The organism is Acinetobacter lactucae, from assembly GCF_013122135.1.
In the GTDB taxonomy this organism is placed as follows: domain Bacteria; phylum Pseudomonadota; class Gammaproteobacteria; order Pseudomonadales; family Moraxellaceae; genus Acinetobacter; species Acinetobacter lactucae.
In genome coordinates this window covers 3,690,630-3,805,972 of sequence record NZ_CP053391.1, presented here as the reverse complement: position 1 = coordinate 3,805,972, position 115,343 = coordinate 3,690,630, and the positions used below count along the sequence as shown (strand labels likewise).

108 protein-coding genes, 4 tRNA genes, 3 rRNA genes and 2 pseudogenes (2 of these 117 cut by a window edge) are annotated in these 115,343 nt (G+C 40.2%); 73 read left to right on the top strand and 44 right to left on the bottom strand.

All coding sequences use genetic code 11. The annotated features are described in order from the left end of the window. The 3 genes in view from HLV59_RS17825 to HLV59_RS17815 are tightly spaced (at most 54 nt apart) and all read left to right on the top strand, a layout consistent with a single transcriptional unit that may run on beyond the window. Nucleotides 1-777, top strand: partial view of a porin gene (locus tag HLV59_RS17825; protein WP_171430481.1) — the 3' portion only. It extends 498 nt beyond the left edge of the window; the window shows 777 of its 1,275 coding nt (coding positions 499-1,275); its start codon lies off the left edge, out of view; it ends in the stop codon at nt 775-777. Nucleotides 778-831: 54 nt separating this feature from the next. Then, complete coding sequence (locus HLV59_RS17820; RefSeq protein WP_171430480.1) at nt 832-2,697, top strand: alpha/beta fold hydrolase; 1,866 nt, start codon at nt 832-834, stop codon at nt 2,695-2,697. Next, entirely contained in the window at nt 2,690-3,451 is a 762-nt protein-coding gene (locus HLV59_RS17815; protein WP_031947093.1) for a 4'-phosphopantetheinyl transferase family protein, read from the top strand. Before HLV59_RS17820 ends, HLV59_RS17815 begins: the two co-directional genes overlap by 8 nt. A 165-nt stretch (nt 3,452-3,616) precedes the next feature. On the opposite strand, the gene HLV59_RS17810 is transcribed toward HLV59_RS17815, so the two are convergent. Further along, a tRNA-Gly gene (locus HLV59_RS17810) sits at nt 3,617-3,692 on the bottom strand. A gap of 45 nt (nt 3,693-3,737) precedes the next feature. After that, a tRNA-Gly gene (locus HLV59_RS17805) sits at nt 3,738-3,813 on the bottom strand. A gap of 230 nt (nt 3,814-4,043) precedes the next feature. Here HLV59_RS17805 and HLV59_RS17800 point away from each other — a divergent pair. The 5 genes from HLV59_RS17800 (at nt 4,044) to HLV59_RS17780 (ending at nt 6,877) form a co-directional block, all read left to right on the top strand. Further along, a complete protein-coding gene (locus tag HLV59_RS17800) occupies nt 4,044-4,352 on the top strand; it encodes a BolA family protein (protein ID WP_031947094.1) in 309 nt (102 codons plus the stop codon). Nucleotides 4,353-4,363: 11 nt separating this feature from the next. Then, nucleotides 4,364-4,756 (top strand): SirB2 family protein, encoded by a 393-nt coding sequence (locus tag HLV59_RS17795; protein ID WP_002114085.1) that lies wholly within the window; start codon nt 4,364-4,366, stop codon nt 4,754-4,756. 76 nt (nt 4,757-4,832) lie between these two features. Further along, nucleotides 4,833-5,675, top strand: a complete 843-nt coding sequence (locus HLV59_RS17790; RefSeq protein ID WP_005071966.1) for a ParA family protein — start codon at nt 4,833-4,835, stop codon at nt 5,673-5,675. A gap of 10 nt (nt 5,676-5,685) precedes the next feature. Then, on the top strand, nt 5,686-6,072 hold the full coding sequence (locus tag HLV59_RS17785) for a hypothetical protein (protein ID WP_002114091.1): 387 nt from the start codon (nt 5,686-5,688) through the stop codon (nt 6,070-6,072). A 214-nt stretch (nt 6,073-6,286) separates the two neighbouring features. After that, complete coding sequence (locus HLV59_RS17780) at nt 6,287-6,877, top strand: LysE family translocator (RefSeq protein WP_016144031.1); 591 nt, start codon at nt 6,287-6,289, stop codon at nt 6,875-6,877. Between the two features lie 7 nt (nt 6,878-6,884). Here the strand turns inward: HLV59_RS17780 and HLV59_RS17775 are convergent, their stop codons facing one another. Next, nucleotides 6,885-7,526, bottom strand: a complete 642-nt coding sequence (locus HLV59_RS17775) for a DedA family protein (protein WP_016144032.1) — start codon at nt 7,524-7,526, stop codon at nt 6,885-6,887. A gap of 194 nt (nt 7,527-7,720) precedes the next feature. On the opposite strand from HLV59_RS17775, the gene HLV59_RS17770 reads away from it, so the two are divergent. Then, nucleotides 7,721-8,158 carry a DoxX family protein gene (locus tag HLV59_RS17770; protein ID WP_171430479.1) on the top strand — a complete coding sequence of 146 codons (438 nt, stop codon included), beginning with the start codon at nt 7,721-7,723 and terminating at the stop codon, nt 8,156-8,158. A gap of 64 nt (nt 8,159-8,222) precedes the next feature. Here HLV59_RS17770 and HLV59_RS17765 read toward each other — a convergent pair whose 3' ends face one another. Continuing rightward, the gene (locus tag HLV59_RS17765) at nt 8,223-9,440 is read right to left on the bottom strand and encodes a DUF445 domain-containing protein (protein ID WP_014208114.1); all 1,218 of its coding nucleotides are present in this window, start codon (nt 9,438-9,440) and stop codon (nt 8,223-8,225) included. Between the two features lie 385 nt (nt 9,441-9,825). Between HLV59_RS17765 and guaA the strand changes: the two genes are divergently transcribed. The 4 genes from guaA to HLV59_RS17745 all read left to right on the top strand — a co-directional run bounded on the left by guaA (nt 9,826) and on the right by HLV59_RS17745 (nt 13,744). After that, nucleotides 9,826-11,394 carry a glutamine-hydrolyzing GMP synthase gene (guaA, locus tag HLV59_RS17760; protein WP_009387699.1) on the top strand — a complete coding sequence of 523 codons (1,569 nt, stop codon included), beginning with the start codon at nt 9,826-9,828 and terminating at the stop codon, nt 11,392-11,394. Nucleotides 11,395-11,610: 216 nt separating this feature from the next. Then, nucleotides 11,611-12,558 carry a pirin family protein gene (locus tag HLV59_RS17755; RefSeq protein ID WP_171430478.1) on the top strand — a complete coding sequence of 316 codons (948 nt, stop codon included), beginning with the start codon at nt 11,611-11,613 and terminating at the stop codon, nt 12,556-12,558. After that, nucleotides 12,555-12,962: an OsmC family protein gene (locus tag HLV59_RS17750; protein ID WP_171430477.1), complete on the top strand. Its 408-nt coding sequence runs from the start codon at nt 12,555-12,557 to the stop codon at nt 12,960-12,962. Before HLV59_RS17755 ends, HLV59_RS17750 begins: the two co-directional genes overlap by 4 nt. A gap of 113 nt (nt 12,963-13,075) precedes the next feature. Then, nucleotides 13,076-13,744, top strand: a complete 669-nt coding sequence (locus tag HLV59_RS17745; protein WP_016144040.1) for a glutathione S-transferase family protein — start codon at nt 13,076-13,078, stop codon at nt 13,742-13,744. A 40-nt stretch (nt 13,745-13,784) separates the two neighbouring features. Here HLV59_RS17745 and HLV59_RS17740 read toward each other — a convergent pair whose 3' ends face one another. Beyond that, the gene (locus tag HLV59_RS17740; RefSeq protein ID WP_171430476.1) at nt 13,785-14,399 is read right to left on the bottom strand and encodes an SPOR domain-containing protein; all 615 of its coding nucleotides are present in this window, start codon (nt 14,397-14,399) and stop codon (nt 13,785-13,787) included. A gap of 155 nt (nt 14,400-14,554) precedes the next feature. Beyond that, the gene (gene argS / locus HLV59_RS17735; protein WP_016142509.1) at nt 14,555-16,345 is read right to left on the bottom strand and encodes an arginine--tRNA ligase; all 1,791 of its coding nucleotides are present in this window, start codon (nt 16,343-16,345) and stop codon (nt 14,555-14,557) included. Nucleotides 16,346-16,839: 494 nt separating this feature from the next. On the opposite strand from argS, the gene HLV59_RS17730 reads away from it, so the two are divergent. After that, nucleotides 16,840-18,537: an NAD-dependent malic enzyme gene (locus HLV59_RS17730; protein WP_171430475.1), complete on the top strand. Its 1,698-nt coding sequence runs from the start codon at nt 16,840-16,842 to the stop codon at nt 18,535-18,537. Nucleotides 18,538-18,581: 44 nt separating this feature from the next. On the opposite strand, the gene HLV59_RS17725 is transcribed toward HLV59_RS17730, so the two are convergent. After that, a complete protein-coding gene (locus HLV59_RS17725) occupies nt 18,582-19,502 on the bottom strand; it encodes a Dyp-type peroxidase (protein ID WP_057105002.1) in 921 nt (306 codons plus the stop codon). A 158-nt stretch (nt 19,503-19,660) separates the two neighbouring features. On the opposite strand from HLV59_RS17725, the gene HLV59_RS17720 reads away from it, so the two are divergent. Continuing rightward, the gene (locus HLV59_RS17720; protein WP_031947103.1) at nt 19,661-20,287 is read left to right on the top strand and encodes a LysE family transporter; all 627 of its coding nucleotides are present in this window, start codon (nt 19,661-19,663) and stop codon (nt 20,285-20,287) included. A gap of 1 nt (nt 20,288) precedes the next feature. Here HLV59_RS17720 and znuB read toward each other — a convergent pair whose 3' ends face one another. Genes znuB through HLV59_RS17705 form a run of 3 tightly spaced genes read right to left on the bottom strand, consistent with a single transcriptional unit; the run spans nt 20,289 to nt 22,360 of the window. Continuing rightward, a complete protein-coding gene (gene znuB / locus HLV59_RS17715; RefSeq protein ID WP_016144046.1) occupies nt 20,289-21,098 on the bottom strand; it encodes a zinc ABC transporter permease subunit ZnuB in 810 nt (269 codons plus the stop codon). A gap of 3 nt (nt 21,099-21,101) precedes the next feature. Next, nucleotides 21,102-21,890 carry a zinc ABC transporter ATP-binding protein ZnuC gene (znuC, locus tag HLV59_RS17710; RefSeq protein WP_031947104.1) on the bottom strand — a complete coding sequence of 263 codons (789 nt, stop codon included), beginning with the start codon at nt 21,888-21,890 and terminating at the stop codon, nt 21,102-21,104. After that, nucleotides 21,863-22,360, bottom strand: coding sequence for a transcriptional repressor (locus tag HLV59_RS17705; RefSeq protein ID WP_002114130.1), 498 nt, complete (start codon nt 22,358-22,360; stop codon nt 21,863-21,865). Before HLV59_RS17705 ends, znuC begins: the two co-directional genes overlap by 28 nt. Before the next feature lie 127 nt (nt 22,361-22,487). Here HLV59_RS17705 and HLV59_RS17700 point away from each other — a divergent pair, with 127 nt between their 5' ends. The 11 genes from HLV59_RS17700 (at nt 22,488) to HLV59_RS17650 (ending at nt 31,301) form a co-directional block, all read left to right on the top strand. Beyond that, a complete protein-coding gene (locus HLV59_RS17700; protein WP_171430474.1) occupies nt 22,488-23,327 on the top strand; it encodes a metal ABC transporter solute-binding protein, Zn/Mn family in 840 nt (279 codons plus the stop codon). 170 nt (nt 23,328-23,497) lie between these two features. Continuing rightward, complete coding sequence (locus tag HLV59_RS17695; protein ID WP_002114124.1) at nt 23,498-23,896, top strand: ATP synthase subunit I; 399 nt, start codon at nt 23,498-23,500, stop codon at nt 23,894-23,896. Between the two features lie 104 nt (nt 23,897-24,000). Continuing rightward, nucleotides 24,001-24,876 carry a F0F1 ATP synthase subunit A gene (gene atpB, locus HLV59_RS17690; RefSeq protein WP_002114072.1) on the top strand — a complete coding sequence of 292 codons (876 nt, stop codon included), beginning with the start codon at nt 24,001-24,003 and terminating at the stop codon, nt 24,874-24,876. Between the two features lie 84 nt (nt 24,877-24,960). Beyond that, entirely contained in the window at nt 24,961-25,206 is a 246-nt protein-coding gene (atpE, locus tag HLV59_RS17685) for a F0F1 ATP synthase subunit C (protein WP_000424060.1), read from the top strand. Nucleotides 25,207-25,244: 38 nt separating this feature from the next. Continuing rightward, nucleotides 25,245-25,715 (top strand): F0F1 ATP synthase subunit B, encoded by a 471-nt coding sequence (locus HLV59_RS17680; RefSeq protein WP_001024691.1) that lies wholly within the window; start codon nt 25,245-25,247, stop codon nt 25,713-25,715. Nucleotides 25,716-25,727: 12 nt separating this feature from the next. Then, nucleotides 25,728-26,264 carry a F0F1 ATP synthase subunit delta gene (locus HLV59_RS17675; protein ID WP_002114070.1) on the top strand — a complete coding sequence of 179 codons (537 nt, stop codon included), beginning with the start codon at nt 25,728-25,730 and terminating at the stop codon, nt 26,262-26,264. A 46-nt stretch (nt 26,265-26,310) separates the two neighbouring features. After that, nucleotides 26,311-27,855: a F0F1 ATP synthase subunit alpha gene (gene atpA / locus HLV59_RS17670; protein ID WP_002114049.1), complete on the top strand. Its 1,545-nt coding sequence runs from the start codon at nt 26,311-26,313 to the stop codon at nt 27,853-27,855. 77 nt (nt 27,856-27,932) lie between these two features. Beyond that, complete coding sequence (gene atpG, locus HLV59_RS17665; protein WP_002114131.1) at nt 27,933-28,802, top strand: F0F1 ATP synthase subunit gamma; 870 nt, start codon at nt 27,933-27,935, stop codon at nt 28,800-28,802. Between the two features lie 30 nt (nt 28,803-28,832). After that, entirely contained in the window at nt 28,833-30,227 is a 1,395-nt protein-coding gene (gene atpD, locus HLV59_RS17660; protein ID WP_002114045.1) for a F0F1 ATP synthase subunit beta, read from the top strand. Between the two features lie 17 nt (nt 30,228-30,244). Further along, complete coding sequence (locus HLV59_RS17655) at nt 30,245-30,664, top strand: F0F1 ATP synthase subunit epsilon (protein ID WP_002114076.1); 420 nt, start codon at nt 30,245-30,247, stop codon at nt 30,662-30,664. A 154-nt stretch (nt 30,665-30,818) separates the two neighbouring features. Beyond that, nucleotides 30,819-31,301 (top strand): DUF2846 domain-containing protein, encoded by a 483-nt coding sequence (locus HLV59_RS17650; protein WP_031947106.1) that lies wholly within the window; start codon nt 30,819-30,821, stop codon nt 31,299-31,301. 47 nt (nt 31,302-31,348) lie between these two features. Here HLV59_RS17650 and HLV59_RS17645 read toward each other — a convergent pair whose 3' ends face one another. The 4 genes from HLV59_RS17645 to HLV59_RS17630 form a co-directional block, all read right to left on the bottom strand. Next, nucleotides 31,349-31,945: a hypothetical protein gene (locus HLV59_RS17645; protein ID WP_125699635.1), complete on the bottom strand. Its 597-nt coding sequence runs from the start codon at nt 31,943-31,945 to the stop codon at nt 31,349-31,351. Between the two features lie 141 nt (nt 31,946-32,086). Beyond that, nucleotides 32,087-32,632, bottom strand: a complete 546-nt coding sequence (locus HLV59_RS17640) for a glutathione peroxidase (RefSeq protein ID WP_171430473.1) — start codon at nt 32,630-32,632, stop codon at nt 32,087-32,089. A 120-nt stretch (nt 32,633-32,752) separates the two neighbouring features. Beyond that, nucleotides 32,753-33,517: an AraC family transcriptional regulator gene (locus HLV59_RS17635; protein ID WP_171430472.1), complete on the bottom strand. Its 765-nt coding sequence runs from the start codon at nt 33,515-33,517 to the stop codon at nt 32,753-32,755. 21 nt (nt 33,518-33,538) lie between these two features. Next, the gene (locus HLV59_RS17630; RefSeq protein ID WP_171430471.1) at nt 33,539-34,753 is read right to left on the bottom strand and encodes an MFS transporter; all 1,215 of its coding nucleotides are present in this window, start codon (nt 34,751-34,753) and stop codon (nt 33,539-33,541) included. A 135-nt stretch (nt 34,754-34,888) separates the two neighbouring features. Between HLV59_RS17630 and HLV59_RS17625 the strand changes: the two genes are divergently transcribed. Both HLV59_RS17625 and HLV59_RS17620 read left to right on the top strand, forming a co-directional pair. Next, nucleotides 34,889-35,542 (top strand): TetR/AcrR family transcriptional regulator, encoded by a 654-nt coding sequence (locus tag HLV59_RS17625; RefSeq protein ID WP_081409505.1) that lies wholly within the window; start codon nt 34,889-34,891, stop codon nt 35,540-35,542. Nucleotides 35,543-35,646: 104 nt separating this feature from the next. Then, on the top strand, nt 35,647-36,567 hold the full coding sequence (locus tag HLV59_RS17620; RefSeq protein ID WP_171430470.1) for a DMT family transporter: 921 nt from the start codon (nt 35,647-35,649) through the stop codon (nt 36,565-36,567). Between the two features lie 392 nt (nt 36,568-36,959). Here the strand turns inward: HLV59_RS17620 and HLV59_RS17615 are convergent, their stop codons facing one another. From HLV59_RS17615 to HLV59_RS17605, 3 genes are read right to left on the bottom strand one after another with little or no spacing between them, the layout of a single operon-like run. Further along, on the bottom strand, nt 36,960-37,529 hold the full coding sequence (locus HLV59_RS17615) for an L-threonylcarbamoyladenylate synthase (protein ID WP_016144056.1): 570 nt from the start codon (nt 37,527-37,529) through the stop codon (nt 36,960-36,962). A gap of 51 nt (nt 37,530-37,580) precedes the next feature. Continuing rightward, nucleotides 37,581-38,714, bottom strand: coding sequence for a DNA-processing protein DprA (gene dprA, locus HLV59_RS17610; RefSeq protein ID WP_171430469.1), 1,134 nt, complete (start codon nt 38,712-38,714; stop codon nt 37,581-37,583). A gap of 20 nt (nt 38,715-38,734) precedes the next feature. Then, entirely contained in the window at nt 38,735-39,889 is a 1,155-nt protein-coding gene (locus HLV59_RS17605; RefSeq protein WP_171430468.1) for a LysM peptidoglycan-binding domain-containing protein, read from the bottom strand. 122 nt (nt 39,890-40,011) lie between these two features. Here HLV59_RS17605 and def point away from each other — a divergent pair, with 122 nt between their 5' ends. From def to HLV59_RS17585, 4 genes are all read left to right on the top strand, one after another. After that, a complete protein-coding gene (gene def / locus HLV59_RS17600) occupies nt 40,012-40,542 on the top strand; it encodes a peptide deformylase (protein ID WP_061875245.1) in 531 nt (176 codons plus the stop codon). A gap of 43 nt (nt 40,543-40,585) precedes the next feature. Then, nucleotides 40,586-41,011 carry a DUF2946 family protein gene (locus HLV59_RS17595; protein ID WP_171430467.1) on the top strand — a complete coding sequence of 142 codons (426 nt, stop codon included), beginning with the start codon at nt 40,586-40,588 and terminating at the stop codon, nt 41,009-41,011. Between the two features lie 72 nt (nt 41,012-41,083). Continuing rightward, nucleotides 41,084-43,198, top strand: coding sequence for a TonB-dependent copper receptor (locus HLV59_RS17590; RefSeq protein WP_171430466.1), 2,115 nt, complete (start codon nt 41,084-41,086; stop codon nt 43,196-43,198). 53 nt (nt 43,199-43,251) lie between these two features. Next, a complete protein-coding gene (locus tag HLV59_RS17585; protein WP_031947118.1) occupies nt 43,252-43,458 on the top strand; it encodes a hypothetical protein in 207 nt (68 codons plus the stop codon). A gap of 67 nt (nt 43,459-43,525) precedes the next feature. Here HLV59_RS17585 and HLV59_RS17580 read toward each other — a convergent pair whose 3' ends face one another. Next, entirely contained in the window at nt 43,526-44,740 is a 1,215-nt protein-coding gene (locus tag HLV59_RS17580) for an oxygenase MpaB family protein (protein ID WP_125699640.1), read from the bottom strand. Between the two features lie 87 nt (nt 44,741-44,827). Between HLV59_RS17580 and HLV59_RS17575 the strand changes: the two are divergent. From HLV59_RS17575 to cysK, 8 genes and pseudogenes are all read left to right on the top strand, one after another. Further along, nucleotides 44,828-45,398, top strand: a pseudogene (locus HLV59_RS17575) (TetR/AcrR family transcriptional regulator). Between the two features lie 518 nt (nt 45,399-45,916). Further along, nucleotides 45,917-47,454, top strand: a 16S ribosomal RNA gene (locus tag HLV59_RS17570). A 59-nt stretch (nt 47,455-47,513) separates the two neighbouring features. Beyond that, a tRNA-Ile gene (locus tag HLV59_RS17565) sits at nt 47,514-47,590 on the top strand. Nucleotides 47,591-47,645: 55 nt separating this feature from the next. Continuing rightward, nucleotides 47,646-47,721, top strand: a tRNA-Ala gene (locus HLV59_RS17560). A 354-nt stretch (nt 47,722-48,075) separates the two neighbouring features. Further along, nucleotides 48,076-50,966, top strand: a 23S ribosomal RNA gene (locus tag HLV59_RS17555). Between the two features lie 182 nt (nt 50,967-51,148). After that, nucleotides 51,149-51,263, top strand: a 5S ribosomal RNA gene (rrf, locus tag HLV59_RS17550). Together the 16S, 23S and 5S rRNA genes with 2 tRNA genes alongside form the textbook arrangement of a ribosomal RNA operon. Nucleotides 51,264-51,465: 202 nt before the next feature. Then, nucleotides 51,466-52,191: an AAA family ATPase gene (locus HLV59_RS17545; protein ID WP_171430464.1), complete on the top strand. Its 726-nt coding sequence runs from the start codon at nt 51,466-51,468 to the stop codon at nt 52,189-52,191. Between the two features lie 200 nt (nt 52,192-52,391). Further along, nucleotides 52,392-53,390 (top strand): cysteine synthase A, encoded by a 999-nt coding sequence (gene cysK / locus HLV59_RS17540; RefSeq protein WP_171430463.1) that lies wholly within the window; start codon nt 52,392-52,394, stop codon nt 53,388-53,390. A 57-nt stretch (nt 53,391-53,447) separates the two neighbouring features. On the opposite strand, the gene HLV59_RS17535 is transcribed toward cysK, so the two are convergent. From HLV59_RS17535 to HLV59_RS17525, 3 genes are all read right to left on the bottom strand, one after another. Further along, nucleotides 53,448-54,056, bottom strand: a complete 609-nt coding sequence (locus HLV59_RS17535) for a lytic transglycosylase domain-containing protein (RefSeq protein ID WP_171430462.1) — start codon at nt 54,054-54,056, stop codon at nt 53,448-53,450. 371 nt (nt 54,057-54,427) lie between these two features. Next, on the bottom strand, nt 54,428-54,967 hold the full coding sequence (locus tag HLV59_RS17530) for a flavodoxin family protein (RefSeq protein WP_171430461.1): 540 nt from the start codon (nt 54,965-54,967) through the stop codon (nt 54,428-54,430). A 17-nt stretch (nt 54,968-54,984) separates the two neighbouring features. Further along, nucleotides 54,985-55,470: a DUF2938 domain-containing protein gene (locus HLV59_RS17525; RefSeq protein ID WP_171430460.1), complete on the bottom strand. Its 486-nt coding sequence runs from the start codon at nt 55,468-55,470 to the stop codon at nt 54,985-54,987. 81 nt (nt 55,471-55,551) lie between these two features. Between HLV59_RS17525 and HLV59_RS17520 the strand changes: the two genes are divergently transcribed. From HLV59_RS17520 to HLV59_RS17505, 4 genes are all read left to right on the top strand, one after another. Beyond that, on the top strand, nt 55,552-55,956 hold the full coding sequence (locus HLV59_RS17520; protein ID WP_171430459.1) for a helix-turn-helix domain-containing protein: 405 nt from the start codon (nt 55,552-55,554) through the stop codon (nt 55,954-55,956). 147 nt (nt 55,957-56,103) lie between these two features. Beyond that, entirely contained in the window at nt 56,104-57,363 is a 1,260-nt protein-coding gene (locus HLV59_RS17515) for an esterase-like activity of phytase family protein (RefSeq protein WP_125699895.1), read from the top strand. A gap of 213 nt (nt 57,364-57,576) precedes the next feature. After that, nucleotides 57,577-59,955 carry a YgiQ family radical SAM protein gene (locus HLV59_RS17510; protein WP_031947130.1) on the top strand — a complete coding sequence of 793 codons (2,379 nt, stop codon included), beginning with the start codon at nt 57,577-57,579 and terminating at the stop codon, nt 59,953-59,955. 315 nt (nt 59,956-60,270) lie between these two features. Continuing rightward, on the top strand, nt 60,271-60,771 hold the full coding sequence (locus HLV59_RS17505; RefSeq protein WP_031947131.1) for a DUF2726 domain-containing protein: 501 nt from the start codon (nt 60,271-60,273) through the stop codon (nt 60,769-60,771). A 148-nt stretch (nt 60,772-60,919) separates the two neighbouring features. Here the strand turns inward: HLV59_RS17505 and HLV59_RS17500 are convergent, their stop codons facing one another. Further along, nucleotides 60,920-61,273, bottom strand: coding sequence for a RidA family protein (locus tag HLV59_RS17500; RefSeq protein ID WP_016144074.1), 354 nt, complete (start codon nt 61,271-61,273; stop codon nt 60,920-60,922). Between the two features lie 193 nt (nt 61,274-61,466). Between HLV59_RS17500 and HLV59_RS18745 the strand changes: the two are divergent. Next, a pseudogene (locus HLV59_RS18745) lies at nt 61,467-61,529 on the top strand (hypothetical protein); the annotation flags it as partial. Nucleotides 61,530-61,587: 58 nt separating this feature from the next. On the opposite strand, the gene dinB reads toward HLV59_RS18745, so the two are convergent. The 3 genes from dinB to mdtD form a co-directional block, all read right to left on the bottom strand. After that, the gene (dinB, locus tag HLV59_RS17495; RefSeq protein ID WP_151748496.1) at nt 61,588-62,643 is read right to left on the bottom strand and encodes a DNA polymerase IV; all 1,056 of its coding nucleotides are present in this window, start codon (nt 62,641-62,643) and stop codon (nt 61,588-61,590) included. 1 nt (nt 62,644) lies between these two features. Continuing rightward, the gene (locus HLV59_RS17490; RefSeq protein ID WP_171430458.1) at nt 62,645-63,403 is read right to left on the bottom strand and encodes a glycoside hydrolase family 25 protein; all 759 of its coding nucleotides are present in this window, start codon (nt 63,401-63,403) and stop codon (nt 62,645-62,647) included. Between the two features lie 77 nt (nt 63,404-63,480). Continuing rightward, nucleotides 63,481-64,872: a multidrug transporter subunit MdtD gene (gene mdtD, locus HLV59_RS17485; RefSeq protein ID WP_171430457.1), complete on the bottom strand. Its 1,392-nt coding sequence runs from the start codon at nt 64,870-64,872 to the stop codon at nt 63,481-63,483. 163 nt (nt 64,873-65,035) lie between these two features. Between mdtD and HLV59_RS17480 the strand changes: the two genes are divergently transcribed. Next, on the top strand, nt 65,036-66,841 hold the full coding sequence (locus HLV59_RS17480) for a choice-of-anchor I family protein (RefSeq protein WP_171430456.1): 1,806 nt from the start codon (nt 65,036-65,038) through the stop codon (nt 66,839-66,841). 64 nt (nt 66,842-66,905) lie between these two features. On the opposite strand, the gene HLV59_RS17475 is transcribed toward HLV59_RS17480, so the two are convergent. Beyond that, nucleotides 66,906-67,529, bottom strand: a complete 624-nt coding sequence (locus HLV59_RS17475) for an LOG family protein (RefSeq protein WP_016144079.1) — start codon at nt 67,527-67,529, stop codon at nt 66,906-66,908. Nucleotides 67,530-67,855: 326 nt separating this feature from the next. Here HLV59_RS17475 and HLV59_RS17470 point away from each other — a divergent pair, with 326 nt between their 5' ends. The 6 genes from HLV59_RS17470 to HLV59_RS17445 all read left to right on the top strand — a co-directional run bounded on the left by HLV59_RS17470 (nt 67,856) and on the right by HLV59_RS17445 (nt 76,425). Further along, the gene (locus HLV59_RS17470; RefSeq protein WP_171430455.1) at nt 67,856-69,445 is read left to right on the top strand and encodes a TerC family protein; all 1,590 of its coding nucleotides are present in this window, start codon (nt 67,856-67,858) and stop codon (nt 69,443-69,445) included. A 71-nt stretch (nt 69,446-69,516) separates the two neighbouring features. Further along, complete coding sequence (locus HLV59_RS17465) at nt 69,517-69,984, top strand: YchJ family protein (RefSeq protein WP_125739264.1); 468 nt, start codon at nt 69,517-69,519, stop codon at nt 69,982-69,984. A gap of 45 nt (nt 69,985-70,029) precedes the next feature. After that, the gene (locus tag HLV59_RS17460) at nt 70,030-70,674 is read left to right on the top strand and encodes a trimeric intracellular cation channel family protein (protein ID WP_016144082.1); all 645 of its coding nucleotides are present in this window, start codon (nt 70,030-70,032) and stop codon (nt 70,672-70,674) included. An 82-nt stretch (nt 70,675-70,756) separates the two neighbouring features. Then, a complete protein-coding gene (gene niaP, locus HLV59_RS17455) occupies nt 70,757-72,076 on the top strand; it encodes a niacin transporter NiaP (RefSeq protein ID WP_016144083.1) in 1,320 nt (439 codons plus the stop codon). Between the two features lie 152 nt (nt 72,077-72,228). After that, nucleotides 72,229-74,448, top strand: a complete 2,220-nt coding sequence (gene parC / locus HLV59_RS17450; RefSeq protein WP_031947139.1) for a DNA topoisomerase IV subunit A — start codon at nt 72,229-72,231, stop codon at nt 74,446-74,448. A gap of 297 nt (nt 74,449-74,745) precedes the next feature. After that, entirely contained in the window at nt 74,746-76,425 is a 1,680-nt protein-coding gene (locus HLV59_RS17445) for a long-chain-fatty-acid--CoA ligase (RefSeq protein WP_031947141.1), read from the top strand. 40 nt (nt 76,426-76,465) lie between these two features. Here the strand turns inward: HLV59_RS17445 and HLV59_RS17440 are convergent, their stop codons facing one another. Then, the gene (locus HLV59_RS17440) at nt 76,466-76,855 is read right to left on the bottom strand and encodes a hypothetical protein (protein ID WP_016144086.1); all 390 of its coding nucleotides are present in this window, start codon (nt 76,853-76,855) and stop codon (nt 76,466-76,468) included. A gap of 106 nt (nt 76,856-76,961) precedes the next feature. On the opposite strand from HLV59_RS17440, the gene HLV59_RS17435 reads away from it, so the two are divergent. Then, nucleotides 76,962-77,360, top strand: coding sequence for an MAPEG family protein (locus HLV59_RS17435; protein ID WP_009392286.1), 399 nt, complete (start codon nt 76,962-76,964; stop codon nt 77,358-77,360). Nucleotides 77,361-77,487: 127 nt separating this feature from the next. Next, a complete protein-coding gene (gene ppa, locus HLV59_RS17430; protein ID WP_171430454.1) occupies nt 77,488-78,012 on the top strand; it encodes an inorganic diphosphatase in 525 nt (174 codons plus the stop codon). A 107-nt stretch (nt 78,013-78,119) separates the two neighbouring features. On the opposite strand, the gene HLV59_RS17425 is transcribed toward ppa, so the two are convergent. After that, nucleotides 78,120-79,415 carry an OprD family outer membrane porin gene (locus HLV59_RS17425; protein WP_062848681.1) on the bottom strand — a complete coding sequence of 432 codons (1,296 nt, stop codon included), beginning with the start codon at nt 79,413-79,415 and terminating at the stop codon, nt 78,120-78,122. A 737-nt stretch (nt 79,416-80,152) separates the two neighbouring features. On the opposite strand from HLV59_RS17425, the gene HLV59_RS17420 reads away from it, so the two are divergent. Together HLV59_RS17420 and HLV59_RS17415 are read left to right on the top strand one after the other, a co-directional pair. After that, a complete protein-coding gene (locus HLV59_RS17420) occupies nt 80,153-80,323 on the top strand; it encodes a hypothetical protein (RefSeq protein ID WP_151748503.1) in 171 nt (56 codons plus the stop codon). 56 nt (nt 80,324-80,379) lie between these two features. Further along, nucleotides 80,380-81,192, top strand: coding sequence for a TorF family putative porin (locus tag HLV59_RS17415; RefSeq protein WP_031947143.1), 813 nt, complete (start codon nt 80,380-80,382; stop codon nt 81,190-81,192). 43 nt (nt 81,193-81,235) lie between these two features. On the opposite strand, the gene HLV59_RS17410 is transcribed toward HLV59_RS17415, so the two are convergent. Both HLV59_RS17410 and HLV59_RS17405 read right to left on the bottom strand, forming a co-directional pair. Continuing rightward, the gene (locus HLV59_RS17410) at nt 81,236-82,114 is read right to left on the bottom strand and encodes a dihydrodipicolinate synthase family protein (protein WP_171430453.1); all 879 of its coding nucleotides are present in this window, start codon (nt 82,112-82,114) and stop codon (nt 81,236-81,238) included. Nucleotides 82,115-82,130: 16 nt separating this feature from the next. After that, nucleotides 82,131-82,907, bottom strand: coding sequence for an aldolase (locus HLV59_RS17405; RefSeq protein WP_171430452.1), 777 nt, complete (start codon nt 82,905-82,907; stop codon nt 82,131-82,133). A 111-nt stretch (nt 82,908-83,018) separates the two neighbouring features. Between HLV59_RS17405 and pdxR the strand changes: the two genes are divergently transcribed. Further along, the gene (gene pdxR / locus HLV59_RS17400; protein ID WP_171430451.1) at nt 83,019-84,452 is read left to right on the top strand and encodes a MocR-like pyridoxine biosynthesis transcription factor PdxR; all 1,434 of its coding nucleotides are present in this window, start codon (nt 83,019-83,021) and stop codon (nt 84,450-84,452) included. A 14-nt stretch (nt 84,453-84,466) separates the two neighbouring features. Here the strand turns inward: pdxR and HLV59_RS17395 are convergent, their stop codons facing one another. Together HLV59_RS17395 and HLV59_RS17390 are read right to left on the bottom strand one after the other, a co-directional pair. After that, on the bottom strand, nt 84,467-85,954 hold the full coding sequence (locus HLV59_RS17395) for a YifB family Mg chelatase-like AAA ATPase (RefSeq protein ID WP_171430450.1): 1,488 nt from the start codon (nt 85,952-85,954) through the stop codon (nt 84,467-84,469). A gap of 65 nt (nt 85,955-86,019) precedes the next feature. Next, nucleotides 86,020-86,247 carry an accessory factor UbiK family protein gene (locus HLV59_RS17390; protein WP_031947150.1) on the bottom strand — a complete coding sequence of 76 codons (228 nt, stop codon included), beginning with the start codon at nt 86,245-86,247 and terminating at the stop codon, nt 86,020-86,022. 278 nt (nt 86,248-86,525) lie between these two features. Here HLV59_RS17390 and glnK point away from each other — a divergent pair, with 278 nt between their 5' ends. The 6 genes from glnK to HLV59_RS17360 all read left to right on the top strand — a co-directional run bounded on the left by glnK (nt 86,526) and on the right by HLV59_RS17360 (nt 92,031). Further along, nucleotides 86,526-86,864: a P-II family nitrogen regulator gene (glnK, locus tag HLV59_RS17385; protein WP_000780326.1), complete on the top strand. Its 339-nt coding sequence runs from the start codon at nt 86,526-86,528 to the stop codon at nt 86,862-86,864. 57 nt (nt 86,865-86,921) lie between these two features. Next, a complete protein-coding gene (locus HLV59_RS17380) occupies nt 86,922-88,316 on the top strand; it encodes an ammonium transporter (RefSeq protein WP_016144094.1) in 1,395 nt (464 codons plus the stop codon). A 163-nt stretch (nt 88,317-88,479) separates the two neighbouring features. Next, nucleotides 88,480-88,938, top strand: coding sequence for a transcriptional regulator NrdR (gene nrdR, locus HLV59_RS17375; protein WP_000543541.1), 459 nt, complete (start codon nt 88,480-88,482; stop codon nt 88,936-88,938). Nucleotides 88,939-88,953: 15 nt separating this feature from the next. Continuing rightward, a complete protein-coding gene (gene ribD / locus HLV59_RS17370; RefSeq protein WP_171430449.1) occupies nt 88,954-90,039 on the top strand; it encodes a bifunctional diaminohydroxyphosphoribosylaminopyrimidine deaminase/5-amino-6-(5-phosphoribosylamino)uracil reductase RibD in 1,086 nt (361 codons plus the stop codon). Next, nucleotides 90,036-91,328: a DNA adenine methylase gene (locus HLV59_RS17365; RefSeq protein WP_002121221.1), complete on the top strand. Its 1,293-nt coding sequence runs from the start codon at nt 90,036-90,038 to the stop codon at nt 91,326-91,328. The genes ribD and HLV59_RS17365 overlap by 4 nt, the downstream gene beginning before the upstream one ends. A 43-nt stretch (nt 91,329-91,371) precedes the next feature. Then, nucleotides 91,372-92,031, top strand: coding sequence for a riboflavin synthase (locus HLV59_RS17360; RefSeq protein ID WP_171430448.1), 660 nt, complete (start codon nt 91,372-91,374; stop codon nt 92,029-92,031). Between the two features lie 58 nt (nt 92,032-92,089). Here HLV59_RS17360 and HLV59_RS17355 read toward each other — a convergent pair whose 3' ends face one another. The 4 genes from HLV59_RS17355 to HLV59_RS17340 all read right to left on the bottom strand — a co-directional run bounded on the left by HLV59_RS17355 (nt 92,090) and on the right by HLV59_RS17340 (nt 94,962). Continuing rightward, nucleotides 92,090-92,308 (bottom strand): hypothetical protein, encoded by a 219-nt coding sequence (locus tag HLV59_RS17355; RefSeq protein ID WP_031947153.1) that lies wholly within the window; start codon nt 92,306-92,308, stop codon nt 92,090-92,092. Nucleotides 92,309-92,445: 137 nt separating this feature from the next. Further along, nucleotides 92,446-93,075: a cell division protein BlhA gene (gene blhA / locus HLV59_RS17350; protein WP_171430447.1), complete on the bottom strand. Its 630-nt coding sequence runs from the start codon at nt 93,073-93,075 to the stop codon at nt 92,446-92,448. Between the two features lie 38 nt (nt 93,076-93,113). Next, nucleotides 93,114-93,521, bottom strand: coding sequence for a DNA polymerase III subunit chi (locus HLV59_RS17345; protein ID WP_171430446.1), 408 nt, complete (start codon nt 93,519-93,521; stop codon nt 93,114-93,116). Beyond that, nucleotides 93,514-94,962, bottom strand: a complete 1,449-nt coding sequence (locus HLV59_RS17340) for a leucyl aminopeptidase (protein WP_087090441.1) — start codon at nt 94,960-94,962, stop codon at nt 93,514-93,516. Before HLV59_RS17340 ends, HLV59_RS17345 begins: the two co-directional genes overlap by 8 nt. 143 nt (nt 94,963-95,105) lie before the next feature. Between HLV59_RS17340 and lptF the strand changes: the two genes are divergently transcribed. The 4 genes from lptF to HLV59_RS17320 all read left to right on the top strand — a co-directional run bounded on the left by lptF (nt 95,106) and on the right by HLV59_RS17320 (nt 100,150). Beyond that, nucleotides 95,106-96,206 (top strand): LPS export ABC transporter permease LptF, encoded by a 1,101-nt coding sequence (lptF, locus tag HLV59_RS17335; RefSeq protein ID WP_025470533.1) that lies wholly within the window; start codon nt 95,106-95,108, stop codon nt 96,204-96,206. Continuing rightward, nucleotides 96,206-97,276: an LPS export ABC transporter permease LptG gene (lptG, locus tag HLV59_RS17330; protein WP_016144101.1), complete on the top strand. Its 1,071-nt coding sequence runs from the start codon at nt 96,206-96,208 to the stop codon at nt 97,274-97,276. The genes lptF and lptG overlap by 1 nt, the downstream gene beginning before the upstream one ends. Before the next feature lie 126 nt (nt 97,277-97,402). Beyond that, a complete protein-coding gene (gene gpmI / locus HLV59_RS17325) occupies nt 97,403-98,950 on the top strand; it encodes a 2,3-bisphosphoglycerate-independent phosphoglycerate mutase (protein WP_016144102.1) in 1,548 nt (515 codons plus the stop codon). Nucleotides 98,951-98,965: 15 nt separating this feature from the next. Further along, a complete protein-coding gene (locus tag HLV59_RS17320; RefSeq protein WP_031947156.1) occupies nt 98,966-100,150 on the top strand; it encodes a S41 family peptidase in 1,185 nt (394 codons plus the stop codon). 3 nt (nt 100,151-100,153) lie between these two features. Here HLV59_RS17320 and HLV59_RS17315 read toward each other — a convergent pair whose 3' ends face one another. The 3 genes from HLV59_RS17315 to gacA are packed head-to-tail and all read right to left on the bottom strand — an operon-like array spanning nt 100,154 to nt 103,820. Beyond that, on the bottom strand, nt 100,154-101,566 hold the full coding sequence (locus HLV59_RS17315) for a sigma-54-dependent transcriptional regulator (protein ID WP_171430445.1): 1,413 nt from the start codon (nt 101,564-101,566) through the stop codon (nt 100,154-100,156). Nucleotides 101,567-101,590: 24 nt separating this feature from the next. After that, nucleotides 101,591-103,174 (bottom strand): sensor histidine kinase, encoded by a 1,584-nt coding sequence (locus HLV59_RS17310; protein WP_216606742.1) that lies wholly within the window; start codon nt 103,172-103,174, stop codon nt 101,591-101,593. Between the two features lie 10 nt (nt 103,175-103,184). Next, nucleotides 103,185-103,820, bottom strand: a complete 636-nt coding sequence (gacA, locus tag HLV59_RS17305; RefSeq protein WP_002121174.1) for a response regulator transcription factor GacA — start codon at nt 103,818-103,820, stop codon at nt 103,185-103,187. 212 nt (nt 103,821-104,032) lie between these two features. Between gacA and pbpG the strand changes: the two genes are divergently transcribed. Next, nucleotides 104,033-105,079, top strand: a complete 1,047-nt coding sequence (gene pbpG / locus HLV59_RS17300; RefSeq protein WP_016144106.1) for a D-alanyl-D-alanine endopeptidase PBP7/8 — start codon at nt 104,033-104,035, stop codon at nt 105,077-105,079. Between the two features lie 111 nt (nt 105,080-105,190). On the opposite strand, the gene thrC is transcribed toward pbpG, so the two are convergent. The 4 genes from thrC to xerD form a co-directional block, all read right to left on the bottom strand. After that, entirely contained in the window at nt 105,191-106,330 is a 1,140-nt protein-coding gene (gene thrC / locus HLV59_RS17295) for a threonine synthase (protein WP_002048893.1), read from the bottom strand. A gap of 54 nt (nt 106,331-106,384) precedes the next feature. Continuing rightward, nucleotides 106,385-107,686 carry a homoserine dehydrogenase gene (locus tag HLV59_RS17290; RefSeq protein WP_171430444.1) on the bottom strand — a complete coding sequence of 434 codons (1,302 nt, stop codon included), beginning with the start codon at nt 107,684-107,686 and terminating at the stop codon, nt 106,385-106,387. Between the two features lie 243 nt (nt 107,687-107,929). After that, entirely contained in the window at nt 107,930-108,742 is an 813-nt protein-coding gene (locus HLV59_RS17285) for a DsbC family protein (protein ID WP_171430443.1), read from the bottom strand. Nucleotides 108,743-108,888: 146 nt separating this feature from the next. Beyond that, nucleotides 108,889-109,809 (bottom strand): site-specific tyrosine recombinase XerD, encoded by a 921-nt coding sequence (gene xerD, locus HLV59_RS17280; RefSeq protein WP_031947160.1) that lies wholly within the window; start codon nt 109,807-109,809, stop codon nt 108,889-108,891. A 143-nt stretch (nt 109,810-109,952) separates the two neighbouring features. On the opposite strand from xerD, the gene HLV59_RS17275 reads away from it, so the two are divergent. The 5 genes from HLV59_RS17275 (at nt 109,953) to ftsW (ending at nt 115,063) form a co-directional block, all read left to right on the top strand. Beyond that, nucleotides 109,953-110,213: a FeoA family protein gene (locus HLV59_RS17275; protein WP_031946450.1), complete on the top strand. Its 261-nt coding sequence runs from the start codon at nt 109,953-109,955 to the stop codon at nt 110,211-110,213. After that, entirely contained in the window at nt 110,210-112,063 is a 1,854-nt protein-coding gene (gene feoB, locus HLV59_RS17270; protein ID WP_062848693.1) for a ferrous iron transporter B, read from the top strand. The genes HLV59_RS17275 and feoB overlap by 4 nt, the downstream gene beginning before the upstream one ends. Nucleotides 112,064-112,083: 20 nt before the next feature. Then, complete coding sequence (locus HLV59_RS17265; protein WP_016144111.1) at nt 112,084-112,335, top strand: DUF6587 family protein; 252 nt, start codon at nt 112,084-112,086, stop codon at nt 112,333-112,335. A 160-nt stretch (nt 112,336-112,495) separates the two neighbouring features. After that, complete coding sequence (murD, locus tag HLV59_RS17260; protein WP_057105142.1) at nt 112,496-113,842, top strand: UDP-N-acetylmuramoyl-L-alanine--D-glutamate ligase; 1,347 nt, start codon at nt 112,496-112,498, stop codon at nt 113,840-113,842. Nucleotides 113,843-113,866: 24 nt separating this feature from the next. After that, nucleotides 113,867-115,063, top strand: coding sequence for a putative lipid II flippase FtsW (gene ftsW / locus HLV59_RS17255; protein ID WP_016144113.1), 1,197 nt, complete (start codon nt 113,867-113,869; stop codon nt 115,061-115,063). A 55-nt stretch (nt 115,064-115,118) separates the two neighbouring features. Here ftsW and gluQRS read toward each other — a convergent pair whose 3' ends face one another. Then, on the bottom strand, nt 115,119-115,343 hold the 3' portion of the coding sequence (gluQRS, locus tag HLV59_RS17250; protein WP_171430442.1) for a tRNA glutamyl-Q(34) synthetase GluQRS. 672 nt of this gene lie beyond the right edge of the window; only the last 225 of its 897 coding nucleotides appear in the window; its start codon lies beyond the right edge, outside the window; the stop codon is at nt 115,119-115,121.

The window sequence follows — 115,343 nt, the reverse complement described above, 5'->3', positions numbered from 1 at the left end:
AATAAATGGACAGCATTGTGGTATCCGCGTAGTCGTTCAGATGTGATTCCATTGCGTCAGATTGCTGGTGTTCAATATGACATAGACCGTAAGAGCCGCCCTGCATTTGCAATGCGCTGGGATTATTCCGTAGATGGTCTAGATATTGGTGCATCATATTTCTCGGGTTTGGACCATACGCCCGATTTGTCAGTTCTTTCAGCATCTCCAATAGGACAGGCAACATTACAACTGAAAAATAATCCTATGTCTGTCTATGGATTTGATTTCAGTTATAACCATAACGATATCGTGTGGCGTGGTGAAGCGGCATATACGCACACTGACTCAGAAGGTAGGGCCGATCTTACACACAAAAAAAATAATCTGACCGTGGTCATGGGACCGGAATGGTCATTGAAGAATTCTACGCTGAGTTTGGTCGGCGTGTACAAACATACGGAGGATTTCAGATCTGCCGATAGCATAATAAATCCAGCATTGAGAACAGTTTATCGTTATCAGCAAACGATTAGTGGTCAGTATGAGCAGGATCAGTATGGAGCTATGCTGCGCTATGCACTTAATCTATTGAATGACAATCTAAAGTTGGAAGTAACAGGCTTTTATTTTGCACCACAGCCTAATGAGATGTTGAGAGTCCGTATTAATTACAATCTCAATGATCACTGGCAATTGAATGCGGGTGGAGATCGCTTCTGGGGCAGAAATGACACGGTGTTTGGACAATTTAGAGATAACAGTTTGGTTTATGCGCAGGTTCGATATAACTTTTAAGATAATTCGCTCCAAAACAATGCTGGAGTTTGCAGTCCCTAATTAAGGTGATTTATGAATAATTTAAATAATGCAAAAAAAGATAATTTTTCACGGAAGACCATATTAGTAACAGGTGCAGCAGGTTTTATTGGCAGTAGATTGATCGTTGAACTTTTGCGTGAAGGTCATCAGGTGATTGCTGCACTACGCAATGCGGCAACTAAGAAAGACAAGCTATTAGGTTTCATTGCAACACAAGGGCTAGCCGATCCAGCGATTTCTTTTGTTGAATATGACTTAAGTCATGACTTTAAGTTGGACTCTCTACTATCCGATGCTCAAACAAAGATCCATGTTGTTTATCATCTTGCAGCATCATTTAATTGGGGCATTAGCAAAGCTGAAGCTCAGCGAACCAATGTCAAATCAGGACTAGCTCTGATTGAATGGGCTGCGACATTGAAGCAGCTTGAGCGATTTATCTGGATCGGTGGATATCGAGTCGCTACTCCGCCCAAAGAGTCGGCTGATGATTTGTATTATAAATACGGCGGTTACGAAGCTTCGAAAATTTTAGGGCATCAAGCTTTTATTGAGAAATGTAAGCGTTTAAATGTGCCATGGACTGCAATAAATCCAGCGACAGTCATTGATGGTTTCTATACTTATGGCGATATGCAATATATTGGTATTGCCGAAATGATTGATAAGTTATATCAAGGGCGTTTGCTGGCGCTGCCTGGTGGGAGTGATACATTCCTGCCACTCTGCAATATGCAATATATCGTGAGCTTTCTCATTCGAACGATATCTTTTCCTGAGACCATTGCTCAGGAGTATGTGTTGCTTGATCCTGCGACACCTAAATGTCATCATCTAGTGAACCTAGCTGCTGAGCACTTAGGAGTTAGCGCACCACATTTGCAAATACCTAAAGTTCTGCTCGAGAAATTACCTGAGGTATTGCTTGGTGGCTCAAAAGAGCAGCTCGCTTTCATTTCTAATGAAAACTATCATGTCGCTGAGACAGAAAAGATGGCTGTTAGGATGGGGATCGCAGACCTAATCAATACCAGTCTTTATTTTTCTCGTTGGATTGATCGTCTGGTGCTTACACGCTTTGGCCGTATGCAAGCATCAACACCTAGCTATTTTAGCTATCAGAATCGATATTGGACAGAAATCTATACTAAACAACAAGTTGGTTCAGAAAAATCTTCTGCATTATTTTTACACGGTATTCCATTCGATAGCACATGTTGGTCCCCAATCATCAATAAAATTACATATGATCAGGTCGCTATGATGGACTTACCCGGACTTGGGCGTTCAGGTAGTTATGAGGTGATGGAGGATAACAATCATCATTTTATTGACACTGCTGCAAAGCTTTTAGCACCAAATAGTGTTGTTATTGCTCACTCGTTAGGATGTCTCTTTGCATTAAACCTTGCAAAAAAATATCCAAATAAAGTTGCACGTCTTATCCTTATATCGCCTTATTTCGTGCAGGCACAGGCCGCAAAAATATTTCAAATACAAACCCTCTCTAATCTGATTTTCCGTTTTGTATCGAAAGATAGGATTGCTAAAAATCTGCACCCGGATGGGCAAAAAAATCTATCTATTGGTTATGCGATGGATTCATTACGTCGAGTGTTGGTAGCTAAGCATATTAGTGAGTATATGTACCGCATTAACGTACCAGGTCAGCGTGTAATGCAAACGGCTTTACTCAACGAGCTTCAATCTAAAGTCGAGATTATTGTGGGAGAGAATGACCCAATAGTTACGTCAATAAATCCTAATATCCCTGTACAGGTGATCACTGGTGCAGGTCATAATCCACACGTTACACATGTAGAAGCGGTTTATGATTATCTCACACCAGTTCTAACCAAATATATCAGCACCACAGTACAGCTCAGTGATGTCTGATATTTCCAAAGTACAGGTTTATGTCTGCCCAGTTTCACGGGTGCCACAAGACCACTTAATATTGAGTCATTATCTCAGCTTTCTCAATGCGGCAGAAAAGTTGAGATATGATCAATATCATCCTCATGCTGCACGTCTTTTCTTGATCTCTCGTGTGTTAACGAAGTCTGTTTTAGCAGATAAGTTGGGTATCTCACCCCATGAGGTCAACATTCAATTACAACCTAATGGCAAACCTTTTGTACAAGGTAACAAAGCTGTTTATTTTAATCTTAGTCACTCAGCAGACGTTATTGTTCTTGCTATAACTGAGGAAGGGGACATAGGAGTTGATGTTGAACAACTGGATTGTGAGTTCGATTGGATGCGGGTCGATAGCGTGTTAGCGCCAACTGAAATTGAATGGATTCAGGAAAATGAAAGGGTTGATCCATCCAGTGTATATCAACGGTTTTTTCAAATATGGACCTTAAAGGAAGCCTATATTAAATGCACTGGCGAAGGAATGAGCCGTCATTTAAAGAAACTCAACTTTCATGTGTTAGCTGAACATATAGAGTTTCTCGATTCGACTCGTGATATTCAAAAGACAGAAGAATATTATTTCCAAAGTTATATCTATGATTATAACTTTATCTTTTCAATCTGTTTACAGCAGCGTCTTGCCCAAGAAAGATTTGATCTGGATTGTTTTCAATTAGTGCCGTGTATATCTATACATCAAATAACGCCAGTACCCTGCAAATATAACTAGATTACCTCGAAACAATCGATGGTTTAAAAATCTGAGTCTATTAATGAAACACTTGGCCTTGAGCCGAGCTATTCTCAAAAAATATGCTGTGAATCGATAGAATGTAAAATCATGGATCGATAAAAAGAAAAAAGCCCCAGTCTTTCGACTAGGGCCTTTTAAATTTGGAGCGGGAAACGAGACTCGAACTCGCGACCCCAACCTTGGCAAGGTTATGCTCTACCAACTGAGCTATTCCCGCATATATAAGCAGTTTTTACTAAAACTTTCTCAAAAAAAACCAATTTGGAGCGGGAAACGAGACTCGAACTCGCGACCCCAACCTTGGCAAGGTTATGCTCTACCAACTGAGCTATTCCCGCGTGCCGCTTATAATACATTAAGCAAAACAAGGGTCAACAACTTTATGCAAATAATTATGCTGATTGCATAAAATAAAAACAGAAATGAGCAATTAGAGCTATTTTTATTGTTAAGTTGCCGAATAAATAGACATTTTATTTGAAGTCAAAGCATACAAGAGCAACTTTTGTTTGTATGTAGACAGGGTATACTAGGTTCAAATATACGAATAATCGTAAAAGGAAAAGCTATGAGCCTTGAACAACAGTTAATTGAACGGTTACAAACCCTTGCACCTAGCCATTTGGAAGTTATCAATGAGTCTGCCGGGCACGGTGGTTATTTCCCAGGTAAAGAATCTCATTTTAAAGTGATTATAGTAAGCAATGAATTTGATGGATTGCGTTTGGTCCAACGTCATCAAAAGGTATATGCCTTAGCGTCTGATTTAATGAACCCAGGCCAAATTCATGCTTTAGCAATCCATGCTTATTTGCCAAGTGAATGGGAAGGTCAAGCACCTGCTAGCCCAGAATGTGCACATGCACCTAAAAACTAAGGGTTAATTTCATGGATGCACATTTACTCACTAAAATTATTCATATGACTGCAGTAGCTGCCGCACTTATGGTATTTGTTTTACGTGCCTCAACTCTGTTTATAGGTGTTCAAGGTGAACAACCCAATCCAGCAGGGCGTAAAGTATTAGTTGCCTTACAACATTTGTCATTTACCGTAGTTTTTATTACGGGTGCAATTTTGTTAGTCATGAAAGACTTTCAAGTACAACCGTGGTTTTACGCTAAAATTATTCTATTTTTAGTGTTGTTATCTTCCTTGATGAAAGCCTTTAAAAAAGACGACACTCTTTTATTGGCACAGCGCCGTGCAGGTTTGGTCATTAGTGCGATTGCATTTATTGCTATTATTATTTTAGTAATTATGAAACCTGTTTTTGCTTAATTGTTCTACATTCTTTGCCTTTTTGATTAAGCTCTAGGTTAAACTGCGTACAGTAAAAAAATATGCAGAGGGAAACATGTTAACTCGTGTGGTGTTTAACCAAAAAGGCGGTGTAGGGAAATCAAGTATTACTGTAAATTTGGCTGCAATTAGTGCCAAACATGGCTTAAGAACATTGGTGATCGATCTTGATCCTCAAGCCAATTCTAGCCAGTATCTTTTAGGTGACGAAGCAACCTATTCTGCTGAAAAATCAATTTTAGAGCCAAATATCGAAAATTTCTTTGATGATGTGTTGGGCAATAACCAACAAAAAGGTCTAATCGGTAATGCGTTAGGTTCGATTTTAAAAGCTCCACGAAATAAAGATCTCGACAGTTTTGTACATTCAACTCCCTTTGCAAAATTAGATGTGCTTCCAGCAAGTCCTACACTTGGCGCGCTTGAACATGCGCTTGAAAGTAAACATAAAATTTATAAATTACGTGATTCGATCCAAAACTTAGTTGGGCGATATGACCGTATCTATATAGATACACCACCAGCATTTAACTTTTTTACTCTCTCTGCTCTGATTGCAGCAGATAAAGTACTTATTCCTTTCGACTGTGATGTTTTTTCAAAGCGTGCGTTACAAACATTGATTGAAAATGTTCTCGAAACGCAAGATGATCATAATGATCGCTTGGAAATTGAAGGAATTGTGGTGAATCAATTCCAATCCCAAGCAAAATTACCTCGGGAAGTGGTTCAGCAGTTAAAAGATGAAGGGTTGCCTGTACTTAATAGCATGTTACCGCCTTCGATTTTGATGAAAGAATCGCATCAGAAAAATTTACCTTTGGCCCATTTGGCACCAGAACATAAATTGACTCAAGCTTATGAGACATTGTTTGGTGAGATTGAGCCAAAACGATAAGAGAAAAATGATGAAAGGCTTATATATTGCGCCTTTGGTGGCAGCCACTTTACTCCTTGGCGCTTGTGCTACAACGGTAAAACCGACTTATGTGTCTCCGACACAATATCAATCTTTGAGCTGCCAACAGCTACAAAGTGAATATAACCGTATTCAGCAATATATCGACAATGGAGTGCAAACTCCAAAAAGTACAGGTATGGGTGTTGGTCTTGGACTCGGTGGTGGCTGGGGAAGAGGTGGCTGGGGATTTGGTCCATCTATTTCTGTAAACATGGGACAATCTTCTTCAACGAAGAATACTGAGCTTTCACGTGTTTTAGGCCAACAAGAAGCGATTGTTCAGGCTGCTCAGTTCAAGAATTGTCCAATTATTGTTCGTAAAAAGACCAATTAATAGTCAACTTTGCATCACAATATGCTAACTAAGGCATGTTGTGATGAATAAAGTTTAGCAAAATGTTTCATAATAAAATTAATATAAATAAGTTGTTTATTCATTTTTAAGCTTCTAAAACCCTGCATTTTCTGTAATCAAAAAGCCTCATAAACTTGCTATATTTTGCCTGTTTCGTTTAAGGTGGCCCCATCTTGGATATTATGGAAACTTTATGATTGAGAGTTGGTTTTTTGTATTGGCAATGTTGGCTGTTTTGCTCATTCCGGGGCCGACAAATGCTTTACTTGCAACCGCTGCTCATTCTCAAGGTTTATCTAAAGCATTTTGGCTTATTCCTATGGAATGGTTGGGCTATGCCTATGGTATTAGCTTTTGGGCCGTATTTATTCATTTAGCAGCACCAGTTTGGCCTGCGTTATTGCTGATTTTGCATATTACAAGTGTGGCATATGTGTTCTGGATGGCATTCCGACTATGGAAAACCACTCATTTACAACAGTTTAGTCAAACTCACAGTAATATTCGTCCGCGTCAGTTATTCTTCTCAACTTTAAAAAATCCGAAATCTTTACTTTTTGCCGCAGGTATTTTTCCAGCTGAAACTTGGAATTCACCTGAAAATTGTCTAATGGTATTTGGCGTTTTTACATTGACACTCATTCCAGCTGCGAGTTTCTGGATGATTTTTGGACGTGCATTATTGACGGGTCCCGTAAAGAAAATAAAAGCCGATCACTTATATAAAGGATCGGCTATGTTACTTATTTTATGTATGCTTCCGGTAGTATTCCGTTTCTTCTAAATCAATCTCAAACGTTGGCTTTTCGTTTTTTTAGTTTTTCACGTATAAAGCCGATGATGCCCGGTAAAACACTAATAATGATAATGCCAAAAATGAGATGAGTGAAGTTATCTTTAACAATTGGCATATTTCCAAATAGATAGCCTAACGCCACAAAAGAAGCGACCCAACAAAATGCGCCAATCACATTATAAGTTAAGAAAAACTTATAATTCATGCTGCCAGCACCAGCAACAAAGGGTGCAAAGGTACGGGCAAATGGAACGAAACGAGCAAAAATAATCGTCTTACCGCCATGGCGAGCAAAGAATTCTTGAGTTTTAATTAAATGCTGCTTATTAATGAATCGAGAATTCATTTCAAACACACGTGGACCGATAAAACGTCCAATATGGTAGTTCACTGTATCGCCTAAAACAGCCGCCACGAAGAGTAGAGCACCCAATAACCATGGATCCATCGCACCTGTAGATGCTGCTAAAGCACCTGCTGCGAATAACAAGCTATCGCCCGGTAAAAACGGCATAACCACTAAACCGGTTTCGACAAAAATAATTAGAAATAAAATGCCATAAATCCACGTCCCGTAATTTGTAATAAACTCGGCGAGATGCTGATCAACGTGTAGAATAAAATCAAGAAGTTCCATGAGATGTTTAAGTGGTAAACCGTGCTCAAATCCTAGCAGTGAGCCTCTAGAAAGTCAGTATAAAACATCAAAAATATACAAATTGATCATCCTGTTTGTGCAACGATATATATGGATTTTGAGTATTTAATTATCAATGTCCCAAACCTAGAATGAGCTCATCAATAAATAAGCATTTAAATAAAGGTGGCAAAATGTTTAATCCAAATGTAGTGGTCAAAAATATCGTAACGCAATCAGGCGCGGACAGTTTTATTAGCCTAGTTGCTCGTCTTCTTATGGCTTATATCTTCATTGTTGCTGGTTGGGGGAAAATTACCGGTTATGCAGCAACTGCAGGATATATGGAAGCAATGGGGGTTCCAGCTGGGATTCTTCCTTTAGTGATCTTAGTTGAGTTTGGTGGTGGTTTAGCCTTATTGTTTGGTTTCCAAGCACGCTTTGCAGCTTTTGGTCTTGGTATCTTTAGTATTTTAACTGCATTCTTGTTCCACCAAGGTGGGGCTGACGCAGCGGCACAATATAACAATGGCATTCATTTTATGAAAAACTTAGCAATGGCAGGCGGTTTATTCTTCCTAATGCTTCATGGTGCTGGCCATATTAGTCTGGATCATGCAATCGAGAAATAATATTCAAGACAAAAAAACCGGATGAGCAATTCATCCGGTTTTTTTTACTTGTTTATTTTAAAAATTAAAGCATAAATTGGATTTGCAATTCCCCAACCACGAAACCAAGCACTGCACCGACTGCAATCAAGGCCCACTCATCTTCTTTAAATGCAGGACGTAACATGCCTTCAAATTCAGAAGGTGTTAGTTTTTGCATACGTTCAATGAGTGTGCTACGAATATTCATTGCATCTTCTGCATAAGACTCTACATATTTCATCGTCTCTGGAAGCTGTTGCATAATACGTTCAGCAACTTGTGATTTCATATTCTGATATTTTTCTCCGCCAATTGCATATACAACTAACGGGCGAATAACCCCAGCTTGCATATCAATTTCTTGTTTGACATGGCGGTTAACCAGATCAATAACACGTGCAGAATGTGTACCCGAAAATAACTCTTCCATCATATGACGTGAAGTTAAAAGCTGTTTAGAAATTAAAGCTGCATAGTCAGCTGCAACTTCATTTTGACGTTTAATAAACAGGCCTTGCCATGTGTAACCCAATATCTTTTTAGGATAAAGTGGTCTAAACATCATTTGCAGTGCAATCCAGTCACTGAAGAAGCCCACAAAGCCACCAAACAAAGGTAGCATCCAAGGATATTTTCCTTGAGTGACAATCCAGCACAGCATTTGAATCACACCAATACCAAAACCAAATACAAAACCTACATTACTGAAAAATTTAAATTCTTGTTTTCCTACACGTTTAAAAATATTGTTGAGTAGGCGTTTATCTTTAAGCAAGTTGCTGATAACAAGATGTTTAATGTCAAAATATCGGTTCACATCACGCTGTACTTCGCTCATGATGTGTTCAACGATTTCGGGTGCTTTGGATTGCACACGACGAATGAGTCTTTGGCGAGCAAATTCTGGCATACCTTCCCATAAACCGGGCTGATATTCTTGAGCAACATCACGGGTAATATCTTCAGCCGCTGCAAGCAGTGGTTTTTCTATTTCTTTGGCAATACGTTTAGGATCTAGGCGTGCAAAAATTTCTTCAGGTTTAATCAGCTTAGCTGTCATGAGCTCAACAGCAATGGTTGCCATTTTTTCAGCTTTGCGAGGCACAATACCTTGCCAACCCAAAAATGGTTTAATACCTTTAAATTCAAGTGGTGAAAACATCATCTGGATGGCAACCACCTTGGTGATATAGCCAATTAAACCACTCATAAAAGGAATAGAGACATACAACCAAAAATGTTGCTGGAAATCTGCAATCATAGTTTGAAGCATTGTTGTTCCTTAGATTTCTATTGATTTTGATAGGGGGCAACAAGCCATAAAAATGGATAATTGTTTAAGCACAGACAAATATCGCTTATGGTATTTACCTTTCCATGGTAATGCCTGTTTTATCGGCTCATCTTAACATCAAATTCGAAGTGATGTTGCATAGAATGTGATGAATTTATCAATACGCATGGAGTTTTTAAGCGTAACCCATACATTTGATAAATATCATTAAATTTTGATTTATATCAAACAATCCAATTATAGAAATGATTCTGATATGAAAAAAATAAGATATATGATGATTTGCGGTGCGCCGAAGCGTGAAAAATGTTAAAATGGCGCGCTTAATTCTTTTGCCATTTAGTGGTTTGTCATGACTACCAATACTCAAATTACTGAAGATCGTATCCTGATTCTGGATTTCGGCTCTCAATATAGTCAGCTCATTGCACGTCGTGTGCGTGAAGCTGGTGTTTACTCTGAAATGTATGCTTTTGATATGTCTGAAGAAGACATTCGCGCTTTTAAGCCAAATGGCATTATTTTGTCAGGTGGACCTGAGAGCGTACATGAAGAAGGCAGCCCTCGTGCACCACAAGTAGTGTTTGAATTAGGCGTTCCAGTATTGGGTATTTGCTATGGCTTGCAAACCATGTCTGAACAGTTAGGCGGTAAAGTTGAGCCGGGTACTGTACATGAGTTTGGTTATGCCGAAGTTGATATCGTTAAACGCGACCAACTGATTGGTAACTTACAAGACCGTGAAAACCAACTTCATGTTTGGATGAGTCATGGTGACAAAGTTAGCCAGATTCCAGAAGGCTTTACCATTACTGCAAGCACACCAAGCTGTCCAGTTGCTGCTGTAAGTGATGAAGCGCGTCGTTTCTATGGCGTGCAATTCCACCCAGAAGTAACACACACGGCAAAAGGTGAAGAGTTACTTGCGAACTTCGTTCATAAAATTTGTGGATGTGGTGGCCTTTGGACACCTGAACACATCATTGATTTACGCGTAGAGCAATTACGTGAACAAATCGGTGATGAAAAAGTTCTTTTAGGTCTTTCTGGTGGTGTTGACTCATCTGTCGTTGCTGCACTTTTACATAAAGCAATTGGCGACCAGTTAACATGTGTATTTGTTGATAATGGTTTACTTCGTTTAAACGAAGGTGACCAAGTGATGCAAATGTTTGCTGAAAACATGGGTATCCGTGTTATTCGCGCAGATGCTGAACAACGTTTCTTAACTGCATTGGCTGGTGAAGTTGATCCAGAGAAAAAGCGTAAAATTATTGGTCGTGAGTTCATTGAAGTTTTTGCTGAAGAAGCACGTAAACTTGATGGCGTGAAATTCTTGGCGCAAGGTACGATTTACCCAGACGTAATCGAATCCGCTGCAAGCAAACAAGGTAAAGCACACGTTATTAAATCTCACCACAACGTGGGTGGTTTACCAGACGATTTAGAATTTGAATTGGTAGAGCCATTACGTGACTTGTTCAAAGATGAAGTACGTAAATTAGGTACTACACTTGGCTTGCCACACAGCATGATTTACCGTCATCCATTCCCGGGCCCTGGTTTAGGTGTTCGTATTCTGGGTGAAGTGAAAAAAGAATATGCAGATATTCTTCGTCTTGCTGATGACATCTTTATGCAAGAGCTTCGTGACAGTGGTTGGTATGATAAAACTGCTCAAGCGTTTGCTGTGTTCCAACCTGTTAAGTCAGTTGGTGTAGTGGGTGATGGCCGTCGTTATGCATGGGTAATTGCGCTTCGAGCAGTTGAAACGGTTGACTTTATGACAGCTCGTTTTGCACATTTACCATATGAATTGGTTGATAAAATCTCAACGCGTATTATGAATGAAATTAAAGATGTATCACGTGTTGTATATGACGTGTCATCTAAACCACCAGCAACGATTGAGTGGGAATAATTTTTCCCCTGTTAGTTGGTAAAGAAAAGGACGCATTAGCGTCCTTTTTTATTACTTAACTTTTAAAGAGAAAAATTAATTTTGATATTTAAAAACTTTGATTGTCTCATTCATAGCACCCTGTGTATTACTAAAAGACTATATTGAATAATGAGTGTATTGTTAAGATCATTATAACGACTCATTGCAAAAGCATAGGTAAAAGAGAGTAATATCATGAGCAATAATAATGATTACGATATTTCTGATTCAAAGGATTGCGAAAAATTTGCCAATCAGTTTATTCAGGAATTTCCAATTCGCTCTGCTGAAATTGGACAGGGGACAGTCATTAAGCGGGCTTTACCTAGCCGACAAAAACGAATGATTGGTGCGTGGTGTTTCTTAGATCATGCAGGCCCAGTAACTTTTCCAGCAGGTGATGGCCTAGATGTTGGTCCTCATCCTCACATTGGTTTGCAAACTTTCACGTGGATGATTGAAGGCACCATGATGCATACCGATAGCCTAGGCTCAAAACAATTGATTCGTCCTAAGCAAGTTAATTTGATGACAGCGGGACACGGAATTTCACATACAGAAGTTGCACCTGATACTGAAACTCAAATGCACGCTGCGCAGCTCTGGATTGCCTTACCAGATGCTAAGCGCAACATGGATCCAAAATTTGAACATTATCCTGAACTGCCTGTTGTTGAGAAAGACGGTCTAGAGTTTACCGTGCTTGTGGGTGAATATCTGGCAACCACTTCTCCAGTTGTGGTACATACGCCGTTAATTGGTGTTGACTTAATTGCTACCGAAGATACTAAAACCCGTATTCCATTAAATCCTGAGTTTGAATATGGTTTTATGGCGCTTGAGGGTAGTGCTCATGTGAATGGTCATGAGTTAACTGCCGACAATATGGTGGTATTAGATACGGGTCTTAGTGAAATTGAGGTTGAAGTAAAAAAAGGCAATCGGATTTTGTTGATTGGTGGTGAACCGTTTGAAACGCCAATTTTACTCTGGTGGAACTTTGTTGCACGTACTATGGATGATTTAAAAGAAGCTCGCGAGCAATGGATTAACCATGATGCACGTTTTGGTGAAATTCCAGATTATGTAGGTACGCGTTTAGAAGCCCCTGTTCTTCCAGATCAAATGAGAGCATCAAAATGACAGCAGTAATCGCAAGCAGTAAAGCAAAGCCCCTTGCTGAACAATGGAAGGGCGAAATCATCAGTGGCCGCCACCAATATTTTTGTGATGAGCCAGAGAAGCTAGAAGGGCAAGACCAAGGTCCGGCGCCATATGATTTACTCACCGGAAGTTTAGCCGCTTGTACGCTCATTACTTTAAGAATGTACGCAAAGCATAAGGGTTATGATTTTGGTGAGTTTTCGGTTGAAATCGATTTTCATACAAATAGAGAGCATGAAGAACACATAGAACGTCGCATTGTTTTTAAAGACTTGCCAAACGAAGAGCTTCAACAAAAAATCTTAGCGGTATGCGGTAAAACCCCCGTCACTAAAACTTTGTTACGTAGTTTAGACATTCATACTGTGCTTGTTACAGTGTAAAAATGCTATTTTGTTGAGGTGGATGATTTTATATCCATCCCACAAATGGAATAAAGCAGCATGTTCACATGCTGTTTTTTATGTAAAAAAGAAAAATAAAAGCAGGCAATAACATGATTAGTGTACACCACCTGGAATGTTCGCGATCGTTTCGAATTTTATGGGCTTTAGAAGAGTTGGGCTTAGATTATGATATTCATTATTATCAACGCCTACCTAACTATTCCGCTCCAGAAACATTGAAATGTATTCATCCTTTAGGTAAAGCTCCGATTTTGACTGATGATGAACAAGTCATCGCAGAATCAGCTGTGATTTTAGAATATTTACAGCAGCGTTATGATCAGAAGCAACAATTTAAACCTACCGATCCTCAAGATTTACAGCAGTATATTTACTGGATGCACTATGCAGAAGGTTCGCTTATGCCGTTATTAGTCATGACTTTGGTCATGAATAGTGTAAACAAGCATGTGCCATGGCTAATTCAGCCCGTAGCTAAAAAAATCACGGAAGGGGTAAAGGCAAATTTTGTTCGCCCACGTATGAAAGATCATATTAGTTTTTTAGAAAACTATTTGGCAGAGCATGAATATTTCGCAGGTGATTTTTCATTTGCTGATATTCAAATGAGCTTTCCTTTGGAAGCTTTACAATCCCGCTTACAGGGTAAATACCCTCATATTCAAGCTTTTTTACATCGTATTCAGCAAAGACCCGCGTTTCAAAAAGCGAGACAAAAGGGAATTGGTTCTAATGAAAGGAATTGCGCTGATATTTAAAAGAAAAGGAACAAATATTTGTTCCTTTTTTATTTTCACTTTACTTACGTTTGATCACGATGGAGTCAATACCGCTGTGTTGTAAGGTCTGCTGAGCAGCCAATGCAGCTTCTTGAGTATCATAAGGTCCAGAAATAACACGATACCATGTTTGGCCATTTTCAGTACTTTTAACTACATCAGCAGATAAGCCATTTAAAATGATTTCTGCACGGCGGGCATCGGCCTGATCAGGGTCGTTATAACTACGAACTTGTAAAATATAAGTAGGTTGCTGAAGAATAGTAGCTGATTGATTAGGATCAATTCCTACACTTTCAGAGGCAGCGGGTTGAGTTGTGCTTGGTGCCTCAACAATCATAGCAGTGCCTTGATTTTTACTTTCAGGGATTGCTTGTTCAGGAATAGGAGTAACCTGTTGCTGAGGTAATAGATCGTAGAAACGATAGTCTTTATTGGTATCTTCTTCTTGATAATGCTCAGAGGTAATCTGATTTTTCGCAGGAACAGGTTGCCAAGGTTTCCAAAGCATAAGCATTACAGCGATACATAAGACCGCCAAAATAGCGACAAGTGTCCCTAACCATTTGGGAATTAGGGGCTTTTTAGGCTTATTAGGTCTTTCAGATACACCGCGTTGCGTTTTGCCAAACACGTGGATTATTCCTCTGTATTTTGATTGTTTTTTAATTCGAGTTTGATTCTCGTCTTACGATGCTAAAAACAGGGGTTTGTACTGATAGTTTAACTGTACAAACCACCGCTTACTATATTGCATAACCTTTGTTTCGATGTCATGCAATATATTTATTACATAGATTCTGGTGCAGATACACCAAGTAATTCTAAACCATTACGCAACACTTGTTGTACATTGATTGAAAGTAATAAACGGGCTTGTGTAAGCTCTGCATCATCGCTTAATACTTTATGTTCATTGTACCAACCGTGGAACAGTGCAGCTAACTCTTTTAAGTAGTTACCAACCTGATGAGGTTCATATGCATTTGCAGCACGTACTACCGCATCTGGGTAAGCTGCCAGTTTAGCAAGAATCTCGGTTTCTGCATCAAGAGATAAGCGTGCTGCATGTGGGCGAGCAGTATTCACATCAAATTGTAGGCCTGTGCTTGCTGCTTTTTCTAACATACGGCAAATACGTGCATGTGCATATTGAATATAGTACACAGCATTGTCTTTACTTTGTGAAACAGCAAGGTCGAGGTCAAAGTCAATGTGTTGTTCACTCTTACGCATCACATAGTAGAAACGAGCTGCGTCATTGCCAACTTCTTTACGTAAGTCGCGTAAAGTCACAAACTGACCTGAACGAGATGACATTTGAACCATCTCGCCGCCACGCCATAAACTTACGAATTGAACTAAAAGTACAGTTAGTTTTTTAGAGTCATAACCCATTGCATCAATTGCCGCTTTTACGCGAGAAATATAGCCATGGTGGTCAGAACCCCAAATATCGATAAGGTCAGTATAACCACGTTGTAATTTATTTAAGTGGTATGCAATGTCAGATGCAAAGTAAGTGGTTTGGCCATTACGACGCTTAACAACACGGTCTTTTTCATCGCCAAATTCAGTCGATTTAAACCAGATGTTGCCATCTTTTTCATAAAGGAAGCCACGTTGATCTAGGGTTTCTAAAGCTTCATCAATTTTCGCGCTAAGAGATGCTTCACTAAACCATTGATTGAATGTTACACCAAAGTCCGCAAGGTCATCTTTAATATCATCTAAAATGGCATGAAGCGCTGCTTGGTGGAATACGCGGTAGCCTTCACCTAACAATTGTTGTGAGTTGGCAATAAGGCCATCAATATGCTTTTCTTTATCACCAGATAACACAACTTTGTTGCCTTCGCTATCTAGCTCTTCAGCATATTGCACATCTTCTGGTACATCTTTATAAACATTCGCAACTTCACGAACGTAAGCATCGCCATCTTTATCAATAATACTTTGCGCGATTTCTTTAACGTAATCGCCTTGATATGCATTTTTAGGGAATACAAGGTTCTGTCCAAGTAATTCCAAATAACGTAAATAAGTAGAAGTCGCCAAAATGTCCATTTGACGGCCTGCATCATTCACGTAGTACTCACGGTCAACTTTAGCACCCGTTGCTTCAAGTAAATTAGCAACAGTCATACCATATGCCGCACCACGTCCATGACCTACATGTAGACTAGACGTTGGGTTTGCAGAAACAAATTCAACTTGAATCTTTTTCGCTGCATTTGCTTGACTACGACCAAAAATTTCTTTTTGCGCCTGAATTTGGTCAAGAATAGCAAAGCGCTGGTCTGCATTTAAAAAGAAGTTAATAAATCCGGGACCTGCAATTTCAGCTTTACTGATATCGGCCACTTCTGGTAATGCAGCTAGAACTTTCTCAGCTAAATCGCGTGGTTTCATACCAGCAGCTTTCGAACCGATCATGGCAATATTAGAAGCAAAGTCGCCATGGCTTCGGTCTTTGGTGCGTGTTAAGTTGCTTGTGTTTTTCCAGTCGGAAGGAAGCACCCCTTCTTGTTGAAGAGTTTGCACTGCATGGTCGAGAGCTGCTTGTATTGCCGTATTCATATCAATCGAAAATAGATGTCGCAGAAAAACGTCAAATATAGCAAATTTCCGATGACTTGGGGGAGAGGATTTAATATTCCACTAATTCTTTATGCAAATTCCTGATGATTATTTTTTTAATGAATGTTGGCTGGTGAATAGCCTTATTATTCTGAAAATTAAGAATTACAAACCTTTTGGGTAGTTTTGATTTATAAAATAGGTGTTAAATTCAAGATTATTTCATGTGGAAATACCTCTCACTAATAAATCATATAGTTATGGCTTTTAAAAATGAGTAAATAAAAGAAATTTTTAAAAATATAAAAATAATAAGGTGTTGATTTTTATTGGTTATTTTTAAACATGTTTTAACTAAATAGTGTTTAATTTTGACATCACGGTTTAAAATATCTATTTTGAACGAATTAGGCTTAAGCTTATACGCACAAAGAGTTTTAGAGACCATACAAAACGTGTTTTTCTCTACTCTAAGCTGGAAAATGAGATAGGCAATGATATCAGGACACCCAAGTAAACATCCCCTTTATATTCCATATGCAGGTTTTACACTTTTAGAGTTACCCCTTTTAAATAAAGGTTCGGCTTTCACTGAAGAAGAAAGAAGTAACTTTAACTTACACGGTTTACTCCCCCATATTATTGAAACTATTGAAGAGCAGAGCCAGCGCTCTTATCAGCAGTATTGCGCTTTTACTGACGATATTAACCGTCACATCTATCTGCGTAATATCCAAGATACCAATGAAACCTTGTTCTATCATTTAATCGAAAATCATCTTGAAGAAATGATGCCGATTATTTATACCCCAACCGTGGGTGAAGCATGTCAGCGTTTCTCCGATATCTATCGTCGTCATCGTGGTGTTTTTATTTCATATCCAGATCGTGATGTGATTGATGATATTTTGCAAAACGTAAATAAAAATAATGTAAAAGTGATTGTCATTACTGATGGTGAACGTATCTTAGGTCTTGGTGACCAAGGTATTGGTGGTATGGGTATTCCTATTGGGAAACTTTCACTTTATACCGCTTGTGGTGGAATTAGCCCAGCGTATACATTGCCAATTACAATTGATGTAGGGACGAACAATCCACAATTGTTAAATGACCCAATCTATATGGGATGGCGTCAGCCACGTATTAGTGGTGATGAATATTACGCATTTGTCGATATGGTGATTGAAGCTGTAAAGCGTCGTTGGCCAAAAGCATTAATTCAATTTGAAGATTTCGCACAAAAAAATGCGATGCCACTTTTAGAAAAATATCGCGATAAAATTTGTTGTTTTAACGATGATATTCAAGGAACAGCAGCGGTATCTGTAGGTAGTTTGATTGCTGCAAGTCGTGCAGCAGGCAAGCAATTAAAAGATCAAAAAATTGCTTTCTTAGGCGCGGGCTCTGCGGGATGCGGTATTGCAGAGCAAATTGTTGCGCAAATGGTTGCTGAAGGTTTGACGGACGCTGAAGCACGTGCACGTGTTTATATGGTGGATCGCTTTGGTTTGATTACCGAAAATCAGCCAAACCTATTGGATTTCCAACGCAAGTTAGCGCAAAAAGCTGAGGTGGTTGATCAGTGGGGCAATATTGAAGAAGTGATTTCACTCCTTGATGTTGTTAAAAATGCTAAGCCTACAGTGTTAATTGGGGTTTCTGGTCAACCAGGTCTGTTCACAGAAGAGATTATCAAGACCATGGCGGCGAATTGTGAACGTCCAATTGTCATGCCATTGTCTAACCCAACTTCACGTGTTGAAGCTGTACCGGCTGATATTGTGGAATGGACTGAAGGTAGAGCATTAATTGCAACAGGTAGTCCGTTTGCTCCTGTGAATCATCACGGCAAGCTTTATAATATTTCTCAGTGTAATAACTCGTATATTTTCCCGGGCATTGGCTTAGGTGTAGTGGCATCGGGTGCTAAACGCGTTACTGAAAATATGCTCATGGCATCAAGTAGTGCTTTAGCAAATTGTTCTCCATTGCTTAAAGATCCACAAGCTGATTTATTGCCACCGTTAGGTGAAATTCAACAAGTGTCTAAAGTGATTGCATTTGAAGTTGCGAAAGCTGCAATGGCAGATGGCGTGGCTGTAACGATTAGTGATGATTTGCTTAAGCAGAAAATTGATCAATCATTCTGGAAACCTGAATATCGCAAATATAAGCGTATTCCTTTCTAAGGTTGAGAACGTAAAAAGAGGAGCTTAAGCTCCTCTTTTTTATTTTAGTCTTCTAAAATTTCTTCGAGTAATTCTTCACTAGGTGCAAAGTAATATGCGCCATCAAGTGGTGTCACGAAATGCAGTAAGCGGTCATGGATACCATCTCCACTTGTACCGAACATACGTTTTAACATGGCATCAATAATGTTCAGGTCCTTGGTGTAGGCAATGAAAAATAAACCTTGATCACCACGTCCGTCGCCATACGGCAAACTATGACGCAAGATTTCCATTTCTTCGCCTTCATCATCTTCGACAACAGTACGGGCGACATGGGCATTTTCTGGTTTAACATCATCATCAAGTTCAATTGACTCAAGCTTGGTACGACCCATAACATTTTCTTGAGCATCAACTTTTAGTTTTTTCCATTTTTCTAAGTCGTGTGCATAACGCTGCGCGAAAATGAAACTGCCATCAGCAAAAACTCCCGCGCTTTCTGGTAATAGGGCTGTTTCTGCACGGTCATCTGGAAATTGAGGATTTTCTGTACCGTCTATAAAGCCTGTAATATCTCGGCCATCAAAATAGCGGAAGCAAACACGCTCATCAAGGACTTCAACTTTATCTTTAATACCTTCAAAAAAGGCTTGGCTCAATGCAAAACAAATGTCAGAACGCATACTCGCGATATGGATGAGAACGTCAGCTGGTACGACTGGCATGTTAAATGCGCCATTTTCTGGTTCAAGTTGTTTAAAGCCAGCAGGAGATTGACTATAAAGTTGCTTCCAAAGTTCTGGACCAAAAGCGACTGCTGTTTTAATTTGCGCGTCTGAATGCTGAGTAATGAGACGGTCGCGTGCTTCAAACAACCCTTCGAGTTGTTCTTTTAATTCATCAATCGATAAGTCTTTTAAACGAAGAACAATAAAACGCGCATGATCTGATGGCAACGGCAAAATGACAGATTGAGCAGTCATTGGAAGGTATCTCCTCAATTATAATTTAGTATGAGCTTTAATTATTGTGCCTGATGCGAAGAGCGGTTAGTAGTCTATTTCTTGATTTTATTGTTTGAATTCTCATCAATATCGTTTTATAAAACGGTATAATTCCACTTTTATTGTCTATTTTTACTATGTCTTTGCAAGTTTGGTTTGCCTATATGTTGGCCTGTTGGGTCATTAGCATCTCTCCGGGTGCTGGAGCTATTGCTTCAATGTCGAGTGGTCTAAATTATGGCTTTAGACATGGTTACTGGAATGTGATTGGGATGCAAATTGCTTTGCTGCTTCAAATCATGGTGGTGGCAGCAGGTGTAGGTGTCCTATTTGCAACAACTCCTTTAGCTTTTCAGTTTGTTAAATGGTTCGGCGTAGCTTATTTATTGTATTTAGCATATTCGCAGTGGACAGCACCTGTAAAAGATATAGAAATTCAACAAGAAAAAAGAGATAAGTCTGCTTTAGCTCTGTTATTAAAAGGCTTTGTGATCAATATTAGTAATCCTAAAGCGATCGTATTTTTATTGGCAGTTTTGCCGCAGTTCTTAGATTTGAGTAAGCCTCAATGGATACAATATCTAATTATGGCGGCTACTATGATTACGATTGATTTGATAGTAATGGCAGGATATACGGGACTGGCATCAAAGGTTTTAAGATTACTTCGATCCCCTAGACAGCAAAAATATTTAAATCGGGGCTTTGCTGTGATGTTTAGCTGTGCGGCTTTATTATTGAGCACAGTTCATCAGGCGTCCTAATCTAGGTCGCCTGTGTCTGATTTTTTAGTTTTTGAGTTATAAAAATAACAGCAAAACTTAATGCCATACATAAAACAATACTAAGGCCTGTAGAGATATTGAGTGCTGCACTTGACCATAAACCGACACTAACGCCGAGCTGGGCTAACACAAATGCCCAAATCACCATTTGCTTTGGCGAATTTGCCAATAGACGAGCGCTTAAAGCGGGGATCACGAGTAATGCCCCCATGAGCAAAGAACCTACAGCACGCAAAGCTAAAACTGTAAATAAAGCCAATAACAGCATAAAAATAAGACGTTGCCAGTTTGCGTTCACCCCTTCACTAATTGCGATATCCGGATCAATTGCAAACTGTATTTGCGGCTGCCAAAAACGGTAGAGAATCACGATTGATATCGCAATAATTAAAGTGAAAACGGGTAAGTCGGGCCAATCAATGCTAAGTAAGTCACCAAATAAATAACTTAAAAGCTCTGGTCTTAAACTTGGAACATGTTGAATAAACAATAAACCACTACACAGTAATGTCGCTGAACATAAGGCGAGTAGAGCATCGTTTGGTAAGCGATTGTCATGTAAAGCCCATAAAACACCGACCAGTAAAACCGCCGTACCTGCAACGCCAAGCCATAATGGAAGACTTAAGGCTCCAGCAATAGCAACCCCAAGTAGTGTACCGTGCGCCATCGTATCAGCAAAAAAAGACATACGTCTCCAAAGCATCAGACAACCCAGAGGCGCGGTCAAAAATACCAGCAGGGTTCCCATAATCCATGCGGGCAACAATAATTGTAACCATTCCATCATGGCTTAAGCTTCCGGTTCTGGGTGAATGTGAGGACGGTCATTATGAGGGCAGGGATGAGCAGCATCACCGTGAGCACAATGATCATGATGATGTTGATAGAAGACCCTTTGAGTTCCAAAGATTGCCTGATATTCAGGGTGTTGTTGGATATTCTCGGGTAGCCCGCTACAGCAAATATGTTTATTTAAACACACTACCCGGTGTGTCCCTTGCATAACCCATTGTAAGTCATGAGAAACAATTAAGATCGCACACCCATACCGTTCTGGCAGACTACGGACATAATCATAAAGTTCCGCTTCTGACTGAATGTCTAGACCTTGCATGGGTTCATCAAGAACTAAAATATCTGGTTGGCGAAGTAGAGAACGAGCCAAAAGTACACGTTGGCGCTCTCCACCAGAAAGTTGTTGTACTTTTGATTGTTGTAACTTTGAAATACCCGTGTCTTGAATAATTTCCTGACGCAGGGCAGTGCTGCATTTTTCTAGGTCTAGTAGGTCTTGAACACGCAAAGGTAGGCTGTGTGACGGGTTAAACTTTTGTGGCACATAAGCCATTTTAAGTTTTTTATGATTAATAACACGCCCGCTACTCGGCTGGAGAATACCGAGTAGAACTTTGATTAGTGTTGATTTGCCTGCACCATTGGGTCCAATTAAAGACACAATCTCATTTTGATGTAGGGCAAAATCAACTTTTTTTAATATATCCCGATCATCACGATGAACAGAAACCTGCTCAAGCTGAATTAATACAGGATTTAAGGAGTTGTGCGGCACTGTTGGCATTTCCCCGAAATTTCAATAATGCTGTGTTGAGCCACGAAGTCATCTGAAGCTGCAAGCTGGTCAAGCTGGTGTGTAAGACCTTGGGAAGAGGCCTCTTTAACCATATGACATTCAGTACAAATTAAGAATGCTGCTTGGTGGCCTTCACGGGGGTGGCAGCAAGGAATATAAGCATTAATAGAAGTTAGGCGGTGAATGAGCCCTTTTTCTAATAAGAAATCTAAAGTTCTATATACAGTTGGAGGCGCAGCAGGGCGATCAGTTTGACTTTTTATACGTGCCAATAAGTCATAGGCACCCATTGGACCCGACGCATTTAAAATGAGTTCCAAAACTTCTTTGCGCAAAGGTGTAAGACGTGCGCCAGTCGCAGAACATAAACTTTCTGCTTCAGCCAAACGGCTTGCGACATTATGGTGATCATGCACACCATGCAAAGAATCATGATGTTCATGCGAGCAGGAACTCATAAGGATAACCTCGAATTTTTAACGGAATATTAGCATGAAGCGATGCTTCATTCGATTAATCTTAGGTATTTTTGTAACTTTGTTATATTATAACATGCTTCGAGCTAATTTAAATTGATGGTCTGTCATGTTCCGTTTTTTTGTTTTCAGTATGTTCTCGCTTTTGAGTACGTTAGGGTGGAGTCAGGGTTTGGTGGTTTCTACACACCCGATTTATCTGATTGCAAAAGAAGTCACTCAGGGTGTTGAAGAACCACAACTCTTATTAAAGGGGCAAACGGGGCATGACGTACAATTAACCCCAGCACATCGTAAAGCAATTAATGATGCTTCTTTGGTGATTTGGTTGGGTAAAGCGCATGAAGCGCCTTTAAATAAGTTGTTGGGTAATAATAAAAAGGCAATTGCACTATTAGATAGTGGTATCGTTTCTGTTTTGCCTCAGCGCAGTACACGTGGTGCAGCTTTACCTAATACAGTAGATACTCATGTATGGTTAGAGCCAAACAATGCAGTTCGAATCGGTTTCTTTATTGCTGCTTTACGCTCTCAGCAACAGCCTGAAAATAAGGCAAAGTATTGGAATAATGCCAATGTGTTTGCCCGTAAAATGTTACAGGCGGCACAAGCCTATGATAGCTCAAGTAATGGTAAGCCATATTGGGCATATCATGACGCCTATCAATATTTAGAGCGTTCATTAAACTTAAAATTCGCTGGTGCTTTAACAGAGGATCCTCACGTTGCACCAACAGCAGCTCAAATTAAGTATCTTAATGATAGTCGACCAAAAAAACAGATGTGTTTGTTGGCAGAGAGTTTTACCACTAAGAGTCAATATCAAAAATTAGGTAACATTACTTTTCAACCAGTAGACGAGAGCATGAATAATGAGGATGATTTCGTCACTGCATGGAAGAAACTGGCTATAAAAACAGATAAATGTGTATTAAGTACGCAAAAGTAAGATAAAAAGTAAACAAAGGCTGACTGTAGCGTCAGCACCACCTGTCATGAAAAACCCCGACTAAAGTCGGGAAAAGATTGCATGTTCAGGGGTGTAACTCTATAATGCCTGCGATTAAAAGCGATCATCAGCTAAACTTGTCAAGCATTTATGCTGTGAGTGGATAAATAATGAGCCAAACTAGTCGCTTGATTGACCGACGATTAGCAAAAGCTTTGGTCTTCTTACAAGCATGTATGATCCCTGTTTCCGCTCTTGTAGCGTGGAGCATAAAAGACATGACAGCAGCATTAAGTGCGGCACTTGGTGCGTTGGTCTGCTGGCTTGCGACGAGTTATTTTTCGTGGCAATCCTTCAGAACAGCAGGTGCACGAGCATCAAAACAAGTGCTGTCTAACATGTATAGGGGCATGTTAGGCAAATTTGCAATCATGATCGTTGGATTTATTTTGATTTTGAGCAATGTTAAACCTTTATCACCGTTAGCATTGCTGTTTGGTTTTATTCTCGTTCAGGCAATGTCGTGGGTCGCTCCGTTCTGGGTGTCACGTCTACAAAAACGGGTGTAGAAACAAGAAGAATTGAAGATTTTTTGGAGGGTAGCGAGATATCGACAGTGCGCCGATGTTCGTTTCCCTTCTTTTTAGTAATTGACATTGACCAGGTGTGATTTATGGCTGCTGAAGAACATGCCCTCACTTCGACAGAGTATATCAAGCATCACTTGACCAATATGACCTATGGCAAAATGCCAGACGGTACATGGAAATTGGCTGAGACTGCTGAAGAAGCTCATTCGATGGGGTTCACTGCAATTCACTTGGATTCAATGGGTTGGTCAATTGGCCTTGGTGTGATTTTCTGTTTGATGTTCTGGATCGTTGCGAAAGCTGCTAATGCAGGTGTTCCAACTAAATTCCAGTCTGCAATTGAAATGATCATTGAGTTTGTTGACTCAAGTGTCCGTGATACTTTTCATGGCAAATCACGTTTAATCGCTCCGCTTGCACTCACTATTTTCGTGTGGATTTTCCTCATGAACTTAATGGACTTGATCCCAGTTGACTGGATTCCTCAAGTTGCAGCGTTTGTAGGTGCAAACGTATTTGGTATGGACCCTCACCACGTTTACTTCAAGATCGTTCCATCTACAGATCCAAACATTACTTTAGGTATGTCTTTATCTGTATTTGTACTTATCTTGTTCTACAGCATCCGCGAAAAGGGTGTTGGTGGTTTCGTTGGCGAGTTGGCACTTAACCCATTTAACCCAAGTAATCCAGTTGCAAAAGCGTTGCTTATTCCAGTGAACTTGATTTTGGAATTGGTAACATTCCTTGCTCGTCCGATTTCATTAGCTCTCCGACTATTCGGTAACATGTATGCCGGTGAGTTGATCTTTATCCTAATTGCTTTATTGCCGTTCTGGATTCAATGGGCGTTGTCTGTGCCTTGGGCGATCTTCCACATTCTTGTAATCACGTTGCAGGCATTCATCTTTATGATGCTTACCATCGTTTACTTGAGCATGGCAAGCGAAAAACATTAATGGTATTGCCTAACTATCAAATGATGGTTGGGCTGAATTTTTTTAATTTAATTTGGTAATAACCTAACCTCTGAGGAATTTTTCATGGAACTCACTTTAGGTCTAGTTGCAATTGCATCTGCTATCTTGATCGCTTTCGGTGCTTTGGGTACTGCGATTGGTTTTGGTCTTTTGGGTGGTCGCTTTTTAGAAGCTGTTGCTCGTCAACCAGAATTGGCTCCACAACTTCAAACTCGTATGTTCTTAATCGCGGGTCTTCTTGATGCTGTGCCTATGATCGGTGTTGGTATTGGCTTGTTCTTCATCTTCGCTAATCCATTTGTAGGTTAATCATCTTAATTCCTAAATCCACTATTTGAGGAATTGCAATGAATATCAACCTCACATTGATTGGTCAAGCGATTGCGTTTGCATTCTTTGTTGCATTCTGCATGAAGTTTGTTTGGCCACCACTAATCAATGCGATTAGTGAGCGTCAGCGTAAAATCGCTGATGGCTTAAATGCAGCAGAAAAAGCGAAAGCTGACCTTGCCGATGCACAAGCGCAAGTTAAGCAAGAGCTTGATGCAGCTAAAGCACAAGCGGCTCAATTGATCGAACAAGCGAACCGTCGTGCAGCGCAATTGATCGAAGAAGCTCGTACTCAAGCTGCGGCTGAAGGTGAGCGTATTCGTCAACAGGCTAAAGAAGCTGTTGATCAAGAAATCAATTCTGCTCGCGAAGAATTACGTCAACAAGTAGCTGCTTTGGCAGTAACTGGTGCAGAAAAAATCCTGAACCAGCAAGTTGACGCAGAAGCTCATAACGCCATGCTGTCTCAGCTGGCTGCTAAACTTTAAGCGAGGCGAATTATGGCTGAACTCTTGACGTTGGCACGTCCGTATGCCAAAGCAGCATTTGCTTATGCTTCTGAGCAAGGTGCAACAGACAATTGGTCGAATGCGTTACAAGTGCTCAGTGCTGCGGTGCAAGACGAAGCATTTTCCGCTTATTTAAATCGCCCTGAACTTACTCCTGCGGAGCAAGTGAAGCTTTTTGCTAAAGTTTTAGGTGAAGATCAATCTCAAGCAGTGTCTAACTTTTTGACACTTCTTGCAGATAACGATCGTTTAATGTTGTTACCTGAAATTGAAGCAGAATATGAACAGCTTAAATCACAGAATAACAACAATGTGGATGTCGTGATTGAATCGGCTTTCCCATTAACTGCTGAACAAGAGCAACTGTTGAAATCTGCTTTAGAAAAGCGTTTTAACAGTACTGTAACTGTTTCAGTTGAAGTTAAACCTGAGCTTATTGCAGGTGTTGTAATTCGTGCAGGCGATCAAGTGATAGATGATTCTGCGCTTAACAAGCTTGAAAAAATGCGTACTCGTCTTCTTGCATAATGCAAATGATGAAGACTGAACTAATAAAAGATTGAGGAATAGCGCAATGCAACAACTGAATCCATCCGAGATCAGTGCGCTCATTAAACAGCGTATCGGAGATCTGGACACCAGCGCGACCGCTAAAAACGAAGGTACCATTGTTATGGTATCCGACGGTATCGTGCGCATTCACGGTCTTGCTGATGCAATGTACGGTGAAATGATCGAATTCGACGGCGGCTTATTTGGTATGGCACTGAACCTAGAACAGGATTCAGTGGGTGCCGTTGTTTTAGGTAACTACCTAAGCCTTCAAGAAGGTCAAAAAGCTCGTTGTACAGGTCGTGTATTAGAAGTTCCGGTTGGTCCTGAACTTCTTGGCCGTGTTGTCGACGCTTTGGGTAACCCAATTGATGGTAAAGGCCCAATTGATGCGAAATTAACTGATGCTGTTGAAAAAGTAGCACCAGGCGTAATTTGGCGTCAATCTGTAGATGAGCCTGTTCAAACTGGTTATAAATCAGTTGATACAATGATTCCTGTTGGCCGTGGCCAACGTGAGTTGATCATCGGTGACCGTCAAACTGGTAAAACAGCGATGGCGATCGATGCGATTATCGCTCAGAAAAACTCTGGCATTAAATGTGTATACGTTGCGATTGGTCAAAAACAATCAACAATTGCAAACGTTGTACGTAAGCTAGAAGAAACTGGCGCTATGGCGTATACAACTGTTGTCGCTGCTGCGGCTGCTGATCCTGCTGCAATGCAGTACTTAGCTCCGTACTCTGGCTGTACAATGGGTGAATACTTCCGTGACCGCGGTGAAGACGCTCTTATTATTTATGATGATTTGTCTAAGCAAGCTGTTGCTTACCGTCAAATTTCATTACTTTTACGTCGTCCACCAGGTCGTGAAGCGTATCCGGGTGACGTATTCTATCTTCACTCACGTCTTCTTGAACGTGCTTCTCGTGTATCTGCTGACTACGTTGAGAAATTCACTAATGGCGCAGTAACTGGTCAAACTGGTTCTTTAACTGCATTGCCAATTATTGAAACTCAAGCAGGTGACGTATCTGCATTCGTACCAACGAACGTAATTTCGATTACTGACGGTCAGATCTTCTTAGAAACATCATTATTCAACGCAGGTATTCGTCCTGCTGTGAACGCGGGTATCTCTGTATCTCGTGTTGGTGGTTCTGCTCAAACTAAGATCATCAAAAAATTGTCTGGTGGTATCCGTACCGCTTTAGCACAATACCGTGAATTGGCTGCGTTTGCTCAGTTCGCTTCTGACCTTGACGAAGCAACTCGTAAGCAACTTGAACATGGTCAACGTGTAACTGAGTTAATGAAGCAAAAACAATATGCTCCTTACTCAATTGCTGACCAAGCTGTTTCTGTTTATGCATCTAACGAAGGCTACATGGCTGACGTAGAAGTTAAGAAAATCGTAGACTTTGATGCTGCGTTAATTTCTTACTTCCGCTCAGAATATGCTCCGTTGATGAAACAAATCGATGAAACTGGTGACTATAACAAAGACATCGAAGCAGCAATCAAAGCAGGTATTGAAAGCTTTAAAGCGACTCAAACTTACTAATTTTAGTTTTAGTTAAGTTTGGTTCACGGATCAACCTTCGGAAGCTCGAAAGAGCTTTCGAATACTAGGTTAAGCGTATGGCAAATTTAAAAGAAATTCGCGCCAAAGTAGCTAGTATCAAGAGCACGCAAAAGATTACTCGCGCGATGCAAATGGTAGCTGCTTCTAAAATGCGTCGTGCGCAAGAGCGCATGGCTCAGGGCCGTCCGTATGCCGATAATATGCGCCGTGTAATTGCTCACTTGGTACAAGCAAACCCTGAATACAAACACCGTTATATGGTTGATCGCCCGGTTAAGCGCGTTGGCTATATCGTAGTGTCTTCAGATCGTGGTTTGGCAGGTGGCTTGAACATTAACTTGTTCAAGAAAGTTGTGCAGCATGTCAAAGCACAACAACAGCAGTCAATTGAAGTTGAATTTGCTTTAATTGGTCAAAAAGCGGTTTCGTTTTTTAAGAATTACGGCGGTAAAGTGCTCGGTGCAACTACCCAACTTGGCGATGCGCCGAGTTTGGAACAGTTAACTGGCTCAGTCCAAGTTATGCTTGATGCATTTGATAAAGGCGAATTAGATCGTATCTATCTCGTATCAAATGGCTTCGTTAATGCAATGACTCAGCAGCCTAAAGTAGAACAACTTGTTCCTTTAGCACCAGCAGAAGAAGGCGATGATCTCAACCGTACTTATGGTTGGGACTATATCTACGAACCAGAAGCAGAAGAATTGTTAAATGGTTTGTTGGTTCGCTATATCGAGTCTATGGTTTATCAAGGTGTGATTGAAAACGTTGCATGTGAGCAGTCAGCTCGTATGGTCGCCATGAAAGCAGCGACAGACAACGCAGGACAATTGATTAAAGACCTACAACTCATTTACAACAAGCTGCGTCAAGCCGCGATTACTCAGGAAATTTCCGAGATCGTTGGCGGTGCCGCTGCCGTTTAACATTATTAAGTTTGAATTGAGGAGACAGCAATGAGTAGCGGTCGTATCATTCAGATCATCGGCGCGGTTATCGACGTCGAGTTTGAGCGCAATAGCGTTCCTAAGATCTATGACGCTCTCCAAGTTGACGGTACTGAAACTACATTAGAAGTTCAGCAACAGCTTGGCGATGGTGTTGTTCGTACCATCGCAATGGGTTCTACAGAAGGTCTTAAACGTGGCCTTAATGTAACCAGCACAAATGCACCGATTTCTGTTCCAGTAGGTCCAGCTACGCTTGGTCGTATCATGGACGTTTTAGGTCGTCCTATCGATGAAGCAGGTCCTGTAGCGACTGAAGAGCGTTTGCCGATTCACCGTCAAGCACCTTCTTATGCTGAACAAGCAGCTTCTACTGACCTTTTAGAAACTGGTATTAAAGTAATTGACTTACTTTGCCCGTTCGCAAAAGGTGGTAAAGTTGGTTTATTCGGTGGTGCTGGTGTTGGTAAAACCGTTAACATGATGGAGTTGATCAACAACATCGCTAAAGCTCACTCAGGTTTATCTGTGTTTGCTGGTGTTGGTGAGCGTACTCGTGAAGGTAACGACTTCTATCACGAAATGAAAGATTCTAACGTTCTTGACAAAGTAGCAATGGTCTACGGTCAGATGAACGAGCCACCAGGTAACCGTTTACGCGTAGCGTTAACTGGTTTGACTATGGCTGAATACTTCCGTGATCAAAAAGATGAAAATGGTAAAGGTCGTGACGTATTATTATTCGTCGACAACATCTACCGTTATACACTTGCGGGTACTGAAGTATCAGCATTGTTAGGTCGTATGCCATCTGCGGTAGGTTACCAACCTACACTTGCAGAAGAAATGGGTGTTCTTCAAGAGCGTATTACATCTACTAAATCTGGTTCGATCACATCGATCCAAGCAGTATATGTACCTGCCGATGACTTAACAGATCCATCTCCTGCAACTACATTTGCTCACTTAGATGCAACAGTAGTATTGAGCCGTGACATCGCATCTTCTGGTATCTATCCAGCGATCGATCCACTTGACTCAACTTCACGTCAGTTAGACCCATTAGTTGTTGGTCAAGAGCACTATGAAATTGCGCGTGCAGTACAAAACGTATTGCAACGTTATAAAGAGCTTAAAGACATCATCGCAATCTTGGGTATGGATGAGTTAGCTGAAGAAGATAAATTGGTTGTTTACCGTGCGCGTAAAATCCAACGTTTCTTCTCTCAACCATTCCACGTAGCTGAAGTGTTTACTGGTGCTCCTGGTAAATTAGTACCGCTTAAAGAAACGATTCGTGGCTTTAAAGGTCTATTAGCTGGTGAATACGATCACATCCCAGAACAAGCGTTCTATATGGTTGGTGGTATTGACGAAGTGATTGCTAAAGCTGAGAAACTCTAATTTAAGGAGATCATCTCATGGCGACTATGCAATGTGATGTCGTAAGTGTTAAAGAGTCTATTTACTCTGGCGCAGTAACGATGTTAATCGCGAAAGGGGCTGGTGGTGAGCTTGGTATTTTGCCAGGACATGCTCCACTTGTAACCTTGCTTCAACCGGGCCCGATTCGTGTTCAGTTGGAAAATGGTACAGAAGAAATCGTCTATGTATCTGGCGGTGTTTTAGAAGTTCAACCTCATGTTGTAACGGTTCTTGCAGATACTGCAATCCGTGCTGACAACTTGGATGAAGCGGCAATTTTAGAAGCACGTAAAAATGCTGAACAATTGCTTGCAAACCAAAAGAGTGATTTGGACTCAGCTGCTGCGTTGGCTGCCTTGGCAGAAACAGCTGCACAGCTTGAAACTATCCGTAAAATCAAAAACCGCGCACTTTAATTGCCGGTTTGAGATTAAAAAAGCCACCGTAAGGTGGCTTTTTTATTATAATTTTTTAAGTAGAAAAAAATTAATATTTTTATTCAAAATAATATATTTTTAATGTAAATTTGCATCTCAAAACTTAAATCATGATAAATAAGAGAAACTTAAGATGAAATTTAAATATTGGTTACCTATTCTTGTTTCTACAGCTTTTGTTGGATGTGCATCTGTACCACAGGCCAATCCGCAATTAGCTCAGCAAGCAAAACAATTGACAGCTCCTACAAATGGAAATGCGGTAATTTATGTATACCGTTCTAATAATGTAGTCGGTAGTGCTTTGAAAAAAGATGTGTGGGTAGATGGAGAATGTTTAGGGGAAACAGCGCGTGGTATATTCTTCTATAAAGAGGTTTCAGGCAATCAAGAGCATACTGTTTCAACTGAATCAGAGTTTTCTCCAAATCATTTGAAATTTAAAACTGAAGCAGGGAAAAATTATTTCGTACAGCAATATATTAAACCTGGTGTTTTTGTCGGGGGAGCCAATCTGAAACTAGTCGATGACACGCAAGGTCAGAAAGCAATTAGTGAATACCGTCTGGCTGAGATTGGAAAATGTAGCAAATCAACCATAGCACTTACCAATTAATTTATAAAAAAAGCCACCTTACGGTGGCTTTTTTTATAAATTGTTTTTTAAGATTCAGTTTTTGAATCTGACTTTTCATCTCCTGCCATAATCATGGCCGCAAGCTTCACCATATCCATTTGAATGGTATTAAGCTGTTTTTCAATTTGGTCAAAATTGATTTGATCTAATTTCCCATTGAGTAATGGCATGCTAAGAGCTTGTTGGTTGGCATGTAATAAACTTTGGCGAATATTCTCAATTTCCTGACTTTTGATATCTAAAGTCAAAAGTGCTTGATTTAAACCTTCTAGTTGCTGTTTTAACGTAGTGACTGTAGTTTTTAATTCATTCTGATTTTTATCTTGGATGGCTTGTTCAACATCAAGCTGAGTATCTTTAAGTTGTTCAACATAGTCACCCGCTTTAAGCTGTAAATTAGCAGCGTCGCGGACCATATAAAAAATATTACCGCTTTTAAGTTCGGTTTTGTTGGGTGCAGTATCTACCTCTTGTTGCTCAAGAGTCTGGTCAGCTGCCTGTTCAGTGATTTCAGTCTTTTCTTGTTCGGTAGCATGGTCTTGTGCCTGATCGCACCCGAGTAAAAGCATGCCTGAGGCAAAAATTACAAAAGGAAGAAATGCGCCCTGTAAAACTTTTTTCATAACTACAAACAACATTAATTAAAGCAAATAAATACTATAGGCATAAAATATGAAGAAAGATTGTATTTTTGCAAACGAACAACACTTTAAGGAGAGCATAAAAAAGAGCGTATAAAACGCCCTTTTTCACGTTTAAAAATATTATTTTGCTAACTCTGCTTCAACTGCTTTAACGATTTGTTCATCGTCTGCTGTTAGGTTCGGAGCAAAGCGAGCCACGACTTCACCATTCTTATTAATTAAGAACTTTTCGAAGTTCCATAAAACTTCTGGAGCAGGGTTAGTTGGAATACCTAAACCTTCTAAGCGTTCGCGGAAAGGTCCTTCACCAGTACGTTCTGGTTGAGCTGATGTCAAAGTTGCATAAAGTGGATGCTTATCTTCACCTGCAACAGAAACTTTAGAGAATAAAGGAAAGTGAACATCGTAATTTAATGAACAGAATTGTTGAATTTCTTCATCAGAACCTGGTTCTTGTTCCTTAAAGTTGTTTGCAGGGAAACCTAAAATTTCAAAACCTTGATCTTTCTTGGCTTGATAAAGCTTTTCTAAGCCTTCGTATTGTGGAGTTAAACCACATTTAGAAGCAGTATTTACAATAAGTAAAACTTTACCTTTATATTGTTCAAGATCAACCGTTTCGCCTGAAATGGCTTTTACTGGAATGTGATATACAGATTGTGTCATGAGTCTTTCCTAAAGATTGTAATTGATATCAAGTAACGCATTTGTTTTAACTGCTATTGATGGGCAGTGCAATAATATTCGTGTTCAAAAAAGAAAAAGTTTTTAAAGATAAACTAAATTCTAGTTATTTCTAATTTGTATAGGCGTTTGCCCTGTATAACGTTTAAAAAACTCGATAAAACTTGAGCTATGTTGATAACCTAAATCGTAAGCTAAACGCTTAATGGATGTCCCTTGGCGGATCTGATGAATGGCATAAACAATTTTGGCTCGGTTACGCCATTCCGATAACGAAAGCTGAAGCTCTTGTTGACTCAAACGTAATAAGTGGCGATCACTGACCGAGAAATTTTGTAGCAACTGCTGTAAAGAGTGATCAAAAAGTAATGGGTCTGAGAGTTTTTCTAGTATAGGCAATAAAACAGGATGACGCGTTTGAGGTAAATAGTGTGAATATGCGGGAGCTTGTTTAAGTTGATCGAATAAAACTTGTAAAAGATGTTCTAAATATTCAGGTTTTTCGATTTGTTTTTGCTGTTCCAAAATTTGTAAAACTAAGGTTCGAAAGAAAGGCTGAATACTAAAACATTTACAGACGTCACCTAAAATAGAACAGAGGCTAGGATGTAGTCGAATACAGATATAGTGAATTTCATGATCGATATGAGTAGATTGATGAACTGTTTGAGGAGGAATCCAAAGCCCATAGCTTGGAGGAGATAAGTAGATTTGTTCCTCTACTTGCATTTCCAAAATGCCATTCAAACTGAAATTAAAATCTCCCCAGAGAGATGCATGAGGACGAACAATATCTTCTTTTTGGTATAGAAATTCATGAACTTCTATACTGTTCAATAAAGAAAATTGTTGGTCCTCATTTTTCATTTATTTACTCTGAATAATATTTTAATTTTCACAAGTCGCTTTAGGATTATTTAAACCTTTTGCTAAGGTAAATGTACTTAGTAATGCTAGGGCAACAAAGCTTAATACGCCATAAATTAAAGTATTTTCATTGAAATGATCAACTACATATCCACCTAATAATGAACCTGTCGCAATCATCACCTGAAACATACCTACAAAAAGTGGCATACCTTTTTCAACTGCATTTGGTGCATGTACAAACATCCAGATATTTGCTGAGGTAGGGAAAGCGCCAAATGCGAAGCCCCATAAAGCTGTTAAGACAATAGCACCAAATTCATGAATGGCAAAAAGAGGGAATCCGAAAAATACGATTGCAAAGCATGTACCGACAAAAGCTAATGTATAACGGACATTTAGGTTGCCACTATATCCGGCAAAAGCATTTCCGAAAATACCTGCAATTCCATAGAGCAATAATAATGAACTAATGGTTGTGCCATTAAAACCGGCAATATTTTTAAAGAAAGGGGCTAAATAGCTATAGGCACAGAAATGAGCAAGTCCAATCAGTAAGACAATTAACATACCACTACGTGCTTTGGGCGTACGTAATAGTGCTGGTAAGTCGTTCAGGTGAATTGCCGAGTCTGGTACAAGTTTAGGTAAAAAGATTAATTGTAAGATTAAAACAATTAAGCCAATGCCTGCCGTAATACCAAAAGCACTACGCCAGCCATAAAATTCACTTAACCAAGTTCCAATAGGCACACCTAAAACTGTAGCAAAAGTTACACCTGCCATCACGACCGCAGTTGCTTTAGCAATAGGAAGATGCGAAGGAGCTAATTTTTCACTTAAAGCAATTGCTGTCGCCCAGAAACCACCAATTGAAATACCTAAAATTAAACGGCTCAACAATAAAACATGAAAGTTTTCAGCAAAGGCGGTAATGGTATTGGCAATCACCATAATAGCTGTCAGCAAGATAAGCACATAACGCCGATCTAGTTGTTTTACAGATACTGGTAATAGAGGTGCCGCAATTGCTGCCATAATGCCGGGTACGGTAATGATGAGGCCTGCCGTACCTACAGAAATATTTAAATCTGTTGCGACACTATTTAGAACACCAACAGGTAAAAATTCACTTGTAACTAAGGCAAATGCTGCGATAGAAACAGCCAAAATAGCAAACCAGCTCCCTTGAGTGGAGGCCGTGGGTCGCGCTTTAGAAATAGAAGATTGGTCCATAGGAGATCCTTACTTGGCTAAATTTGGAGTAAAGAAAGGCAATTTATTAATTAACTAACGATCATTATGAAAATAAAATAGTTGATAAAAAATCGAACGTCAATTAATTTAATAATGATTGTTATAAAAATAGATGTGATCTTTATGACAAATAGGCATGAAACAGATCTTGTTGTTACTGAGGAAGCGCTAAAAAAGAAGCGTGGGCGTCCAAAATGCTTTGATGAACAACAGGTTTTAGAGAAAGCTATGTTGCTCTTTTGGGAGCATGGCTACGAAGCAACGTCTATTAGTGATTTAACGCAAGCTTTAGAAATTACAGCACCGAGTCTTTACAGTACCTTTGGTGATAAGGCCGGGCTGTTTTATAAAAGTATTGATTACTATTTGGCTCATGAGGCGTGTCCTATTGAGACCATCTTTTTGGAAGCAAAAACAGCAAAAATCGCTTTTGAATTATATCTTTATGATAATGTAAAACGACTAGTTCAACCCAATAAACCAGCTGGTTGTATGTTGGTGGTTGCTGCTATGAACTGCTCTGATGCCACTCAAGATGTGCAGCAAAACCTATTGGATAAACGCATAAAGACCAAAGAAAAATTATTGGAGCGTCTCAAACAAGGTGTCGAGCAGGGTGATTTATCTGCCAATGCTCCTCTACAGGAAATGACAGATTTTTATGCTACGGTCATTCAAGGCCTTACCATTCAGGCCAGAGACGGCGCCAGTACTGAGCAATTACATAAAGTTGTAGAGCATGCCATGAAAGCTTGGACATTATTCTAAAAAAAGATGATGTCCTAAGTTCAATATCAATGTCGGAAATACGATATTTCAATTTATTAAGACATTCTTCAAAATAAAATCTCTTTTGTAGATGGTGTATTGCTATGAGTCAGGTCATGAAATATCACAAATGGGCGTTTATTTTTCCCATTTTGGCAGTATTGATTTGGTCTTTAAATATCGTAGTCACCCGCTATGTCTCGGATTATATCTCTCCGGTAAGCATTAGTTTTTATCGGTGGTTAATTGCTTTTATTATTTTGACTCCATTTATGTTTTTGCCTGTTTGGAGACAAAGACAACTCGTAAAACCATATTTACCTAAGCTTGCTGTGTTAAGTGCATTTGGGATGGTGCTTTATCAGGGTTTGGCTTATACAGCTGCCCATTATACCAGTGCAACCAATATGGGAATTGTGAATGCATTTATCCCTATCTTTACGATCTTTGTATCGCTTGCCATTTTAAAAGATGTGCCTAATCGCTTTGCAGTTTTTGGCAGTATTTTGTCGTTTGCGGGTTTGCTCTATGTCATGTCCCAAGGAAATATTAATAAGCTATTAAGTGGTGGCGGGCATCTTGGTGATGCATTAATGATTATTGCCGTATTCTTCTATGCATTTTATGGGGTCTTCTTGAAAAAATGGCAGTTGCCTCTGCCAATTATGACAAGCTTATATGTTCAGATTGGATTTTCTGTAATATTTCATATTCCTTTAATTCTTTGGTTTGGACTCGATGCTTTAAATGTAGAAAATGCGCCAAGCGCTATTTATGCTGGTATATTTGCTTCACTCATTGCGCCGTTAGTTTGGATGTTAGCTGTTCAACAACTCGGTCCTAATAGAACAAGTATTTTTATGAACTTGGTGCCTGTCTTTACAGCAGTTATTGCAAGTATCTGGTTGTCTGAGCAGTGGACCATTTATCACACGCTAGGTGGGATTGTTATCTTAATTGGTATCATTATGGCTCAGAAGAAGGTGAGTCCCAAAAAGAGTGAACTAATGCAAGAACAAAACTAAAGTCGAGAGAAAAACTATGGCATATTTTTAAAAAAACTGATGAAAATATGCCAATTTTTTCTTAGTTAAAGTTTTTCTATATGATTTATAAATAGTTTATAAAAATAGGTTGTAATATAAATATTAAAAAAGCCGAGTAAAAATATTAATATAATTTTAATTTATAGGCAAAAAACTGTAAATTCCCTACACTTTTCATGCTTTTTTTTAGAGAAATAATATATTTCTCTCATTTGATCACTTACCACATAATAGCGGCCACTACGAAGGACGTGCTTTTTTGGCAAATCATCTTTCGTTCCACAGATATCCAAACCCTCTGGATGTGGTATATACCCATCCTTTTTTATGCTCAGTTATCCCTATATAACTGAGCTTTTTTTTGTTCGAAATTAGGCGCGAATAATCTCTCCAGTGAGAGCATTAATAATTCTACTTGGTTGCTGACTTTGGCCTAAGTCACCATTGAGATAGTTTAATTGTGAACCAAAGTATTGGCAGGCATCTTGTAGTGAATGAGCAGGTTCTTGCCCGCTTGGGTTAGCACTCGTCGAGACAATAAATCCATGAAAAGCATTGCACAATGCTACACATAAAGGATGCGTGGTGACTCGAACAGCAACAAGTGGATGCTCACCTTTAATCCATGAAGGAATATGTTCACCAGCAGGTAATAGCCAAGTTGTTGCTCTTTCCGAAGGTTGATGATTCGTCCAACCATCAATAATTTCTTGTTGAGTGGTTTGAGGTAGAGAAGTTAGCAGATGTTCAACTTGGCTAATATGGCCAGCCAATAAAATGACGCCCTTTTCAATAGGGCGCTGTTTCAATTCAAGAATCTTTTGAAAAGCTTGCTCATTAAAAGGGTCACAACCTAAGCCCCAAACTGCCTCAGTTGGATATGCCAAAACTTGACCTTGTTGTAAACATTCGGCTGCTTCGGTAACTGAGGTGGTAATCATGGTAATACTCTTCCTTTCAATCAGACAGAATTGCTATTGTGCGCTTCAGTACTAAGAACGACAACGTAAATACAACCCTGATTGTTGCATACATAAACCGAGTAGTTCTAGTTCCATCAGTGAAGAGGTGAGTTCTGCCACAGGTTGAGAGTGATGCAAAACAAGCTGGTCAATATCTTGTCCAACCCAATCTAAAGACTGATAAAGATTAACTAAATGCTCAGGAATTTCTGAGGTACTAGAAACTATTGCTTCCTCAGTTGAGCCTTGTTGCTGACTTTGCCATTGGGTAGGTAAAGCAAGGTCTTCAATAATCTGTTCAGGATGATCGACTAAAATTGCTCCCTCACGAATGAGTTGATGGCAACCTTGATGAAACTCACTGTAAATATGACCAGGAATAGCAAATACGGTTTTACCTTGCTCAGCAGCTTTATTCGCTGTGATGAGAGAGCCACTTTTTAACGTCGCTTCTACGACGAGTACTCCTAAACTCAAACCACTAACAATTCGGTTTCTACGTGGGAAATGCTGCTGTAATGGTGGTGTACCGGGTAAAAACTCAGTAATGATGGCGCCGTTTTGAGCCAAGATATGTTCTGCAAGTTTTTTATTCTGAGCAGGATAGGTACTGTCTAGACCTGTTCCTGTGACAGCAATTGTGCGTTGATGTACTGAAGCACCTTGATGAGCAGCTTCGTCAATCCCATATGCCAAGCCACTACTTACATAAAATCCTTTTTCACTTAAGTAGTAGGCAAAATCATAAGCAACCTGACGACCATGCGGGCTTGGTTTTCGACTACCCACAATCGCAATTTGTGGTTGTAATAAGGCTTGTGCCTGACCTTTTCCAAAAATGATAGGGGGGTGATCAGTATAAGGTAATAATTGAGTGGGATAGCCTGAGTCATCTGCCGTTAAAATAAAGTCAGTATGCTGATGGATCTGCTGAATCAGTTTTTCAAACTGAGCTTGACCTTGAGCAGTTTGGAATTCAGCTACACGTTTTAAATGATTAGCATGTAAACCAAGATTTGACCACTGTACCAAATTAACTGGTTGGACTGCTTTTTCGCAGTTACCAAAATAATCGACAATTTTTTTAAAGCTGACTAAAGAGTGTTGAACCAAATACCACACTTTAAGCGTGTGGTAATGGTGTGAAGAAAGTTGAGTAAGCATTGTAAAAGGTACATCCAGCATTAATCATTAAAGCGGGGTGGCTGAATGCTTGAACTAACTTTAACTGGTAAATCGCTTTCTAATACGTAGGCATAACTCAACTGATCAAAAGTTCTAAAAACCATTAAGCTACCAATTTGTTGTCCAGGTAACTTTATTGATTCTTTTGTTTTAGGATCTCGAATGGTTTCACCTTGCTGCGTAATATCAAAAACTTGACCTACTTGAACACCTTGTACAGTACCTCTGTCCAAAGTCACTACACTATCTTTGCCAGCAGTACCAATTGATCCCATTACACGAATAATTTTGCCGCCATCCGTCACCTGAGTAGCATTCACCGGATAAAATAAAGTAGGCAATGTAGCCTCTTCTTCTGGTATCACCCGATCACCACGACGTACTTCAGAATTGTAGCTGTCAGTTAACTCAAGCGTGGTAATGTCTTTTTCAGAAGAGATAGCGATGCCCGAGGCAACTTGTTGTAGCTCAATACCTAGACTGTGCTTTTTGCCTTTATTATCGGTGAAATAATAAGGTTCACCTTCACGGTAGACTGCATAACGTTGGCCATCAATTAAACCTTGTCCGCGTGCATAAATAGTTTGACCTTTTGCCGCGAGTACACGTTGATCGGCAGTACCAACTATATAAGGAGTATGTTCAATTGCATCGGCTGGTAGAATAGTACTGTGTTCTAACCACTGTTTAATATGCTCAAGAGGAATAACAGGTACGTTATTGTTTAGTGACTCCACACGTACTTGGGGTTGTAAATTTGTCATTTGACCTGTGTAACGGCGAATAATGCCGATACAACCATCTCCCTCATCTTTCCCAACCAATGGACGGCCATCTAAACTACATAGCAGTAACCGATCACCCGGATAAATCCAGTGCGGATTTTTGACATGTTGATTATTTGCCCAGATTTCAGGCCAGCGCCAAGGTTTACTGAGAAAGTGACCGGAAATATCCCAGAGTGTATCTCCCCGTTTTACTACGTAGACATGTGGTGCATTACTTTTAAGAGAGGGTGGATTATGGTTCGGACTAGCAGCATAACCCTCTGCTACCGTACCAAATGCAACCCCTGTAAAAAGTGCGAAAGCAAGTAAATGCTTTTTTATCCCCAAAGCATGAAATTGAACCATGCCGTCAAAAACCTTTTTCATTATGATAATTCCTAAAAATTATGCGTGCAGATGCGTTATAATAGGCGGCTAACACACAATTTTTCGATGAAGTATTTCCTTCATTTGGTTTTTCAATCAATGGCATAAGTGAGGACGTCAGTATGGCCTTATTACCTATTTTAAGTTTTCCTGATCCCCGCCTTCGTACCATTGCTAAGCCTGTTGAAGAAGTTACTGATGAAATTCGTCAACTTGCAGCAGATATGTTTGAAACCATGTATGCCGCACCGGGTATTGGTTTAGCAGCTTCACAGGTCGATCGTCATATTCAACTTATCGTCATGGATTTGTCTGAATCTAAAGATGACCCTATGGTTTTTATTAACCCCAAAATAACTCCACTGACAGAAGATAAGCAGCAGTACGAAGAAGGCTGCCTATCGGTGCCACAAATATACGACAAAGTTGAGCGCCCGTCACGTGTGAAAATTGAGGCAATTAACCTTGAAGGTCAAGCATTTGAGATAGAAGCTGATGGACTTCTCGCTGTTTGTATCCAACATGAAATGGATCACTTAAATGGCAAATTATTTGTGGATTATTTGTCGCCACTTAAACGTCAGCGTGCTCGAGAAAAAGTCGAAAAAGTTGTTCGTCAACGTGAGCGTGAAAAAGTTGCAGTAAAACGTTAAAAATTTCTATTCTTGAAACATCAATGTAGTGTGGATGTGATTTTTGGTTTTTCGTAGTGGTTTACTGCTTGCATGTGCAGCAGTATTTTTACAGGTCGCGGTATTTCTACAGCCGCTATTACCGAAGCAGTATCAAATTGCTCCGGTCTGTGAAACTATTACTCTCGCTTTGCTTAAACCTAAAGCACAGATGGAAACCATGTCACATGCCATGCATTCACATCATGAACATCATATTGAACAGGCACAAGCCTCTGGGCAACATGATCATCATGATGCAAATCACCAGTGTCAATATTGTACCGTCTATGCCAATCTGGTTTTACCACCTGAGTTTGGCATAAAAGAAGTTTTAGTCCGCATACAAGTCCGCTTAGTCGCTTATCAACATACATTTAGACATGTCTACTTTGCACTACAGCGACTTTTTCTACTCCCGCAAGGGCGTGCACCACCTCTATTTACATAAATAAAAGCAATTTTTTGTTGGGGTCTTAACTGACTTCGATATCACTTTATTTATGTTTTAGAGCGTATAAAAATGCCACATTCTAAATTTTTACTACAACCGCTATGGGTTGCGATGCTTGCTGTCTCTCATTCGAGTCTAGTTTTTGCTGATTCAGAAAGAAATGATGTTGATACCAAATCACTTCACTCATTAGCACCTATTGTTGTTACAGCACAGCAAGGCAACGATGCAAATGGACTAATCGTACATGCAGATCCAAAGCAACCGATTCAGCCAGTCCCTGCTACGGATGGCGCAGACTACCTACAAAGTATTATGGGATTTAACTCGATACAAAGCGGTGGAACAAATGGTGATGTGACATTCCGTGGTATGTTTGGTTCACGCATCAAAATTCTAACGGACGGTACAGAGAACTTAGGTGCATGTCCAAACCGTATGGATGCACCAACTTCTTATATCTCTCCAGAAAGTTATGACCGCATTTCTGTTATTAAAGGTCCGCAAACTGTTCAATATGCCAATACAGGTTCGGCAGCAACAGTTCTTTTTGAACGTCAGCCTGAGAAACTTACCTCTGAAAAACCTTATCGTGGGCAAGCAAGTGTCTTGCTAGGTTCATATGGACGCATTGACCATAATGTTGAAGCGGCATTGGGTGATGAGAAAAAATATATCCGTTTAAATGCCAACCGTTCAGAGTCAAATAGTTATCAAGATGGTGATGGCAATACCGTGCCCTCAGCATGGAAAAAGTGGAATGCTGATGTAGCGCTTGGCTTTACTCCAGATGAAAACACGTGGGTCGAACTCACTGGTGGAAAATCTGATGGTGAATCGCTTTATGCTGGACGTTCAATGGACGGATCTCAATTTGCGCGTGAAAGCTTAGGACTACGTTTCGAAAAGAAAAATATCACTGATGTCATTAAGAAAATCGAAGGGCAGGTGAACTACAGCTATAACGACCATATTATGGATAACTTTAGCTTACGTATGCCGCCATTAGTTGAAATGAACCATGGTGGTATGACCATGCTGATGCCGAACGCGATGGCAATGCAGGTAACGCGCCGTACACTAAACTCGCGCTTAGCCATGACTTCCGAATGGAGCAAATGGAGTTTGATCACCGGCATTGACTCTCAATTTAATAAACATGGCGGTAGCATGTCATCGCCAACAATGCCTTCTATGAATATTCCATATCGTCAAGATATGCGTTTTCAATCATATGGAGCTTTTGGCGAACTCGGCTATCAATGGAACGATTTCAATAAATTGGTTACAGGTGTGCGTTTAGATCGAGTCACAGTTGAAGATGAACGTGCCGACTCTCAAGCACAAGGTTTTAACACCAAACTTGAAAAGACTTTACCAAGTGCATTTGTACGCTGGGAAAACCAACATCCTGAGCATGACCTAAAAAGCTATATTGGTTTAGGTTATGTAGAGCGTATGCCTGATTATTGGGAACTTTTCTCGCCTAAGCATGGTAATACGGGCTCAACCAATACTTTTAACGGTGTGAATCCTGAAAAAACATTACAGTTGGATCTGGGTTTCCAGCAACAGCATGGCGCTTTAAACACATGGGCTTCTGCTTATGCTGGTTTAGTAGATGACTACATTTTAATGAGTTATCACCATCACCCAAGCACTGGAATGGGTGGACATGATATGAGCCATGATATTACTGCGGGTGCCAAGAATGTCGATGCAACCATTGCTGGTGCAGAAGCGGGTATTGGATACCAATTTTCCGATCATATTCAGGCAGATTTGAGTGCTATGTATGCATGGGGTAAAAACACCACAGATGACAAACCACTACCTCAAATTTCACCTTTAGAAGGTCGCTTAAATATTCGCTATGTAGCTGATAAATATAACTTAGGTCTATTGTTGCGAGCTGTAGCTGAACAAAATCGTGTGAGTCTACATCAAGGTAATATCGTGGGATATGACCTAAAACCAAGTAAAGGTTTTTCGACTCTTTCTCTAAACGGAAGCTACAACCTACGTAAAGATATCGATGTCTCTGTTGGCATTGATAACGTATTAGATAAGACCTATACCGAACACTTAAATAAAGCAGGTAGTGCAGGCTTTGGATTTGCGAGTGAAGAGCAGTTTAACAATATCGGAAGAAATTACTGGGTTCGTATGAGCATGAAGTTTTAATAAGCTTAGCGAATTAAATGAACTGAAAATATTAATTTAAAGAGAGAAATGAAATGACTAATAAATTATCACCTGAACAATCTTGGTGGGGATGGAAGTTGCTTATTGTGGCTTCTATCTTGAGCTTATTGTTTATGATCATTTTTTACTTGGCGATCAACAATGAACCTGACTACATGCCAAGTCAAAAAAAGAAGCAGATGGTAGAGTCACACGAGCAAATGAATCACGCTGAAATGCACAGTTCATCAGTTCAATAAGTTCCTGAATAGTTAAAAATGGAAGTCTAATTAACAGGCTTCCATTTTTGTTTTTAGATTTTAAAAACTATTGATGCATACTCGCTAAGGTTTTTGCCTTACCTTGATTCTGATAAAGTGTTAAGCCAAGTTTTTGTATATTACGGCCTGATTTAGATAAAAACTTTTCAACTTTTGGTGAAAGCTTCGCGCCATTATAAAGTAGTGAATTACGCACAATTAAATAATAAGCAAACCATGAGGCAGACTGCTGAGGCAATCCGAGTAGTTTCATTCTCTTCTTGCCAATAAAAAATTGTGTAAGTTCTAAATGTTGTCGATAAGCAAGCTTCTGCTGCAAAGAGCGTAAATGCAGATATTTTCTCTCAAAAGGCTCTTTGGATAAGCTTGATCCTAACTCAACGCTGCTGTGATCGGAGCGAGGGTGAGCAAACTGCATCCAGTAAAGTAACCTCCAACCCTCAGATTCAGATTGAATAAGCCATTTTTCATCAATACCCATCAACCAGCCAACATAACGCCAAAAATGTAAAAAACTCTTGGCTTCTTGTTTGGTCGGCCATACACCTAAAGCTCTAATACCGAGTAAAACTACACTGCTAAAAGCCAAATTAGTCATTGCTAAATCAAATTGATTAAGAGGAATTCCCCAAACTTCACTATCCCAACGATCAGACTTTCTTAATTGTCGGCGAACGAGTGCATGAATAAAGCGAACATAAATCGTTGACGTGAAACCTGAGCTTAAACGGACAAGTCCTTGAGGTTCAGTAATATCAACCCACCATTTTGTAGTCTCTGCTAAACGAGTACCCGCTTGTTTCTTCAATGCACCCGTTAAAATTAGGGGCTGATTAAATCCCGGATATAAGTATCCTGCCATTAAAGATAAATCTCTAAGGATAAAACCATTATTTATTCCTAAACGATGAGTAAATTTAACAGCCTCATCAATTTGGCGCTGGTCTAACCATTCAGGCTTTTGTTCAATGTAATTAAAGAAATTTTCTAACTCAGTAGGTATCGGCTCAGAGAGGTCGTTGCGGCCTTGAAATAATATCTTTTCAAAAATCATGCGATGATCTTTGGGATTTTGCATAACCCAATCAATCACCTTATCCATTTCAACGTCCCCTTCACAAAGAGCACGTTGTAAAGATACATATTCTGTATAGTTCGGTTGAGCTGGTTTTTCGCAACAGACATTTAAAAACTGAGTAAAGAAATTACTGTCTTGCATGTCATTAAAAGAAGCAAGTCGAGTCGGGCTAATCATTTGCATATCGTTACTTACTTATTGAACTGAATAATAAATAGGCTAATATGAATAATTATTCGCATTCAATTCGCATTTAACGAATAAAAAACGATGAGAAAAGCCCCACAGCAACAGCGTTCAAAAATTATTGTTGACCATATTTTAGAGGCGACACAACACTGTATTGCCCAGTATGGATTACTACATACGACGACACCTAAAATTGCAGAGAAAACTGGAGTAAGTGTAGGATCGATCTACCAATACTTTGAGAATAAAGATCAAATCATAGAAGAACTATTACGCCGTAAAAGCGAATTGTTGGGGCAACAACTTAAGGAATTAGTTATACAGCAAGGAAATATTCCTTTAGACGTGCTCATCCCCTTGGCGATAGAGTTAGGATTTAATGCATTAAAAGCCGATCATGGTTTTTTTATAGAAGTGCTGAAACATTGGCATGACTACAGTCATTCGCAAGCTGCTCAGATTTTAGAAAAGCATTTTTTTGAAGTAGGGCTATATACATTCAGTAGAAATCCTCATCAGTGGGACTTCGAACAGGTAAAGTATAAATCCTTTGTAATTATTAATAGTACGCTTTTTACGATGATGCGTTATGTAAGTCAGAACAATTTTCTTATATCAGAACAACAACTTAAACGCGAATTATCGAGCATGATACTGGCTTATTTAAGCCAAAAATAAAAAATTAAAATAATTATTAATATAAAACAATGGTTTATTGTGTAGTTTGGTTTAAAAGTAAACGCTCAAGTCATTAATTTTTAATTTTCGCTTGCAAAGGGAATTGGATGGTCTATAATGCACATCCATCGGCGGTGATGCAGATAGAAACTTGTTGAAAAACAGTTACTTGTGATTAGATTGGTTGCTTTAAGTGATGAATTTGATGAGAAGTTGGTTTAGAGGATAAGTTTTAAAAATATCGAAATTACCTGTTGACTTTTAAGAGATTAAGAGTAATATAGCCGACCTAGCTTGCTGGTGACGAACCAGTAAGAAGATCATTAAGAGAATTGAAGAACAACTTGTGTGGATTTTTACTGATTGATTAATCGAAATAATTTTCATTGATTGATTGGTTTAAATTACTCGAAGTTTATTTGAGCGAAATTTAAGTCAGTAATTGATGAGCCAGAATTGGCACCTTGTCTTTAATAAGGTGCAAAATGATTTTAACTGAAGAGTTTGATCATGGCTCAGATTGAACGCTGGCGGCAGGCTTAACACATGCAAGTCGAGCGGGGTGATGGTGCTTGCACTATCACCTAGCGGCGGACGGGTGAGTAATGCTTAGGAATCTGCCTATTAGTGGGGGACAACATTTCGAAAGGAATGCTAATACCGCATACGTCCTACGGGAGAAAGCAGGGGATCTTCGGACCTTGCGCTAATAGATGAGCCTAAGTCGGATTAGCTAGTTGGTGGGGTAAAGGCCTACCAAGGCGACGATCTGTAGCGGGTCTGAGAGGATGATCCGCCACACTGGGACTGAGACACGGCCCAGACTCCTACGGGAGGCAGCAGTGGGGAATATTGGACAATGGGCGCAAGCCTGATCCAGCCATGCCGCGTGTGTGAAGAAGGCCTTATGGTTGTAAAGCACTTTAAGCGAGGAGGAGGCTACTTTAGATAATACCTAGAGATAGTGGACGTTACTCGCAGAATAAGCACCGGCTAACTCTGTGCCAGCAGCCGCGGTAATACAGAGGGTGCAAGCGTTAATCGGATTTACTGGGCGTAAAGCGCGCGTAGGCGGCTAATTAAGTCAAATGTGAAATCCCCGAGCTTAACTTGGGAATTGCATTCGATACTGGTTAGCTAGAGTGTGGGAGAGGATGGTAGAATTCCAGGTGTAGCGGTGAAATGCGTAGAGATCTGGAGGAATACCGATGGCGAAGGCAGCCATCTGGCCTAACACTGACGCTGAGGTGCGAAAGCATGGGGAGCAAACAGGATTAGATACCCTGGTAGTCCATGCCGTAAACGATGTCTACTAGCCGTTGGGGCCTTTGAGGCTTTAGTGGCGCAGCTAACGCGATAAGTAGACCGCCTGGGGAGTACGGTCGCAAGACTAAAACTCAAATGAATTGACGGGGGCCCGCACAAGCGGTGGAGCATGTGGTTTAATTCGATGCAACGCGAAGAACCTTACCTGGCCTTGACATAGTAAGAACTTTCCAGAGATGGATTGGTGCCTTCGGGAACTTACATACAGGTGCTGCATGGCTGTCGTCAGCTCGTGTCGTGAGATGTTGGGTTAAGTCCCGCAACGAGCGCAACCCTTTTCCTTATTTGCCAGCGAGTAATGTCGGGAACTTTAAGGATACTGCCAGTGACAAACTGGAGGAAGGCGGGGACGACGTCAAGTCATCATGGCCCTTACGGCCAGGGCTACACACGTGCTACAATGGTCGGTACAAAGGGTTGCTACCTAGCGATAGGATGCTAATCTCAAAAAGCCGATCGTAGTCCGGATTGGAGTCTGCAACTCGACTCCATGAAGTCGGAATCGCTAGTAATCGCGGATCAGAATGCCGCGGTGAATACGTTCCCGGGCCTTGTACACACCGCCCGTCACACCATGGGAGTTTGTTGCACCAGAAGTAGCTAGCCTAACTGCAAAGAGGGCGGTTACCACGGTGTGGCCGATGACTGGGGTGAAGTCGTAACAAGGTAGCCGTAGGGGAACCTGCGGCTGGATCACCTCCTTAACGAAAGATTGACGATTGGTAAGAATCCACAACAAGTTGTTCTTCATAGATGTATCTGAGGGTCTGTAGCTCAGTTGGTTAGAGCACACGCTTGATAAGCGTGGGGTCACAAGTTCAAGTCTTGTCAGACCCACCATGACTTTGACTGGTTAAAGTTATAGATAAAAGATACATGACTGATGATGTAAGCTGGGGACTTAGCTTAGTTGGTAGAGCGCCTGCTTTGCACGCAGGAGGTCAGGAGTTCGACTCTCCTAGTCTCCACCAGAACTTAAGAGAAGTTCGGATTACAGAAATTAGTAAATAGAGATTTTAGGATCTTGGTTTATTAACTTCTGTGATTTAAGTATCACGGTATTAAGCATGACCTGACGAAGGCATGTTTATTCATTAACAGATTGGCAAAATTGAGTCTGAAATAAATTGTTCACTCAAGAGTTTAGATTAAGCAATTAATCTGAATGAATTGAGAACTAGCAAATTAACTGAATCAAGCGTTTTGGTATATGAATTTAGATTGAAGCTGTACAGTGTTTAAGTACACAGACAACAGATAGTAGCGATGAAGAATCGCACGGACAACACTCACTTGTAGGTGTTGACGACTGTTTGGGGTTGTATAGTCAAGTAATTAAGTGCATGTGGTGGATGCCTTGGCAGTCAGAGGCGATGAAAGACGTGATAGCCTGCGAAAAGCTCCGGGGAGGCGGCAAATATCCTTTGATCCGGAGATTTCTGAATGGGGGAACCCACCTACTTTAAGGTAGGTATTGCAACATGAATACATAGTGTTGCAAGGCGAACGAGGGGAAGTGAAACATCTCAGTACCCTTAGGAAAAGAAATCAATTGAGATTCCCTCAGTAGCGGCGAGCGAACGGGGATCAGCCCATTAAGTTATGTGTGTTTTAGTGGAACGCTCTGGGAAGTGCGAACGTAGAGGGTGATATTCCCGTACACGAAAGGGCACACATAATGATGACGAGTAGGGCGAGGCACGTGAAACCTTGTCTGAATATGGGGGGACCATCCTCCAAGGCTAAATACTCCTGACTGACCGATAGTGAACCAGTACCGTGAGGGAAAGGCGAAAAGAACCCCTGTGAGGGGAGTGAAATAGATCCTGAAACCGCATGCATACAAGCAGTGGGAGCCGACTTGTTCGGTGACTGCGTACCTTTTGTATAATGGGTCAGCGACTTATATTCAGTAGCGAGGTTAACCGTATAGGGGAGCCGTAGAGAAATCGAGTCTTAATAGGGCGTTTAGTTGCTGGGTATAGACCCGAAACCAGGCGATCTATCCATGAGCAGGTTGAAGGTTGGGTAACACTAACTGGAGGACCGAACCCACTGTCGTTGAAAAGCCAGGGGATGACTTGTGGATAGGGGTGAAAGGCTAATCAAGCCTGGTGATAGCTGGTTCTCCCCGAAAGCTATTTAGGTAGCGCCTCGGACGAATACCATAGGGGGTAGAGCACTGTTTCGGCTAGGGGGTCATCCCGACTTACCAAACCGATGCAAACTCCGAATACCTATGAGTACTATCCGGGAGACAGACTGCGGGTGCTAACGTCCGTAGTCAAGAGGAAAACAATCCAGACCGCCAGCTAAGGCCCCAAAATCATAGTTAAGTGGGAAACGATGTGGGAAGGCATAGACAGCTAGGAGGTTGGCTTAGAAGCAGCCACCCTTTAAAGAAAGCGTAATAGCTCACTAGTCGAGTCGGCCTGCGCGGAAGATGTAACGGGGCTAAAACTATGTGCCGAAGCTGCGGATTTGACATTAGTCAAGTGGTAGGGGAGCGTTCTGTAAGCCGATGAAGGTGTATTGAGAAGTATGCTGGAGGTATCAGAAGTGCGAATGCTGACGTGAGTAACGACAAAACGGGTGAAAAACCCGTTCGCCGAAAGACCAAGGGTTCCAGTCCAACGTTAATCGGGGCTGGGTGAGTCGACCCCTAAGGCGAGGCCGAAAGGCGTAGTCGATGGGAAATTGGTTAATATTCCAATACTTCTGTGTAATGCGATGAGAGGACGGAGAAGGTTAAGTCAGCCTGGCGTTGGTTGTCCAGGTGGAAGGATGTAGGTATGTATCTTAGGCAAATCCGGGGTACTCTATACTGAGATCCGATAGCAAGCTGTACTTGTACAGTGAAGTGGCTGATACCATGCTTCCAGGAAAAGTCTCTAAGCTTCAGTTACACAGGAATCGTACCCGAAACCGACACAGGTGGTCAGGTCGAGTAGACCAAGGCGCTTGAGAGAACTCTGCTGAAGGAACTAGGCAAAATGGTACCGTAACTTCGGGAGAAGGTACGCTGTTGTTGGTGATGGAACTTGCTTCCTGAGCTGACGACAGCCGCAGAAACCAGGCCGCTGCAACTGTTTATTAAAAACATAGCACTCTGCAAACACGAAAGTGGACGTATAGGGTGTGATGCCTGCCCGGTGCTGGAAGGTTAATTGATGGGGTTAGCGTAAGCGAAGCTCTTGATCGAAGCCCCAGTAAACGGCGGCCGTAACTATAACGGTCCTAAGGTAGCGAAATTCCTTGTCGGGTAAGTTCCGACCTGCACGAATGGCATAATGATGGCGGCGCTGTCTCCAGCAGAGGCTCAGTGAAATCGAAATCGCTGTGAAGATGCAGTGTACCCGCGGCTAGACGGAAAGACCCCGTGAACCTTTACTGCAGCTTGACACTGAACTTTGACCTTACTTGTGTAGGATAGGTGGGAGGCTTTGAAGTTGGAACGCTAGTTCCAATGGAGCCGTCCTTGAAATACCACCCTGGTAATGTTGAGGTTCTAACTCTGTCCCGTTATCCGGGACGAGGACCGTGTCTGGTGGGTAGTTTGACTGGGGCGGTCTCCTCCTAAAGAGTAACGGAGGAGTACGAAGGTGCGCTCAGCGTGGTCGGAAATCACGCGTAGAGTATAAAGGCAAAAGCGCGCTTAACTGCGAGACCCACAAGTCGAGCAGGTACGAAAGTAGGTCTTAGTGATCCGGTGGTTCTGTATGGAAGGGCCATCGCTCAACGGATAAAAGGTACTCTGGGGATAACAGGCTGATACCGCCCAAGAGTTCATATCGACGGCGGTGTTTGGCACCTCGATGTCGGCTCATCTCATCCTGGGGCTGAAGCAGGTCCCAAGGGTATGGCTGTTCGCCATTTAAAGAGGTACGCGAGCTGGGTTTAGAACGTCGTGAGACAGTTCGGTCCCTATCTACCGTGGGCGCTGGAAATTTGAGAGGATCTGCTCCTAGTACGAGAGGACCAGAGTGGACGAACCTCTGGTGTACCGGTTGTGACGCCAGTCGCATCGCCGGGTAGCTATGTTCGGAAGGGATAACCGCTGAAAGCATCTAAGCGGGAAGCCTACCTCAAGATAAGATTTCCCTAGGAATTTATTCCTCTAAAGAGCCGTTCGAGACTAGGACGTTGATAGGTTGGATGTGGAAGCATAGTGATATGTGAAGCTGACCAATACTAATTGCTCGTGAGGCTTGACTATACAACACCCAAGCAGTTGTATATGAAGCATCAATCGATTCATAAACATGCAAAGCAACTTGATTTAGTTATACTACTAGCTAAAATGAACAAATTCAGATTCAATCAGCCCGTCTGTCAAGATTTGGAAAACGCAACGTATCACACAGTGAATAAAACGAAGCAAGTATCCATACCAGTTGTGCTGGCGACCATAGCAAGAGTGAACCACCTGATCCCTTCCCGAACTCAGAAGTGAAACCTCTTAGCGCTGATGGTAGTGTGGGGTTACCCATGTGAGAGTAAGTCATCGCCAGCTCATTATTCAAACACCCCCACTCTTTGAGTGGGGGTGTTTTTTTGTGCACGGGAAAAGAGCTTATTCTTGGCTCAACTGTTTCAAAGTGGAATTTTTATGGATAAGAAAAGCGTCAAATTAAGACGTTGAGAACTGCGTAAGCATGTTATTGCTACTCAAAATTCACTATGCTATAGAATGAAAATAGATTTCTAATAGCATTATGCAAGAAAAACCTTATATCAGAGCCATAAAGCTGAAAGCTCCAGAGAGCTTGGATTGGGCCAGCTATCCCTATGTTATTCCAGCAGTAAATGATTTGGAAAATATTGAATTTTATCCTGATGTTACATTTTTCGTTGGAGAAAATGGTTCTGGCAAGTCCACTATTCTCGAAGCGCTGGCACTGGCATTAGGCTTTTCGGAAGAAGGGGGTACACGCAATGTTCAACTGAATACGGCAACTACCAGTTCTGTTTTATATCAATCACTGCGCACAATCAAAAGCTATAAAAAGCCTCGAGACTATTATTTTTTAAGGGCCGAAAGTTTTTATAACGTGGCAACTTATATGAAAGAAATAGATTATCTGGTGGGTTACGGTGGAGATATACATACACATTCTCATGGGGAGGGTTTTTTAAAGCTATTAACCATGAAATTAAAAGGACAAGGTTTATATCTTTTGGATGAACCAGAAGCCGCTTTATCGCCGACCATGCTGATGACAACGCTATCAGTTTTAGATCGTTTATGTCAGGCACAATCCCAATTTATTATTGCAACACATTCACCTATCCTTCTGGCGTACCCAAATGCAAAAATTTATCAGTTTTCGGAATCGGGAATTAAACAGGTGAACTATGAAGAAACGGAACATTTCCGAGTAACAAAGGATTTTTTGAATAATTACCAAAAGAGATTAGAGCAAATTCTAGATGAGCCATAACGAGCAAAAGATTAATGCTTATTTACTCGTTATTTTTTGGTCATGATGCATTGAATTAGAAGGGGCATCTACTTTTATTATTTATACTTAATATATTGAAAAATATTTATTTTTTATAATTTTTTATCTTTCCTGCTTTTCTCTTCCGTCCACAAGCCTATAATGATTCAGAAGCATTCCAAATCTAATAAGGATATAACATGTCTACCGATCCACAATTCCCAACACCCAATAATTTAGGTATCGCAGTTTATTCAAATAATGCAGAAGCTATTGGTAATACTCCTTTAGTTCGCATCAACCGATTAATTAAAACTAGCGCAACTGTATTAGCAAAAGTAGAAAGTCGTAATCCTGCCTTTTCTGTGAAATGTCGTATTGGAGCAGCATTAATTGCAGATGCAGAAAAACGTGGTGTGTTAAAAGAAGGCATGCATATTGTTGAACCAACCAGTGGTAATACAGGGATTGCATTGGCTTTTGTTGCGGCAGCAAAGGGTTATCCAATTACTTTAACTATGCCAGCAAGCATGAGTCTTGAACGTAGAAAAGTATTAAAAGCTTTAGGTGCCAATTTAGTTTTAACTGAACCTGCGAATGGGATGAAAGGTGCGGTTGATGAAGCTGTACGATTAGCAACTGAACAGCCCGATGTTTATTTCTTGCCACAACAATTTGAAAACCCAGCCAATCCACAAATTCATGTGGACACAACTGGTCCAGAAATTTGGCAAGCAACAGGTGGGCAAGTTGATATTTTAGTTGCTGGTGTAGGTACTGGTGGTACGATTACGGGTATTTCACGTTATTTTGAACAAGTCCAAAATAAGCCATTATACTCAGTAGCTGTTGAACCTGCTGAGTCTCCAATTATTACTCAAATCAAAAATGGTGAGAACATTACTCCTGCACCCCATAAAATTCAGGGGATTGGTGCGAACTTTATTCCAAAAAATCTTGATTTAGATCTGGTTGATGAAGTCTTACCAGTGAGTAGTGAAGAAGCAATTCAATGGGCAAGAAATTGTGCAACTCAAGAAGGTATTCTGGTCGGCATTTCGAGTGGAGCTGCATTGGCTGCTGCTGCTAAAATTGCGGAACGTCCTGAAAATGCTGATAAAACAATAGTTGTTATTCTTCCAGACAGTGGCGAACGTTATTTATCTTCTGTTTTATTTGAAGGTTTATTTGACGAATAAAATTAATTGTATAAAAAAAGCCCATTAATAGATGCGCTTTTTTTATTTAACCTTAATTTATAATGCACTTTTTAAAGTTTTCTGATGACGTTTCACAGATCGAGCATATTTTTTTGCTTTGTGTCGTGTCCAGAAGCTTCGCTCATATCCAGTTGGTCCCACATTATAATAAGCTGTTGCCTTGAACCAACTATCAGCTGACTGATAATAGTGATTTAAGATATAAGCACCACATTGAATATTAGTGGTTTCATCATATAAATTCCCCGCACAAGTTTGTTGCCAATAACTTGGAATAATTTGAGTTAAACCGACGGCGCCAGTAGGAGAGCGAGCATTACTATTGTAACTAGACTCTTGCCTGATGACTGCTGCGAGTAAAAGAGGGGGGACATTATATTGGTCAGCACTTTGAATAATCATTGGCGATAGCCGATTGGCTGTGCTCGCTGGAACAGAATACGCTTTTTGTAAGCCAGACGAGAGTTTATTTGAGCGCCAAGAAAATGAGCCACTGTTAGGTCCTAAGCTTGTACACCCCGTCATTATTGTCATCAACCCAATAATAAAAAATTTGAGGCTAAGGTGGTGTAATTGTGATGGTTCAAAATGATCTTGAGCTAAAGATGAGGTAAGCAAAATACAAAACCAATAATCAAATTTCAAATGAAATGATGGTATTCAGCCATTCTTATCAGATCAATATAAGTTCTGTTGCTCAGCGCATCTATAAAGTAAGAATTTTGTATAATTGAAATGAAAAAACCCCGACATCCTGTCGAGGTTTCTTCGTATTCAGCTTTATGTAGCTAACTCCTGTCAACTACCGCTTCCTGCGTTCTTATTCTTCTTCAATGAGACATCCTGTCTCTCTATGATTCATATATTATGAAAAAATGATAAAGCTGGATATCCGCAAATCACCGCAAGTTTTGTAGGTTTAAGCTTACAGACCTACTTTTTAAACTTTCTTAAATATTATTTCGACTCGTCTCTGTGCTTTCATGGTTTGATATTCTTTGATAAGCATTTAAGGTCTATGCAAAATTTTCTCCAAATTGTTGAGCTGTTTTAATATCTCCTTCATCAAAACCATCTGCATTACTGCCATGTTCAGCTTGAGCCATTAAGCCTGACCATGAACCGAGACGATTGGCTGCTTGCGTATAAGGAATGCCTTGGTGCTGTTCAGGCATGATCGGATTACCGATCCATAACATGCCGTGTTGCATACAAAAGGTGAAAATCGAAATTAACGTCGATTGTTTATCACCAGCAGGAAGAGAGGAAACGGTAAACCCAGCTGCTAATTTTCCTTTAAAACTTTGTTTTTTCCATAATGGACCAGTTGCATCCATGAGTTGTTTTAACTTGGAAGAAACACCACCTAAATATGTGGGAGAACCCCAAATTAAGCCATCATATTGGATAAGAATTTCTGGGCTATTGATAATATCTTCTGCATTGAGTAAATCTGCTTTCATATTTTTATGGCTCAAAATACCAGTTTGAATTTGCTGAGCAATAAATTGGGTGTGACCTTGGCGGCTATGGTAAATGATGGCAACAGTCTTCATGAGCAGTCTCCTTTTATTTAAATTTGAAATAGTTTTGCAGTGAGATATAAGCCACAACCAAAAACACTATGGTTCATTAAACTTTTTAGACAGTTCAAAAAAGGATGGGGTGTTTTTGATGAAGCAAAGCCACCACCCATCGCAGGTTGCATAATAAAAAATGGAATGAGAACAGTGACTACACCAAGCATTAGAGCTGAGTAAAACTGAGGATGAATAAGCCAATCTGAGCCAGCAATGAAAAGAAAACTCAATGCGAAAATAAGCCCGACACTATAGTGGGCAATCCAGCCCAATAAATACTCATGCTTAATTGAGGGGCTTTTTGCAATAGATTGATGGATGAGTTTCCCTTGAAATATCCAGCCGATCCAGCGTCCGAGGAAGGCAAAATTTAAAGTCGGAATTTTGAATATCTTTAATATTAACAGCCAGATATCCATAATAATTGTTGCGCCAATACCAAGGCATAAAGCCTGAAAGAACGTTGTGGAGAGATTCATTTTGAAACCTTGCTTTTATACGTCTGAAACGTGATAAATTTATTGTGCAAGTTAAAGTTCACTTGAAGTCAAGAGGTTGTTATGGATATTGGTGAAGTCGCTAAAAGGGCAAAAGTCACAACAGCAACACTACGTTTTTATGAAGAGAAGGGATTAATTAAATCGATAGGGCGGCAAGGCTTACGTCGACAATATGGCAAGCAGGTAATTGATCAATTGGCATTAATCTCTTTAGGTCGTGCTGCGGGTTTTTCTTTAAATGAAATCGCAACAATGTTTGGACAAGATGGTAAGCCTGAACTTGATCGGCAAAAATTAAAAGATAAAGCTCAACAATTAGAGCAAATGGCAAAACGATTGCATTTTATCAGCCAAGGATTAGAACATGCGGCTGTATGTCCTGCTGAAAATCATATGGAATGCCCAACCTTCCAGAACTTTTTAAAAGCAGCAATTGCTGGAGAATATCAGCCAACAAAACTTTAATTCTTTTTAATGAAGTTACTTAGTTTGTGTTTGTATTGAATAGTTGGGGGTGTCATATTTTCGCCATAAAGATTTCATATTTTTGAAGTAAAAACTTCATATAAGCTTGATTAAATTTGCTTAATTTTTTACCAACTGTATAAAACTATGAGCAAAAAAACATTAGCGGCATTATTATGCTTTGCCAGTTTAGGATTGGCGGCATGTAATGATGATAACGACCAAGAACAAACTGCACCTACTGAAAACATTACCGAACCTACCTTAATTTCCTTTGCCAAGTTACCTGTAGAAACTTATGCTGCTGGTCCAAACTCAGGGGCATATGTAAAAGGTGCAAATGGAATTTATCCTCCATTTAAAGGTCAACCTGTACAGGGGTTTTCTGCTGCATTAAAAAATGAAGATGGCAGTTATATGGCAATGGCCGATAACGGTTTTGGTACCCAAGATAATTCAGCAGACTTTTTACTTCGTATTTATAAAATAAAGCCTGATTTCAAAACTAAAACTAAGGGCACGAGCCAAGTTACTGTACAAAGCTTTATCCAACTGCGTGATCCGAATAAATTAATTCCATTTAATATTGTCAATGGTGATACAGCTGAGCGTTTATTAACGGGCGCTGATTTTGATCCAGAATCTATGCAACGTACTAGCGATGGGACTTACTGGATTGGAGATGAGTTTGGGCCCTATTTACTTCATTTTTCAGCAGATGGTGTGTTATTAGATGCACCGATTGCTCTGCCAAATCCGTTAAATCCGACTCAAGAATTACGTTCACCACAGAATCAATTTAATAAAGCGCAAATTAATTTTGTAGAGCCTCTAGTTCAGCAAAGTGGTGGTTTTGAAGGGATGGCAATTTCGCCAGATGGGCAGTATCTTTATCCTCTTATAGAAAAGCCAATTAAATCAATTCGAGAAACGGAAAGACAATTATTGATTTCTCAATTTGATGTGAAGAAAAAAGCATATACAGGGAAATATTATTGGTTCCAGTTAGACAGTAAGGCAACCAATATTGGTGACTTCCAACTCTTTAATGATAAAGAAGGCATTATTATTGAACGTGATGCAACTCAGAATAATTTAGGCGGATATAAAAAATTAATTCGTATTAAATTAAATGAGTCAGGTCAGCTAGTAGGCCGTGAAGATTTAGTCGATTTAATTAAAATCGCTAACCCGAATTTGTTGTATGGCACAGCTAGAGAGGGTGATATTGGTACGGGGCAGGTTTTTGCTTTCCCATTTGAGACGATTGAAGATGTGATTATTGAAAATGGTACAACGCTTACCGTTTTTAATGATAATAACTTCCCAGGGTCGACAGGACGTAACGCAAAATTAGCTGACGATAATGAGATTATTCAGATTCGTTTGCCAAAAGCTTTGTTCTAAGCTCTATAAATAAAAAATGAAAACCGCGGCGGATTTTATTCCGCCGTATTTATTCCTAGAATAAAATATTGAATAAACTTTAATCAAATTAATTTCTATATTGTTGTTTTCGCATGTTTTATAAACAGGGAAAATGAATGAAATTCATGTTAAAATGATCGGCTTTCATCTTTAGATGTCTCTCCTTCATCTGCTAGCCGAGATTCGCAAGCCATGTCTACTGCCTACACCATGCAAACTGCGCCAAAAGCGTTGTTTGATTACGACAAATATTGGGCGTCGTGTTTTGAACCAGCGCCATTTTTGCCGATGTCACGAGAAGAAATGGACCAACTCGGCTGGGATGCGTGTGACTTTATTTTAGTCTGTGGTGATGCTTATATTGACCACCCATCATTTGTATCGGGTGTGATTGGACGTGTGCTTGAGGCACAAGGTTTCCGTGTGGGAATTATTGCGCAGCCAGACTGGACCAATGTTGAAAGCTTCCGCGTTTTAGGTAAGCCAACGATTGCTTGGGGGGTGACTGCAGGTAATATGGATTCGATGATTAACCGTTATACGGCAGATCGTAAAATCCGTTCTGATGATGCATATTCTCCAAACAATGAACCAAATAAACGTCCTGACCGCGCAGCAACAGTTTATTGCCAACGTTGTCGTGAAGCCTTTCCAGACGTACCAGTATTATTAGGTGGTATTGAAGGCAGTTTACGTCGTATTGCGCACTACGATTATTGGTCAGATAAGGTTCGTCGTTCGATTTTGATGGACTCAAAAGCCGATTTGCTGATGTACGGTAATGGTGAGCGTGCCATTATTGATGTGATGCACCGTTTGGCTAAAGGCGAAAAAATCCACGAGATTACTGATGTTCGTGGTACGGCATTTATTATTAATAAACATAATAAAGCATCAAAAGCAAAGTTTGTTGAAGTTGCGAGTAATGATGTAGATACGGTTGGGCGTGTTGATCCAATTATTAACCCATATGTCATGACAGAAGATATCGATGGCTGTGAGGTTGAAAAAGAAAAGGGTAACTCTTTAGCTCAATATCAAAATTTCCAAAAAGAGATTGTTGCAAATCCGATTGTGCGTGAAGGCGACAAACTCGATGACGATACTCAAATCGTTCAATTAAAGCCAGCACCATCAAAAGCAATTAAACACAAATTACCACCGCGAGAGTTGGCGGTCATTCGTTTGCCTTCTTTTGAAGAAGTGGCAAATGATCAAGTGCTTTATGCGCATGCAAACCGTATTTTGCATCTTGAAACTAATCCGGGTAATGCCCGCGCACTTGTTCAACGCCATGGTGAACGCGATGTCTGGATTAACCCACCTCCAATTCCTCTAACTACAGAGGAAATGGATTATGTGTTTGATTTACCGTATGCACGCTTGCCACATCCTACTTATGGCGATGCTCGTTTCCCTGCATTTGATATGATCAAATTCTCGGTCAATATTATGCGTGGCTGTTTTGGCGGTTGTACATTCTGTTCAATTACAGAACATGAAGGGCGTATTATTCAAAACCGTTCGGAAGATTCAATTTTACGTGAGATTGAAAAAATACGTGATACGGCACCAAACTTCACCGGCATTATCTCAGACTTAGGTGGTCCAACGGCAAACATGTACCGTTTGCACTGTAAAGACCCAGAAATTGAGAAGAACTGTCGTAAACCTTCTTGTGTTTATCCGGGTGTTTGTCAAAACTTACATACCGATCACGCGCCATTAGTGCAGCTTTACCGTAAAGCACGTGCAATTAAAGGTGTGAAGAAAATTCTGATTGGTTCGGGTTTACGTTATGACCTTGCAGTATTGAACCCTGAATATGTGAAAGAGCTGGTACAACACCATGTTGGTGGTTATTTAAAAATTGCTCCTGAACATACCGAGCAAGGCCCGTTATCAAAAATGATGAAGCCAGGTATTGGTACGTATGATCGTTTCAAACAAATGTTTGACCGTTTCAGTAAAGAAGCAGGAAAAGAGCAATATTTAATTCCTTACTTTATTGCTGCGCATCCGGGCACTTCAGATTACGACATGATGCACCTTGCAATTTGGTTGAAGAAGAATGGTTTCCGTGCCGATCAGGTACAGACTTTCTATCCATCACCAATGGCAACGGCAACAACCATGTATTATTCGGGTAAAAACCCGCTTGCCAAAGTAGCTCGCTATACTGAAAAAGTTGATATTGTAAAAGGTGAAAAACGCCGTCGTCTGCATAAAGCATTCTTGCGTTACCATGATCCAAACAACTGGCCATTACTTCGTGAAGCCTTAAAAGAAATGGGTCGTGCCGATTTAATTGGTAATTCGAAGCAGCATTTAATTCCAACTTATCAGCCAAAAGGCACAGAAGGGGAATATAAATCTGCCCGTAAGAAAAACTCGTCTACGGCAGGTGATTCGGTTAAACGAAATAACCAGCAAACGAATAATCATTCAAATCAGAAGCGTCCACAAAAGGGACAGGTGCTTACTCAGCACACGGGCTTGCCTCCTCGTGAAACAGGAGAAAAAAGACCGTTTGGGGGTAAAAGTAAACCAAAATCAAAAGCTCGCGGATAATGATAAAACAGGCTCTTCAACAGAGCCTGTTTTGTTTTAAATATGATTATTTAAATCGTATAGTGAGATTTTTGAAGATTTAAAGTACAAAAAACGTAAAGAATAATGATAAATGCCAAAAATCTGACGAGCTGCACTTGATTGTTGAAGACTCTATGATTATAAATAATGTGAGGGTGGCTAAATTTAAGCCAAGCTTGATAACTACAAGTGAAATTACTAAGTGAACCTTTTAAAAAAACGGCTGTGTCGTTATCAATTAAAACAAAGTGTGATCTAGCAAAATCATTATAAAAAACCTAAAGGATTGGACCCATGTACTATTTAATCACGATCTTATTATTATTTCTGGCTGTTGTGATGGCCGTGAAAAGTCTTTCGCGAAGGCATCAACATGATAGTGCCTTGAAGCGCCGTGCAGTCTTAACCAGTCATGAGCAAATGACATTAACTAGACTACAAACTGTTTTGCCCAAATTTACAGTTCTAGCACATGTATCTTTTGATGCTCTTTTAACTACAAAATACGCGCATACACGCCGTAAATATCAAAATATGGCAGCTGATTTTGTTGTGCTTGACCAAAATTATCAAGTGGTTGTAGTCGTTGTTCTGGGGGAAAATGGGTTACGCCGAGCGCATCAACAATATGAACGTCGTTTATTACAATTGGCTGGCTATCGTGTGCTGCATTATAGTGGTGTGCCTGATTATCATGATTTAAGAAGAGATTTATTAAGTCCTGAATCAGAATTGGCAACTTTGCATGCAACGCCACAGCTAGAGAGAATGTCAAATGCTTTTGTGAAGTCTTAAGAATTAGTCACTATAGCAATTGATTCGAGAACTCTTTTAAAGAAGATCTTAATAATATGCCGACATTAGAGACTTTAAAACCATTAAAAAACTGAGCAACATCACTCAAGAGATTGCTCAGTTTTTTATTGATTAAAACCAATAACAATTAAGGAAGTACCGCAACAACCGTCATTTCTACAAGCACATCTGGCGCATAGAGTTTTGACTCTACACATGTGCGTGCTGGAGGGTGTCCTTCACTAATCCATGCATCCCAAACCGCATTCATTGCTGCATAGTCTTTTTCGATATCTTTTAGGAAAATTATGACAGAAAGAATATGGGTTTTATCTGTTCCAGCTTCTGCCAATAGACGATCAATATTGTCTAAAGTTTGTTGAGTCTGCCCTGTAACATCTGCGCTTGTATCATCTGCGAGTTGCCCAGCTAAGTGGACCAAATTACCTGAAATCGCAACTTCGCAGTAGCGTGAAGTAACATGTAAACGCTTTACCGTCATAAAAATGCTCTAAAGTGGCTTTATTTAATAGTTTTGATTTTATGAAGAGTTGCTAGGTCGGTGCAAGCAAGTAGAAAAGAATTTCAGTAGATTATTGTGAGGAAGGGATATCTAAGCCATGTATCAGAAGAGCCCTGCAATATTCGGATTTGGTCGTCACGCCAATCACAGGACGATATGCCGAAAGTAAAGGTTGCTTTGGCATGTTGCAAATACATGGGTAATGAATATGCGTGGATTAGGTTACTCTAAAGTTTGAGTAAAAGGGAGTCTATTTTGTTTAAAAGTTGCTCTTTTGAGTGAAAAGTAGTCAATTACCAAAGGTTAAGCTGGAAGTCTTCCGCTTGGGTCTGTAATTGATAAACACCTATACCAATCAGGCGAAACTGGAAGTGTTCGGGGATTTGCATTTCATTTAATAATAAAAATAAAACTTGGATTAAGTCTTGTTGCGACTGGATAGGTCTTTTAAAGCTTTTACTATGCTGTAATGTTTGAAAATTTTTAAGTTTAAGTTTGATATTCACACCTCGAGCATTGAGCTGTTTTTTCTCTAGTGTTTGCCAGACTTTTTCGGCTAATCCCTGCCAATAGGGCTGGCATTGAGCCAAAGTAAAATCACTATCAAAAGTTGTCTCCTTCGAAATTTGTTGGCGAGCTCTTTCAGCTTGAACAGGTCTATGGTCAATGCCTTGAGCATATAGATAGAGTTGCTGTCCATATTTACCAAAGTGGTGAACTAAAACTGCCTCTTCAATTTTTTGTAAATCGCCCAGCGTATGTAACTGAAGCTGTTGTAATTTTTCCTGAGTGACTTTGCCTACGCCAGGAATCTTTTTAAGCGGAAGGTCTTGAATAAAAGTAGCAACTTGCGTAGGTTTGATTACACATAAACCATTCGGTTTATTCCAGTCCGAAGCGATTTTTGCCAAAAACTTATTTGGTGCCACACCTGCCGATGCAGTCAGTCCCGTTAACCTAAAAATATCTTCCCGAATATGCATGGCAACTTCAGTTGCACTTGCAATCTGTTTTAAATTATCAGTGACATCTAGATAAGCTTCATCTAAAGATAAAGGCTCAATAAGTAGCGTATATTGCTGAAAAATAGAATGAATCTGAGCAGAGACTGTACGGTATTTTTCAAAATTTGGCTCAATAATAACGACTTGAGGGCATAGTTTTCTTGCCTGACTCATCGACATGGCTGAACGTAAACCAAATTCACGGGCAGGGTAGGATGCAGCAGCGATTACAGCTCGAGGATGATGAGATGAAATAACAACGGGTAGATGTCGTAATTCAGGACGTTCCCGTAACTCGACCGATGCATAAAAGGCATCCATATCGATATGAATGATTTTGCGCATATTATTGTGCTTTCACGATGCCTTGCTGCTGTAAAAATTGTTGCCATTGCTTGACCGATCCCTCATAAACATTGAGATCAACAGGCTTGGCTATCCCTACAATTTTACCCTGATTACTATGCTGCCAAAAGAGCCATTTTCTCTTATCTTTGAGTTCAGGTTTACCTTCATAATCACGTACCCAAAGAGGAGTCTCGGGAAAATTCCCAACTAAGACAATATGATAAAAAGTTTTAGAAATATAAAAGATGGGTTGTTTGTCATAATGCTGTTTTAAGCGGTCATGCATGATGCCAATTTCTTTAATTAACTGTTCTTTGGTGTAAGTATTAATACAGTTACTGTCGTATTCCAGATCAATGACGGGTGGAAGGGCATCTGATTTTTTAGGTACCGTCGCAATAAAGTTATCTGCTTGTGTTTTACCATCACGACATAGACGATAAAAGTGATAAGCACCTACATGAAAGCCGTGCTCACGTGCTTTGAGCCAGTTTTCTTGAAACTTTGAATCTTTATAATCACCGCCCTCTGTCGCTTTTAAATAGACGAATTGGAACTTCTCTGGTGATATTTTTTTCCAGTTAATATCACCTTGATGGTGAGAAACATCGAAGCCTTGAACTGGATAATCTTGTGCAACGGCTTTTTGCTGATAGAACAGACCAAAATAAGCCAAAATTCCCATAACAAAAGCTAAGCCAATCCCGATTAAGGTATTGTGCTGTGCTGTGGAAAAGGTTTTAGCCGGTTTGGTCATGCAAAACTCATTCAAAATATGAAGCTGACATCATAGCGTGATTCACGAGCGAGAAACCATGCTAAAAATGCAAATGCTTACACAGGCGTATTCTTTGGAATTTGCCAGAAAATACATGCAGTAATGACATTGATACAACCGAGACAAATGAGAGTGACATGAAAAGCTGTAGTCACGTGGTCTGGACCATAATAATTGGTAAAAATATTAATGAGTGTACCTGCCAGTGCAACACCAATACTCATTGATAGCATCATGATCATCGATAGGAAACTATTACCGCTACTCGCATCTTGTTGAGGCAAATCTTTCAAAGTTAATGTATTCATTCCAACGAATTGCAATGAATTTAATGTGCCAAATAAGAAAAAGTGTAAGGCTCTAAACCAAGTTGGAGTATCGACGGTCATTATTGAAAAAGAGGCAATACATAACCCAACTAACGTTGTGTTAATGAGTAAAAAACGTCGATAGCCAATTTTTTGAATAATAGGTCTGACAATTGGTTTTGAAAATAATGAACCCAAAACTAATGGAATCATCATTAAACCTGCAATGAAGGGTTCAAAACCAAAAGCAACCTGTAGCATGAGTGGTAAAACAAAAGGTAAGGCATTACCACCAAAGCGAGCAAAGAAATTACCTAAAATACCAATCGCATAAATTTTATTTCTAAAGAGTCGGCTACGAAATAATGCATTTTGATGAGTATGTGAATGATAGGCGTACCAAAATGTTGCGATTATTCCGACCACTAATAGCGAAATACTGAACCATTTTGAATATTCAGGTGAAGCTAAGTGTTCAATCCCTAAAGACAATCCAATCATTGCCACTACTAATAAGATGAAGCCACCTAAATCAAATGTTTTGACTGAAGGTTCTTTTAAATTTGGCATGACTTTTAGTGTCATTAATATGCCAAGTATGCCCATAGGAATATTGATGAGGAAAATCCAGTGCCAACTTGCAACTTCAACTAACCAGCCGCCTAAAGTTGGGCCGGCCAAAGGTCCGAGTAAACCAGCCAGACTCATTAAGCTCATTGCAGCTAAGAACTGAGTTCGAGGAATAATTTTTAAAAGTGATAATCGGCCAACAGGAAGTAGTAAGGCTCCTCCTACACCTTGGATAACGCGGAAAAATAACAGCTCATTAAGACTTTGTGAAAGACCACAACCTAAAGAAGCAAGAGTAAAGATCACGATTGCCGACAAGAAAATATTTCTAACACCAAAGCGGTCTGCTAACCATCCACTCAATGGGATACAAGCAGCAACCGATAATACATAGGCCACGACTACGCTATGCATGCGTAAAGGATTTTCATTTAGATGATGAGCCATTGCAGGAATAGCGGTATTTACAATCGTTGTGTCCAAAGCCTGCATAAAAAAGCCAATGGAAACCAAAAGAACGAGTAAGCGATATTCGGGTTGCAAGGCTTGGTGAGTCGGCGTGGCATTCATAACATTTGAAAATTAACGTTTTGGTCTAGTGTAAAACAAATTGGAGCTAAAAGAAGCAAAAGTAATAAGAAGCCTATTGGGATGAAATTCACATGGAAATGTCATCAGAATTAAATGGTGTGCTTATAAATTAATCAATTTAAAATAAGCTATGGATATTAAAATGAAATTTAAGTTTACAGCATTGCTCGTTGCAATTTTATCTGTGGGGATAAGCGCTTGTAATGATAGTGACGATACCGTAAGCCAAACAGAAACGGAAATCACTCCAAATAATATTCAATTAAGTTTATTAGGACGATATAAAACAGGTGTTTTTGTTCAAAGTGCAGCGGAAATCCCTGCTTATGATCCACAAAGTAAACGCCTATTTGTAGTAAATGCGCAAAAAGGATTGGTTGATGTCTTAGATGCTTCTAAACCTGAGAACCCAGTCCATATTAAGGAATTATCTGCTCGTCTATATTTAGCAGATTCAGAGGTAAATAGTGTTGCAGTACATAATGGTATTGTCGCTTTAGCCGTACAGGCAAAAGTCAAAACTGATTCTGGTATTGTTGTATTTTTTAAAGCCAGTGATCTTAGCTTTATTAGTAAGGTTGAGGTAGGCGCGCTGCCGGATATGCTGACTTTTACACCAGATGGTCAGAAAGTCTTGGTTGCAAATGAAGCTGAGCCTAATGATGATTATTCTGTCGACCCAGAAGGTTCAGTCAGTATTATTGATGTGAGTAATATTCAGCAGCCAAAAGCAGTTATTGCTGATTTTAAAGCATGGAATAATCAAAAGGCAGCATTGCTAGAAAAGGGTGTCCGTATTTTTGGACCAAATGCGACTGTCGCACAGGATCTAGAACCCGAATACATTACTGTTTCGGATGATAGTAAAACTGCTTGGGTCACATTACAAGAAAATAATGCAGTAGCACAAATCGATTTAACTCAACAAAAAGTGATGGAGCTTTATCCACTCGGTTATAAGGATTATGGCATTGCAGCAAATGCATTAGATGTTAGTGATCGCGATGGTCCACAAGATAGCAATGGTAACCCAACTGGTAAAATTAATATTCAACCATGGTCAGGTCTGGTGGGCATGTATCAACCAGATTCAATTGCGCATTATACGGCTAATGGTGAAACTTATCTGGTAACTGCCAACGAGGGTGATGCCCGTGAATGGCTATCCGATGAGGATGCCTATTTTACAGGGGATATTACCAAAGGTTTTGCTGAAGAAATTCGTGTAAAAGATTTATTCAAGAAAAAAGGATTTAATACAGATGGAGATTATCCTGCACACCTACAAAAAATTGTAGCGGGCGTAAAAGGCGCACGTTTGAATCCAGCGATTTTTGGCTATTGTGGTGCAACTGCAACCGATGCTGCTGGGTGCCGTGAAGATAATCAATTAGGCCGTTTAAAAGTCACTTGGACCAAAGGCTACCAAACCAATAATGACGGTTCACCTAAATTAGATGCTGATGGTTATTTAACCTATGACAAACTTTATGCGTATGGTGGACGTTCATTTAGTATTTGGAATACTAAAGGGCAGTTAGTTTGGGACTCTGGTAGTGAATTTGAGCGTAAAATTGCTGAGCTGTTCCCTGATTATTTTAATAGTGATCATGAAGAAGTGACCTTTGACAGCCGTAGTACAGGTAAGGGACCAGAACCAGAAGGCGTTACTGTTGGGACGATTGGCAAAAAAACCTATGCCTTTATTGGATTAGAACGAGTAAGCGGTATCATGGTCTACGATATTACTACTCCGCAGAAGCCGCAGTTTGTTGAATATTTTACGACTCGAAATTTCAAAGAAACCGATATGGCAAAACAAGGTGACTTAGGTCCAGAGGGTTTAATATTTATTTCTGCAAAAAACTCACCAAATGGTCAACCATTATTAGTGGTGGGTAATGAAGTCAGTGGCAGTACGGCAATTTATCAAATTAATTTAAAATAAATAGGTTGAAAAAGGCCTATAAATAAAAAAGAGCCTGAGAGGCTCTTTTTTATTCTTTAGAGAATTACACAACGAATCTTTTTGGCATTTTTAAGTTTTTAATGACGTTATAAATTTGATCAACGTCTTCACATACAATTAATTTAGCTCGATGCTGAAGGGGAAGAAAACCTTCTTGAACTGCATGGTCTAATTGTGCAATAAGTGCGTTATAAAAACCATTTACGTTATATAAAATCATGGGTTTTTGGTGTTGATTGAGTTGGCCCCAAGTGGCTATTTCCAATATTTCTTCGAATGTTCCTAAACCACCTGGTAATGCAATAAATGCACTTGCGCGTTCTGCCATCATGGCTTTACGTTCATGCATGGTTTCTACGACATGTAGTTCGGTAAGTCCCGCATGTGCGACTTCATAATCAAGCATAAATTCAGGGATCACACCGACAGCTTCTCCGCCGTTTGCAAGAACGCTCTCTGCCACTTGTCCCATTAAACCGATACTGGCACCGCCATAGACTAAACCAAAGCCTTGTTCAGCGATTCCATGAGCCAGTTCAATTGCCTTCTCTCGATAGATTGGTTTATTTCCTGCACGTGAACCACAATATAATGCAATAAGAGGTTGCTTTGTTTTTACAGCTGTTATTGGTGAATCATTTACTGCCATTGTTAATACGCTATTCATTGTTTTATTTTTACCTTATCACGTTCATATTTCTTGTCTACACTAAGCAAAAGATATGACAACTTTATAAGCAGATTTATAAGAAAGATTCATGTTTTGTATGGGTTTGGTGAATGCGAGTTATGAACAAATAAAAGTGATGAATTTATGTTAAATCTTGCCTATACTAAAAATTCGTTTAACAACATATGAACAAATATGGGTAGTGGTTGTAGTCGCTCCGTTTTAATTTCTTGTCTTAAAAAAACATTTTCCTCCTTTTGTATAGGCGCGCCCGTTGTGTTGCCACATAAAGATAAAAGCCAAACAACACAGGAGCAGGATCAATGATCTTTGAATGGATGTCTGATCCGTCTGCTTGGGTGGGTTTAGCAACTTTAATCGTTCTTGAAATTGTATTGGGGATCGATAACCTCGTTTTTATCGCTATTTTGGCCGAAAAACTACCGCCAGAGCAGCGAGCTAAAGCACGTATAATCGGGTTAGTGCTTGCCTTGGGAATGCGTCTTGTACTCTTAGCCTCGATTGCTTGGGTCGTGACACTGACTGAACCACTCTTCCATATTTTTGATCATCCATTCTCTGGTCGTGATTTGATTTTGCTATTCGGTGGTGTGTTCTTACTCTTTAAGGGCACCATGGAATTGCATGAGCGGATGGAAGGAAAACAACTTCATAAAGAAGATAATCCCGTACATGCTGCATTCTGGATGGTCATTGTCCAGATTGTTGTGCTTGACGCTGTATTCTCGTTAGACAGTGTGATTACAGCTGTAGGTATGGTGAAAGAGCTGTCAGTAATGATGGTTGCTGTTGTTATTGCTGTCGGAATCATGTTGTGGGCATCAAAACCACTCATGGACTTTGTCAATAAGCACCCAACAGTCGTTATTCTGTGTCTTGGCTTCTTGATGATGATCGGTTTCTCTTTGGTGGTGGAAGGCTTTGGCTTCCATATTCCGAAGGGTTACTTATATGCTGCAATTGGCTTCTCGATTTTAGTCGAAATGATCAATCAGAGCATGCGCCGCAATCAGGAAAAGCTGGTTACTACGACAGACCTGCGTTATCGCACAGCCTCTGCTGTTTTACGTATGTTAGGCAGCAAAAACAGTGGTTCTTCAGATACTCAATCTTCTGATAAAGAAGATGTATTGGCTACGCAAGCTTTTGCAGATGAAGTTTTTGACGAAGACAATGGTGCTTATCACAGTGTGTTGGTACAAGGCGTTCTTAGTTTATCAGAGCGTCCTGTAAAATCTGTTATGACTCCACGTCCTGAACTTGAGTGGATTGACTTAGATGATGAACCTGAAGTGTTAAAAGAACGTTTAATGTCGATGACACACTCTCGTTTAATTGTCGCACGCGGTGAGCTTGATAATATTGAGGGTATTGCACTTACGCATAAAGTTTTAAACAACTTTATTGAAACAGGTGTAATTGATTTCCAAAAGCATCTACGTGAACCTGTGATTGTGCATGAAAATGCTCAGGTACTCATGGTGATGGAGCAACTACGCCAAGCACCTCTACAAATGGCAATTGTTCTAAATGAATATGGTTCAATCGAAGGTATTGCAACGCCAATCGATATCTTAGAAGCAATTGCGGGTGAATTTCCGGATGAGGATGAGTTAGATGCTGCTGCTGAAAGCTTGGCAGATGGTTCATTAATGCTTGAAGGTTCAACTGACATTCGTCACGTATCACTTTTATTAGGTCGTGACTTGGTTGATGAAAGTGAACAGTATTCAACTTTGTCAGGCTATTTGTTATTCCATTTAGGCCGTTTACCTGAAAATGGTGAAGCTGTTGAGGCGGACGGTTATCGCTTTGAAGTGATTACGATGGAAGGTCATAAAATCGAGAAAGTTCATATTGTTTCGATCGAACAAGATGAATCAAAAGATTAAATAACATTTCAAGGCTGGAAACATCATAAAATAGCTCAACTCTGAGCTATTTTTTATTTGAGAAACACCAAATGACCCAACAAACTTGTCCATGTGGAAAAGGCAGCTATACACAGTGTTGTGAACCTTTACATTTAGGCACGGCCAAAGCACTAACGGCAGAGCAGCTTATGCGTTCACGTTATAGCGCTTTTGCATTACAGCAAATCGACTATATTGTGCAAACGACTGCTTTAGGTCAGCAGACAGCACTTGATAAAGAGGCTATTGCAGAGTGGAGCAAACAAAATCAATGGTTAGGTTTAGAGGTGGTTAACGCCAACGAAAAATTAGATAAAACCCATGCTCAGGTTGAGTTCAAGGCTCATTATCATGATGGACAAAAAGCCCAAATTCACCATGAGGTTTCACATTTTGTATCTCACCAGCAACAATGGTTTTTCCTTGACCCAACGGTTGAAATGCAAGTCACCATGAAACAACCTTGTATATGTGGTTCAGGAAAAAAATTTAAGCAATGCTGTGCACAATTTCTGTAAGTTTATCTTAAAATACGCCCACTGTTTGGCCTGAGGGAAAGGGCGATGTTACTCACCGTTATTTATATTATTGCGATTACTGCGGAAGCCATGACAGGTGCATTGTCTGCTGGTCGACGAAGTATGGACTGGTTCGGTGTCGTACTGATTGCCTGTGTGACTGCTTTAGGTGGTGGTTCGGTGCGTGATGTATTGCTAGGTCACTATCCTTTAACTTGGGTAAAACATCCAGAATATTTGGTGCTCACTTGTTGTGCTGCATTTGTCACAATCATTATTGCCAAATGGATGCGTCATTTACATAACATCTTTTTGGTGCTCGATGCTTTAGGCTTAATTGGGTTTACGATTATTGGCTGCCAGATTGCCTTACAAATGGGGCATGGTTTTGTCGTGTCGGCAGTAGCAGGGGTGCTGACTGGGGTATCTGGTGGTATTTTACGTGATATTTTATGTAATGATGTTCCGTTTGTTTTCCGCCGTGAACTCTATGCGAGTATTTCTTTTGTCGCAGTCATCTGTTACTGGGTTTGTCAGGATTTAGGATTAAGTTTAGAGTTAACCGTCATTTCAACTTTGGTGTTTGGTTTTACCTTACGCCTGATTGCGATCTATTTTGGATTGGAAATGCCGAAATTTATTTATAAAGATGATGATGCAGAATCGGCTTCTTCAACCGACGAACATTAATCATGCAGAACTCCATGTGGGCATGCTATAACAATTAAATATATTGTCTTGCTCACTTATTCTTTCCAGTAGAGTTTTTCCTATGGACCTGATTTCACGTATACAAAATCTTCCAATCGGCAAATTTCACTACACATTATTGTGGGTGGTTGGTTTAGGTTGGATGTTTGATGCGATGGACACAGGAATCATTGCTTTTATCATGACAACGCTTGTGAAAGACTGGGCATTAACACCTGCCGAAAGCGGTTGGATTGTGAGTATTGGTTTTGTAGGAATGGCTATTGGGGCTGTTTGCTCAGGGGCTTTAGCAGACCGCTTTGGTCGTAAGACAATATTTGCAGTGACTATGGCGATCTATAGCATCGCGACAGCCTTATGCGCTTTTGCTCCAGACTTAAAGTGGTTATTAATTTTCCGCTTTATTGTTGGTCTTGGACTTGGGGGACAGTTACCTGTTGCAGTGACATTGGTGAGTGAATATATACCTGCACATGTACGTGGTCGTTTTATCGTACTACTCGAAAGTTTTTGGGGTTTGGGTTGGCTAGTTGCGGCACTCATTTCTTATTTTATTATTCCTAAATTTGGTTGGCATATTGCCTTTCTTATGGGAGGCCTTCCACTAATTTATATTTTAGTGATTTGGAAAAAACTCCCTGAATCGATACCGTACCTGATTAACCGTGGACGTGTTGAAGAAGCACATGCATTAGTTCAAAAATTAGAAGCTCAAGCAGGTGTTCAAATTGTTCACCATATTGAAGTCGTGCCTGTTGCCATGCGACAAAAAGTCTCTTTTAAACAACTGTGGAGTGGTCAATTTGCTCGCAGAAGTTTAATGCTTTGGCTCATCTGGTTTGGAATTGTGTATTCCTACTACGGTATCTTTACGTGGCTACCAAGCTTATTGGTGAAACAGGGCTATGACATCGTTAAATCTTTTGAATATGTTTTGTTGATGATTTTAGCGCAGCTACCCGGCTACTTGGCAGCAGCATGGTTTGTGGAGCGATGGGGTAGAAAAATTACACTCGCTGCATTTATCGGTTTTTGTGCTTTATCTGCATATTTCTTTGGACAAGCCGATAGTGTAAATAGCATTATGTTTTGGGGCTGTCTCATGTCATTCTTTAATTTGGGTGCATGGGGAGTGCTATATACCTATACACCAGAGCAATATCCAGCCAATATTCGCGCTTTTGGTTCGGGCTGGGCATCTGCAATGGGCCGTCTAGGCGGAATTTTGGCGCCGATCGTCGTCACTCATATGATGGTTTCCAAGAATGGGTTTAGCCATGTTTTTATGATGTTCACTATAGTTTTACTCTTGGTCGCAGCTGTAATTTTAATATTAGGTGAAGAAACCCAAGGTAAAAGACTAGAGTCGATAGGACTCTAGTTTTGTCTAACTTTATAGCAAGTAACTAAAAATATAGAGTGATGAGACATAATTTGACGCTCAGGTGACAGAGTCCCTCTTGTGTCTGTAACATAGCCCACTTAGCATAAGACTCACTTAAAATAACGACTGATTTGGAAGATAAGCTGACTATGACCAGCCTTGCGCATCAAGCGACAGAAAACCGCTCTGTAGCCGAATTTACTGAACAGGCTTACCTGAATTATGCCATGTACGTCATCATGGACCGTGCATTGCCACATATCAGTGATGGCTTAAAACCTGTACAGCGCCGTATTGTCTACGCCATGAGCGAGTTGGGCTTAAAAAGCAGTGGTAAGCCAAAAAAATCGGCCCGTACTGTCGGTGACGTACTCGGTAAATATCATCCGCATGGTGATTCGGCATGTTATGAAGCCATGGTGCTAATGGCTCAGCCATTTAGTTATCGCTATCCTTTAATTGAAGGTCAAGGGAACTGGGGTTCACCAGATGACCCTAAATCGTTTGCTGCGATGCGTTATACCGAGGCAAAACTTTCTGCCTACAGTGAGTTATTACTAAGTGAGTTAGGACAAGGCACGAGTGAATGGCAAGATAACTTTGATGGTTCTTTAAAAGAACCAATTACGTTACCAGCACGAGTTCCTAATATTCTACTTAATGGTACAACTGGTATTGCGGTGGGTATGGCGACCGATATTCCGCCACATAATTTGCGTGAAGTGATTAAAGGAACAATTGCCTTAATTCGTAACCCGCAAACATCAGATGAAAAATTGGCTGAATATATTCCAGCGCCAGATTTACCAACAAAAGCTGAAATTATTACGCCGCCAGAAGAATTACTCAAAATCCAGACGACTGGTCGTGGCAGTTACCGCATGCGAGCGGTTTATACCATCGAAAAAAATGAAATCGTGATTACCGAATTGCCGTATCAAGTATCGGGTTCTAAGGTGATTACTCAAATTGCCGACCAAATGCAGGCCAAAAAGCTGCCATTAGTGGTGGATGTGCGTGACGAGTCGGATCATGAAAACCCAACACGACTTGTGATTGTACTGCGTTCTAACCGTATTGATGCGGAAGCGGTGATGAGCCACTTATTTGCGACCACCGATTTAGAATCAAGCTACCGTGTTAATTTAAACATGATTGGTGAGGACGGGCGTCCTCAAGTTAAATCGATTCGCCGTATCTTGCTTGAGTGGATTGAAATCCGCAAAAAAACGGTAACTCGCCGTTTAGAATATCATTTAAACCGCATTGAAAAACGCCTACATATTTTGGCAGGTCTTTTAATTGCTTATCTTGATATTGATACAGTGATTCGTATTATTCGTGAAGAAGATCAGCCTAAACCTGTATTGATGGAACATTTCAAAATTGATGAAATACAGGCAGAAGCAATTTTAGAACTCAAGTTACGTCATTTAGCAAAACTTGAAGAGATGGAAATCCGTCATGAACAAGATGAGCTTGCTGCAAAAGCTGCCATTATTCGTGAACAATTAGAAAATCCAGAATCTTTAAAGAACCTGATTATTGGTGAATTAAAAGAAGACGCGAAAAAGTTTGGTGACGAACGCCGTTCTCCAATTGTCGCGCGTGCTGAAGCTGTTCAAATTAAAGAACAGGATTTAATGCCAGCTGAAGCAGTAACGGTGGTTTTATCTGAAGCTGGATGGATCCGTGCTGCAAAAGGTGCGGATGTTGATGCAGAGAATTTAAACTATCGTGCTGGCGACCAATATCTAAGTCATGCGGTGGGTAAAACCAATCAACGAATTTATTTCCTTGATGAGACAGGGCGTAGTTACGCATTACCTATTAGCAGCTTGCCATCAGCAAGAGGTTTAGGTGAGCCATTAAGTTCAAAACTTGCTCCTGCAAGTGGAGTATCGTTTATTCAGGTCTATTTAGATGATGAAGAGTCGGAACTTATTGCTGCCAGCTCATCAGGTTATGGTTTTAAAACTCAAGTCAAACAGTTAGATACCAATGCCAAGGCAGGAAAAAGCTTCTTGTCGGTACCTGAAAAATCAACAGCTTTACCCTTAATACCTGCCCAAAACATGACACATTTAGCTGTGCTTAGTTCTGCAGGTCGACTCTTAATTATTGATTTGTCAGAACTGCCAAACTTAAATAAGGGTAAAGGTAATAAGTTGATACAACTTGAAGCGAAAGAGCAGATTTTATCCATGACAACCTTGAACTTAGATGAAATAATTCAGGTGGTTGCAGGTCAACAACATCTAAAATTAAAAGGTGAGGATCTACAAAAATACATGGGTAAACGTGCTTCAAAAGGTCACCTCTTACCACGTGGATATCAAAAAGCAAATAAACTGTTGATTCAGAGATAAAGCTAGCGTCGGGCAACATAAATACGCTATATATGGCAACATGTTCAAGCAATGAACTGAACTTGTTGGTATGGAATAATGATTAAAAGGACAGCAATTTGGAGTACGTAATTTGTACTCCATACACAAAATTTGACAGGGTCAAATTGTCAAAACTTCTGTCTCATAATCTTGTTCGAAAGTGTCATGAATGTGCCAATAAGTTTTAAATATGTTCTGGCACCAAGAAGCTAAAGAATAGCTGGGGCATTGAATAACAGTTATTACTAAGGATTACGAATCGGAGATAATGGCATTATGGAAAAGATTTGGTTTGCAGAATACCAAAAAACAGGGATTCCAGAAACAGTAGCATTGCCTGCGGAAAATACCTCTCTTGTTGATATTTTTGAGAGTAATTTCCAAAAATTTGGTTCTCGTGATGCCTTTATCTTTATGGATAAAGCGATGTCATTTAACGAGTTAGAACTTGCAAGTCGTAAGTTCGCGACCTATTTGCAAAATTTGGGGTTAGCAAAAGGAACTCGTGTGGCAGTGATGATGCCGAATGTGTTGCAGTATCCTGTAGTTGCATTAGCAGTGTTACGTGCAGGCTTAGTTTTAGTGAATGTTAATCCACTTTATACAGCACGTGAACTCGAGCATCAGTTAAATGACTCAGGTGCAGAAGTACTCGTGATTATCGAAAACTTCGCTAGTGTGTATCAAAGCATTTTAGGTAAAACTCCTGTGAAGCATGTTGTGGTTGCCACAGTAGGAGATATGCTGGGTACACTTAAAGGTACGTTGGTAAATTTTGTATTGCGTAAAGTACGTAAGCAAATTCCCGCTTGGAATATTCCAGGGTACGTTAAATTTAATACAGCATTAAATAAAGAAAGTCCGAGTAATTATAAGCGCCCGAGTTTAACTTTAAGTGATACTGCGGTGCTTCAATATACGGGTGGTACTACAGGTGTTTCAAAAGGTGCGGAACTGACTCACCGTAATTTGGTTGCCAACCTTTTACAATGTGACGGTATCTTCCAAAGTAAATTTGGTGCAAATGATGGTGCTAAAGGCGACCGTATTGTTTGTGCATTACCGCTTTATCATATTTTTGCGTTCATGGTTTGCGCAATGTACGGTATGTATAAAGGTCAGGCAAATATCTTGATTCCGAACCCACGTGATTTACCAGCTGTGATTAATGAATTACGTAAATATCAGCCATCATTCTTCCCAGCCGTAAATACATTATTTAATGCTTTAGTGAATAATGAAGAATTCAAACAACTTGACCATAGCAATTTAAAAATGGCGATGGGTGGTGGTATGGCAGTTTTACCTTCTACAGCAGAAGCTTGGAAGAAAATTACTGGTACAACCATTATCGAAGGTTATGGCTTGTCTGAGACTTCTCCAGTAGCGACTGCGAACCCACCAGCTTCTACCGAATTTAGCGGCACAATTGGTATTCCATTACCTTTAACAGAAGTTGCTATTTTAGATGATGACGGTAATGAAGTGGCTTTGGGAGAACAAGGTGAAATTTCAATTCGTGGTCCTCAAGTCATGAAAGGCTATTGGAACCGTCCGGATGAAACAGCTAAAGTCATGACAGCAGATGGTTTCTTCCGTACAGGTGACATTGGTGTAATGGACAGCCGTGGATACGTTAAAATTGTAGACCGTAAAAAAGATATGATTTTGGTATCTGGCTTTAACGTTTATCCAAGTGAAATTGAAGAAATTATTGCTAAACATCCAAAAGTATTGGAAGTGGCTGCAATTGGTGTTCCAGACGAAAAATCAGGTGAAGTGCCTAAACTCTTTATCGTGAAAAAAGATCAAAGCTTAACGACTGAAGAAGTTTTGAACTTTGCTAAAGAGAACTTAACAGGCTATAAACGCCCTCGTTATGTTGAGTTTATGGATGAATTACCAAAATCAAATGTAGGCAAAATTTTACGTAAAGACTTACGTAAACCAACCTAATAAGTTAATAAAAAAGCGCCTTAGGGCGCTTTTTTTGTTTCTATATTTTATGGCTTTTCATAAACCAGCGGTCTATATAAGGGCGACCAATTCCAACCATTCCAACAAAAACAAGCATTGTGCCAAGTTGTAAGCGTAGATGAGTTAAATCGAGCTGACCATAACTTAAATAATTATCTGCTAGGCAATATAGAGCAATCACAATTAACCAGTGCCACAAAGTAAGTCGTTTAATACCGACTGCAATAAAAGTAATTGTTAATATGACAAAGGTACCAAGCGTCGATTGCCAATTCAGATTTGCACAAATTACACTCAATAAAAAAGCGACAATAGGAAGCACGATTTTTAATATACGATCTACCTGAAGTTGATTCTGTTTTTGCTTGTCTAAGACGTCAAACAATTCTTTTTGATCAGGTTGTTGCATACATGGTCCTATTAATGAGTGATGACAAGTGATTGCATAAAATTTCAGGTAAAAATGCAATGTTATGATAGCATGATCAACAGTATTTTCAGTGATGGATGGCACTATGCAGGGCATTAGCGGCATTATCTATATTATTTTAGTGGCATGTTTGCTGCCATACGCATTTACCGTAATTGCAAAGTTTACAGGTGGTTTTCAGCCTGTCGATAATCAAAATCCGAGAGCTTTTTTTGCTAAAACAACAGGCCTTGCCGCTCGAGCGAATGCTGTACAACAAAATAGCTTTGAAAGCCTACCTTTATTTTTAACGGCTATTTTGATGGCTGAATATATGGTTGTTCCAGAATATTTCATTCTGAGATTAGGTTGGGCTTATATTATTTTAAGAGTTATCTATGGGATCTGCTATTTAAGTAACTGGGCAACTTTACGTTCGATTGTTTGGTTCTTATCTATATTGTGCCCAATCTTCTTATTAGTGGTCACGATAAAACTGACTTGAGTGTCATTCTGTCATCATTCATATCTACTTTCGCGTGGGCCCATTGTATAATCGGCATCATTTTGATGATATCCACGCTATAATCGAGTGGATTTTACATCTGACTTCATAACGAAAGAGTATTGATATGAGTTACAGCACTATCCCAGCAGGTAAAGATGCGCCAAATGACATCTATGTCATCATTGAAATTCCTGCAAATGCAGCACCAATTAAATATGAAATCGATAAAGATTCTGATGCATTGTTTGTAGACCGTTTCATGGGTACAGCAATGTTCTATCCAGCGAACTATGGCTATGTTCCAAATACTTTGTCTGAAGATGGCGACCCATTAGACGTACTTGTTGTAACTCCACATCCTGTTGCTGCTGGTTCTGTAATTCGTTGCCGTCCAGTGGGCAAATTAAACATGGAAGATGACGGTGGTATTGATGCGAAATTAATCGCTGTTCCACACGAAAAATTATCTCCACTTTACAAAGACGTGAAGGAATATACAGATCTTCCTCCGTTATTGATTAGCCAAGTTGAGCATTTCTTCAGTCACTATAAAGATTTAGAACCAGGCAAATGGGTGAAAATTAGTGGTTGGGAAGGTGCTGATGTTGCTAAAGCAGAAGTATTAAAAGCAATTGAAGCTGCTAAATAAGCTTTAATTTATAAGCTCAGAGTTTCTCAATTGATATTCTGAGCTTAATAAAAAACCTACATCTGTTGCCAGATGTAGGTTTTTTTTATGCTTGATAGATTTGTGAATTAGAATAATTTCACAGGAATATCAAGGAAGATACGCCATTCATTGGTATCGCCAATGTACGCATTGGTTTGATAAGCATCACTCGCACGGTAGTATGAGTTACGAATACGAAGACTTGCATCTTTAGCGAAACCACTTTGAACTGTGTATTTCACTTGGTTAAAGAATTCACGTTCTTCAGCATCATCAGTTAAACCTTTAACTTTGATGTCCCAACCGTATACAAATGCAGTCGTCCAGTTTAGACCAGGTAATACACCTAACTTACCAAAATCAAGACTGTATTGGATTTGTGCAGATTTTTCATCGTTACCGATGAAGTCAGACAGGTAAGAGTTTGGTAAATAAATACTTTGGCCACCGTCAGCATTTTCCCCATAGTCATAACCGACATTACCACTGTTTTGTTGGTAAGCAACCATGATGTTGTGTGGACCAGTATTATAGGCTGTAGAGATTGCCCAAATATTGTTTTTACGATTAGATAGGTCATCAGTAGTTTGTGAATAAGTAGAAGCGCCTTCATCAAACTTAGTGTGATAACCACTGAAATCATAAGTTAATGAGCTGTCATTCGCCAATGGTTGTTTATAGTTTACATTAACGTAGTGACGTTCAAGTTTATCTTTACTATCTAAACCATAGTAAGATGCATTCAAATTATCATCAAACTTGTATTTACCACCCCAAACAATTGCACGATCAAGACGACGGCCGTCGGTATTAACTTGGTCAGAATATTGGTTTTTAGTGAATTTACCAGCAATTACTTCTAAATCTTTAATTTCATGGCTGGTTAACAATGTACCTGTGAAATACTCAGGCACTAAACGAGCAGTGTTACTTGCCAGAACAGGTAAATCAAGTACTTGAGTACCGTAACGTACTGTTGTATTCGAGAAACGCGCTTTTACGTTACCACCACCACGAGCCCAGTGATCATAAGCATCACCAGAGTTTTCTTTACCGTTCAATGTTTCGCGTGGAATCATATTATTACCAGCGTTATTATTTTCGCCGATTTTAAATGAACCATCACCAACAACGCCAACACCGAAGCCAACAATACCAGGAGTAAAGCCAGATTCAATATTTACGATTGCTGTTTGAGCAAATGAACTGGTGTCATCTACGCCATTTTTTTTGTCACGGCTGATGTAACCTGTACGGAAGAGAATAGAACCGTTCGCATCTTCAACAAATCCTTTTGCCTCACTTTGCTCGCTTGCCTGAGCTGAGGAAATTATTGCCGCAGAAATGAGAACTGCTAATGTAAGTTTTTGTGCTTTTAGCATATTTAAAGAACCTCATAAAAACGATAAATCCTGTGCCTTGTTATTGTTCAGGGCCTAGGATTTCCATCAATTGTATAAGTAATCTATAAAAAAGATATATTTTTGTTCATTTTATTTTATATATGCTATGCAGGATTTAATTAATGTGTTAGGGATTGTTTGCTAAATTTGTGCTTGCTCTTTTATACTTAATATATTGTTTAAAATAAAAAAAGTAATTTATTTTTTAGTGGATTTTTCCCATTTATTTTTTATTTTTAGATCAAAAAATAGTTGATTCTTGTGTTCATTTTTTACTCTTTTTTGTTGGATATGTTTACTTTTTAATCTTATTTTAAGTTTCTTTTTTACTCAGTTTTATTTTTGTATTCTTTAAATTGTTACTATATAACGTTATTTTAAAAATGGAATGTACAAAAATAGATCACTAACAGTTGGTCAATAGAATATGTTTGGGTTGATCAAATTTAGTGCAATACATTGCTTGTATTTTGTGCATTACTCTTTTTATCCATATTGTTGCTTAAAAAAGACCCAAAATGGTTCATCAGTTTTAAATTAGAAATGAATAAAGAACTTTAACTGGTAGAAATGCTCACTCACAGACCATTACAAGTAATGCCTTCAAAAAATTTACGGACTTTTTATAGCCCGACTCTAGATTTAAATAGAGAGTTTACATACATCAAATGAATACTTCTCACCTCGCACATTAATTTCCGATAAGGGGTTTTCGTATGTTAAGTATTTTTTCTTGTATAAGAATTTTATTTTATCACTATGTTTTTTATAGATATATTTTTATAAAAATTAAACAGGATTTTTATAACAAAGTGAGTTTGATCTCAAAATTAGTGAAGTGCATCGATAGCAAATTTGTACTTGGCACAGCAATTGCTAAAGCTTAATCAACACAATTTGTTTCATTCATATAAATCGTGCATTCATTGTGGGGGAGATCAAAATGATGAAATTTGCACTTAAGGCCTTGAGCCTTAGTATCTTTGCAGCAGGCTCAACCATGGCTATGGCTGAAGATGCACCATCTTTTTACGGAATCACGGCAACTGGTAGTGTGGCAGCGACCACAGACTATCGCTTCCGCGGTGTGACCCAATCATCAAATAACCCAGCCATTCAAGGTGGTTTTACTTTTTCTCATAAGTCAGGTGCTTATGTTGCGCTTTGGGGTTCAAGCGTTGACTTTAATACACCTGGTGTTTCAACTGAAACCGATATCTCGTTAGGTTATACCAACACCTTAAAACTGTCAGACACATTGGCTCCGACTTATGATGTTGGTGTGATCCATTATGGTTATATTGGTTCTGACTCAAAATTTACTAACCCATACAACGGTGATACTGGTTTTGACTTTACTGAGTTTTACGGGAAATTAACGTTTGCAGACTCTTTGTTTAAAGGCGATGCACTTAGTGTAGGTGTGAACTACTCTAACGATTACTGGGGTCACTCTGACGAGTTCTGGTATTTCAACGTTGGTTATTCAGCACCAATTGCAGATACAGGATTTACTGGACTTGCTTCAGTTGGTTATAACAAACTCAAAAACAAAGATTCTTTACTTGTAGTTGCAGGTGGGCCAGGTGAAGACGATAGCTATATCGATTATAAAGTCGGCGTAAACTATAACATTTTAGGTATTGTCGCTGAGCTAGATGTTGTTGGTACAGACATTAGCACTTCTGGCATGACTGATGCTGGTAAAAAACCTTACGATACAGGTTTAGTGTTTAGTTTAACTAAAACATTCTAAGTTTGAGTTTTAAAAAAAGCGGGTAAATAAACCCGCTTTTTTATTAGTTTTCTATTTCAGAAAGTAGCTGTTTTAATTGGTTAAGCTCAATATCCGCAGCTTTGGACAGAGGCTTACGTGGTGAACCTGAAGAGACACCTTTTAGCTGCAAACCTGCTTTAATCGTTTTAGGTAAGCCACCATTTACAATAAAGCGTAGTAGAGGAAGTTGTTGGTAAAATGACTTTTGAGCTTGTTCTAACTCACCATTTTTTACATGTTTAATGAGCTGTTGAGGTCTTTGGCCTAATAAGTTTGGCGCTGCTGTACACCAACCACTTGCTCCAGCACATAAAGCTTCTAAAGCTAGAGGGTTACAGCCGTTATAAAACGGAAGTTCTCCTTTTGAGAGTTCTTGAATTTTATGCATACGCTGAATGTCACCGCTACTTTCTTTCACCATCGTAATATTTGCAATGTTGTTAAACATGCGCACGATTAATTCAGGAGACATATCAACACCACTAGTTGCAGGGTTGTTATAAATCATAATCGGTAAAGTCGTTGCTTGTGCAATCGCTTGATAATATTCAAAAATCTCTTGGTCTGTTAGCTTCCAATAAGATATAGGAATCACCATAAGTGCATCTGCACCATAGCTTTGTGCGATTTTCGCCTTTTTGATGGCTTGATCAGTCGTGAGCTCTGAAATTCCAATAATGACAGGCACGCGTCTATTAATACTTTCAATTGAAGTTTTTGCGACTAAGCACCATTCATCCCATTCAAGATAAGCGCTTTCGCCTGTACTGCCTAAAGGCGCAATCGCGTCGCAGCCATTTTTAATAAGTAAATCTAGCATTTCCTTTAAAACAACAAGGTTAACGGTGTTGTCATCAGAAAATGGGGTAACCGGGTAGCCAATAATGCCGTTTAGTTTCATGGTCGAAGTCTCTTTTTTAAATACAGTCAGAATGTTTTTTCAAAGCTTTACGTGCGTAGTAAGCAAAGTTCACTTTGTTGCGTTTATCGGTAGAAACCCAGTCATGAGCTTCTGTTGCTAAAGCATGTGGGATGGGCTGGATTTGTCCGGCAGACATGGCTAGTAGTTGCAGTTGAGCTGCACGCTCAATTAAAAGCGCCAAGTTGCATGCTTCTTCAATGGTTTTTCCTGTAACCAGTTGGCCATGGTGAGACAACAAAACGGCACGGTTTTTACCCAGCGCAGAAGAAATCAAAATGCCTTCTTCATTACCCACAGGGACACCCGGCCAATGACCTACAAATGAGCAATCTTCATAAAGTGCACAGACATCCATTTGGGAAATCATGAGTGGTATCTGTAACATCGACAGTGCAGCTACGTGGGTAGGGTGCGTGTGGATAATGCAGTTCACCTCTGGGTGTTCCTTATAAATCCATGTGTGAAAACGGTTGGCTGGGTTTGCCATACCTTCTTGATTGATGGGTTCTAAATCTTGATTCACCTCAAGCAAGTTTGAGGCAGTAATTTCATCAAAGCCTAAACCGAAACGTTGGGTAATAAAGGAATGTTTATTTTCACTACGACATGTAATTTGACCTGCTAAACCAGCATCATGCCCATGGTCAAATAAAATACGGCAAGTCAATGCAAGCTTTTGGCGGTCAGTTAAATCTGAGTCGCTAATCCACTTTTGCATGTCTTGCTGTGCGTGTTGCATCAGGTCTTGTTTGTTTACAGCAGCAGTCTTCATCTCTTCTCCAGTCCAGTTGACCAAATTAAGTAGGTGAAGGCAGAATAGAAAACAACTGGATGAATCAATACATCCAGTTTTTATAAGTTATATGGTCCAGATGGGGCGAATATGCTAAGACCTTGGCAAATACATTTCCGTATCGATGAAAGAGAAGAAAAAACGGTTTTTCTAAAACTGACTAACTTGATTAGTCAGGAAATTTTAAGTGGCCGTTTAGTGCAGGGGACTATGCTGCCGGGGTCTCGTAGCCTGTCAAAAGAACTAGGAATTAATCGGAAAACCGTTCAAGCAGTTTATGAAGAATTAGAAGCACAAGGATGGCTTGTGACCCGTCCCCGAAAAGGCACATTTGTGGCGGATGTTTTGCCAGAAAAACAGCTTCAAATAGAGCCAGTATCTGAGAAAAAAGTTAATGATAAACCAATCATTCAAGAAGTGATTCAACGCCCACACAATGATGGGGTGCCAGATCCGAGACTGATTCCATACGAATTATTTTCACGGGCCTATCGGCATGCACTGATTAAAATTACTCAAAACCAGTATATGGGATATGGTGACCCACGAGGTATGGCTGAGTTAAGGCAAGCTTTACAACAAATGTTGTCGATGGAACGTTTTATGAATGTTGCCGAAGATGAGATTTGTATTGTACGTGGTAGCCAGATGGGAATTTTTCTTGCCTCTCGAGCATTACCTAATCGGCAGGGCGTTATCGTTGTTGAGGAATTATATTATCCATCTGCTTTTAAAGCATTTCAGTCAAATGGCTTTCAAGTGGTTTCTGTTAAATTAGATGAACAAGGTATTGTCATTGAAGATTTAGAACGGATTTTACAAGAGCATTCTGTAGCTGCCATTTATACAACTCCGCATCATCAATATCCTACAACTGTCACCATGACCATGTTTCGCCGTCTTCAGCTTTTAGAGCTTTCAAAAAAATACGGCTTTTATATTATTGAAGATGACTATGATCATGAATTCCACTATGACAGTCGGCCTATGCCACCCTTAGCTAGTTTGCCTCATTCTGAATTAGTCATTCATATTGGCTCATTGTCTAAAGTTTTTGCACCTGGCATTCGTTTGGGTTACATCGTGGCATCGTCACCAATTATTCAATCCATTACTGAAGATATTCTGTTGATTGATCGACAAGGTAATAATATTACTGAACTTGCGTTGGCGGACTTAATGCAGCGAGGTGAAATCAAGCGGCATATCCGTAAAATGAAAAAAATATATCAACTACGCCGTGACCATGCCTTAGCTGAGTTCCATCGAATTTTTGCAGAGAGTGTTCATATACAGCCACCCGCTGGGGGAATGGCTTTGTGGGTTAAATTCCAGAAACCATTTACTCAAGATCAGCTTATAAAATTAAAAGAATTTAACATTGATACAGAGCATAAGTTTAAACAGGAAGAATGTACCAATCATTGTATCCGTTTTGGCTTTGCTGCTTTATCAGAGAAAGAAATTACTTCCTTAATTGAGACTTTAAATGAAGCTCTTAATAAAAGAACAGCGGACTCATAATCCGCTGTTTTATCTTAAGAATGATTGCCTCGATAAGAGAGCGCTTCTGTAAGATGAGGACTTTGGATCATCTCACTTCGAGCCAAATCGGCAATGGTACGAGCTACTCGTAAAACACGATGATAAGCACGAGCCGACAGATTCAAACGTTGCTGAGCCATTTCAATCATGCGTTGCGACGTATTATCTAGAACAGCAAATTGTTCTAGTTGTTTTGGTGAAAGTGCTTGATTTAAACAATCTTGTCTTTGCATTTGTTGTTCATAAGCATAAATCACACGTTGTCTTACAGCCGTAGAGTCTTCAGCAGGTGTTGGATCTTGCAGTTCCTGAGCTTTTAAAGGCGGTACATCAATATGTAAATCGATACGGTCGAGTAACGGCCCCGATATACGGTTTTGATAACGTTTAATACTCTCTGGTGAACATTGACAACGGCTATCTTGATTAAATGCATACCCACATGGGCAGGGGTTCATTGCTGCAATGAGCTGAAAGTTTGCAGGGTAGGTAATTTGCCGAGCTGCACGTGAAATAATGATTTCTTTTGACTCAAGCGGCTGGCGCAAGACTTCTAGCACTTTTCTATCAAACTCTGGAAGTTCATCTAAAAAGAGCACACCTAAATGAGATAAAGTAATTTCACCCGGTTTAGGATGTGAACCGCCCCCAACCAGTGCAATCGCTGATGCTGTATGGTGGGGCGCGCGAAATGGACGCTGGCCAAACGTATGCGGTGTATTTGAAATGGAATAAATACTCGCAACTTCAAGCGTTTCTTGATTAGAAAGCGGCGGTAAAATTGAAGGAAGGCGTGAAGCGAGTAAAGTCTTACCTGTACCTGGTGGTCCTTTAAAGAGCAGAGAATGACCTCCTGCGGCAGCTATTTCTAGTGCGCGACGTGGGCGTAGCTGACCTTTCACATCTGCCAGATCAAATTTATAGGGCATTTGGTTTGAAGTCGTTGCAGGTTCAATCAAAGATAGCGATTTTGTGCCCAGAAAATGTTCACACACTTCTTTTAAGTGGTTCACCGGATAACATTCAAGGTCAGGTAAGTGGCTAATATCCTGACTATTATCGAGAGGTAAAAGCATTTTATGCTTGGCTTGTTGACACGCCATTGCCAAAGTTAAAGTACCTGAGACGGGCCTTACATGGCCATCGAGCGCTAATTCACCAATTAATTCAAAATCTTCGGCACAGTTTTCTGGGAGCTGACCAGACGCAATTAAAATGCCTATGGCAATCGGTAAATCTAGACGTGACCCATCTTTGGGCAAATCTGCTGGTGCAAGGTTAATGGTCAGCCGTTTAGTTGGAAATTGAAATCCACTATTAATAATGGCCGAGCGAACCCGATCTTTACTTTCTCTTACCGCCGCTTCTGCTAGCCCGACAATGGTAAGAGAAGGCAAGCCTTGACTTACATGTACCTCAACTTCAATCAAAGGTGCATGTAAACCTAAAAGTCCCCGTGTATAAATTTTAGAAAAAGACATCTTATTGTTCCATTATGGTGCTTCATTTTTAATCGTTGTAAAGTATAAATGCGCTACGTTGGTGCTTATTTTTTATTCTTTAAAGTTTCTTCTAACAGACTGACTTGTTTTTGTAGCTCGTCTAAACGTTGATTGGCTGATTGAAGTGCAGTCTTTTGACGGTCAATCTCTTGTTTGGAAACAAGGTCTAACTTTTCGACCGCTTCATTTAATAATGCACGTAAATTTTTTTCCAAATCTTTTTTAGGCTCATCAATTTGTTCCAAAATGGCCTGTAGTAATGTTTCTAGCATGAAATATCCAAAGTGTTGTATTACCTTATAGTTTACATTTTAACACTGCTTGAACATTGTATACAGGCTTCAATTCTTTTAGTGCAAATAGAACATTAAAACAGCACTCAGCAATACTGAAAATTCATTTTATTTTTAATAGCTCATCTACATCTTGTTCACTAAATAGGTTATAAAGAAAGTTCATGCAAAAGATTCATTTCCCTCAACCTTTGAAATATTGGCATGAAAATTGAACATAAAACCTTACTGGTGAAAAGAAGCCGAAGGAAACAAACATGAAGCTTGTAACTGCAATTGTAAAACCGTTTAAATTGGATGATGTGCGTGAAGCGCTCTCTGACATTGGTGTACAAGGGATTACCGTAACTGAAGTTAAAGGTTTTGGTCGTCAAAAAGGACATACAGAACTCTACCGTGGCGCGGAGTATGTGGTTGATTTCTTACCTAAAGTAAAAATCGAGATTGCGATTAGTGATGAAATGGTTGATGCGGTAATTGAATCAATTACCCGTGTAGCAAGCACTGGAAAAATCGGCGATGGTAAGATTTTTGTGACTAACCTGGAACAAGTAATCCGTATTCGTACGGGTGAAACTGGACCGGATGCTGTCTAAATTGGCACAAAGCTTGCTGAGTAGAAAATAACTCGCAAATGAGGTTGGGGGACACGAATGAAAAAAATACTTATGGCGCTCAGTCTATCAGGCGCTCTTTTGGGTGGTACTGCCGTTTGGGCAGAAGAAGCTGTAACAACGCCAACATCGGAAGTTGCGGCTGCATCAACATCTCAAGCTGCTGTAACTACTGCGGAAGCACCAGTTGCTGAAACTCCGGCAGCTCCAGCACCGACACCCACTCTTGATACGGGTGACACCTCTTGGATTTTAGTTTCAACCGCTTTGGTTTTATTAATGACCATTCCAGGATTGGCATTATTCTACGGCGGTATGGTACGTAAAAAAAATGTACTAAGTACGATGATGTTCAGCCTTTCAGCTGCAATCTTGGTAAGTTTGCTGTGGGTGATTGCTGGTTATTCAATCGCGTTCTCTGGCACAGGTGCATTTTTTGGTGATTTGTCTAAAGCAATGCTAAACGGAGTGGCGTTTGATGCATTAAGTGGGACAATTCCTGAAAGTCTCTTTGTTATTTTCCAAATGACTTTTGCCATCATTACAGTTGCAATTCTTAGCGGTTCTATTGCAGACCGTATGAAGTATTCAGCTTTTATGGTGTTTATTGCAGTTTGGGTGCTCGTTGTTTACGCACCAATTACCCACTGGGTGTGGGCTGCAGATGGCTGGTTATTTAAAGCAGGTGCATTAGATTTTGCTGGTGGTACAGTTGTACATATCAACTCAGGTGTTGCAGGTCTAGTTGCTGCTTACATGCTTGGAAAACGTATTGGCCTTGGCCGTGAATCTATGGCTCCGCATAACCTGACTTTAACTGTAGTGGGTGCAAGCTTACTTTGGGTGGGTTGGTTCGGCTTTAACGGTGGTAGTGCTCTAGGCGCTGGTGCTCGTGCAAGTATGGCAATTTTAGTGACTCAAGTTGCTGCTGCCGCTGCTGCATTCTCTTGGTTAGTTGTTGAACGCATGATCCGAGGTAAAGCATCTGTATTAGGTGGTGCTTCTGGTGCGGTAGCTGGTTTGGTAGTGATTACACCTGCTGCAGGTTTTGTCGGTGTAGGCGGTGCTTTAGTCATGGGTCTTATCGGTGGTGTCGTGTGCTTCTGGGGTATTACTGCACTTAAACGCTTACTTAAAGCCGATGATGCTTTGGATGCATTTGGTTTACATGCGGTAGGTGGTATTGTCGGTGCGATTTTAACTGGCGTATTCTACAGTGATGAAATTATTAAAGCAGCCAACGTTGCATTAGCTCCAACATTCGCTGGCCAATTATGGGTACAAGTTGAAGGCGTATTGGCAACCATGGTTTACAGTGGTGTTGCGACTTTCATTATTCTTAAAGTGATTGATCTTGTGATCGGTATCCGTGTGAACGCTGATGATGAGCGCATGGGTCTGGATTTAAGCCAACATGGCGAACGTATTGAATAATCATCATTAATAATCTGCTGTCTTAAAAGAACAGTCTTGCGCTGTGATCAAAGCGATGTTTTGATCTTGCTCAGGACTGTTTTTTTGTCTTATAGAATGCTGGTTCTGTAAGTGTAGAAATTTTGCTACACTAGGTCAAAGTAATCGACCCTATAAATCCGCTATGCATTGTCCATTTTGCAACGCCGCAGATAGTAAAGTCATCGATTCACGTTTAGCCGCCGAAGGCTGTCAGATTCGTCGACGTCGTGAGTGTGTAAGTTGCGGTGAACGTTTTACCACTTTTGAAAGCTATGAAGTGGTAATGCCCCGTGTGATCAAATCGAATGGAAAAAATGAACCTTTCGATGAGGCCAAATTACGCCGTTCGTTAATGCATGCGTTGCAAAAACGTCCAGTCACACAAGAGCAGATCGAAACAGTTTTAAGTGATATTCAGTTGCAGATTCGCCGTTTAGGTGAGCGTGATGTGAAATCTAGAACAATTGGCGAAATCGTCATGCAATCTTTATTTGCCCTTGACCATGTTGCTTACGTCCGATTTGCTTCTGTGTATCAAGATTTTCAGGATGTTGAAGCGTTTCGCCGTCAAATTGAGCAAATGCAGCAACGTGAACACTAATCATTTGAGATTTTTATGTCTGAGTTGAAACAAGATCAGTATTGGATGCAGCAAGCCATTGAACTTGCCAAACGAGGACTCTATTCGACCAAGCCTAATCCAAATGTTGGTTGTGTGATTGTCAAAGATGATCAGTTAATTGGTGAAGGCTTTCATCCTAAAGCAGGTCAGCCACACGCAGAGGTTTTTGCCTTACGCGAGGCAGGTGAATATGCCCAAGGTGCAACAGCTTATGTAACGCTTGAACCATGTGCGCACTATGGCAGAACCCCTCCTTGTGCCGAAGCATTGGTGAAAGCCCAAGTTAAAAAAGTAGTGGTCGCTTGTCTTGATCCAAATCCATTGGTTGCAGGGAAGGGTGTTCAGATTTTAAAAAATGCCGGAATTGAAGTAGAAGTTGGCATTTGTGAAGATTTAGCATCAAAACTTAATCAAGGCTTTTTAAAAGCAATGTCTACAGGCATGCCTTATGTGCGTTTAAAAGTCGCTTCAAGTTTAGATGGGCGTGCCGCAATGGCGTCAGGTGAGTCGAAGTGGATTACCGGTTCTGCTGCCCGTCAAGATGTACAACATTGGCGTGCGATTTCTGGAGCAGTGATTACAGGTATTGAAACTGTGATTGCTGATGATTGTCAGCTTAACGTGCGTTCACTCCATAATATTGATATAGAGACGGTTGCGCAGCCAAAACGTATTGTTTTAGATCGCCAAGGACGTTTGCCACTTAACGCTAAGATCTTAGAGAATCCTGAAACTGTGATGGTGATGGGGCCGTATCGTCAAGAACTTGCTGATTTAGGCGTGATACAATTAGAAATTCAGCCTTTAAAAATGCTGTTACAGACCCTATCTAAGCAACATCAAATTTATGATGTGTTGGTTGAGGCTGGCGCAACATTGTCTACTGCCTTTTTGCAAGAAGGTTTGGTGGACGAATTGATCAGTTATATTGCCCCGACATTATTGGGGAAAAGTGCAAGAGCCATGTTCAATGCAGAATTTGAATATATGGCAGAGCAACTTCGTTTTACACTTCTTGATGTGACACAAATTGATCAAGATATACGCTTAAGGTTAATCCCTACGCAAGAGAAAGTATGAATTCAGAGCCTTCGGTTTATCACAAACGTCGTCATGCAGCCCGTACGACAGACGAATATCTTTTCCATCAGCTTGTACCGTACTTGGGTAATAAGCGCCGATTGCTCCATCTAATTTTAGAAGCCCTTGAAATTACAGGGACGCTGAATAGCAAGAAAAAGAATCCACCGATTTTTGCCGATTTTTTTGCCGGCAGTGGCGTTGTATCTCGTTTAGCCCGCCAAAATGGTTACCGTGTGATTGCAAACGACTGGGAACCTTATAGTCATGCTTTAAATCATGCGATTTTAGCCTGTGTAGATGCGCCTGCTTTTAAAGAGTTAGGCGGCTATCAAAAGGCAATCGATTATTTAAATCGTTTACCGGAAGTTAAAGGTTGGGTAACGCATAACCTTTGTCCACGTAACGATGATGTATACGATCCAACTCGTGACCGTTTATTCTTTAAACGTCGTAATGGTATGCGTATCGATGCAATTCGTCAGCAGATTGCAACATGGCAGGCGCAAGGTGCAATTAATGATGTAGAGATGAGTGCTTTGCTCGCACCATTGCTCTATTCAGCTAGTTTTGTTAGTAATACGAGTGGCGTATTTAAAAGTTTCCACCAAGGGTGGGGCGGACGTACCCAAACTGCATTAGAACGAATTGAATCATTACTTTGGTTAACACCGAGCCGTTTTTGTGAGATTGGTGATCGTAAACGACCTGCTGCTGAAATGTGGTGTGTAGATTCACAACATCTAGCAAATCAAATGAGTGGTTTTGAAGTCGATGTTGCTTATCTTGATCCACCGTATAACCAACACGCATATAGTAGTAATTACCACGTTTTAAATGCATTAACTTTATGGGATCAGGTGGATTTACCTTCACCAGATACCAAAGGTTATAAGAGTGGTATTGATAGAGCATGGCGTAAAGAGCGTCCAAGCCCATATAACTCTTCTAAACATGCAAAAGATGCATATGAGAAATTACTTTCAACCATCAATGCACGCTATATTCTGACCAGCTATTCAACTGATGGTAATATCGAACCGAAAGATTTGCTTATGGCTAATCTGGAGCGGGGCAAAGTCACCTTGTTAACACAAGATGTTCCGCGTTATCGAGTGAGTAAACAACGACAGTCTGAACGTGCACGCGTGCTTGAGTTTATTGTGATTACTGATACTCATGCCAAGTCAGGACCACCATTACGTCAGTTATTAGGCCAGCTTTACCACTTCGCCGAGCTAGGTGGTGTAGATACCTCAGGTAATAGTACACAGCTCGCACTTTGGTAAGCGCTGCAACTTAAGCAGTGTAAAAAGATTTGGAGATTGAGCCATGTTTACAGGCATTATTGAAAGTTTAGGTAAAGTTGAAAGCCTGCAAAGTGTAGGTGGTGATATACGTCTACGTATTCAGACTGATCTGGATATGTCTGATGTACATTTGGGTGACTCGATTGCAACCAATGGTATTTGTCTCACAGTGATTGAATGGGGCGATAACTGGTACGCAGCGGATGTTTCTCGTGAAAGTTTAAATCGAACGACTTTGGGTAACTGGAAAGTTGGGCAACGTGTCAATGTTGAAAAGGCAATGTTACCGACAACGCGCTTTGGCGGGCACATTGTAAGTGGTCACGTTGATGGCGTAGGTGAAATTACCGTAGTACGAGAAGACGCTCGTTCAATCTATTATGAAGTTACAGCACCAGCAGAACTTGCTAAATATTTGGCGGAAAAAGGTTCTGTAACCGTCGATGGAATTAGCTTAACGATTAACCACTTACGTGGAAATATTTTAAGCTTGAATCTGATTCCGCATACCGCAGAACGTACCAATATTGGAACGTGGCAAGTAGGCAGTAAAGTAAATCTTGAAGTTGATGTGTTAGCACGTTATATCGAGCGATTATTGCTGGGCGATAAAGCTGCCGAGCAAAAAACCGAGTCAAATATTAGTATGGCTTTTTTAGCTGAGAATGGTTTTTTAAAATAAAAGCTAGTTCATTAAAATAAAAAACCGAACACATGTTCCGGTTTTTTATTTTGAAAAATTAATGCTTGGTGAGAGTAACTGAGTGTGTGCCGACCCAAGCTTTATGATGTTGGGTGCGAGTAATCGTAAAGTCACCTTTTTCTGACGCTCGTGTCAGCAAGATTGAGAGCGAATTAAAGTCGTTATGACTCATATAAAGTTCTTGTGCTGAAAATGTCCATTGCTCGCCTTGATTAAGCTGCTCAAGTTGCTTTGAAATCTGATGCGGAATGTCCATTTTTACCCTCATTAATTATCTTAAAACACTACTTTTTATTCTTATAATCATTTGATCTATAAGAATAATATTTGTGTCTATTTTGTGACAAATAAGTGTCAGTTTTATGACAAAGAGGCTTTTAAAAGTTTACTTTTCTATTTTTCATCAGAAAACTTAGAATTTTTTAAGATATATTCAATTTCTTCTTGAGCTGCCGACTGTAGTTTGGCTCGGAAAGCCGTTACAGACTCTTCAATTAAGTTCTCAGCTTCAAGTTCTAAACGAATGCGTAAACTTTCAAGCTCAGATAAGATTTGGTCATCAGTAATACTAAGTTTTACGCCAGCAGAGTAATTGACTGCTGGTGTTTCGGGGTTTTTCTGATAACGTGCAGTTTGCTCTGTAACTTCTTGTTCTAACTGACTGCGGATGGTTTGAAGTGCTTCAGTCTGTTCACTAAATTGACGAACTTCATCGGCTTGCAATTGGGCAGCATAGGCCGCTTCTAACGCTCGTTTATCAGCAAGTGCTTTCTCTAAAGCAAGCTGACGACGAATACGTGCTTGCTCGATCAGCTCTGCTTTAAGGTCCGCGTAAGCTTTTTCAATTTTTTGCTGTGATTCTAACTGCGCTTTTTCGTCATTTAAAACCCAAAGCTGAATCGGAGTTTGAGGTTCTAATAAGTCGCAAATACGTGCCAGATCTTGTTGATAGGCATGACGGACAGCTTCAGGCGCATTTAACCATCTTTTTTTAAAATCTTGCCCGACATTTAATGCCACCATGCTTCTCCTTTGTTCAACAGTATTTACATTCTAGCGCGTTATAATTTAAAGGTCCGCGGTTCTATACCCAAACGGCGATACATTTTAAATTTTTCTCGACCAATTTGCTTGGCTGTTTCATTATTTTCAACAATTTCTATAATGTGGCTAAAATGCTCAACTTGTTCAAGTGCATGATTGTTAAAATTAAATGCCAATAAGCCTTGTTCAAGCGGTTGTTTAGCCGAAATACATACAGCAGCTTCAGCTTGATCAATCCCATGCGCAATGAAACTTACAGGGTCGAAATCCCATAATCTTTCATCAAGAGTTTGTTGTAGCTGCACATCTGGGCAATACCACCAGATTTTAGGATGCTTCTGTAAAATCTTTCGGCATAAACGGCAAGCACTATCGACTTGCCGTTCTTCACTGGTTTCAAACAGATAAAAACTAACTTTAGCCATTCGTATTTACACGATTCGCTAAAAATTGCATGAGTAATGGTACTGGACGCCCTGTTGCGCCTTTAGCTGGGCCAGATAACCATGCTGTTCCTGCTACATCTAAATGAGCCCAGCGATACTCGCGTGTAAAGCGTTCAAGGAAACAAGCTGCCGTAATCGCACCGCCGTATGGACCGCCAATGTTTGCAATATCCGCAAATGGTGAATCAAGTAATTCTTGATAATCTTCAATCACTGGCATACGCCATACACGGTCAAATGATTGCTCACCTGCTTGTTGGAGTTCAGCTGCTAAAGCATCATCAGGTGAGAACAAACCACTAAGCACTTTACCTAAAGCGACTACACATGCACCTGTTAAGGTCGCAATATCGACCACAACTGCCGGATTGAAGCGTTTGATATAGGTCAATGTGTCACACAGTACTAAACGGCCTTCGGCATCAGTATTTAAGATTTCAACAGTTTGGCCGCTCATGGTTGTCACAATATCGCCCGGACGGGTTGCTTTACCTGAAGGCATGTTTTCTGCGGCTGCAATTGCTCCAACGACATGAATCGGAAGTTTCGCTTCGCATAGCGCACGAATAGTACCTAGTACAGAGGCTGCACCGCACATATCGAACTTCATTTCATCCATGCCGAGGCCCGGTTTTAAAGAAATGCCGCCTGTATCAAAAGTAACGCCTTTACCAACCAGCACAACAGGCGCTTGATCGATTCCAGCTTGGTATTCGAGTGTTACGATACGACCCGGACGTTCAGATCCTTTGCTGACTGCAAGAAAAGCATACATGCCTAAATCAGCCATTTGCTGCTCATTTAAGACAGTAACTTTGAGTAAGTCTGGAAATTCTGCAGCTAAAGCTAATGCTTGTTCTGCTAAATATTCAGGGAAACAAATGTTACCTGGACGGTTTCCGAGGTCACGTGCATACGACTGACCAGACTGTACGGCATGCACTAAAGCCAGTTGTTTTTCATCGAGGCTAGTCGTTGAACTAATTAAATCAACCTGTTGTAACACAAATTCATTTTTTTTCGATTTAAACTCATCATAACCATAAGCTGCTTGAGTTAAGCTTAAAGCGAATAAATAATGGTATTCGACAGGTAACGCAGCAATATCAATCGCGATATGCTTAAATTTATTTTGTGTCGATTTGATAATGGTTTGGGCAAGTTTAGCGAGCTTAACCGCCTGAAGTTCGACTGTTTTTCCTAAGCCAAGTAATTGGCCATGAGGTTGATTTGAAATCTGACCGAATAAAGGCAGAGTTTCATTGAAGTTGCCTTTGAATTGGGTGGCAGTAAGGACGCTTTCTAGGTTATTGATTTGATATGTGTTGATGTTGCTTTGTAGCTGTTCTGAATCAACTAAAACCCACAAAGATTCATTAGATGTCTGTTCGGGAAAAGTTGTATAAGTTGTAAATTTCATGGCTGCCGTGATTGCCTATAGAAAGTTATGTTGGATTAAAACATTGAAACACTTTCAAGCATAGCGTTGCAATGTGCGGTTTTATATTTTTAACATTCGGGTAAACTAGCACACGTCCCGATTAGCCTTTTGGAAGTATTACTTTGATTATTCGGCGTTATCTCGTCAAGCAAGTTGTCTCTACCTCATTGGTGGTCATTTCTTTACTGACCCTAATCATGATGGGTGGTCGTCTGATCAAATACTTTGGTGTGGCGGCGCAGGGGCGTTTAGATGCCGGTATCTTGTTTAGCATCATTGGATATCGTTTACCTGAATTTCTAACACTCATCTTACCACTGGGTCTTTTCATTGGTTTAATGTTGGTGTTTGGTCGTTTATATGTTGACCATGAAATGGCTGTATTGAATGGTAGTGGTGTAAGCCGTCATCAATTAGCGCGATTACTCATTCCAATGACCCTTGTTTATATGGTGTGTCAGTCTGTGCTGATGCTTTGGATGACGCCGTGGGGACTACGTGAGTTTGAAAAGCTGACAACTACACAAGCAGTGCGTACAGGTTTCGATTTGGTTCGGCCAAGAGAATTTATTTCTTCTGGTCCATATACGATCTATGCAGGTTCATTGTCAGAAGACCGAAAGAATTTGAAAGACATTTTCTTTTATCAGCGTGCTGCTAAAGAAGATAAGCCAGATGTTATGATTTTGGCAAAAGAAGCGACTCGAGTAGAAGTTGCAAATGACACCGCCAATGTCGTTGATTTGGTACAAGGCCGTCGTTATGAAATATTCCCAGGACAACCAAAATATACACAAGCAGAGTTTCAGTCTTATCGTCTACGTTTAGAAAATGACAAAGACGTTAAGTTTGAAAGTGGCGATGTAGAGGCTCTATCAACAACAAAACTTTTTTCAAAAACGAATGATCCAGTCATTAGAAGTGAGTTGGGATGGCGTTTATTTGGGCCATTTACCATTGTTATTGCGTTAATGCTATCAGTGGCATTGTCTGAGGTGAGTCCACGACAAGGCCGTTATTACCGTCTTATTCCGGCGATTTTTATTTTTTCCAGTCTGATCGTATTAATGATTGCAATCAAGACTCGTATTAGTAAAGAAGAACTCGATATTTGGGCTTATCCTGCCGTGTTAGTTGTTTACGGTGTTGCTGCCGCCTTATTCTCACGTAAGCAAAAGTTAGGACCAAAAATCAAGAAACAGATCAAGCGAGTGAAATTATAATGTTAGCACGTCGAATAGTCGCCAAATATGTGACGAAAACCACTGCGCTTGCGATGTTTGGCACCACAGTTGTTTTGTCCATTCTACAGGTCTTATTTACATATCTTGGCGAGTTGGGTGAGCTTAAACCAGACTATAACGCATGGCAGGCTCTCATCTATGTTTTGTGGGGAGCTCCTCGCTATCTCTATGAAATTTTACCTATTTCTGCCTTGATTGGGGCTGTGATTGGGTTAGGTTCATTGGCAACAAGTAGTGAACTCATTGTTATGCGTTCAGTGGGTGTTAGCTTATGGCGTATTGTCGGTTGGGTGATGCGCTCAGCTTTACTGCTTATTATTTTGTCGTTTGCTTTAAGTGAGTGGGTTATCCCTTATACCAATGAAAAAGCACAAAGTGTTAAAAGCCATCGTTCAGTAGCTGCTTTAGGTGAAGTTAAAGGGTATTGGTCTCGTGAAGGGCAGCGCTTTATCTATATCGATTATGCTAATTCGCAGGGTAACTTAAAAGACATTCAAGTGGTCGATTTTGATCAAAACTATTACTTGCAGTCATTAATTAATGCTCAGCAAGGACAGTTTATTAAAAATGGTCAGTGGGCTTTGAAAAAAGCTGAACAAATGGACATTTTGGCGGCAGGAAATGCCATCAAAACTGATCATGAAGAACAATCGCTTGCTTTAGCATTACAGCCCAAATATGTGCATATGGTGACTTTAGATCCTGAAGATCTATCACCAAGCCAACTGATTAGCTTTATGCGTTATATGGATGAATATAGTCAGGTGCCAAAGACTTACCAATTGGCTTTCTGGCAAAAAGTTGCTTCGCCATTTTCACTTATCGCATTAGTACTCGTAGCGTGTTCTTTTATTTTTGGACCATTACGCCAACAATCGATGGGTTTCCGTTTGGTGATCGCATTGTTTATTGGTTTGAGTTTCTATTATTTACAGGACTTTTTGGGGTATGCGAGCTTGGTTTATTCTCCATCTCCAGCATGGTTCGTACTTGTACCTATCTTGTTAATGTTTGGTGCTGGAAGTTATTTGCTTTACCGCGCTCGTTAGTAATAAATGATATTTATGGTTTTCATCAATCGCGGATATTGGTGAAAGCCATAGGAATAAATAGAGTCTTGACCGAAAATTCGGTAAGATATTGTGACGAAATTGTAGACAAAAGAGAAATTGATTATGACGGATGCAACTGCTGGCAAGATCCCTCACGTTCTGGTCATTATGGATGGTGTTGGACACCGTGAAGCGATTGAAGATAATGCTTTTCTTGCAGCAAAAACACCAAATTTGGCGGCAATGAAAGCCAAGCATCCGAATAGTCTAATTTCTGGTTCAGGTGAAGATGTTGGATTGCCTGATGGTCAAATGGGGAACTCTGAAGTCGGCCATATGAATCTTGGGGCTGGCCGTGTGTTATATCAAGACTTTACCCGTATTACTAAAGATATCCGTACTGGTGACTTTTTCAAACACGAAGTGTTGATCGACGCTGTTGAAAAAGCCAAAGCTGCTGGTGGTGCTGTCCATATTATGGGACTACTTTCAGAAGGTGGCGTCCATTCACATGAAGATCATATTGTGGCGATGTGTGAGCTTGCATTAAAACGCGGTGCAAAAGTTTATTTACACGCTTTCCTTGATGGTCGTGATACACCTCCACGCAGTGCTCAGCCTTCTTTAGAAAAACTAGATGCATTATTTGCTCAATATCCAGGCCAAGGCCGTATCGCAACTATGATTGGTCGCTACTTTGCAATGGACCGTGACAACCGTTGGGATCGTGTTGAGCAAGCTTATCGCTTGTTAACCGAAGGTGAAGCACTTCGTACTGCACAAACTGCAGTTGAAGGGTTAGAGCTAGCTTATGCAGCCAATGAAAATGATGAGTTTGTAAAAGCGACTCGTATTGGTGATATCGCTAAAGTTCAAGACGGTGATAGTGTTGTATTTATGAATTTCCGTGCTGACCGAGCTCGTGAAATTACTCGCGCATTTGTAGAGAAAGACTTTGCTGGTTTTGAACGCAAAGTTGTACCCAACCTTTCTAAATTTGTGATGTTAACGCGTTATCAGGCGAGCATTGATGCACCAGTTGCATATATGCCAGAAGCCCTTAAAAATTCATTGGGCGAATATTTATCTTCTTTAGGTAAAACTCAGTTACGTATTGCCGAAACTGAAAAATATGCTCATGTAACATTCTTCTTTAGTGGTGGTCGTGAAGATGAATATCCGGGTGAAAAGCGTATTTTAATTCCATCTCCAAACGTTGCGACATATGACCTTAAGCCCGAAATGAGTGCTTATGAAGTCACTGATGAGTTAGTTCAAGCAATTAATTCGGGTGAATACGACTTATTAGTTGTGAACTATGCGAATGGCGACATGGTCGGTCATACGGGTGTATTTGACGCTGCGGTTAAAGCGGTTGAAGCGGTTGATACTTGCTTAGGTCGTGTCTATGAAGCAGTGATGGCGAAAAAAGGCCATATGCTCATTACTGCTGACCATGGTAATGTTGAACAAATGCAAGACTACGAAAGTGGGCAAGTACACACTCAACATACAACCGAGCTTGTACCGTTTATCTATGTTGGCCCAACACAAGCAACAATTGCAGAAGGTGGTGTGCTTGCAGACGTAGCACCGACAATTCTCAATTTAATGCAGATTCCTGTTCCTGCCGAAATGCAAGGACGTAATCTGATTACACTATCTGCATAAGTTAAAGGTGATTGGATGCTGCAACACATTAAATATAAAAAACTTATTGTAAGTATGTTGCTGTGTTGCAGCCAATTTACTTTTGCAGCGCCAGTTGTAAAAGAAAAAATGTCACCTTTGCACCCTGATTCGGAAGAACCGGAACATAGCTATGCAGAGGTGCCGATTGAATCGATTCAACAGTTTGTGCAAATCTATGGAATCGTTCGAGATAACTATGTTGACGTGAAGTCTGACGATGCCTTGTTTCAACAAGCCATAAAAGGATTGGTGAGTGGGTTGGATCGTTATTCGCGTTATTTGTCGGCAGAAGAATATCGCCAATTGATTCAATATACCGAAGGTGATCTTGCTTCAGTTGATTTCGCCTTAACCCCTGAATCACATCTCCATAAATGGATGATTCGTGATCTTAAAACAGGTTCTGATTCCTATAAATTAGGTTTGCGAAATGGTCAGACGATTCTCAAAATTGATAACCAAGATTTAAAAAATTTAAACCAAGATCAGGTGCTTGGACTACTTTACGGTTCTATCGGAAGTACACTTCAAGTACAAGCAGAAGAACTCAGCGGAAATATTAACTTAGTCCGTAATAAAAAAATAGAAACCGATATAGAACCTGTAATGTTACATAATCAGGTACTCGTACTAAAAATTAGAGTATTCCAGCAAGACACTGCTAATGAAATTAAAAGATTAATTGAAGAAAATAGCTCTCCACGTTTAAAGGCTGTTTTAATCGATTTGCGAAACAATCCGGGTGGGTTGTTATCGGCAGCAGTTGAGTCGGCAGATTTATTTTTAAATAACGGAATTATTGTTTCAACCAAAAGCCGTTCGGAAGGTAACCAGCAGTTTCAGGCGCTACCGGGCAATGAATTCCAGAATATAAAACTGGGTATATTAATTAATCACCGGTCTGCATCGGCAGCAGAAGTTTTTACTGCGGCCATGAAAGAACACCAACGTGCTTGGGTGATGGGTGAAAAAAGCTATGGAAAAGGCGTAGTACAAAAGCTATTTCCTTTACCAAGTGGAGCCGCTCTACAAATGACGGTCTCACATTACTACACGCCAAATGGCAATATGATTGAAGGGCAGGGTATTCAACCTAACCAGACCTATCCATTGCCTGCAGAAATGAAAGAAGATGTATATTTAGAGCGCGTTGCAGATTTATTCCTAAAGAGGAAGTAATTTTTATACTTCCTCTCCCATTTCGGTATCCAAACCAAACTTTTTGAGTCGATAGCGCAAAGAACGGAATGTCATTCCCAGCTTTTTAGCTGCCAAAGTTCGATTCCAATGCGTCATGTTTAATGCATTCAGTAAAATATCTTTTTCGATATTTTCTAAGTAGCGTTCTAAACCTTCCATTGGAAATTTTGGATGAGTCTGAACATTTGGTGTTTGATTTAATTGTTTCGTTACGATTTGGGGGCTCGCACTACTAGCTCTCAGGGGAGGTGCTAAATGTGTTAAATCAATACATTCATCCTCACTTAAAGTAATAGCTCGTTCAATCATATTTCTTAATTCACGCACATTACCCGGAAAGTCTTGCTGTAATAAATAAGTTTCAGCACTCGCCGTTAATTGCTTGTTTGAAATTCCCCATTCCGTACAAACCTTTTGAATAAAATGGTTGGCCAATAGCAAAATATCTCCACCGCGGTCACGCAGTGGCGGCAGCATAATATCCATAACATGAATACGGAAAAATAAGTCCTGACGGAATTTACCTTGTTGGACTAACACATCTAAATCTTGGTGACTCGCACTAATTACTCGAAAATCAACATCAATTTCCTGATCAGAACCTACTGGGCGAATTTTTTTCTCTTGTACTGCGCGAAGCAATTTAACTTGCATGGTTAACGGCAATTCGGCAATTTCATCTAAAAATAAACTGCCGCCGTGTGCCGATAAAATAAGACCTTGTTTGTCTTGAGTCGCGCCAGTAAAGCTCCCTTTTTTATGCCCGAAAAGTTCACTTTCCATGAGCTCAGTTGGGATTGCTCCACAGTTAATTGCAATAAATGGTCCTTCACTGCGGTTGCTTAAGCGGTGAATAAGATTGGCAACAACTTCTTTACCCGTACCAGACTCGCCTGTAACAAATACAGGCGCTTGGGAGCGGGCTATTTTTTTAATAGCTGTCCGTAAGTTTTGTATAGGTGGTGAACGCCCAATTAATAAGTCATTTTCTAATGTTGTTTCACCAAACTCATGCTCTGGTTTTGGCTGGTTAAGTGCCTTTTTTAACAACTGATCTAAATGAATTTGGTTAATCGGTTTGCTGACAAAATCAAAAGCTCCCGCTTTTAATGCAGCAATTGCAATGTCCATATTTCCGTATGCAGTTAAAACTGCAATGGGGGTGTGGGGGTAAGTTTGAGAAACATGTTTAACCAATTCTAAACCACTACCGTCAGGTAGATTTAAATCGGTCAAGCATGCATCGTAATGAAACTGAGTAAAGAGTTGTTTGGCCTGTTCAACCCGATAAGCAAGATGTGTCTTAATCCCCATTCGTGCAAGAGTCATTTGCATTAACAGGCACAAATCTTCTTCATCGTCTACAAGCAAAACGAGTGGTTGCTGTTCTGCCATTTCCCCAAAAACCTAATAAAAAAATCAATATATTATTGGGCACGCTATTCGGAAGCATGCCCCTTGTTTTTGCTCTACATAAGTGAGCTTTGCATGGTTTGCCTCACAAAAACTATGAGACAAATATAATCCTAAACCAGTTCCATTAATTTCGGTACTAAAAAATGGTTTAAATAATTGAGATATATCACGTTTTGAAACCCCTTCACCGTAATCGATCACATCAATATAGATTTTATTTGTATAGATTTTATTTGTTTGTGAATGAATATTGATCAGAACATAGGGCGAGTCGGGTGCATTGTGTCGTAAAGCATTTCTAACTAGGTTAATCAGCACTTGTCTGAGCTGCTTTTCATCAAACAATATCTTTAAAGATAAATCAGAGCTTCTAAGCTGGATCGCATGTTTAACATCAGATAAATCTTCATCTAATAACGTTTTTATGAAGTCGTTTAATTCAATCTGGATTGGATATGTTCTTTCACTACGGGCAAGCCCTAACGTGTCTTGAACAATACTATCAATGCGTTTGGTTTGCTTGCCAATCATATTGCGTAAAGTATTTTGTTGTTCTAAATCACTGTCTTTAAGTAGTTCATTTGCTTGCACAATCGCTGCAAGAGGATTACGGATTTCATGGGCAATACTTGCTGAGAGTTGCCCTAAAGCGGCAAGTTTGAGTTGTTGAGCTTGCTGATTAATTTGCTGCGCATCTTGTAAAATGAGTAGTGTCAACGCTTGTTGTGGTACTAAAAGATGCTGCACTTTAATATTAATAGAGTAGGCCGAAAGCCGAGACTCAAAAATAAATCGGTCACCTTCTTTTAGGTTATCAAACTTAAGAATTTCAAATAAGTCAGCATGCCATTTAGCTAAGGGATATTTTTCACTGGCAAATTGAGGTGGAATCCCTAAAAGTGAACATGCTGCTGGGTTGCTTAAAACAATGTTGTAGTTTTCATCTAGAACTAAATAGCCCTCTTCAATTTGTTCCAAAATATAGCGGTTAATATTTTGTAATTGATAGAGTTCTATTGATTGGTGGAAAGTCAGTGCCTCAAGTAACTTAAAGCGCTGGACCGCAATTTGTCCGATGCCGTGTACCACGAAAAACAAGAAAGCCAATAAGGCGCTGTTACCAATCGTATTTAAATTATTGTAGTCAAATAAACTGCCAACGAAGCGTTGGTAAATAACCGCAATAACTGCAAGTAATGTAATGACCAGCGACATTCTTGCGCTAAGTAAAATGGCCGAAGTAAATATAGCAATAACATATAGTAAGCTGAGTTGAAGATTTGGTTCACCTACAGAAAATGTAAGTAAACTCAGACAAATAACATCAACTATAAAAAATAAAACAAGCTGGCGTGTTGCCTGAGTAGCAACAAACTTAAAGCATAAAAGTTGAAGAAGGCTTAAGAGCGAATAGCCGAGTAGTGTGTAAGAATATAAAGCGGGTTGTTGTAGACTAGTGTCGATTTGAGCATCGGTTAAAACCAAAATAATATTCAGGCTAACCGCAATAATAAGGCGATATAAACCATACCACGTGCCCAAACGAAAAATCGTATGGGACAAGGATGAGTTTACGGGAAATTGCATGTAAGTCTGATTAAGGTTTGATCAGACCGTAACGAATCGCAAGGTGAGTTAATTTAACGTCACTATCAATGGCTAGCTTTTCAAAAATACGGTAGCGGTAAGTATTCACTGTTTTGACACTTACAAAAAGTTTGTCTGCAATTTCTTGAGCGCTAATACAATTTACAACCATCATTGCAACTTGCATTTCACGTTCAGAGAGAGAATCAAAAGGCGATTGCTGTGTATCGGATAAATATGAGCTCGCTAACTGCTCAGCAATATCTGCACTGAAGTATTTACCACCTTGCATCACTTTGTTGATTGCGCGAACCATTTCTGTAATTGGAGCACCTTTGGTGATGTAGCCTTTAGCTCCTGCTTTAAGCAAAAGAGAAGGGTAAGGCTCTTCTGCTAAACCACTGACTGCAATCACTTTTGTATCTGGTGCAGTTTGCAGTAAACGGCGAGTTGTTTCTACGCCCCCGATGCCTGGCATGTTGACATCAAGTAGCACAACTTGAGGATGTTTCTGACGAACAATAGCAATTGCTTCTTCACCCGATTCGGCTTGTCCAATGACCTCTACATCGGCATGATCTTCTAACATACGGCAGATACCTGTACGTACAAGTTCATGGTCATCCACAACTAAAACTGTAATCAAGAAGACCTCCTTTCTTTCAAAAAACAAGTTTTTTGTTACATAAAGCAAAATTAGCTTGCAATGGAATGACAAAATTAGCAATCCTATTCTTATATAGTGAGCGAATAGTTGTGCACAATTGTGTCGGTAAAAGCGTTATACCTTATACCTCAAATGTAAGGCATAATTATAGTAAGCGCAAATGTGTATCACCCTGAGTCGAGTATTGTGCCGTGAAAAATTCTAAAAAGTCTTTAATGCATGTGCTAAGCATGTCTATTTTGCTTAGTTTGAGTTCAACAAGCTTTGCAGAACTCGTCAATAACCCGTCCTCAGGGAATAGTGGTACTGCAAGCTTAAATTGGTCTTCAGCTGATGCTAGCCAATTTTTAAATGATGAAGATGACGAACCTACTCCGCAAGGTTCAACATCGGTAACCACAACTTTACGTGGTAGTAGCGCACCGAAAATTGTAGCATCTGCACCTAGAGTTGCTCCAATCCGTGATACGTCTGGTTACAATGCCCAGCCGAGTGTAAGCGCTCGAGCTGCACTTGTAATGGACGCGCAAACTGGTGAAGTGCTCTACAGTAAAAATACTAACGCTTCTGTGCCAATTGCATCTATTACAAAAGTGATGACAGCGGTTGTAACGGCGGATGCCCGTTTAAACATGTCTGAAGAAATTACACTTGAGCAAATTGACTTTGCTGGAGCTGGTGGGAAAAACTCAAGTTCAACACTTCGTGTTGGCGACAAGATGAACCGTGCAGAAGTTCTTCTGTTTGCTTTAATGAAATCTGAAAACCCTGCAGCAGCTGCCTTAGCACGTACTTATCCAGGTGGTCGTCCTGCATTCGTAGCTGCAATGAATGCTAAAGCTCGTGCTTTGGGGATGAATTCGACTCATTACTATGAATCAACTGGTCTAGATCCACGTAATGTATCTTCGGCACGTGATTTAGGTATTTTGGTAAGTACCGCATCTCAATATGGTTTGATTCGTCAATTCTCAACTACACCGACTTATGACTTTAATTTAGGTTATCGTGTATTGAAATCTAATAATACCAATGCCCTAGTGCGTAATGGTGGTTGGAACATTAACCTGTCAAAAACTGGATATATTAATGAAGCAGGTCGCTGTGTTGTGATGCACACGACTGTAAACTCACGTCCGGCAGTTATTGTATTGCTGGGTGAGCCAAGTACACAGGCACGTAATAATGATGCAACTAACTTATTGGGTTGGTTAAGTAATTTACCAAAACGTATTTAAGCTCAATATTCTAAAAAACGCTTCTATCAAGAAGCGTTTTTTTATGGCGTTTAAAATTTTTCCATAAAAAAACGGCTGTTTAATGCAGCCGTTTTTTTGAAAAATCAGATCTTACATATTAGATAAAATCGAATCTTTTACTTGGTCCATTGTTGCATCAATTGACAACATAACTGCATCAGCACATTGTTTGATTGCAGTGTCAGGATCTTTCAAACCATTACCAGTTACTGTACATACAATTACAGAACCTTCAGCAATTTTACCCGCTTTAATATCGCGAATCGCACCACCAATAGAAGCAGCAGATGCAGGCTCAACAAATACGCCTTCATACATAGAAAGTAAGCGTTGAGCTTCTAAAATTTCGCTGTCTTGAAGTTCATCAAACCAGCCTTTAGAGTCACGTACTACAGCTTTTGCATGGTTCCAGCTTTGTGGGTTACCAATACGGATTGCAGTTGCAACTGTTTCAGGGCTTTCAACTGGAGCACCGCGTAAGAATGGAGCTGCGCCAGAAGCTTGGTAACCTACCATGGTTGGTAAACCTTCTGGTTTTGGACCAGTGAATTGATCAGTAGCTGCATCATAAATCACTTGTTCAAACTGATCAGCAGGTTGATTTGCTACAGCTTCGGTATAACCCATCCAGTGAGCGGTGATGTTACCTGCGTTACCTACAGGTAAGCAGTGGTAATCAGGTGCACGGCCTAAAGCTTCAACGATTTCATAAGCAATAGTTTTTTGACCTTGCAAACGGTAAGGGTTGATTGAGTTTACAATCGTTACAGGCGCTTGATCAGCGACTTCTTTTACAAGACGCATACCATCATCGAAATTACCACGAATTTGCATAGTGATTGCACCATACATCATCGCTTGTGCCATTTTACCCATCGCAATTTTGCCTTCTGGAATCAAAACAAATGCTTTGATACCTGCACGTGCAGCATAGGCAGCAGCAGCAGCAGAAGTGTTACCAGTAGAGGCACAGATAATCGCTTTAGAGCCTTCTTCAACCGCTTTGGTTACAGCCATGGTCATACCACGGTCTTTAAATGAACCAGTTGGGTTTAAACCCTCGTATTTCACATAAATTTCAACATCTTTGCCAATAATACGTGGAATATTCTCAAGTTTAATGAGTGGGGTGTTGCCTTCACCCAAAGAGATAGCACGAGTAGTTGCCGAAACTGGCAAACGGTCACGATAACGATCTACAAGACCAGTATAACGATTGGCATTAGACATGATGGTGTTCCAATTAGAGGTGAAGCGGGAGAGGGAATCTTTCCCTCAACCTGATTAACTATCGAGCGATTCTAAACGAATTCTTACGATTTCGCCACGAATTGCTGGTAATGCTTGGATTTGTGCAAGAGCATCATCCATTTTAGATTCAATGATTGGATCGGTCAGAATCACGATTGGAATAAGGTCTTTTAAACGAGATTGTTGCATAATCGCATCAATACTAATTCCAGCGCGACTTAAGATGGTCGTCACATCTGCTAGTACGCCAGTTTGGTCTTCTGCATTTAAGCGAATGTAATAACCTGTGGTCATTTCTTCACGGCTTAAAATAGGCACATTTGTTAATGCTTCAAAAGCCAACTGAGGAATTGTTCCTGCGCCGTCTTCGGTGTAAGAGATGTCGCGAACAATATCAATAACATCGGCAACAACCGCAGAAGCTGTAGGACCTGCGCCTGCACCAGCGCCGTAATAGAGTGTTGGACCTACGGCATTGGCTTGAACTAAAACAGCATTTTTAACGCCGTTTACATTCGCAATAAGCTGTTCATCTGGAATAAGTGTTGGGTGAACACGTAACTCAATACCTTTTTCAGCACGACGTGCAATACCGAGATGTTTAATGCGGAAACCAAGATCTTCTGCATATTTCACATCTTGTGCAGTGATTTTGCTGATACCTTCGGTATAAACCTTATCAAATTGAAGAGGAATACCAAACGCACAAGACGCTAAAATTGTAAGCTTATGCGCAGCATCAATACCCTCAACGTCAAAAGTTGGGTCTGCTTCTGCATAACCGAGTTCTTGAGCTTCTTTTAATACATCATCAAATGCACGACCTTTCTCACGCATTTCAGTCAGAATAAAGTTACCTGTACCATTAATAATACCTGCCAACCATTCGATATGGTTTGCAGCTAGACCTTCACGGATAACTTTAATAATTGGAATACCGCCAGCAACTGCTGCTTCATAAGCAATTTGCACAGCATTGTCTTCTGCTGCTTTAAATAATTCATTGCCATGTTCAGCGAGTAGTGCTTTGTTTGCAGTCACGACTTGTTTGCCGTGTTTGATCGCTTCCATGATAATTTCATAAGCAGGGTGGATCCCACCCATGACTTCTACAACTACATCAACGTCTGGTTGACGAACGATGTCAAGTAAATCGGCGCTTTGTTTAATCCCTTCTAATTCAAGATCAGGACGAGGGCGGCGGGTTCCAACGTGGGTAATTTGAATTTCTCGACCGGTGCGACGTTTAATTTCAGCGGCATTTTCTTGTAGTAGTTTAAGGGCTCCTCCACCTACGGTTCCTAGACCGAGTATTGCCAGGCGAACTGGTTTCACGTCACACTCCATTCATCATTTAATCATTTAGTTGAAGCTAGATCATAGCTAAAAAAAACGCCAGACTCTAGCGCTTTTAGTGCTTGTTCAATGAATTAGAGTGCGATGTTTGGAAAAGAAGAGTAGATCAGTCTTTAAACAGAGGTTGGTTAAATATTAATTATTGAAAAAACAAAGCGCTGCAATCAGAGCAGCGCTTTTTAAAAGAGATAGATGATTAATCATTCATCAGCTTAAAGGATGTTATTTATCCAGACGTTTAATTAATTCATCTGGTGTTAGATATCCACCTAAGTACTCACCATCAACATTGTAAATCGCTGGTGTTCCATTTACGCCCATGTTTAAGCCAAGTTGATATTGTTCACGAACAGGGTTTTTACATTGAGCAGGTGGGATATTAATACCTTGTACTGCTTGGTTAAAGGCAGCTTTACGATCTGTACTACACCATACGGCTTCCATAGTCGGCATAAACTGTTCACCGCGTGGCCAAGCGATATAGCGCACCTCAATACCTTTTTCATTAATTTCAGGTAAGTGCTCATGTAGCTTATGGCAATAAGGACAGCTTGCATCGGTAAACACATAAATCACATGTTTCGCCTTACCTTTAGCTGGGTAAACAATTAAATCTTCATTTTTTAAAGCAGCCAGATGCTTTTTATTTTCTGATGCTTGAAGGGTGTCTCCGATATTATGAAGCTCTTTACCACCTAAACGGATGACATCACCTTGAATCAGGTATTTGCCATCACTGGTTGTATAAATCGACGTCATTCCTTCGAGATTTACCCAATATAAGTTAGGAACTTCTGTAGGCTTGATATCTAAAATTTTGACATTGATGTTTGCATTCTTAAATTGTTTTTGCAAAGTCTCAATTAAACGCTGTTTGGCATTGCGTTCAATAATGGTTGAAGCTTCCCCAGTAGCAGGTGCGGTCGCAGTGAGCGCATCTTCTTTTTGTGGTTTGTTTTCTTTAGAACAAGCACTGAATAACAGGCTAGAAGCCAAAGCACAGGCAAGAAAAAGTTGAGATCGGGTAAAAGACATAGATAACCCTTATTTCATCAGTATTTATAGTCAGAAGCTGCTAAGCATAACAAAAAATCTAGCGTGTATTGTTAAAACTTTCTTAACCTTTGTGAACGCAATCAAGTGATTGTTAGGCTTATTTCAAATAATAAGTTTTAAATTTTTTAACCTCTAGGGTGATGTTTTTCATGCAATTGTTGCATTCTTACTTGTGCCACATGTGTGTAAATTTGCGTAGTGGATAAGTCGCTATGACCTAGTAACATTTGTACTACGCGTAGGTCCGCACCGTGATTGAGCAAGTGTGTTGCAAAGGCGTGACGTAAGGTGTGAGGCGAAAGTTCAGCTTGAATATTGGCTTGTAAGGCGTAACGCTTAATGGCATACCAGAAGTTTTGACGACTCATAATTCCGCCATGTTGAGTTAAAAAGAGATAGTCCGTCGCGCTTTTGTAGAGTTGAGGCCGAGCATCATGCAAGTAACGTTCTACCCATTCACAAGCAAACTGTCCTAACGGGACCAAACGCTCTTTATTACCTTTACCGGTAATTCGTAAATAACCTTGTTTTAAATTAATGAGTTCTAGGCGTAAGTTAAGTAGTTCTGAAACACGTAAACCGCAGGCATAAAGTACTTCAAACATTGCCCGATCACGTAAACCGAGTGCCGTATCAATATCAGGAGCCTGAATCAGTGCTTCGACATCTTCCTCTGATAGATCTTTGGGTAAGGCTCTGCCAATTTTTGGAGAATGATGGGTTGCTACAGGATTATCACTTCGTAGTTTCTGTTCACGTAAAAATTTGTAAAACTGGCGTAGGGCAGATAAGCAGCGGGCGATCGAACGCGGGCTTTTTCCGACTTTAGTCAACTCAATCAAAACATCTGCAATATCATCACTTGTCCACTCTGGAAGAGCCGATTTTTTATGAAGATCGCTGCATTGAATAAGGTCGGATAAATAAGCGTTACGTGTATGTGGACTGACTGTCTGAGCAACCAGATAGTCGCGAAAACCTTGTAAAAAGCTTAAATGTTCAGGAATTTGAACAGGGCTTGGAATACGCGGTTTTTTATTCAACATACACTAGATCCTCTAAACCTCTGTACTGTAAAAGAAACTTTAAGGTTTGTCGATTAAACTGAATAAGAAGTGAAATTTAACCTTATTTGGTAATTATTCTCATTTATATGTATACTATTAAAAAAGGTTTAGGATCGGATGCGGTGCGTTTATCAGCTTTAAAAGTGAAGCAAGCGGCGACCATCACCAAAGTGAATCGGATAGAAGTAGAGTCCGAACAAGATTTGGTCGCAATTCGTTTGGAAAGTCTGGGTTTTGTACCAGGCACACGAGTGGAAGTGATCACCAAGGGTATTTTTGGTGGTGATCCGATCTTGATCCAAATTGGCTTTACTCGCTTCGCTTTACGTAAAGCAGAAGCGGAAAAAATTGAAATTCAAATAGAAGAAGGAGTACCCGCATGAGTGATGCGTTACGTATTGCCCTTGTGGGAAACCCTAACTGTGGTAAAACCTCTCTTTTTAACCATTTAACTGGAACTCGACAAAAAGTTGCAAACTATGCGGGTGTAACGGTTGAGCGTAAGGTTGGTCATTTTCAGTTGCCTTCAGGCCGAGCAGTACGTGTACTTGATTTACCGGGTACATATAGTCTTAATGCGACCAGTCCTGATGAAGCTATTACCCGTGACGTTTGTTTAGGTCAAATTGCAGAAGAAGGTCAGCAAGATGCTTTCTTATGTGTGGTTGATGCCACTAATTTAAAATTGCATCTAGGATTGGTGCTCGAAATGATCGAGCTAGGTCGTCCGATTTTACTTGTACTGAATATGATGGATGAAGCACGTCGTCGTGGCATCCAAATTAATACTCAAAAGCTCTCCCAGCGTTTGGGTGTGCCCGTTGTTGAAACTGTTGCCGTCCGTAATGCGGGTATTGAAAATTTATTACATGCTCTTGATCAAGAAAAATACAGTGTGCCACAGACTGAACTTAGTGGTTTAACTGGGACTCATCATCAAAAAATCGATATGATTTTTAAAGATGTGGTTCATTATGTTGATCAGGGAGATAAGCGTACTGATTTTCTAGATCGAATTTTCTTACATCCAGTTTTAGGTCTACTTAGCCTTGCTATCATGATGTTTATTGTGTTCCAAGCAGTTTTTGCATGGGCAGCTCCCTTCATGGATGGCATCGAAGGCTTCTTCGGTTGGCTGGGTGAAGTCATAGGAAGTGTGATTACACAGCCACTACTGCATAGTTTGGTGGTTGACGGAATTATCGCGGGTGCTGGTGGCGTAGTGGTGTTCTTGCCACAAATTTTGATCTTGTTCTTCTTCATTTTAGTACTCGAAGAATCAGGTTATTTACCGCGTGCAGCATTTTTGCTTGATAAATTAATGTTCCAAGCTGGCTTAAGTGGCCGTGCTTTCATTCCTTTACTTTCAAGCTTTGCTTGCGCCGTACCGGGAATTATGGCAACGCGTAGTATTAGTGACCCTCGTGATCGTTTTACGACCATTATGGTTGCACCTTTAATGACTTGTTCGGCACGTTTACCTGTATATGCCTTGCTGATTGCTGCATTTATTCCAGAGAAAATAGTATGGGGTATTTTCAACCTACAAGGTTTGGTACTTTTCGGTCTGTATATGGCTGGTATTGTGAGTGCGCTTTGTGTTTCATTTTTAATGAAGTTTTTGCAAAAAGATAAGTCACAGCATGCTTTATTGCTAGAGCTACCAAGTTATCGCTTCCCTGATTTGAAAAGTGTGGGAATCGGTTTGTTGGATCGTGCAAAGATCTTCTTGAAGCGTGTCGGTGGAATTATTTTTGCGCTCTCTATTTTGCTCTGGTTTTTGTGTACTTTCCCACAACCACCAGAAGGAGCGACATTACCTGCTATAGATTATAGTTTTGCGGGTATGCTGGGGCATCTTATCCAACCTTTATTTGCTCCAGTTGGTTTTAACTGGCAAATCTGTATTGCTTTAATTCCTGCGATGGCAGCTCGTGAAGTTGTGGTGGCTGCATTAGGTACGGTTTATGCCTTGTCTGCAACAGATGACGATGCTGTGGCACAAGGTCTGTCGCATCTGATTAGTGCAGATGGAACAGGTTGGTCTTTGGCAACAGGTTTATCACTTTTAGTGTGGTTCATTTATGCCCCACATTGTTTGGCAACATTGGCAACGGTACGCCGTGAAACAGGTTCATGGAAACATGTTGCAGCTATGACTGCATATCTGTTTGGTTTAGCTTATTTTGCATCGTTTGTTACCTATCAAATTGCTTCCCACTATTGGGGTTAAAGCAATAAAGGAGGTTGTATATGGTTCAATATCTGATCATTGCGGTTTTAGTGATTTGGAGTGCTGTATTTGTTTTTAAGAAAGTATTTCCAAAAACAGCAAACTCAGTCTTTTCTTCACTCTCTCTATTTTGCGAAAAGCAGGGTTGGACGACTTTGGCAAAATGGCTTAAACCAAAAATGACCTTTGGTTGTGCTGGAGGCTGTGGCTGTTCAAGCGAAGATAAACCTAGCAATACAGTTCAAGAAATTAAGCCGATTAAATGGCAGTAAATTCACCATTTCTTGTTTCGTTTAAAAAGCCATCATATTGATGGCTTTTTTACGCACTGACACAAAAAAAGATGAATAAAGTTCAAACTGAAAAAGCATTCAAAACAGCAAAGTGCTAACATTTTTGCCATTCTGTCGATTGATAAATTGTGGGGCAAAAATGTTAATACAACGTGGTGGGTTAAAAGTTGTCGCAGGCTTGGGAATCTCAGGCGTTTCTGCTGTAAATTTCCTGCATGAACAAGGCTACCAAGTTGCAGTAACAGACTCTCGTCCCACGCCGCCAGGGCATGATCAGATTCCGGCGGGAGTAAAGACAAGTTTCGGTCAACTTGACCAAGAGTTATTATTACAAGCAGAAGAAATTATTTTAAGCCCGGGCCTTGCACCACAATTACCAGAAATTCAGGCAGCTATTGCTCAGGGGATATCGGTAGTAGGGGATATTCAATTATTACGCCGTGCAACTGATGTGCCGATTGTGGCGATTACAGGTTCCAATGCGAAAAGTACGGTAACGACTTTAATTGGTTTAATGGCTAAAGATGCAGGTAAGAAAGTTGCTGTGGGTGGCAATCTTGGACGCCCAGCTCTAGATTTATTAAAAGATCAACCTGAATTAATTATACTTGAGCTATCAAGTTTTCAGTTGGAAACCACGTCTCACTTGAATGCTGAAGTTGCTGTGGTTCTGAATATGAGTGAAGACCATTTAGACCGTCATGGCAATATGTTGGGTTACCATCAAGCCAAACACCGTATTTTCCAAGGTGTTAAAAAAGTAGTATTTAACCGTGATGATGCTTTAAGCCGCCCCCTTGTTCCAGATACAACACCAATGCAAAGCTTTGGTTTAAATGCACCAGATTTAAATCAATATGGTGTTTTAAGAGATGGTGATGGCACGCTTTGGCTTGCACGCGGTTTGCAGCGTTTAATCAAAAGCTCAGATTTATATATTCAAGGCATGCACAACGTAGCTAATGCTTTAGCTTGCCTAGCATTAGGTGAAGCAATTGGTCTGCCTATGGAATCGATGCTTGAGACTTTAAAACAATTTAAAGGATTAGAGCACCGCTGTGAATATGTAAAGACTGTGCATGATGTGCGCTATTACAATGACTCTAAAGGTACCAACGTTGGTGCTACGCTTGCAGCGATTGATGGTTTAGGCGCTGCAATTGAGGTTAAAAAAGGTAAGGTTGCCTTGATTTTAGGTGGGCAAGGTAAAGGTCAAGATTTTGCTCCATTGCGTTCTTCTATCGAAAAATATGCCAAAGTTGTGGTATTGATTGGTGAGGATGCTCCGGTGATTGAACAAGCCATTCAAGGTGCAACCAAAATTTTACATGCAGCAACGCTTAAAGAAGCTGTAGAGCTGTCTCAACGTGAAACACAAGCTGAAGATGTGGTGTTGTTATCACCAGCATGTGCAAGTTTTGATATGTTTAAAAGTTATAATGATCGTGGTCAGCAGTTTGTTGCCTGCGTCAATTCGTTGGTTTAAAGAAAACATGATTAGGAATGTAGTATGGCAGGCTTAGCTCAGACCACAATCCAGAAAATCAATCATTGGTATGAACGGATATTGCCTAAATGGCCAGCGGAAGTGACGCCACGTAATGTCCTGATTTTCTGTGTCGTTGCATTATTGTGTATCGGTTCAGTGATGGTTGCATCTGCTTCGATGCCCTATGCTGAATATATGCATGAAAATCCGTTTCACTATGTGATTCGTCATGGTATTTCGATTGTCGCTGCGGGTGTGGTGGCTTATTTGACCTATCGGATATCACTTAATACTTGGTTTAAAAATACCTTTCCGCTGTGGCTATTAACCATGGTTCTGTTGCTTGCTGCTTTGGTGGTGGGTTCGGAAGTCAACGGTTCTACACGTTGGATTAAGATTGGTGGCTTTACCTTGCAACCAACCGAGGTTGCCAAAGTCATGATGGCGATCTTTACCGCAGACTACGTGGTGCGCCGTGCCAAAGAGGTTCGTACTCATTGGAAAGGCTTATTGCGTTTAAGTGGGGTTATGGCAATTACGGTCGGTTTGATTATTGCTGAGCCTGACTTAGGGGCAACGGTCGTTATTGTCATGATGATGGTTGGGGTGTTCTTTTTAGCTGGTGCGCCTCCAACTCAGTTCTTAATCATGCTTGGTGCGATTGTCACGGGTATTGTGTTTTTGATCTTATTTGAACCCTACCGTTTCCAACGTTTGATTTCGTTTACCGACCCATGGGCAGATCCGTTAGGTGTGGGTTATCAGTTATCAAATGCCTTAATGGCTTTTGGTCGTGGTGAGTGGTTTGGTACAGGCTTAGGGCATAGTGTACAAAAACTATCTTATTTACCTGAAGCGCATACTGACTTTATGTTGGCAGTGTTAGGGGAAGAGTTTGGTTTCGTAGGGATTTCCATTGTCATTGCTTTGTCTTTCTTGATGCTAGCATGTTGTATCAAAATTGGTCACCGTGCTTTGAAACATCATTACCTTCGCGCAGGCTATTTAGCTTACGGTATTAGCATTATTTTCTTGCTCCAGATCTTGGTAAATGCGGGCATGAATATGGGCTTGATGCCGACTAAAGGTTTGACTTTGCCATTCATTAGTTATGGTGGTACGTCTTTAATGATGTGTGCTGCGATGATTAGTTTAATCTTAAAGATTGATGCTTCAACCCAAGAAGTCAACCCAGAACGAGAAGAGTCGAACTTCTAATTGAGTATTTAGAAGTTTAAAAAAGCCCGATTTGATATCGGGCTTTTTTTATTATTTATAGATATGTTCCGCTGAGCTCTTGCCCATGGGGAATTAAATCGACATTCCACTGCGCTACAGCCTGCCTTAGCATCACTCTAGGTTGATCTAGATCAACCTTAGCTTGTCCTAAGGCTTGTATTGCTTTTTGGAGTAGTTCAGGCGCTTTTGATAAGTCGAGTGCTTGCGCAAGATTTTGTTTAGAGAGCTTTTGTCCTTGATCATTCATGGCGAGGGGAAG

What these genes read in the sequence shown, in the direction of transcription:
- znuB (WP_016144046.1), bottom strand. Translation starts at nt 21,098, where the DNA reads ATGATGGAATGGTTACAATTATTGTTGCCCGCATGGATTATGGGAACC.
- cysK (WP_171430463.1), top strand. Translation starts at nt 52,392, where the DNA reads ATGTCTACCGATCCACAATTCCCAACACCCAATAATTTAGGTATCGCA.
- HLV59_RS17320 (WP_031947156.1), top strand. Translation starts at nt 98,966, where the DNA reads ATGCTGCAACACATTAAATATAAAAAACTTATTGTAAGTATGTTGCTG.
- HLV59_RS17415 (WP_031947143.1), top strand. Translation starts at nt 80,380, where the DNA reads ATGATGAAATTTGCACTTAAGGCCTTGAGCCTTAGTATCTTTGCAGCA.
- HLV59_RS17680 (WP_001024691.1), top strand. Translation starts at nt 25,245, where the DNA reads ATGAATATCAACCTCACATTGATTGGTCAAGCGATTGCGTTTGCATTC.
- murD (WP_057105142.1), top strand. Translation starts at nt 112,496, where the DNA reads ATGTTAATACAACGTGGTGGGTTAAAAGTTGTCGCAGGCTTGGGAATC.
- dinB (WP_151748496.1), bottom strand. Translation starts at nt 62,643, where the DNA reads ATGCGCAAAATCATTCATATCGATATGGATGCCTTTTATGCATCGGTC.
- atpB (WP_002114072.1), top strand. Translation starts at nt 24,001, where the DNA reads ATGGCTGCTGAAGAACATGCCCTCACTTCGACAGAGTATATCAAGCAT.
- ribD (WP_171430449.1), top strand. Translation starts at nt 88,954, where the DNA reads ATGTCTGAGTTGAAACAAGATCAGTATTGGATGCAGCAAGCCATTGAA.
- HLV59_RS17315 (WP_171430445.1), bottom strand. Translation starts at nt 101,566, where the DNA reads ATGGCAGAACAGCAACCACTCGTTTTGCTTGTAGACGATGAAGAAGAT.
- gpmI (WP_016144102.1), top strand. Translation starts at nt 97,403, where the DNA reads ATGACGGATGCAACTGCTGGCAAGATCCCTCACGTTCTGGTCATTATG.
- HLV59_RS17520 (WP_171430459.1), top strand. Translation starts at nt 55,552, where the DNA reads ATGGATATTGGTGAAGTCGCTAAAAGGGCAAAAGTCACAACAGCAACA.
- HLV59_RS17780 (WP_016144031.1), top strand. Translation starts at nt 6,287, where the DNA reads ATGATTGAGAGTTGGTTTTTTGTATTGGCAATGTTGGCTGTTTTGCTC.
- lptG (WP_016144101.1), top strand. Translation starts at nt 96,206, where the DNA reads ATGTTAGCACGTCGAATAGTCGCCAAATATGTGACGAAAACCACTGCG.
- xerD (WP_031947160.1), bottom strand. Translation starts at nt 109,809, where the DNA reads ATGTTGAATAAAAAACCGCGTATTCCAAGCCCTGTTCAAATTCCTGAA.
- HLV59_RS17500 (WP_016144074.1), bottom strand. Translation starts at nt 61,273, where the DNA reads ATGACGGTAAAGCGTTTACATGTTACTTCACGCTACTGCGAAGTTGCG.
- HLV59_RS17355 (WP_031947153.1), bottom strand. Translation starts at nt 92,308, where the DNA reads ATGGACATTCCGCATCAGATTTCAAAGCAACTTGAGCAGCTTAATCAA.
- HLV59_RS17340 (WP_087090441.1), bottom strand. Translation starts at nt 94,962, where the DNA reads ATGAAATTTACAACTTATACAACTTTTCCCGAACAGACATCTAATGAA.
- HLV59_RS17775 (WP_016144032.1), bottom strand. Translation starts at nt 7,526, where the DNA reads ATGGAACTTCTTGATTTTATTCTACACGTTGATCAGCATCTCGCCGAG.
- HLV59_RS17440 (WP_016144086.1), bottom strand. Translation starts at nt 76,855, where the DNA reads ATGCAACAACCTGATCAAAAAGAATTGTTTGACGTCTTAGACAAGCAA.
- atpD (WP_002114045.1), top strand. Translation starts at nt 28,833, where the DNA reads ATGAGTAGCGGTCGTATCATTCAGATCATCGGCGCGGTTATCGACGTC.
- parC (WP_031947139.1), top strand. Translation starts at nt 72,229, where the DNA reads ATGACCAGCCTTGCGCATCAAGCGACAGAAAACCGCTCTGTAGCCGAA.
- dprA (WP_171430469.1), bottom strand. Translation starts at nt 38,714, where the DNA reads ATGCTTACTCAACTTTCTTCACACCATTACCACACGCTTAAAGTGTGG.
- HLV59_RS17345 (WP_171430446.1), bottom strand. Translation starts at nt 93,521, where the DNA reads ATGGCTAAAGTTAGTTTTTATCTGTTTGAAACCAGTGAAGAACGGCAA.
- ppa (WP_171430454.1), top strand. Translation starts at nt 77,488, where the DNA reads ATGAGTTACAGCACTATCCCAGCAGGTAAAGATGCGCCAAATGACATC.
- atpA (WP_002114049.1), top strand. Translation starts at nt 26,311, where the DNA reads ATGCAACAACTGAATCCATCCGAGATCAGTGCGCTCATTAAACAGCGT.
- HLV59_RS17725 (WP_057105002.1), bottom strand. Translation starts at nt 19,502, where the DNA reads ATGACTGCTCAATCTGTCATTTTGCCGTTGCCATCAGATCATGCGCGT.
- HLV59_RS17620 (WP_171430470.1), top strand. Translation starts at nt 35,647, where the DNA reads ATGAGTCAGGTCATGAAATATCACAAATGGGCGTTTATTTTTCCCATT.
- HLV59_RS17515 (WP_125699895.1), top strand. Translation starts at nt 56,104, where the DNA reads ATGAGCAAAAAAACATTAGCGGCATTATTATGCTTTGCCAGTTTAGGA.
- HLV59_RS17765 (WP_014208114.1), bottom strand. Translation starts at nt 9,440, where the DNA reads ATGATTGCAGATTTCCAGCAACATTTTTGGTTGTATGTCTCTATTCCT.
- HLV59_RS17655 (WP_002114076.1), top strand. Translation starts at nt 30,245, where the DNA reads ATGGCGACTATGCAATGTGATGTCGTAAGTGTTAAAGAGTCTATTTAC.
- HLV59_RS17615 (WP_016144056.1), bottom strand. Translation starts at nt 37,529, where the DNA reads ATGATTACCACCTCAGTTACCGAAGCAGCCGAATGTTTACAACAAGGT.
- HLV59_RS17800 (WP_031947094.1), top strand. Translation starts at nt 4,044, where the DNA reads ATGAGCCTTGAACAACAGTTAATTGAACGGTTACAAACCCTTGCACCT.
- HLV59_RS17820 (WP_171430480.1), top strand. Translation starts at nt 832, where the DNA reads ATGAATAATTTAAATAATGCAAAAAAAGATAATTTTTCACGGAAGACC.
- def (WP_061875245.1), top strand. Translation starts at nt 40,012, where the DNA reads ATGGCCTTATTACCTATTTTAAGTTTTCCTGATCCCCGCCTTCGTACC.
- HLV59_RS17745 (WP_016144040.1), top strand. Translation starts at nt 13,076, where the DNA reads ATGATTAGTGTACACCACCTGGAATGTTCGCGATCGTTTCGAATTTTA.
- HLV59_RS17640 (WP_171430473.1), bottom strand. Translation starts at nt 32,632, where the DNA reads ATGACACAATCTGTATATCACATTCCAGTAAAAGCCATTTCAGGCGAA.
- HLV59_RS17420 (WP_151748503.1), top strand. Translation starts at nt 80,153, where the DNA reads ATGTTAAGTATTTTTTCTTGTATAAGAATTTTATTTTATCACTATGTT.
- HLV59_RS17405 (WP_171430452.1), bottom strand. Translation starts at nt 82,907, where the DNA reads ATGAAGACTGCTGCTGTAAACAAACAAGACCTGATGCAACACGCACAG.
- HLV59_RS17585 (WP_031947118.1), top strand. Translation starts at nt 43,252, where the DNA reads ATGACTAATAAATTATCACCTGAACAATCTTGGTGGGGATGGAAGTTG.
- HLV59_RS17460 (WP_016144082.1), top strand. Translation starts at nt 70,030, where the DNA reads ATGTTACTCACCGTTATTTATATTATTGCGATTACTGCGGAAGCCATG.
- ftsW (WP_016144113.1), top strand. Translation starts at nt 113,867, where the DNA reads ATGGCAGGCTTAGCTCAGACCACAATCCAGAAAATCAATCATTGGTAT.
- atpG (WP_002114131.1), top strand. Translation starts at nt 27,933, where the DNA reads ATGGCAAATTTAAAAGAAATTCGCGCCAAAGTAGCTAGTATCAAGAGC.
- HLV59_RS17695 (WP_002114124.1), top strand. Translation starts at nt 23,498, where the DNA reads ATGAGCCAAACTAGTCGCTTGATTGACCGACGATTAGCAAAAGCTTTG.
- thrC (WP_002048893.1), bottom strand. Translation starts at nt 106,330, where the DNA reads ATGTCTAATGCCAATCGTTATACTGGTCTTGTAGATCGTTATCGTGAC.
- HLV59_RS17635 (WP_171430472.1), bottom strand. Translation starts at nt 33,517, where the DNA reads ATGAAAAATGAGGACCAACAATTTTCTTTATTGAACAGTATAGAAGTT.
- HLV59_RS17395 (WP_171430450.1), bottom strand. Translation starts at nt 85,954, where the DNA reads ATGTCTTTTTCTAAAATTTATACACGGGGACTTTTAGGTTTACATGCA.
- HLV59_RS17310 (WP_216606742.1), bottom strand. Translation starts at nt 103,174, where the DNA reads ATGCAATTTCCCGTAAACTCATCCTTGTCCCATACGATTTTTCGTTTG.
- HLV59_RS17605 (WP_171430468.1), bottom strand. Translation starts at nt 39,889, where the DNA reads ATGAAAAAGGTTTTTGACGGCATGGTTCAATTTCATGCTTTGGGGATA.
- HLV59_RS17475 (WP_016144079.1), bottom strand. Translation starts at nt 67,529, where the DNA reads ATGAATAGCGTATTAACAATGGCAGTAAATGATTCACCAATAACAGCT.
- HLV59_RS17645 (WP_125699635.1), bottom strand. Translation starts at nt 31,945, where the DNA reads ATGAAAAAAGTTTTACAGGGCGCATTTCTTCCTTTTGTAATTTTTGCC.
- HLV59_RS17815 (WP_031947093.1), top strand. Translation starts at nt 2,690, where the DNA reads ATGTCTGATATTTCCAAAGTACAGGTTTATGTCTGCCCAGTTTCACGG.
- argS (WP_016142509.1), bottom strand. Translation starts at nt 16,345, where the DNA reads ATGAATACGGCAATACAAGCAGCTCTCGACCATGCAGTGCAAACTCTT.
- HLV59_RS17445 (WP_031947141.1), top strand. Translation starts at nt 74,746, where the DNA reads ATGGAAAAGATTTGGTTTGCAGAATACCAAAAAACAGGGATTCCAGAA.
- HLV59_RS17545 (WP_171430464.1), top strand. Translation starts at nt 51,466, where the DNA reads ATGCAAGAAAAACCTTATATCAGAGCCATAAAGCTGAAAGCTCCAGAG.
- HLV59_RS17480 (WP_171430456.1), top strand. Translation starts at nt 65,036, where the DNA reads ATGAAATTTAAGTTTACAGCATTGCTCGTTGCAATTTTATCTGTGGGG.
- HLV59_RS17390 (WP_031947150.1), bottom strand. Translation starts at nt 86,247, where the DNA reads ATGCTAGAAACATTACTACAGGCCATTTTGGAACAAATTGATGAGCCT.
- HLV59_RS17755 (WP_171430478.1), top strand. Translation starts at nt 11,611, where the DNA reads ATGAGCAATAATAATGATTACGATATTTCTGATTCAAAGGATTGCGAA.
- nrdR (WP_000543541.1), top strand. Translation starts at nt 88,480, where the DNA reads ATGCATTGTCCATTTTGCAACGCCGCAGATAGTAAAGTCATCGATTCA.
- HLV59_RS17580 (WP_125699640.1), bottom strand. Translation starts at nt 44,740, where the DNA reads ATGCAAATGATTAGCCCGACTCGACTTGCTTCTTTTAATGACATGCAA.
- HLV59_RS17750 (WP_171430477.1), top strand. Translation starts at nt 12,555, where the DNA reads ATGACAGCAGTAATCGCAAGCAGTAAAGCAAAGCCCCTTGCTGAACAA.
- HLV59_RS17360 (WP_171430448.1), top strand. Translation starts at nt 91,372, where the DNA reads ATGTTTACAGGCATTATTGAAAGTTTAGGTAAAGTTGAAAGCCTGCAA.
- HLV59_RS17795 (WP_002114085.1), top strand. Translation starts at nt 4,364, where the DNA reads ATGGATGCACATTTACTCACTAAAATTATTCATATGACTGCAGTAGCT.
- HLV59_RS17630 (WP_171430471.1), bottom strand. Translation starts at nt 34,753, where the DNA reads ATGGACCAATCTTCTATTTCTAAAGCGCGACCCACGGCCTCCACTCAA.
- HLV59_RS17465 (WP_125739264.1), top strand. Translation starts at nt 69,517, where the DNA reads ATGACCCAACAAACTTGTCCATGTGGAAAAGGCAGCTATACACAGTGT.
- HLV59_RS17785 (WP_002114091.1), top strand. Translation starts at nt 5,686, where the DNA reads ATGAAAGGCTTATATATTGCGCCTTTGGTGGCAGCCACTTTACTCCTT.
- HLV59_RS17705 (WP_002114130.1), bottom strand. Translation starts at nt 22,360, where the DNA reads ATGAGTTCCTGCTCGCATGAACATCATGATTCTTTGCATGGTGTGCAT.
- guaA (WP_009387699.1), top strand. Translation starts at nt 9,826, where the DNA reads ATGACTACCAATACTCAAATTACTGAAGATCGTATCCTGATTCTGGAT.
- HLV59_RS17590 (WP_171430466.1), top strand. Translation starts at nt 41,084, where the DNA reads ATGCCACATTCTAAATTTTTACTACAACCGCTATGGGTTGCGATGCTT.
- mdtD (WP_171430457.1), bottom strand. Translation starts at nt 64,872, where the DNA reads ATGAATGCCACGCCGACTCACCAAGCCTTGCAACCCGAATATCGCTTA.
- atpE (WP_000424060.1), top strand. Translation starts at nt 24,961, where the DNA reads ATGGAACTCACTTTAGGTCTAGTTGCAATTGCATCTGCTATCTTGATC.
- HLV59_RS17650 (WP_031947106.1), top strand. Translation starts at nt 30,819, where the DNA reads ATGAAATTTAAATATTGGTTACCTATTCTTGTTTCTACAGCTTTTGTT.
- HLV59_RS17380 (WP_016144094.1), top strand. Translation starts at nt 86,922, where the DNA reads ATGAAAAAAATACTTATGGCGCTCAGTCTATCAGGCGCTCTTTTGGGT.
- znuC (WP_031947104.1), bottom strand. Translation starts at nt 21,890, where the DNA reads ATGCCAACAGTGCCGCACAACTCCTTAAATCCTGTATTAATTCAGCTT.
- HLV59_RS17410 (WP_171430453.1), bottom strand. Translation starts at nt 82,114, where the DNA reads ATGAAACTAAACGGCATTATTGGCTACCCGGTTACCCCATTTTCTGAT.
- HLV59_RS17530 (WP_171430461.1), bottom strand. Translation starts at nt 54,967, where the DNA reads ATGAAGACTGTTGCCATCATTTACCATAGCCGCCAAGGTCACACCCAA.
- HLV59_RS17285 (WP_171430443.1), bottom strand. Translation starts at nt 108,742, where the DNA reads ATGTCTTTTACCCGATCTCAACTTTTTCTTGCCTGTGCTTTGGCTTCT.
- HLV59_RS17265 (WP_016144111.1), top strand. Translation starts at nt 112,084, where the DNA reads ATGGTTCAATATCTGATCATTGCGGTTTTAGTGATTTGGAGTGCTGTA.
- HLV59_RS17490 (WP_171430458.1), bottom strand. Translation starts at nt 63,403, where the DNA reads ATGACCAAACCGGCTAAAACCTTTTCCACAGCACAGCACAATACCTTA.
- HLV59_RS17435 (WP_009392286.1), top strand. Translation starts at nt 76,962, where the DNA reads ATGCAGGGCATTAGCGGCATTATCTATATTATTTTAGTGGCATGTTTG.
- blhA (WP_171430447.1), bottom strand. Translation starts at nt 93,075, where the DNA reads ATGGTGGCATTAAATGTCGGGCAAGATTTTAAAAAAAGATGGTTAAAT.
- niaP (WP_016144083.1), top strand. Translation starts at nt 70,757, where the DNA reads ATGGACCTGATTTCACGTATACAAAATCTTCCAATCGGCAAATTTCAC.
- HLV59_RS17470 (WP_171430455.1), top strand. Translation starts at nt 67,856, where the DNA reads ATGATCTTTGAATGGATGTCTGATCCGTCTGCTTGGGTGGGTTTAGCA.
- HLV59_RS17525 (WP_171430460.1), bottom strand. Translation starts at nt 55,470, where the DNA reads ATGAATCTCTCCACAACGTTCTTTCAGGCTTTATGCCTTGGTATTGGC.
- HLV59_RS17675 (WP_002114070.1), top strand. Translation starts at nt 25,728, where the DNA reads ATGGCTGAACTCTTGACGTTGGCACGTCCGTATGCCAAAGCAGCATTT.
- feoB (WP_062848693.1), top strand. Translation starts at nt 110,210, where the DNA reads ATGAGTGATGCGTTACGTATTGCCCTTGTGGGAAACCCTAACTGTGGT.
- glnK (WP_000780326.1), top strand. Translation starts at nt 86,526, where the DNA reads ATGAAGCTTGTAACTGCAATTGTAAAACCGTTTAAATTGGATGATGTG.
- HLV59_RS17425 (WP_062848681.1), bottom strand. Translation starts at nt 79,415, where the DNA reads ATGCTAAAAGCACAAAAACTTACATTAGCAGTTCTCATTTCTGCGGCA.
- HLV59_RS17365 (WP_002121221.1), top strand. Translation starts at nt 90,036, where the DNA reads ATGAATTCAGAGCCTTCGGTTTATCACAAACGTCGTCATGCAGCCCGT.
- HLV59_RS17730 (WP_171430475.1), top strand. Translation starts at nt 16,840, where the DNA reads ATGATATCAGGACACCCAAGTAAACATCCCCTTTATATTCCATATGCA.
- HLV59_RS17510 (WP_031947130.1), top strand. Translation starts at nt 57,577, where the DNA reads ATGTCTACTGCCTACACCATGCAAACTGCGCCAAAAGCGTTGTTTGAT.
- HLV59_RS17505 (WP_031947131.1), top strand. Translation starts at nt 60,271, where the DNA reads ATGTACTATTTAATCACGATCTTATTATTATTTCTGGCTGTTGTGATG.
- HLV59_RS17790 (WP_005071966.1), top strand. Translation starts at nt 4,833, where the DNA reads ATGTTAACTCGTGTGGTGTTTAACCAAAAAGGCGGTGTAGGGAAATCA.
- pdxR (WP_171430451.1), top strand. Translation starts at nt 83,019, where the DNA reads ATGCTAAGACCTTGGCAAATACATTTCCGTATCGATGAAAGAGAAGAA.
- HLV59_RS17720 (WP_031947103.1), top strand. Translation starts at nt 19,661, where the DNA reads ATGTCTTTGCAAGTTTGGTTTGCCTATATGTTGGCCTGTTGGGTCATT.
- HLV59_RS17700 (WP_171430474.1), top strand. Translation starts at nt 22,488, where the DNA reads ATGTTCCGTTTTTTTGTTTTCAGTATGTTCTCGCTTTTGAGTACGTTA.
- HLV59_RS17770 (WP_171430479.1), top strand. Translation starts at nt 7,721, where the DNA reads ATGTTTAATCCAAATGTAGTGGTCAAAAATATCGTAACGCAATCAGGC.